This window comes from Flavobacterium degerlachei, assembly GCF_900106645.1.
Lineage (GTDB): Bacteria > Bacteroidota > Bacteroidia > Flavobacteriales > Flavobacteriaceae > Flavobacterium > Flavobacterium degerlachei.
In genome coordinates this window covers 1-81,717 of record NZ_FNMV01000017.1, presented here as the reverse complement: position 1 = coordinate 81,717, position 81,717 = coordinate 1, and the positions used below count along the sequence as shown (strand labels likewise).

General features: G+C 33.2%; 75 protein-coding genes, 1 other RNA gene and 1 pseudogene. 38 read left to right on the top strand and 39 right to left on the bottom strand.

Going from position 1 to position 81,717, the window contains the following annotated elements; translation table 11 throughout:
• Positions 1-45 precede the first annotated feature (45 nt).
• From BLV91_RS15330 to tsaD, 7 genes are all read right to left on the bottom strand, one after another.
• Positions 46-303, bottom strand: a complete 258-nt coding sequence (locus BLV91_RS15330; RefSeq protein ID WP_175514022.1) for a hypothetical protein — start codon at positions 301-303, stop codon at positions 46-48.
• Between the two features lie 2 nt (positions 304-305).
• On the bottom strand, positions 306-1,487 hold the full coding sequence (locus BLV91_RS15325; protein ID WP_091434851.1) for a THUMP-like domain-containing protein: 1,182 nt from the start codon (positions 1,485-1,487) through the stop codon (positions 306-308).
• 2 nt (positions 1,488-1,489) lie between these two features.
• On the bottom strand, positions 1,490-2,581 hold the full coding sequence (locus BLV91_RS15320; protein ID WP_091434849.1) for an AI-2E family transporter: 1,092 nt from the start codon (positions 2,579-2,581) through the stop codon (positions 1,490-1,492).
• Between the two features lie 325 nt (positions 2,582-2,906).
• Positions 2,907-3,857, bottom strand: coding sequence for a zinc metalloprotease (locus BLV91_RS15315; protein WP_091434847.1), 951 nt, complete (start codon positions 3,855-3,857; stop codon positions 2,907-2,909).
• Positions 3,858-4,408: 551 nt separating this feature from the next.
• Positions 4,409-5,047, bottom strand: coding sequence for a DUF4159 domain-containing protein (locus BLV91_RS15310; protein WP_091434845.1), 639 nt, complete (start codon positions 5,045-5,047; stop codon positions 4,409-4,411).
• Between the two features lie 18 nt (positions 5,048-5,065).
• Positions 5,066-5,773 (bottom strand): 16S rRNA (uracil(1498)-N(3))-methyltransferase, encoded by a 708-nt coding sequence (locus BLV91_RS15305; RefSeq protein ID WP_091434843.1) that lies wholly within the window; start codon positions 5,771-5,773, stop codon positions 5,066-5,068.
• Between the two features lie 3 nt (positions 5,774-5,776).
• A complete protein-coding gene (tsaD, locus tag BLV91_RS15300; RefSeq protein WP_091434841.1) occupies positions 5,777-6,799 on the bottom strand; it encodes a tRNA (adenosine(37)-N6)-threonylcarbamoyltransferase complex transferase subunit TsaD in 1,023 nt (340 codons plus the stop codon).
• Between the two features lie 197 nt (positions 6,800-6,996).
• Between tsaD and BLV91_RS15295 the strand changes: the two genes are divergently transcribed.
• The 5 genes from BLV91_RS15295 to BLV91_RS15275 all read left to right on the top strand — a co-directional run bounded on the left by BLV91_RS15295 (position 6,997) and on the right by BLV91_RS15275 (position 15,323).
• The gene (locus BLV91_RS15295; RefSeq protein ID WP_091434839.1) at positions 6,997-11,436 is read left to right on the top strand and encodes a translocation/assembly module TamB domain-containing protein; all 4,440 of its coding nucleotides are present in this window, start codon (positions 6,997-6,999) and stop codon (positions 11,434-11,436) included.
• A 457-nt stretch (positions 11,437-11,893) separates the two neighbouring features.
• A complete protein-coding gene (gene pfkA / locus BLV91_RS15290; RefSeq protein ID WP_091434836.1) occupies positions 11,894-12,880 on the top strand; it encodes a 6-phosphofructokinase in 987 nt (328 codons plus the stop codon).
• Between the two features lie 67 nt (positions 12,881-12,947).
• Complete coding sequence (gene gap, locus BLV91_RS15285; protein WP_091434834.1) at positions 12,948-13,952, top strand: type I glyceraldehyde-3-phosphate dehydrogenase; 1,005 nt, start codon at positions 12,948-12,950, stop codon at positions 13,950-13,952.
• Positions 13,953-14,083: 131 nt separating this feature from the next.
• The gene (locus tag BLV91_RS15280; protein ID WP_091434832.1) at positions 14,084-14,935 is read left to right on the top strand and encodes an N-acetylglucosamine kinase; all 852 of its coding nucleotides are present in this window, start codon (positions 14,084-14,086) and stop codon (positions 14,933-14,935) included.
• A 13-nt stretch (positions 14,936-14,948) separates the two neighbouring features.
• Positions 14,949-15,323 carry a methylglyoxal synthase gene (locus BLV91_RS15275; protein WP_091434830.1) on the top strand — a complete coding sequence of 125 codons (375 nt, stop codon included), beginning with the start codon at positions 14,949-14,951 and terminating at the stop codon, positions 15,321-15,323.
• A gap of 135 nt (positions 15,324-15,458) precedes the next feature.
• Here the strand turns inward: BLV91_RS15275 and BLV91_RS15270 are convergent, their stop codons facing one another.
• A complete protein-coding gene (locus BLV91_RS15270) occupies positions 15,459-15,839 on the bottom strand; it encodes a RidA family protein (protein ID WP_091434828.1) in 381 nt (126 codons plus the stop codon).
• Between the two features lie 53 nt (positions 15,840-15,892).
• Positions 15,893-18,646 (bottom strand): putative LPS assembly protein LptD, encoded by a 2,754-nt coding sequence (locus BLV91_RS15265; RefSeq protein ID WP_091434827.1) that lies wholly within the window; start codon positions 18,644-18,646, stop codon positions 15,893-15,895.
• Between the two features lie 113 nt (positions 18,647-18,759).
• Between BLV91_RS15265 and BLV91_RS15260 the strand changes: the two genes are divergently transcribed.
• From BLV91_RS15260 to BLV91_RS15220, 9 genes are all read left to right on the top strand, one after another.
• On the top strand, positions 18,760-19,536 hold the full coding sequence (locus tag BLV91_RS15260; RefSeq protein ID WP_245709721.1) for an N-acetylmuramoyl-L-alanine amidase family protein: 777 nt from the start codon (positions 18,760-18,762) through the stop codon (positions 19,534-19,536).
• Positions 19,537-19,898: 362 nt separating this feature from the next.
• Complete coding sequence (locus BLV91_RS15255) at positions 19,899-21,035, top strand: N-acetylmuramoyl-L-alanine amidase family protein (protein WP_394331840.1); 1,137 nt, start codon at positions 19,899-19,901, stop codon at positions 21,033-21,035.
• A gap of 45 nt (positions 21,036-21,080) precedes the next feature.
• On the top strand, positions 21,081-22,046 hold the full coding sequence (locus BLV91_RS15250; protein WP_091434825.1) for an MlaD family protein: 966 nt from the start codon (positions 21,081-21,083) through the stop codon (positions 22,044-22,046).
• A gap of 5 nt (positions 22,047-22,051) precedes the next feature.
• A complete protein-coding gene (locus tag BLV91_RS15245) occupies positions 22,052-23,389 on the top strand; it encodes a 4Fe-4S dicluster domain-containing protein (RefSeq protein ID WP_091434823.1) in 1,338 nt (445 codons plus the stop codon).
• A gap of 124 nt (positions 23,390-23,513) precedes the next feature.
• On the top strand, positions 23,514-24,305 hold the full coding sequence (locus BLV91_RS15240) for a (Fe-S)-binding protein (protein WP_091434861.1): 792 nt from the start codon (positions 23,514-23,516) through the stop codon (positions 24,303-24,305).
• A gap of 186 nt (positions 24,306-24,491) precedes the next feature.
• On the top strand, positions 24,492-24,974 hold the full coding sequence (locus tag BLV91_RS15235) for an ABC transporter ATPase (protein WP_091434821.1): 483 nt from the start codon (positions 24,492-24,494) through the stop codon (positions 24,972-24,974).
• Between the two features lie 15 nt (positions 24,975-24,989).
• Complete coding sequence (locus tag BLV91_RS15230; protein WP_091434819.1) at positions 24,990-27,983, top strand: serine hydrolase domain-containing protein; 2,994 nt, start codon at positions 24,990-24,992, stop codon at positions 27,981-27,983.
• Positions 27,984-28,099: 116 nt separating this feature from the next.
• Entirely contained in the window at positions 28,100-29,263 is a 1,164-nt protein-coding gene (gene bshA, locus BLV91_RS15225) for an N-acetyl-alpha-D-glucosaminyl L-malate synthase BshA (RefSeq protein WP_091434817.1), read from the top strand.
• Between the two features lie 31 nt (positions 29,264-29,294).
• Positions 29,295-29,723 (top strand): protease complex subunit PrcB family protein, encoded by a 429-nt coding sequence (locus BLV91_RS15220; RefSeq protein ID WP_091434815.1) that lies wholly within the window; start codon positions 29,295-29,297, stop codon positions 29,721-29,723.
• Positions 29,724-29,772: 49 nt separating this feature from the next.
• Here the strand turns inward: BLV91_RS15220 and BLV91_RS15215 are convergent, their stop codons facing one another.
• On the bottom strand, positions 29,773-30,276 hold the full coding sequence (locus tag BLV91_RS15215) for a hypothetical protein (RefSeq protein ID WP_091434813.1): 504 nt from the start codon (positions 30,274-30,276) through the stop codon (positions 29,773-29,775).
• 187 nt (positions 30,277-30,463) lie between these two features.
• Positions 30,464-31,297, bottom strand: a complete 834-nt coding sequence (locus tag BLV91_RS15210; RefSeq protein ID WP_091434859.1) for a UDP-2,3-diacylglucosamine diphosphatase — start codon at positions 31,295-31,297, stop codon at positions 30,464-30,466.
• A gap of 188 nt (positions 31,298-31,485) precedes the next feature.
• Here BLV91_RS15210 and aroC point away from each other — a divergent pair, with 188 nt between their 5' ends.
• The 4 genes from aroC (at position 31,486) to BLV91_RS15190 (ending at position 37,679) form a co-directional block, all read left to right on the top strand.
• Positions 31,486-32,550 (top strand): chorismate synthase, encoded by a 1,065-nt coding sequence (gene aroC, locus BLV91_RS15205; RefSeq protein ID WP_091434811.1) that lies wholly within the window; start codon positions 31,486-31,488, stop codon positions 32,548-32,550.
• A gap of 27 nt (positions 32,551-32,577) precedes the next feature.
• Positions 32,578-33,861, top strand: coding sequence for a dicarboxylate/amino acid:cation symporter (locus BLV91_RS15200; protein WP_091434809.1), 1,284 nt, complete (start codon positions 32,578-32,580; stop codon positions 33,859-33,861).
• 81 nt (positions 33,862-33,942) lie between these two features.
• Entirely contained in the window at positions 33,943-35,223 is a 1,281-nt protein-coding gene (locus tag BLV91_RS15195) for a dicarboxylate/amino acid:cation symporter (protein ID WP_091434807.1), read from the top strand.
• A gap of 287 nt (positions 35,224-35,510) precedes the next feature.
• The gene (locus tag BLV91_RS15190; RefSeq protein ID WP_091434857.1) at positions 35,511-37,679 is read left to right on the top strand and encodes an ATP-binding response regulator; all 2,169 of its coding nucleotides are present in this window, start codon (positions 35,511-35,513) and stop codon (positions 37,677-37,679) included.
• Between the two features lie 93 nt (positions 37,680-37,772).
• On the opposite strand, the gene BLV91_RS15185 is transcribed toward BLV91_RS15190, so the two are convergent.
• The 3 genes from BLV91_RS15185 to BLV91_RS15175 form a co-directional block, all read right to left on the bottom strand.
• Positions 37,773-38,249 carry an Hsp20/alpha crystallin family protein gene (locus BLV91_RS15185; RefSeq protein ID WP_091434805.1) on the bottom strand — a complete coding sequence of 159 codons (477 nt, stop codon included), beginning with the start codon at positions 38,247-38,249 and terminating at the stop codon, positions 37,773-37,775.
• Between the two features lie 180 nt (positions 38,250-38,429).
• Positions 38,430-39,689 (bottom strand): DEAD/DEAH box helicase, encoded by a 1,260-nt coding sequence (locus tag BLV91_RS15180; protein WP_091434803.1) that lies wholly within the window; start codon positions 39,687-39,689, stop codon positions 38,430-38,432.
• Positions 39,690-39,827: 138 nt separating this feature from the next.
• Positions 39,828-40,865, bottom strand: coding sequence for a formimidoylglutamase (locus BLV91_RS15175; protein ID WP_091434801.1), 1,038 nt, complete (start codon positions 40,863-40,865; stop codon positions 39,828-39,830).
• 95 nt (positions 40,866-40,960) lie between these two features.
• On the opposite strand from BLV91_RS15175, the gene BLV91_RS15170 reads away from it, so the two are divergent.
• On the top strand, positions 40,961-41,845 hold the full coding sequence (locus BLV91_RS15170) for a hypothetical protein (protein WP_091434799.1): 885 nt from the start codon (positions 40,961-40,963) through the stop codon (positions 41,843-41,845).
• A 51-nt stretch (positions 41,846-41,896) separates the two neighbouring features.
• On the opposite strand, the gene hutI is transcribed toward BLV91_RS15170, so the two are convergent.
• Both hutI and BLV91_RS15160 read right to left on the bottom strand, forming a co-directional pair.
• Complete coding sequence (gene hutI, locus BLV91_RS15165; RefSeq protein ID WP_091434855.1) at positions 41,897-43,135, bottom strand: imidazolonepropionase; 1,239 nt, start codon at positions 43,133-43,135, stop codon at positions 41,897-41,899.
• 13 nt (positions 43,136-43,148) lie between these two features.
• The gene (locus BLV91_RS15160; RefSeq protein WP_091434797.1) at positions 43,149-44,198 is read right to left on the bottom strand and encodes a glutaminyl-peptide cyclotransferase; all 1,050 of its coding nucleotides are present in this window, start codon (positions 44,196-44,198) and stop codon (positions 43,149-43,151) included.
• A gap of 87 nt (positions 44,199-44,285) precedes the next feature.
• On the opposite strand from BLV91_RS15160, the gene ffs reads away from it, so the two are divergent.
• The 3 genes from ffs to fsa all read left to right on the top strand — a co-directional run bounded on the left by ffs (position 44,286) and on the right by fsa (position 46,374).
• An RNA gene (ffs, locus tag BLV91_RS15155) (signal recognition particle sRNA small type) lies at positions 44,286-44,383 on the top strand.
• 144 nt (positions 44,384-44,527) lie between these two features.
• Positions 44,528-45,331 carry an SDR family oxidoreductase gene (locus tag BLV91_RS15150; RefSeq protein WP_091434795.1) on the top strand — a complete coding sequence of 268 codons (804 nt, stop codon included), beginning with the start codon at positions 44,528-44,530 and terminating at the stop codon, positions 45,329-45,331.
• 386 nt (positions 45,332-45,717) lie between these two features.
• Entirely contained in the window at positions 45,718-46,374 is a 657-nt protein-coding gene (gene fsa, locus BLV91_RS15140; protein ID WP_007139044.1) for a fructose-6-phosphate aldolase, read from the top strand.
• A 104-nt stretch (positions 46,375-46,478) separates the two neighbouring features.
• Here fsa and fahA read toward each other — a convergent pair whose 3' ends face one another.
• A complete protein-coding gene (gene fahA / locus BLV91_RS15135) occupies positions 46,479-47,762 on the bottom strand; it encodes a fumarylacetoacetase (RefSeq protein WP_091434790.1) in 1,284 nt (427 codons plus the stop codon).
• Between the two features lie 107 nt (positions 47,763-47,869).
• Here fahA and glyA point away from each other — a divergent pair, with 107 nt between their 5' ends.
• From glyA to BLV91_RS15090, 9 genes are all read left to right on the top strand, one after another.
• Complete coding sequence (gene glyA, locus BLV91_RS15130; protein WP_091434788.1) at positions 47,870-49,144, top strand: serine hydroxymethyltransferase; 1,275 nt, start codon at positions 47,870-47,872, stop codon at positions 49,142-49,144.
• 133 nt (positions 49,145-49,277) lie between these two features.
• Positions 49,278-49,871 carry a MiaE family protein gene (gene miaE / locus BLV91_RS15125; RefSeq protein ID WP_091434786.1) on the top strand — a complete coding sequence of 198 codons (594 nt, stop codon included), beginning with the start codon at positions 49,278-49,280 and terminating at the stop codon, positions 49,869-49,871.
• A 179-nt stretch (positions 49,872-50,050) separates the two neighbouring features.
• Positions 50,051-50,614 carry a helix-turn-helix domain-containing protein gene (locus BLV91_RS15120; protein WP_091434785.1) on the top strand — a complete coding sequence of 188 codons (564 nt, stop codon included), beginning with the start codon at positions 50,051-50,053 and terminating at the stop codon, positions 50,612-50,614.
• Positions 50,615-50,632: 18 nt separating this feature from the next.
• Complete coding sequence (locus tag BLV91_RS15115) at positions 50,633-51,085, top strand: response regulator (RefSeq protein ID WP_245709720.1); 453 nt, start codon at positions 50,633-50,635, stop codon at positions 51,083-51,085.
• A gap of 13 nt (positions 51,086-51,098) precedes the next feature.
• Entirely contained in the window at positions 51,099-52,889 is a 1,791-nt protein-coding gene (locus BLV91_RS15110; protein ID WP_091434783.1) for an ATP-binding protein, read from the top strand.
• 112 nt (positions 52,890-53,001) lie between these two features.
• Positions 53,002-53,499, top strand: coding sequence for a GNAT family N-acetyltransferase (locus BLV91_RS15105; RefSeq protein ID WP_091434781.1), 498 nt, complete (start codon positions 53,002-53,004; stop codon positions 53,497-53,499).
• 186 nt (positions 53,500-53,685) lie between these two features.
• A complete protein-coding gene (locus BLV91_RS15100) occupies positions 53,686-54,774 on the top strand; it encodes an efflux RND transporter periplasmic adaptor subunit (protein ID WP_091434779.1) in 1,089 nt (362 codons plus the stop codon).
• Positions 54,774-56,030, top strand: coding sequence for an ABC transporter permease (locus BLV91_RS15095; protein ID WP_091434777.1), 1,257 nt, complete (start codon positions 54,774-54,776; stop codon positions 56,028-56,030). The genes BLV91_RS15100 and BLV91_RS15095 overlap by 1 nt, the downstream gene beginning before the upstream one ends.
• Positions 56,031-56,032: 2 nt before the next feature.
• Positions 56,033-56,713: an ABC transporter ATP-binding protein gene (locus BLV91_RS15090; RefSeq protein WP_091434774.1), complete on the top strand. Its 681-nt coding sequence runs from the start codon at positions 56,033-56,035 to the stop codon at positions 56,711-56,713.
• Positions 56,714-56,715: 2 nt separating this feature from the next.
• Here the strand turns inward: BLV91_RS15090 and BLV91_RS15085 are convergent, their stop codons facing one another.
• The 8 genes and pseudogenes from BLV91_RS15085 to BLV91_RS15055 all read right to left on the bottom strand — a co-directional run bounded on the left by BLV91_RS15085 (position 56,716) and on the right by BLV91_RS15055 (position 63,112).
• Entirely contained in the window at positions 56,716-57,288 is a 573-nt protein-coding gene (locus tag BLV91_RS15085) for a pentapeptide repeat-containing protein (protein WP_091434772.1), read from the bottom strand.
• Positions 57,289-57,403: 115 nt separating this feature from the next.
• On the bottom strand, positions 57,404-57,655 hold the full coding sequence (locus BLV91_RS15080; protein ID WP_091434770.1) for a hypothetical protein: 252 nt from the start codon (positions 57,653-57,655) through the stop codon (positions 57,404-57,406).
• Between the two features lie 237 nt (positions 57,656-57,892).
• Positions 57,893-58,480 (bottom strand): DUF6642 family protein, encoded by a 588-nt coding sequence (locus BLV91_RS15075; RefSeq protein WP_091434768.1) that lies wholly within the window; start codon positions 58,478-58,480, stop codon positions 57,893-57,895.
• Between the two features lie 43 nt (positions 58,481-58,523).
• A complete protein-coding gene (locus BLV91_RS15070; RefSeq protein WP_091434767.1) occupies positions 58,524-60,032 on the bottom strand; it encodes a Fic family protein in 1,509 nt (502 codons plus the stop codon).
• Positions 60,033-60,120: 88 nt separating this feature from the next.
• Positions 60,121-60,369, bottom strand: coding sequence for a pentapeptide repeat-containing protein (locus BLV91_RS17350; RefSeq protein ID WP_245709719.1), 249 nt, complete (start codon positions 60,367-60,369; stop codon positions 60,121-60,123).
• Between the two features lie 66 nt (positions 60,370-60,435).
• Positions 60,436-60,555 (bottom strand): annotated as a pseudogene (locus tag BLV91_RS17345) (pentapeptide repeat-containing protein); the annotation flags it as partial.
• Between the two features lie 419 nt (positions 60,556-60,974).
• Positions 60,975-62,378 (bottom strand): MBL fold metallo-hydrolase, encoded by a 1,404-nt coding sequence (locus BLV91_RS15060; protein WP_091434763.1) that lies wholly within the window; start codon positions 62,376-62,378, stop codon positions 60,975-60,977.
• 89 nt (positions 62,379-62,467) lie between these two features.
• On the bottom strand, positions 62,468-63,112 hold the full coding sequence (locus tag BLV91_RS15055) for a peroxiredoxin (protein WP_091434761.1): 645 nt from the start codon (positions 63,110-63,112) through the stop codon (positions 62,468-62,470).
• A 231-nt stretch (positions 63,113-63,343) separates the two neighbouring features.
• Between BLV91_RS15055 and BLV91_RS15050 the strand changes: the two genes are divergently transcribed.
• The 5 genes from BLV91_RS15050 to BLV91_RS15030 are packed head-to-tail and all read left to right on the top strand — an operon-like array spanning position 63,344 to position 65,970.
• Positions 63,344-64,324, top strand: coding sequence for a Tll0287-like domain-containing protein (locus tag BLV91_RS15050; RefSeq protein ID WP_091434758.1), 981 nt, complete (start codon positions 63,344-63,346; stop codon positions 64,322-64,324).
• A 3-nt stretch (positions 64,325-64,327) separates the two neighbouring features.
• Positions 64,328-64,705, top strand: coding sequence for a rhodanese-like domain-containing protein (locus tag BLV91_RS15045; protein ID WP_091434757.1), 378 nt, complete (start codon positions 64,328-64,330; stop codon positions 64,703-64,705).
• A 1-nt stretch (position 64,706) separates the two neighbouring features.
• Positions 64,707-64,913 (top strand): DUF6132 family protein, encoded by a 207-nt coding sequence (locus BLV91_RS15040; protein ID WP_091434755.1) that lies wholly within the window; start codon positions 64,707-64,709, stop codon positions 64,911-64,913.
• The gene (locus BLV91_RS15035) at positions 64,910-65,509 is read left to right on the top strand and encodes a class I SAM-dependent methyltransferase (RefSeq protein ID WP_091434753.1); all 600 of its coding nucleotides are present in this window, start codon (positions 64,910-64,912) and stop codon (positions 65,507-65,509) included. The genes BLV91_RS15040 and BLV91_RS15035 overlap by 4 nt, the downstream gene beginning before the upstream one ends.
• Entirely contained in the window at positions 65,506-65,970 is a 465-nt protein-coding gene (locus BLV91_RS15030; protein ID WP_091434751.1) for a methyltransferase family protein, read from the top strand. The genes BLV91_RS15035 and BLV91_RS15030 overlap by 4 nt, the downstream gene beginning before the upstream one ends.
• 19 nt (positions 65,971-65,989) lie before the next feature.
• Here BLV91_RS15030 and BLV91_RS15025 read toward each other — a convergent pair whose 3' ends face one another.
• The 10 genes from BLV91_RS15025 to BLV91_RS14980 all read right to left on the bottom strand — a co-directional run bounded on the left by BLV91_RS15025 (position 65,990) and on the right by BLV91_RS14980 (position 75,793).
• A complete protein-coding gene (locus BLV91_RS15025; protein WP_091434748.1) occupies positions 65,990-68,086 on the bottom strand; it encodes a TonB-dependent receptor domain-containing protein in 2,097 nt (698 codons plus the stop codon).
• A 46-nt stretch (positions 68,087-68,132) separates the two neighbouring features.
• Entirely contained in the window at positions 68,133-68,513 is a 381-nt protein-coding gene (locus BLV91_RS15020; RefSeq protein WP_091434746.1) for a hypothetical protein, read from the bottom strand.
• A gap of 227 nt (positions 68,514-68,740) precedes the next feature.
• Positions 68,741-69,607 (bottom strand): helix-turn-helix domain-containing protein, encoded by an 867-nt coding sequence (locus BLV91_RS15015; RefSeq protein WP_091434744.1) that lies wholly within the window; start codon positions 69,605-69,607, stop codon positions 68,741-68,743.
• Positions 69,608-69,614: 7 nt separating this feature from the next.
• Positions 69,615-70,013, bottom strand: a complete 399-nt coding sequence (locus BLV91_RS15010; protein ID WP_091434741.1) for a cytochrome C — start codon at positions 70,011-70,013, stop codon at positions 69,615-69,617.
• A 1-nt stretch (position 70,014) separates the two neighbouring features.
• The gene (locus BLV91_RS15005; RefSeq protein WP_091434739.1) at positions 70,015-70,275 is read right to left on the bottom strand and encodes a hypothetical protein; all 261 of its coding nucleotides are present in this window, start codon (positions 70,273-70,275) and stop codon (positions 70,015-70,017) included.
• A gap of 11 nt (positions 70,276-70,286) precedes the next feature.
• Positions 70,287-71,300, bottom strand: coding sequence for a cytochrome c (locus BLV91_RS15000; protein WP_091434737.1), 1,014 nt, complete (start codon positions 71,298-71,300; stop codon positions 70,287-70,289).
• 5 nt (positions 71,301-71,305) lie between these two features.
• Entirely contained in the window at positions 71,306-73,468 is a 2,163-nt protein-coding gene (locus BLV91_RS14995; protein WP_091434735.1) for a cbb3-type cytochrome c oxidase subunit I, read from the bottom strand.
• 271 nt (positions 73,469-73,739) lie between these two features.
• Positions 73,740-73,946 carry a hypothetical protein gene (locus BLV91_RS14990; protein ID WP_091434733.1) on the bottom strand — a complete coding sequence of 69 codons (207 nt, stop codon included), beginning with the start codon at positions 73,944-73,946 and terminating at the stop codon, positions 73,740-73,742.
• Between the two features lie 104 nt (positions 73,947-74,050).
• Positions 74,051-74,554: a YqiA/YcfP family alpha/beta fold hydrolase gene (locus BLV91_RS14985; protein ID WP_091434731.1), complete on the bottom strand. Its 504-nt coding sequence runs from the start codon at positions 74,552-74,554 to the stop codon at positions 74,051-74,053.
• Positions 74,555-74,878: 324 nt separating this feature from the next.
• A complete protein-coding gene (locus BLV91_RS14980; protein ID WP_091434729.1) occupies positions 74,879-75,793 on the bottom strand; it encodes a hypothetical protein in 915 nt (304 codons plus the stop codon).
• Between the two features lie 318 nt (positions 75,794-76,111).
• Between BLV91_RS14980 and BLV91_RS14975 the strand changes: the two genes are divergently transcribed.
• Positions 76,112-76,345, top strand: a complete 234-nt coding sequence (locus BLV91_RS14975) for a hypothetical protein (RefSeq protein ID WP_091434728.1) — start codon at positions 76,112-76,114, stop codon at positions 76,343-76,345.
• A gap of 56 nt (positions 76,346-76,401) precedes the next feature.
• On the top strand, positions 76,402-78,360 hold the full coding sequence (locus BLV91_RS14970) for a tetratricopeptide repeat-containing sensor histidine kinase (RefSeq protein ID WP_091434726.1): 1,959 nt from the start codon (positions 76,402-76,404) through the stop codon (positions 78,358-78,360).
• A 76-nt stretch (positions 78,361-78,436) separates the two neighbouring features.
• Here the strand turns inward: BLV91_RS14970 and BLV91_RS14965 are convergent, their stop codons facing one another.
• The 4 genes from BLV91_RS14965 to BLV91_RS14950 form a co-directional block, all read right to left on the bottom strand.
• On the bottom strand, positions 78,437-78,868 hold the full coding sequence (locus tag BLV91_RS14965) for a DUF1810 domain-containing protein (RefSeq protein ID WP_091434724.1): 432 nt from the start codon (positions 78,866-78,868) through the stop codon (positions 78,437-78,439).
• Positions 78,869-78,906: 38 nt separating this feature from the next.
• Positions 78,907-79,239: a 7(1) septoil knot domain-containing protein gene (locus BLV91_RS14960; RefSeq protein WP_091434722.1), complete on the bottom strand. Its 333-nt coding sequence runs from the start codon at positions 79,237-79,239 to the stop codon at positions 78,907-78,909.
• A 166-nt stretch (positions 79,240-79,405) separates the two neighbouring features.
• Entirely contained in the window at positions 79,406-80,014 is a 609-nt protein-coding gene (locus BLV91_RS14955; protein ID WP_091434720.1) for a murein L,D-transpeptidase catalytic domain-containing protein, read from the bottom strand.
• A 570-nt stretch (positions 80,015-80,584) separates the two neighbouring features.
• The gene (locus BLV91_RS14950) at positions 80,585-81,580 is read right to left on the bottom strand and encodes a metal-dependent hydrolase (RefSeq protein WP_091434718.1); all 996 of its coding nucleotides are present in this window, start codon (positions 81,578-81,580) and stop codon (positions 80,585-80,587) included.
• Between the last annotated feature and the right edge of the window lie 137 nt (positions 81,581-81,717).

Sequence of the window (81,717 nt, the reverse complement as noted above, 5' to 3'; positions counted from 1 at the left end):
AGTTTAGAGGCGTTAGAAATGTGGAATTCTTTCTTTTTAGACTAACTAATATTTATGCGTGATTTTTATCGCTCCACAGGTTTTGGACATGATCCCATTTAGGGTTGGCAGAGCGTCGGTTACAGCTAATGAGAAAAAGATATAGTTGGTGTTACCAGCAAAATTTTTCTCGTAAATCATATATGTCTTTGTTGATTTATAGTCTCCTATAGAATCAGAAATATTTTCGCTATATTCACATGGTTTTTGTGCAAATGCATTAAAGCTTAAGAAGATTAAAGTGATGGTAATTAGGTGTTTCATTTTTATTTTATTTTGGTGCAAATTAATACTATTTTATTATTATTTGTATCAGTTGTAAAGAAACAATACGTATCTCCTCCTTCTTTAATTTTCCATTTTTTGCGGATATTTTCAACCGTATCTTGGAAATTACGGGTTGTGATGTTCGCCTTTTTATTTTGTAAGTAAGTTTTCATTTCAGTTTTGTTGTAGGGAATACAATTTTCAACTTCAAACACTCTTCCTGGGAATGGAACTAGGCTTGCTGATGTGTAAATGTGCGAATGTTTGTGTAGCTTGTCTAAGTTGTAAAACAAACCCACTTGATCAAAACCTCCTGACTTCATTATGGCACTATTGGGTTCATACACATATTTTTGTGGCAGACCATAAGTTGGTGGTTTAGTTTCTTCATTTAATATAAAATCAAAAGACTCTGTTTTTTCTTTAAGGATATTTACAGTTTTAATCTGGACTTTTCCAGTATAGTTGGAATGCAATTCCCATAAAAGCTCTTTCACTTCATTTTCCAAAGCTATAATATGAATTTTTTTCACATGCTTGAGCTCTGATAATCCAGCAGAAATATCGAGAAGAGGCGCTGTTTTTATTAGTATGGCATTTGTATTCTCAAAATAGTAGTCGAGATTTTCGGGAACATTAGGTAAACAGTCCTTAAGTAGGAATACTTTTCCTTTAGCATCATTCCTTCTGGAAGGGTCAATATAGATCCAATCCCATTTTTGATTTAATGTTTCTAAAGTTGATGTGCTATCTCCGGGGTAGCATGTGATGTTCTTAGCCTCTAATTGTTCAAAATTATGTTTGACTATATTTGAAAGCTCTAAATTGATTTCACAATGGGCGACAGTTTTTACTTTTTTCGAAAAATAATAATCATCTACACCAAAACCACCCGTTAAATCGATTAGCGACTCTCCTGCGATGATAGAAGCTTTATGCAAAGCGGTTTTTTCCGAGGAGGTTTGCTCTATCGAAATTTTACTGGGATAAATGATGTTTTTAGTGTCGAACCAAATGGGTAACTTATCCTTAGCTTTTGCTTTAGCTTCAATTTGGTTCAAAATCGAAATCCATTCCACATCTGGAAAAGGGTTTTTTTGAAGCGCTAAAGTTGAAATTCGTTTATCGATATTTGCTTTAATAAACGATTGAATTTCGGGATTTAGAATCGTTAAATCCAAGATTATAAATTTTTTGTTAATAGTCGGATTACGGTATTCTCGGGAAAGAATTCTTTACCTATTACTTTTATAATTGTATAAAAAGGAACGGCAATGATCATTCCTAAAATGCCAAAAAGATAACCTGCGATCAAAATAACGAGGAATATTTCTAAAGGATGTGAGCTAACACTTTTGGAAAAAATTATCGGTTGTGACAAGTTGTTGTCGATTACTTGAACAAGCCAGAATCCTATTAAAACATAGATGGTAGTTGGTAAAATTTCTGATTGAAAGTCACTACCTAAATTACTCATCATTGTTAAAATGGCGGCTAACACGGATGCAATTAACGGACCAATGTATGGAATTATGTTTAGTACCGCACATAAAAAGGCAATGATTAAGAAATTAGGAACACCAAAAATTAATAAAACAATTAGATATAAAATAAATACAATAAACAATTGCAGTAGTAATCCGATGAAATAACGCGATAGTAAGTTGTTAATTTTGTCTAGAGAATTCAAAATTTTATCCTCATGCGTGTCTGGGATTAACTTTCTAGCCCCTTTCATAAATACTACACGGTCTTTTAAAAAGAAAAAAGTTATAAATAGTACAGCACCTAAACCTATTCCAAAACTACTGATTGTCGCTACGATTGCGTTTAGAAAATTGGGAACTACATTAAAATTTATTTTTGAAGTTATATTAGCTTCTTTCAACATTTCGGAGGAGTCAATATGATAGCTCTCCAGAAATAATGCAAACTGATTCATTAACTGCACTATACTTTTTTCAATTTCAGCGGTATTGAGAAGTGATAAATTTTGACCTTGTGATAAAATCAAAGGGATAAACATCATGATAAAGCCTAGGATAATCAATAGGAATAATATCACCGTTGCAATAGTTGCAAAAAGATGATTGAACTTGAAGCGCTTTTTAAAAAAGTGTAAAACAGGAAGTCCAATCAAGGTTAGAATCAGGGAAACAGCCAAATAAATCAGTACAGACTGAATCTGATAGAAAAAGTATAAAATTAAACTACAAAGTACGACTGTTAGTAAGGCGCGAAGAATCCCATTGGAAATGGTTTTTGATGTAATCATGGTGTAATTTATATTTGCGCATAAAGATAAAAAAACTAGCTAATATGCAATGAATTTTCTTTTCTATTGTTCAAGGTTTTTATCCGCTACAACTATCTCCATCTGCCATAGACAAATAGTATAGTCACGTTTGATGTTCAACCTTTGTGAACATTTGCAAGGCGCTGCTGTCAGGATCTTTTAAATATTTTAATGACAAAAGATTATGACTATTACATTAGTCTTTTCGTGAATTTGTGAGACTCAGTTAAAAGTCATTTATAATAAATATTAAAAAAAAACTCGCTACTAAGTAGCGAGTTTGTAATATCAATAGTATTGAAATTTAAATTCCAAAACCTGATCTAGCTCCACCAGAAACAAATAAAGCTGACATTCTTGATTTTTGACCGTTTGTAAACATATACATACCTCTGTCGTCTGTATAATCCATATAGTTCATTGTCATTTCATTATGAGCAGGAAGACAAGTACTTACGTAAGGATAAGTTGGAACTCCAAAGTTTGATGTTTTGTGAACTGGAGTATCAGATACTAAATCATTTCCACAAGAGGCATCACCCCAAATGTGTCTTAGGTTCATCCAGTGACCTACTTCATGACTTCCTGTTCTTCCTAAGTTGTAAGGGTAGCTTGCTGCGCCAGATACTCCAAAATAATTTGAATCAATTACAACTCCATCAGTTGAACTAGAGCCTCCAGGAAATTGGGCATAACCCAAGATTCCACCACCAATTGTACAAGCCCACATGTTAAGTGTTGTTTCAGGTGATGTAGGATCAATTCCACCTCTTTTTGAATTTTTCATTACGTCTCTAGTTCCCCAAGAGGTTTTGTTAGTAGATTTTCTAATAACTTGTACCAATTCAAAAGTGATTCCTACATTAGCCGCTACTCCAGCAAACTCAGAAGGAACGCTGTTAAAGTCAGGGTTTGTAGCATTATAATCTTGATTTAAAACATCTATTTGAGATTGAATTTGGGCATCTGAGATATTCTCTGCGGCAGTTCTATACAATACATTAACTACTACTGGAATGACTATTTTGCCATTCACTAAACGATTGGTTAACATCGATTTTTGAGTAAAGGCTTCGATTTGGTTCATTTTCAAAGCTAAAGTCGGGTCGGCTTTTAATTGTGCATCTAACACATCTTGAGAAGCACAACCACGTTTTGTAACTGCCGAAGCTGATAAATCTGTAGAGTCCGTCTGGTCATTTTGGCAAGAAAACAACATCATTAATGCCATTGCGGATAATAGTAATTTTTTCATAATAGGTTTTGGTATTTGTTAATAAAATTTTGTTTTGGTTAATAATGACGCAATTTTATAACAAAAATGATTAATAAAAAAAATATTTATTAGTAATATTTTAACAAGAAAATAGAAAGTCTTATTTGACGGGCTGTTACAGTGGTAGCGGAAAAATAATATTTATATATTTATAAGAAATAACTTATATATAAAAATAATTATACAAATAAAATGCAGTTTAACGATTAAATAACACACTTTAACCGATAAATTTATTTTTAAAAAATAGTGATTTATTTTTTTTAGAGAATTTCAGCTAGTAAAATGATCTATATATATCAGATTGTCAATTTCATTTAGGGAGGAAACTCTCCTTCGGGAGTTCATCATTTGCTTTTTAATTAAAGCAGATAAAATTTAGCGAAAGATGTATAATGAAATTGTATTTCATTTTAATAAATACAGTAAGGATTATTGCATTATATAACATAGTGTAAGACTATCTTGTAAAAATAAAATTTATGGTAAAAGGAGTTGTGTCACTGCTTGAAAATGGAAAGCAATGTTATTTAATTATTAAAAATATAATTGATGATGTTAGCTCCCATTTTTAGTGCTTTTTGATGCACAGTAGTTGGGTCATTATGTACTTCTTGATCTTCCCATCCATCGCCTAAATCGCTTTGGAATGTATAAAGTAATACCAGTCTATTGTCTGAAAAAATCCCAAATGCTTGTGGGCGTTTTCCATCATGTTCATGGATTTTGGGCAATCCGTTAGCGAAAAGAAATGGTTTTTGAAAGATGGGGTGATTTGCAGGTATTTCTACCAATGCGTTATTGGGGAATATTTTCTTTATTTCCTTTCTAATATATTGGTCCATTCCGTAATTGTCATCAATGTGGAGGAAACCGCCTGAAAGTAAGTATTTGTTAAGGTTAGTTACCTCTGAATCGCTGAAAACGACATTTCCATGGCCGGTCATATGAAGGAAAGGATAGGAAAATAGATTTGGACTTCCTGGTTCAACGGTAGCGGGTTTGCTGTTTATTCGAGTATTTATGTTGGCATTGCAATATTTGACCAAATTGGGAAGCGATGTAGGGTTGGCATACCAATCCCCACCGCCACCATATTTTACCAATGCGATTTCTTGAGAAAATGAAGCAATAGAAATTAACAGTAAAACTGAATATATTCTTTTCATAATTCCTTTTAAATAAGGTTACTCTTCATTAAAGAAAACAACGCTGTGACAGGCTACAATTGCTGCCGTTTCTGTTCTCAGTCTGGTATTTCCTAGTGATACCGGAACGTATTTTTTTTCTAATGCCAATGCGATTTCTTTCTCTGAAAAATCACCTTCTGGACCTATAAGTAGGGTAACACTTTCATTAGGTTTTAAAACTGATTTCAGTGTTTTCTTATCTGTTTCTTCGCAATGTGCAATCAATTGTAAGCCTTCATTTTTATGTTTCAAAAACTCTTTAAATGTAATGGCTTCGTTCAATTTTGGAAGATATAATTCATTAGCCTGCTTCATGGCAGTCAAAATTATTTTATCAAAGCGGTCATTCTTGATTACTTTTCGTTCAGAGCGGTCACAAATAATAGGGGTAATTTCACTAATACCAATCTCGGTTGCTTTTTCCAGAAACCATTCGTAACGGTCATTCATTTTTGTTGGGGCAACTGCAAGATGTAAATGAAATTTCGGGGCTGGTTTTTTTTCGAAAGAAAGTACCTTAACTGTGCATTTACTATCAGAAGCCAAAGTGATTTCAGTTTCAAATAAATAACCTGATCCATTGGTTACAAATAAAATATCACTGTCTTTTTTGCGTAATACTTTTATTATATGTTTGCTTTCCTCTTTATCAAAAGAAAAGTTTTCAGTAGTTTCATCAATATTAGGATTGTAAAATAATTGCATAGTTTAGAATTGAATTCGTGCTTTTGAAACGACTGCTGAAGTTTCGAATTTTTGTGATAAAAACTTTTGATAACCTACAATTCCAATCATTGCAGCATTATCGGTTGTGTATTCGAATTTTGGAATAAAAGTCTTCCAACCGTATTTTTGTTCGGCTTCTTTAATGGTTTTCCTAATGCCAGAATTAGCAGAAACACCTCCGCCAATAGCAATTTGCTTTATACCTGTTTCTTTTACGGCTAATTTTAATTTGTCCATCAATATTTCAACTATTGTATATTGTATAGAAGCGCAAATATCATTTAGATTTTCCTCAATAAAATTGGGGTTCTCCAGTTTTTTCTTCTGAACAAAATACAAGATTGCCGTTTTAAGTCCTGAAAAACTGAAATTCAATCCAGGTACTTTCGGTTTTGTAAAGGCAAAGGCTTTTGGGTTTCCCAATTGTGCGTACTTGTCAACTAGAGGACCACCAGGATAGGGTAGTCCAAGGATTTTTGCGCTTTTATCAAAAGCTTCACCTACCGCATCATCCGTTGTTTCTCCAATAATGGTCAAATCAAAAAAGTCGTCCACTTTTACAATCTGCGTATGTCCTCCACTTATAGTCAAGGCCAAAAAGGGGAAACTCGGTTTTTCATATCCTTCTTCACCAATAAAATGGGCTAATATATGGGCATGCATATGATTGACAGCAATAAGTGGAATATCTAAGGCTGAAGCCATTGATTTTGCAAAAGAACTCCCTACAAGGAGTGATCCCATCAAACCGGGACCCTGAGTAAATGCTATTGCGGACAACTGTTCTTTTTTAATATTGGCATTGCGAAGTGCAGCGTCAATTACCGGAACAATATTTTGTTGGTGTGCACGAGAAGCTAATTCAGGTACAACGCCTCCATATTGGGTGTGAATTAATTGATTTGCAACAACATTCGACAGTACTTTATCGTTATGTAAAACGGCTGCTGCCGTGTCATCACAGGAACTTTCGATTGCTAAAATAAAAACCTCGGAATTTTGCATAAAAGGGCACAAATTTTGAATTATATTTGACACGCCGTTATTATTTTTTTAATTTTACGGCGCAGCCAAAATTAAAGAATTTTTATTAAAGGTGCCGCTCTTTCCTTGGGCAAAATGAATAATTAAAAAATTATAACAACATACTAGGTATCAAAAAATTCATTAAAATACTTTTTCGCTTTATTCTCGGCCTTATCGTGCTATTATTGGCAGTTGGTATTGCTCTTTCGTTGCCCTTTGTTCAGACTAAAATAGCCATATATTTTACTAACAGCATAAATAAAGACTATGGTACCCATATAGGTATTGAAGGAGTTAGAGTTTCGGTTTTTGGGGGAGTAAAATTTAAGAATGTCTTGATTTTAGATCATCATAATGATACCTTAATTTATTCTAAAATTATTAATACCAATATATTAGAAGGGAAAAAAATATTGGATGGTGATTTAATATTTGGAAACATTCGTTTAGACGGCTTGCTGTTTAATTTGAAAACGTATAAAAACGAAAAGGAAACTAATATTGATAAATTTATAAATGCTTTCAATACCGGGAAACCATCGGGTAAGCATTTTTTACTAAAGGCAAATAGAGCCTATATTTCAGATGGGCACTTTATCCTAACTGATGAGAACAAAGCAAATCCCAAAGATGTTGATTTTACCAGACTTAATGCCAGTATTAGTGATTTTCTATTGTATGGCCCTGCTGTAAAAACTACAATTAATAGAATGTCTTTTCAGGACCACCATGGTTTGTATGTTGTTAATTTGAGTTCTAAGTTTAGTTATACTAAAAAAAGTATAAAGCTTGAAGCACTTGACTTATCGACCAAAGAGTCAAAATTGAAAGGGGATATCTTTTTGAATTACAAGATCGAGGATTTTTCAAACTTTACTGATAAGGTCAAGTTTGATGTGAATATTAACTCTTCGAAATTGGCTACCAATGACATTAGACATTTTTATAATGAATTGGGGAAAAATCAATACTTTACAATTAATGCTAGTATTAAAGGGACCTTAAATAATTTAAATGTTACAAAATTAAAGCTTGTTGATTCCAATAAATCTCAAATAGTAGGAAATGTAAATTTCAAAAATCTCTTTGGAAATAAAGAGCAAAGGTTTTTTATGGATGGGAATTTTGATAAAATTTCAAGCAGTTATGAAAAATTGGTACGTTTACTTCCAAATGTTTTGGGCAAAAAATTGCCTAAAGAGGTGAAAAAAATAGGGAATTTCACTTTGATTGGTAATTCTCAGTTAAGTGCCACTAGCCTTGATGCTGATTTTTCAATGCTTACCGATCTAGGAAAAGTGCAGTCTCAATTAGAGATGAATCGTATTGACTTTATTGATAAAGCATCTTATGTAGGTAAGATTGTGTTGGATGATTTTGATATAGGAACATTATTGGAACGAAAAGACCTTGGGAAAATAACAATGAACATTGATGTTGATGGAGTAGGGTTTACTGAAAAATATCTGAATACCGCAATAAAAGGGGATGTTAGCAAAATAGATTTCAAAGATTATACCTATAATAATATAGTTTTAAACGGAAACTTTAAAGCTCCAAATTATAAGGGGCAAATTTCTGTAAATGACCCAAATCTTACGATGAATTTTGACGGTTTATTGGACTTAAGTAATAAGGACAATAAATATGATTTTCATATTAATGTTGAAAATGCTGATTTGCATAGGTTAAAATTAGTAAAAGATTCTGTTTCCGTTTTTAAAGGTGATGTTGTTGTTCAAGTAAGCGGTAATACAATTGAAAATTTGGAAGGAAATATTTATATAAAAGAAACGTCGTATCAGAATGAAAAGGATACTTATAGTTTTGATGATTTTAATATAAATTCCAGTTTTGATCAAGATCGAGTGCGTACGATTACAGTGAATTCTCCTGATATTGTTCAAGGTGAAATTGTGGGTAAGTTTCAATTCGACCAATTAGGTAATTTAGTCAAGAATTCGTTGGGAAGCTTGTATACAAATTTCAAACCTGACAAGGTGAATAAGGGACAGTTTTTGAAGTTTAACTTCACTATTTATAATAAAATCATTGAAATATTCTATCCTGAAATTTCCATTGGTTCAAATACCGTTGTTAAAGGGAATATAAAGTCAGATATTCAGGAGTTTAAGCTCAACTTTAATTCTCCTCAAATTGTAGCTTCAAAAAATATTTTTGACAATATCAGAGTGGCAATAGATAATAAAAACCCTCTTTATAATGCTTACATTGAACTAGATAGTATTAAAACGAAATACTATAAAGTTCGTGACTTTAGTTTGATTAACGTAACAATGAAAGACACCCTGTTCTTTAGATCAGAATTTAAAGGAGGATCGCAAGGAGAGGATTATTTTAACTTGAATCTTTATCATACAATAAATAAGAATAATGAAAATGTGGTAGGGATAAATAAATCTGAGATGAAATTTAAAGATTATCTCTGGTTTTTGAATGAAGATGAAACTCCAAACAATCAGATTGTTTTTGATAAGGCTTTTAAAAATTTCAATATTGACGACATTATACTTTCTCATGAAGATCAGGCTATATCGCTCAAGGGTACTATAAAAGATAACATAAATAAAGATTTGAAATTAAGCTTTAAGGATGTTGATTTGTTTAAAATTACTCCAGCAAGCAGCAAGTTCGTTTTTAATGGGAATATAAATGGAGCTGTAAATTTCAAACAAAATGATGAGATTTATAAACCTACCGCATCATTAGTTATAGATCATTTAAATATTAATGAAACTGATCTGGGTATTCTTAAATTTGATATCGAAGGAGATCAGAATTTGGAGAAATTTACCATAAATTCTTTCTTGGAAAATGAAAATTTAGAATCTTTTAATGCCTATGGAAATTTCAAAATTGTAAATAAGGAAACGGTTCTTGATATGAATTTAAAACTGGCTAAATTTAATTTGGGAGTATTAGGTTCATTAGGAGGAGATGTAATATCCAAAATTAGGGGATTGGTTACAGGGAATGCTACTATCAGGGGTAATGTTGATAAACCAGATATTAATGGCCGACTTTTTCTAGATGATGCTGGTTTGACCATTCCTTATCTCAATGTCGATTATGAATTAAACGAAAGATCAGTAATTGATCTTGCTGAACAACGGTTTTTGTTTAGAAACAATACTCTGACCGATTCAAAATTTGGTACAAAGGGTGTGCTGAATGGAGTTGTTGAACATAATAATTTTGGGGATTGGAAATTAGATTTATCTATTGATTCCAGAAGGTTGTTGGTACTTGACACAAAAGATAGTGAAGATGCCGCATATTATGGAACTGCGTTTATTGACGGAAGTGCAACTATTAAAGGGCCAACGAATGGCTTGTTTATTAAGGTTGAGGCAAAATCTGAAAAAGGTACTGAAGTCAAAATTCCGATTAACTCCGCCGAAAGTGTCAGCGAAAATGCCTTCGTTCATTTTTTGACCGAAAAAGAAAAGTATAATATAAAAATGGGAATTGTTGAGGATAGTCGACGATATAAAGGGCTTGGACTAGAGTTTGATCTTGATATAACTCCAGATGCAGAGATTGAAGTAATTTTAGACAGAAATTCAGGACATGGAATGAAAGGGAAGGGTTTCGGTTCGTTACTTTTCAAGATCAATACATTGGGTAAATTTAATATGTGGGGTGATTTCCAGGCATATGAAGGAAGTTATAACTTCAAGTACGGAGGACTTATAGACAAGAAGTTTGATGTTAAAAAAGGAGGTTCTATTATTTGGGAAGGAAATCCTATGAAAGCCCAATTGAATTTAGAAGCGGTATATAAAACGATTGCAAACCCAGCTGTTTTATTAGAAAATTCATCGTTTAATAGGAAAGTGCCAGTGGAAGTAATTATTGGTATACGTGGTGATTTAGCTAGTCCGGAGCCTGATTTTAATATCGAATTCCCTACGGTTAGTAATGTTCTAAAATCAGAGATTCAGTATAAACTTAATGATAAGGATGTACGACAAACACAAGCGTTATATTTATTATCCTCAGGTGGTTTTTTAAGTTCTGAAGGAGTCAATCAGTCTGACTTTTCAGGAAGTTTGTTTGAAACAGCATCCAGTTTATTGGGAGGAATTATTCAATCAGATAATGAAAAATTTAAAGTAGGACTTAATTATATTTCTGCAGATAGAAGAATCGGCCAGGAAACGGACGGTCGTGTTGTAGCTACCATCTCGTCAAAAATCAATGAAAGAATAACAATAAATGGAAAAGTTGGGGTTCCATTTGGAGGTATAAATGAATCTGCAATTGTAGGGGATTTAGAAATTCAATATAGGGTAAATGAGGATGGAACGTTAAACTTACGCCTGTTTAATAGAGAAAATGATATAAATTATATTGGGCAAGGTATTGGGTATACACAGGGAATTGGTGTTTCATATGAGGTCGATTTTGATACTTTCAAGGAATTGGTCAATAAAATATTCAAAAATCACACATTAGGTAGTGAAAAAGCAGCTGTTGATCAATTTCAGGATTCAAATTTAGCGCCAGAATATATAAATTTTTCTAAGCCTAAGGCACCGCAATCTGAAAAACCCAAGAAAAATCAGGAAGCAATAATTCCGAATGAAGATTGAATCTTCTTAATGGTTTTAGTACAAAAGGTCTTACTCTACATTTTCTTCGATTCCTAATAATCTACAAAAAAAAAACTTAGAATAAATAAATAGTCCAGTTGGTAATAGTCTTAAATGACTTGAAATAGTTTTTACTTGCTATTTGTTTTTTCAAAAAAATACTTAGAGGATAAATAGTTGTTTCCTTTTTTTAAGCTCGTTAAAAAGAGGAGCGTGAATCGCAAGTTTCTAGTCTTGAATATTAGTAGTCAAAACAGAGGTGTTTTTGTCTATTATTAGTTAATTATCAATTAAAAATTGAAAAAATTAACTTTTGTGAATAAAAACTGTGTTTTTTTTGATTTTAATAAAACTTATTAACGAAAACGTTTGAATTTAATTCACTTAACTAATTTAGTAAAAAGATAACGCTAAAAGTGTAATATGTTTGTTAATTTTACACTTTAATACTTAAATAATGCCAAAAACAATAAAAAAAGTAGGGGTTCTTACTTCAGGGGGAGATTCTCCTGGAATGAATGCCGCCATAAGATCAGTTGTTAGAACTTGTGCGTACCATAACATTGAATGTATAGGAATTTATAGAGGATATCAAGGAATGATTGAAGGTGACTTCAAAGAAATGGGACCTCGAAGTGTAAATAATATTGTCAATAAAGGGGGGACAGTTTTAAAATCAGCTCGTTCTATTGAGTTTAGAACTCCAGAAGGAAGAAAAAAAGCCCATGCACATCTTGTGAAAGCAGGGATTGATGCCTTAGTGGTAATTGGAGGAGACGGAACATTTACCGGAGGTTTGATATTTAATACTGAATTTGATTTTCCAGTAATGGGAATTCCAGGAACAATTGATAATGATATATTCGGGACTAGTCACACACTAGGATATGACACAGCCTTAAACACCGTAGTGGATGTAATTGATAAAATTAGAGATACTGCTAGTTCGCATAACCGATTGTTCTTTGTAGAGGTTATGGGTAGAGATGCCGGTCATATTGCTTTAAATGCTGGTATTGGTGCTGGTGCCGAAGAGATACTTATTCCAGAAGAAGACTTAGGATTAGAAAGATTGTTAGATTCTTTGCAAAAGAGTAAAGCGTCTGGTAAATCATCAAGTATTGTGGTAATCGCAGAAGGTGATAAAATAGGTAAAAATGTATTTGAACTGAAAGATTACGTAGAAGCAAATTTACCTGAATATGATGTTAGAGTTTCTGTTTTAGGCCATATGCAACGTGGTGGATCACCTTCTTGTTTTGATAGAGTTCTAGCTAGTAGATTAGGTGTGAAAGCAGTAGAATCTTTGTTAGAAGGAAAGTCAAGTTATATGGTAGGTTTGCAGAATGACAAAGTAAATCTAACTCCTTTGGAGCAAGCCATAAAAGGAAAATCAGAGATTGATAGAGAATTGTTAAGAGTTTCTGACATCATGTCAACATAAAAATAGAGTAAAGTTTATAGTGAGGAAATTAGACTTTTTAATACGTTAATCACAAAAAAATAAAAAAATGTCAAAAGTAAAATTAGGAATAAACGGATTTGGTAGAATAGGAAGAATTGTTTTTAGAGAGTCTTTTAATAGAGACAATGTAGAGGTAGTAGCAATCAATGATTTATTAGACGTTGATCATTTAGCTTACTTATTGAAATACGATTCAGTTCACGGACGTTTTAATGGTACTGTTGAAGTAAAAGATGGACAACTTTTCGTAAACGGAAAAAATATTCGTATCACTGCTGAAAGAAATCCAGCTGACTTGAAATGGAATGAAGTTGATGTTGATGTAGTTGCTGAATGTACTGGTTTCTTTACTACAGTTGAAACTGCGAATGAGCATATCAAAGGTGGTGCTAAGAAAGTAATTATTTCTGCTCCTTCTGCTGATGCTCCGATGTTTGTAATGGGAGTAAATCACGATAAAGCTTTAGCTAGTGACCTTATTGTTTCAAATGCATCTTGTACAACTAACTGTTTAGCTCCATTAGCTAAAGTTATAAATGATAATTTTGGAATTGTTGAAGCGTTAATGACTACTGTTCATGCTACAACTTCAACTCAAATGACAACTGACGGTCCTTCTAGAAAAGACTGGAGAGGTGGACGTGCTGCTTCATGTAACATCATCCCTTCATCTACAGGTGCTGCAAAAGCAGTAGGAAAAGTAATTCCAGAATTGAATGGAAAATTAACAGGAATGGCTTTCCGTGTTCCTACAACAGATGTATCTGCAGTAGATTTAACTGTAAAAGTTGCGAAAGAAACTTCTTATGAAGAAATCATGGCTACTTTAAAATTAGCTTCTGAAACTACAATGAAAGGTGTATTAGGATTTACTGAAGATTTAGTTGTTTCTCAAGATTTTGTTGGTGACTCTAGAACTTCTATCATTGATGCTAACGGTGGAATTGGATTAAATTCAACTTTCTTTAAAATCATCTCTTGGTATGATAATGAATATGGTTATTCAAGTAAATTGATTGACTTAGCAGTACACATTTCTGCATTAAAATAATATTATTTAGTTATTTAGTCCCGTCAAAATATTTTTTGACGGGATTTTATTTTTTTATTTTTATATTGTATCGGATTTAACCATATCGATCTTAGATTGAGAATAGAAATCCAAAACCAAAAACCAAAAAGATGAGATTAATAGTTGATAGTGGTTCTACGAAAGCCGATTGGATAGCGATAGATGATAATGGTAAAGTGTTGTTTACAACACAAACTTTGGGATTAAACCCTGAGGTACTAGAGGCAGATGAAATTATTGAACGTCTAAATGATCGTTTTGATATCTTGCAAAACAAAAAAAATGCAACACATTTGTTTTTTTATGGAGCAGGTTGTGGGACTGATAGAATGAAGCTTAGCTTATCGCAAGTTTTTAAAAGTTATTTTCCAAACGCCATAATTTCAGTTGAAGAGGATACTTATGCTGCAGTTTATGCTACTACTCCTAAGGGACAAAAAGCGATTGTTAGTATTTTGGGAACTGGATCAAACTGTAGTTATTTTGACGGTAAAGAATTACATCAAAAAGTGCAATCATTGGGTTATATTGTAATGGATGACTGTAGTGGAAATGTTTTTGGAAAAGAATTGATCAGAAAATACTATTTCAATAAAATGCCAAAAGAATTGGCAGTAGAATTTGAAAAAGAATATGATTTAGACCCAGATGCTGTTAAAAGTAAATTATATAAGGAACCTAATCCGAATGCGTATTTGGCAACTTTTGCCAAGTTTTTAATTCAACATAAAGACACAGAGTTTTGCAAAAAAATCATTTTCAAGGGAATGAAATCGTTTGTAAAAAACTATATAAGGCAATACGATAACTGTAAGGAAGTTCCTGTGCATTTTGTAGGTTCTATCGCTTTCTATTTGAAAGACGAGTTGCAACAGACTTTTGATAAATATGATTTAAAATTAGGGAACGTTCTTAGAAGACCTATTGACGGACTAATAGCTTATCATATAGCAAATAAATAATAGAACATTAGCTATGGAAATTGCAATTATTGCACATGACGGTAAAAAAGCAGATATGGTTCAGTTTTTGAATAAAAACACTGCTATTTTACAAAATGAAAAAATAAAACTCGTAGCAACTGGAACAACTGGAAGTAAGGCCGAAAAGGCTGGATTTAAGGTTAAAAAAATGCTTTCGGGACCTTTGGGAGGTGACGCTCAAATTGCTTCAAGAGTAGCAGAGGGTAAAACTAAAATGGTTTTGTTCTTTAAAGATCCGCTAGCGAGCCACGCTCATGAAGTAGATATCAATATGTTGCTTCGTGTTTGTGATGTTCATAATGTGCCAATTGCAACAAATGAAGCTACTGCTCAGTTGCTTTTAAATGCAATTACAATGAAATTATAGAATTTTATATTCTGAATATATATATACTTAAACCGTTTCATATACTGAAACGGTTTTTTTATTAGAATAGTATCAAAAAAAAATGTCCCGCTTTTATATAAGTCGGGACATTTTTTTGAGATCTATTTTGTTAAACTATAGAATAGCAATCATAGAAATTTCGACATTTACATTTTTTGGTAAGCATGCCACTTGAACCGTTTCACGTGCTGGAGCAGTTTTCTCGTTAAAATAAGAAGCGTAAATGGTATTTATACGGGCAAAATCATTCATGTCCATGATGAATATGGTCGTTTTTACCACATTTTCAAAGGTCATTCCTGCAGCTTCAAGTACCGCTTCCATGTTCTTCATTACTTGTTGTGTTTCAGCTTCGATGCTATCCATAACTAAATTCCCTGTGTCAGGGTCTAGGGCAATTTGTCCTGAAGTATAAAGAGTATTTCCTTTAAGTACGGCCTGATTGTAAGGACCAATAGGAGCAGGTGCTTTTTCTGTAAAAATTATCTTTTTCATACTATTAAGTGTAAATTTATGTTTAAAGTGGAAACGGTTTAAAAAACCGAAAATTAACGTGTTGTATTTGTACTTCGTTTATCCCATTTAATGTCGCTTAAGACACCTGATTTTATTCCAATAAAGAAGCCCCAGTTTGCGTTTGTTCCAAAAGGAGTCCAGTTAAAATCCATTCTCCAACTCAGTAAATCACGCTCGAAACGCAGTTGAGTGTAGGTAACTCCATTTTGTACAAAATCATAACCAGTTGATATTCCGGCTTTCCATTTTGGTGTCAAATCGGCATTAGCAGAAATCATTATCGAGTTTCCAATAATTTCTTTCTCCCTATTGGTATTTCCATATGTTAATGAATAGGCAAATGTCATATCCCAAGGCAACTTAGAACTAAAAAACTCTGATATCTTGTCGTCACCAGTTTCTTCACTGCCGTCAAATTGGCTTTTAGTATTGTCATTGAGAACGGTATTTTTACCAAAAAGGTCATCCTCACGACCTCCATTTCGTTGACTTTGATTATTTTTATCTTTCTTAGTACCGTCTTTTTCCTTGCTGGAAATAGAGTAATTTAAGGTCATGTTAGCACTAGTCATTCTAAATAGGCTACCTCCATTGTCAATATTGAAAAGATTCATTCTGTTTCCAGAATTATCTATCGCGTAAGGATCTAGTGTTGCTCCAAAATTGACATTCATTTTATTTTTAAATAGTTGTGTTCCACCACTAACTCTCACTGGAGACCAAGCAAGTTCATTTACACCATCAGCATCTAGATTATAGCTGGTTGATAAATTTAAATTGTTGAGCAGCATGATTTTTTTAGGCTCCACTTTAGTGCTGTCACTGTCTTTTACTTTAGCCTCAAAGGTGTTGCTTAAGTCAAAGCCTAATGTATTAGAATTGGTTAGTCCTGGAGCTCCAAAAATCCCTGATTCAAATCGGGAATACTGTTTTGTAGTAGTTCCGGTAGCATCTATAGCATAAGTATCGTAATATTTTTCAAAACTTGGAGTATAACCATAGGAAACCGATGGTCGCATGACATGTCTAATAGACTGTATTTTTTTATCCTTTCCAAGATTGAATGTTCCGTAAATTGTAGTTCCTAAACTGGATGAAAAAGAGTAAGTTCTAAATGCATCAAAACCACTTACTGTTTTGTCTACTACTGCGCTTTGTTCTGTATCGTAAGATCTCTCAATTGTTTTGGCATACCAAACTTCCTCATAATTTCCAGAGGTTGATGCACTAAAATATTTAAACAATTTAAAATTGGTGCTTAAAGGGATACTATGTTGCATACCTAGTTGTGCATCTCTAAACATCTCTGGTTTGAAGAATAAGGAATCTGTAGTTGTGATTGTATTTCTTCCGCTTAAATTGTATTGCAAATTTATATTCTTAATGAATCCTTTTTTAACGCCGTCTTTTCCTGCAAACGGATAAATTCTGTCTACACTTAATTGAAGTGTAGGTAACGTCATGTTTATTACTTCCGTTTGTGTGTTTTGCGAATGTGTTGCTGACAATGACATTCTAACTTGCGGTATGGAATTAAAGGTTTTTGAATAAGAAATGGAAGAGTTTAGGGAATTATTAAGGTTCGACCCTACATTAGCGAGGTTGATAGACTGTTGAAAGTATTTACTACTTCCAAGATTGACAGAAGCCGAAAAGCTGGAGTTTGGATTTGCTTTTGAATCTCTGGCATGAGACCATTGTAAGTTGTAGATTTTTTGTTTTGCATAATCTGGATAACCTCTTTCGCTGGTAATTAAGTTTTCATATCTGAAATTTATGTTACCTCGATAGTTATAACGCTTTGCATAAGAGGATTCAAATCGCAAACCATAACTACCATTAGTATAATAATCTCCTAATACCGTTAAATCGTAATTGTCGCTTAATGCAAAGTAATACCCTCCGTTTTGCAAGGAGAAACCTCTAGTGTTAGAGTCGTTATAGCTGGGTAATATTATTCCAGATACAGCTGTTTCTTTACTTAAGGGGAAATAGGCAAATGGCAGTGCAATAGGAGTCGGCACGTCTGCGATAACCATATTGGTTAGTCCGGTCACTACTTTTTTACCAGGGATAAACTTAACTTTATTGGTTTGAAAATAATATTCAGGTTTTTCAATATTTGAAGAAGTTGTGAATCGAGCACCTTTTAAAAAGTAGACAGAGTCATTCTCTTTTTTAGTAATTTCAGCCTTAATTTTAAATTCGCCTTGATCTGACCTGGAATTCCATATTAAAGCTTTTTTTGTCTTAAAGTTAAATCGAATAGAATCCGGTTCTACTTCATTTTCTCCTTGTTTAAAATGGGGTAATTGTGTGTATTTACCTGTAGAATCTTTAATTCTTCCCGCATACACTTCATTTTTTTCGTAATCCATTACGATTATTCCTGCCTTTAATTCAATATCTTGATAATATAGTTCGGCTTTATCGTAAATGGTAATGAGTTTTTTCTTCTGATCAATTCGGGCATATTGATCAGCCTTGTATTTTACTTTGCCATCAAGAAATGCTTTCGTTGGCTTTATACTATCCTTTTTTATTATGGTATCCGTTTCTTTTTTTATAGCAACAGTCTCCTTTTTCACATTGTTAGTGTTTGAATTAGAGAGAGTAATTTGTTTTTTGTTCGGAATGGCGGTCGTTTTTTTTGATATATCTTGGGAATATAAATTTCCATGTCCTATTGTTAGGAAAAATGATAATAAAACGATATTAAATAAGTTTGTCTGCAAAGGTTTAAATACTATTTTTGTAAAATTATGGCCTGTTTTTTGAAGTGTCAAACTTACAGATTATTTTTTGTCAAAAATAATCAAATAAAATTTTTATAACCTCAGTGTTTTAATTAAATTAACTTTAGAATTATGCATGTATTTATTAAAATTAAATTTTACATATGAAATTCAATTATTATAGTTTTTTTTTGATACCAATTTTTATATTATTTAATAGTACAAGTGCGTTTTCTCAAAACGATCAAACGCTTACTGTAGTGTTAGATGCAGGTCATGGCGGTAAAGACCCCGGAAATTCTTATCATGGCTTTACTGAAAAAGTAATTGCGCTTAAAACTGCGCTAAAGGTGGGGAGTATTTTAGAAAAAACAGATGGTTTTAAAATTATTTATACTCGAACTTCTGATGTTTTTATTGAATTAGCAAATAGACCAAAGATTGCGAACAAAGCGAATGCTAATTTGTTTGTTTCTATTCACTGCAATTCTGTGAAAAATTTTCAGCCTTATGGGACTGAAACTTTTGTAATGGGTTTGTCTCGAAGTGATCTTAATTTAGAGGTTGCGAAAAGGGAAAATTCAGTAATTTTATTAGAAGATAATTTTAAAGATACGTACCAAGGATTTGACCCTAGTAAACCAGAATCCTTGATTGGATTGACTATTTTGCAAGAAGAGAACTTGAATAATAGTATTATATTAGCTACTGAAATTCAGGATAATTTCACAAATAAATTAAATAGAAATTCCAGAGGTATAAAGCAACAGCCACTGTGGGTTTTAGACGCAGTTTATATGCCTAGTGTTTTAATTGAGCTAGGGTTTCTATCAAATAAAGAAGAGGGGGAATTTTTGAACTCAGAGGAAGGACAAGATCAAATGGCATTGCAAATAGCAAATGCGATAGTTCAGTATAAAAAGAAATATTTTGGAGCTTGATGAATTGTTGATAAAGCAATTGAAGATAGTAATACTAGTTTAGTAGAAAATGTATCTTCAATTAATAATCAAATTTTATATAAAGTACAGCTTTTAGCAAGCGCTAAAAAGATACCGTTAATATCCAGTAATTTAAAAGGATTAAGCAATATATCAAGTACATTTGACAATGAATTATTTAGGTATATGTAGGGAGAAGGATCTAATCTGGAAAAAACAACAAAAATGTAATTAGAAGCGCAAAGGATTGGATATCCGGATGCAATATTAGTAGAAATTAAATAAGTAAAAGTCTTGTCATAACACTTTAGAGGTTAGATAAGAAGAATAATTAAATTGTAAAAAAAAAATAGATTTTGAAATTGATAATTAGTAAAAAGAACACTCTTAAATTAGTATTATTTCTAACTTTTTTAGTTAGTAGTCTTTCTTTTGGGCAAAATAAAAACTTTAAAGTAACCTTAGATGCAGGACATGGTGCACATGATTTTGGTGCGGTATATAATGGTCATGTTGAGAAAAACATTGCATTAGCTGTCGTGCTTAAAGTGGGGAAATTATTAGAAGCTAATTCTAAAGTTGATGTTACTTATACAAGGAAAACAGATGTCTTTATTGACTTAGTTGAAAGAGCGAATATAGCAAATAGGGCTGATGCCAATGTTTTTGTTTCTATTCATTGTAATGCAAATAGAAATACGGCTGCATTCGGTACAGAGACTTATGTGATGGGTATGAATAAGGTTGCTTCGAATTTAGAGGCTGCAAAAAAGGAAAACTCGGTTATTACATTGGAGAAAGATTACAAACGTAAATATGAAGGTTTTGATCCTAACTCTCCGGAAACAATGATTGGATTGACCTTGATGCAGGAAGAATATCTTGAAAATAGTATTTCACTAGCAAGTAAAATAGAAAATTCATTTGATGGGCTAGGAAAAAAACTAAGAGGAGGTGGTGTTAAGCAAGCTCCCTTTATGGTACTACACAAAGCGTATATGCCAAGAGTTTTAGTGGAAATGGGTTTTATATCGAACTATACCGAAGGTAATTTGTTAGACTCAGAAGATGGGCAGAATGAAATTGCCAGAGCAATTGCTAATGCAATTATCAGTTACAAAAATGAGTATTATGGGAATGGTGGTGCCGAAACAGCAGAAACAATACCTTCTCAAAGAAGCGTGGAGAACAACAGTTCTGCTCCAGCTGAAATTAAAAAACCAGTAGTTAAGCAAGATAGCTCGAATGTTATTTTTAAGGTGCAAATTGCTGCAAGTGGAAGAAAAATGGACCTGAACCCTAGAAATTTTAAAGGTTTAAGGAACATCTCAATGGATTATGATGATAATTTGTACAAATACATGTATGGTGAAACTTCTGATTATGGCGAATCTATGCGTTTAGTAGATGAAGCAAAGGCTAAAGGATATGATTCTGCTTTTTTGATTGCATTTAAAAACGGAAAAAAGATTAGCGTTCAAGAAGCAATTAAATTATAACAAGTTCATTATTTTATATTAAATTTGTCAAAAAACACTTAGATTTTGAAATTAACAAGAGAAATAAAAACGGCAATTTTGGTAATTGCGTCTATATTATTATTTATTTGGGGTTATAGCTTTTTAAAAGGTAGAGACCTTTTTAATAGTTACAAAACTTTTTATGTGGAATATGAATCTGTTGAAGGTTTAGCTCCATCTTCTCCGGTCACTTTAAACGGATTAATTATTGGAAAAGTGAACAACATCTCAATAGAGGAAAGTACAGGAAAGTTATTAGTAGAGTTACAAATTAAAACTGACTTTCCAATTTCTAAATCCAGTATCGCTACTATTTATGAGCCAGGATTTATTGGAGGGAAACAAATTGCAATTGAGCCAAATTTTAAAGATCCTTCAATTTCCTTAGATGGTCAAAGACTAAAGGGAGAAATAAGGATGGGACTTACGGCAAGTGTAGGTGACAAATTAGGACCTATTCAGGAAAAATTAGAGAAAATAATGGCTAATGCAGATGTTCTAATTACTGGAGTTAATAATGTCTTAGATAAGAAAGCGCAAGAGGATTTAAGAAAAAGCCTAGCTGAATTGAGTGCGACTATGGAGCAATTCCACAAAGCTTCCTTGAGTATGAATACTATTTTAGACGAGAATAAAACTCAAATAAAAGGTGTTGTAACTAACTTTAATAAGATTTCTTCTGATTTTTCTAAAATTTCCGATTCATTAAATAAAGCCGACTTAGGTAAATCAGTGAAAAACCTAAATGCTACATTAGCTAAAGTTGATGGTATTATGAATGGTTTGAAATCTGGAAATGGAACAATGGGTAAATTGTTGAATGACGATGCCTTATATAACAATTTAGATAAAACTTCAAAAGAGTTGGAGCTTTTACTTCAGGATGTGAGACTTCATCCTACGAGATATGTGAATATTTCAGTTTTTGGAAAAAAGGACAAACCTTATAAAGCGCCAGTAAAAGATACAATTTCATCAACCCAAAACTAAATTTAATGAGCTACTTAGACAATATATTATTTGCCGTATTATTGGTTATCGGATTTGGTTATTTCTTTCGAAACATAAATAAAATCAAACGAAACATAAATCTAGGTATAGATATAGACCGTAAAGACAATCCATCTGCTCGTTGGAAAAACATGGCGATGATTGCCATGGGACAATCTAAAATGGTTAAAAGACCTATAGCTGGTGCACTGCATATTGTTGTTTACTTAGGGTTCATTATCATTAACATTGAATTGTTAGAAATCATCATTGATGGTTTGTTTGGTACGCATAGATTTTTTGCTTTCATGGGTTCGTTTTATGACGTACTGATCGGGTCTTTCGAGATATTGGCAATATTAGTTATTGTTGCAGTAGTTGTTTTTTGGATACGTAGAAATGTAATAAAATTGAAACGTTTCGTTATGGGAGATTTAAAAGGATTTCCTAAAAATGACGCTAACTACATACTTTATTTTGAAGTTGTTTTAATGACTTTATTTTTACTAATGGATGCTTCTGATCTGCATTTACAGAACGTATCAGGAGGCTTTTCTCATTTTATAAAAGCAGGTTCTTTTCCAATAAGTCAATTTATTGAGCCTTTATTTAATGGAATGGCAAATGAAACAGTAATGCTTCTTTTTGAAGTTTTCTGGTGGATTCATATTGCTGGTATTTTAGTTTTTATGAACTATTTGTATTTCTCGAAACACTTGCATATCCTATTAGCATTTCCAAATACCTATTTTGCCGACTTGAATCCTTTGGGACAATTTGATAATTTAGAAGCGGTAACTAAAGAAGTTAAAATGATGATGGATCCAAACGCTGATCCATTTGCAGCAGCGCCAGCACCAGCAGAAGGTGAAGTTCCTGCTAAATTTGGAGCTAGTGATATTCAGGATTTGAACTGGGTACAACTGTTAAATGCCTATACATGTACTGAATGTGGAAGATGTACATCAGCTTGTCCAGCAAATATAACTGGTAAAAAACTGTCTCCTCGAAAGATTATGATGGATACCAGAGATAGAATGGAAGAGGTAGGTAAAAATATTGATGCCAATAAAGGTGTTTTTATTCCAGACAATAAAACCTTGTTAAATGATTATATTACAGCTGAGGAACTTTGGGCTTGTACATCATGTAATGCATGTGTTGAGGAATGTCCAGTAAACATAAGTCCTCTCTCTATTATTATGGATATGCGACGTTATTTAGTTATGGAACAAAGTGCTGCTCCAATGCCATTAAACGCAATGATGACTAACATTGAGAATAACGGAGCGCCATGGCAATACAACCAACAAGACAGGTTGAATTGGAAAAATGAAAATTAAGAGGAATTGAAAATGATCCTTTAAGTAAGCTTAGGAGTTTTTTATCACAGTCAACACCAATAAATATTAGATTTCAAATTTTCAAAACATGAAAATTTGTTTTTTAAACTTTAAAAAAAAATATATGTCAGAGAATTTAATAGTGCCAACTATGGCAGAAATGCTAGCTCAAGGAAAGCAACCAGAGGTTTTGTTTTGGGTAGGTTGTGCAGGAAGTTTTGATGATAGGGCAAAAAAGATTACAAAAGCTTTTGTTCGAATTTTAAACCGTACAAATGTTTCTTTTGCTGTTCTTGGTACGGAAGAAAGCTGTACTGGAGATCCTGCAAAAAGAGCTGGGAATGAGTTTTTGTTTCAAATGCAAGCAATGATGAACATTGAAGTTCTCAATGCTTATGAAGCCAAAAAAATTGTTACTGCTTGTCCGCATTGTTTTAATACAATAAAAAATGAATACCCTGAGTTAGGTGGAAAGTATGAAGTAGTACATCATACTGAGTTTTTGAAATCCCTGTTAGACGATGGAAGATTAACTATCGAAGGAGGACAATTTAAAGGAAAAAAAATCACATTCCATGACCCCTGTTATTTGGGAAGAGCTAATAAGGTTTATGAAGCTCCAAGAGATTTGATTCGCAAACTCGATGTTGAATTAGTTGAAATGAAACGTTCTAAAGCTAATGGTTTATGTTGTGGTGCTGGTGGAGCGCAAATGTTTAAAGATGCTGAGCCTGGAAACAAGGAAATAAATGTTGAAAGAACCGAAGAAGCATTAGAAACTAAGCCAGATATTATTGCTGCAGGTTGTCCGTTTTGTAACACGATGATGACTGATGGTGTGAAAAACAAAGAAAAAGAAGGAGATGTGAAAGTTATGGATATTGCAGAGTTAATCGCTAATGCGGAAGATTTGTAAGGAAGTAACTTATAGAATATTTAAAAGGTTAAAGCGGTATTCGTTTTAGCCTTTTTTTGTTTTTGATAGTTGGCTGTTGTTGATTTATGTTTTTTCAAAAGCATTTCATAATAGAATTGTATTTTTATAGTGATAGTTCAAATTATATAAATCGAAAGCCTTATTTTTGTAGAATAAATAATCATTATGCTAGTAGATTTTAATACACTTCCTGAAGAATCCAGAATATGGATCTATCAATGCAATCGTAAATTTTCGGACGCTGAATTTGCAGAGATTGAAATTGCCTTGAAATCCTTTCTTGAAAATTGGGCTGCACATGGCACTGGGCTTGCTTCCTCATATCAACTTAAATACAATCGCTTTATAATAATTGCTGTTGATCAAGAAGTACAGGCGGCGACTGGATGCTCAATAGATTCTTCTGTAGAGTTTATTCAAAGTTTGGAAAAGAAATACAATGTTGATTTATTGGACAAGATGAATGTTACTTTTAAATTAGGAGAGCATATTGCCCATAAACCATTAATTGATTTCAAAAAAATGGTAAAGGATAAGGCGGTTACTGAAAACACTGTAGTTTTTAATAACTTAATTAATAATATACAGGAGTACAATGAATCATGGGAAGTTCCAGCAATTGATAGTTGGCATAGCCGATTTTTCTAAAATAAATACACTACAATGAAAAATACAGACATCAGAATTTATTTTCTTTATGTCTTATTTTTTTTTATAGCCAGTTGTAGCAGCGTAAAAAAAGATAAGCCTAAAGTAGTGTTCTCTCATATTCCTACCGAAGTAGTTGATTTGGAAATTGACAAACCACAAAAGAAAGCTACATTATTTGATGTATCGGATGAAGGGAAAAAATGGGTAGATAGTATCTATGATGCAATGCCCTTAGATGAGAAAATAGGGCAATTGTTTATGGTTGCTGCTTATTCGAATAAAGACAATGCGCATACTAACGCCATTGAAAAACTCATCACGGAAAATAAAATCGGAGGTTTGATTTTCTTCCAGGGTGGACCCTTAGCTCAGGCCAAATTAACTAATCGTTTCCAAGCCAAATCGAAAGTGCCTTTGTTTATTGGGAATGATGCCGAATGGGGATTAGCAATGAGACTTGATTCAACCTATAGTTATCCGTACAACATGACACTTGGGGCAGTTCAGGACATGAAACTCATTGAAAAAATGGGAGTTCAAATAGGACAGCAAAGCAAAAGATTAGGGCTGCAGTTTAATTTTGCGCCAGTACTTGATATAAATACCAACCCTAAAAATCCAATTATTGGTTTTCGTTCTTTTGGCGAAGACAAATATAAAGTGACTGAAAGAGCTGTCGCTTTAATGAAAGGGTATCAGAGTGAGGGCGTTTTTGCGACTGGAAAACATTTTCCGGGCCATGGTGATACTGAAACTGATTCGCATAAAGCCTTGCCTACAGTTAACTTTTCGAAAGAAAGATTGGAAATGATGGAGTTTTATCCCTACAAGCAAATGTTTGCAGAAGGACTTTCCTCTGTTATGGTAGCCCATTTGAACGTCCCGAGTTTGGAGTCAAGAAAGAATTATCCGTCTTCAATTTCATATAACGTAGTTACTGATGTTCTTCAAAAAGAACTGGGTTTCGACGGTCTTATTTTTACCGATGCGCTTAACATGAAGGCTGTAAGCAATGTTCATAAAGCGGGATATGTAGATTTAAAAGCTTTTTTAGCAGGTAATGATATTTTATTATTTCCCGAAGATGTTCCGTTGGCAATTGAAATTTTTAAAGATGCGTATCGAGACTCTTTGTTAACTGAAAAAAGAATAGCTTTTTCTGTAAAGAAGATACTTAAATTTAAATATTTGGCAGGTTTGAATTCTTACAAGCCTATAGAAATAAAGAACTTGTATGAGGATCTTAATCCTTCGAAAAATAATGCGTTGGAATACGAATTGTATGAAAATGCTATTACTGTTTTAAAAAATACAAATTCTATTTTACCAATCAAGGAATTGGAAAATCAAAAAATAGCCTATGTAAAAATGGGTGACGCAACAAATAGCAGCTTTGTTTCAACACTTAAAAAATATGCTGAAATAACGGAAGTAGCTGATACTAATTTAGATAGTTTGCAATTAAAATTAAAGCCTTTCACAACCGTAATTATTGGGTATCATAAATCGAATGCAGCATTTAAAAATCACGATTTTACATCTAATGAATTAGCAAAGTTGGCTTTTTTGACAAAAAACAACAATGTTATTCTGGATGTTTTTGCCTCGCCATATTCATTGCTTCCCATCACAAATTTTGATGATTTGGGCGGATTAGTTATTTCCTATCAAAATAGCGCGATTGCACAGGAAGTGTCGGCTGAATTAATTTTTGGGGCAATTAGTTCAAAAGGAAAGTTACCAGTTACGATTTCTTCAGATTTTGTTGCTAAATCAGGGTTTTCCACTGAAAAGTTAAATATATTGGGTTTTACAGCTCCAGAGAATGTAGGAATGAACCCTGTTGTTTTATCTAAGATTGATGCTATTGCTCAAAAGGCAATCAATGGAAGAATGGCTCCTGGTATGCAAATACTTGTAGCAAGAAAAGGAAAAGTGGTGTTTCAGAAATCGTATGGTTCTCTTACCTATGAATCTAAATCGAAGGTGTTAAATACTGACTTGTATGATGTTGCTTCTTTGACAAAAATATTATCCACCTTGCCTAATGCTATGCTGCAATATGATGCCAATAAAATAAATATGGAAACAAGGTTAGACTCCATGTTACCTATTTTTAAGAATTCAAATAAAAAGGACATCCGCTTTAAAGAATTTTTATCCCATTATGCCCGTTTGCTTCCTTGGATTCCTTTTTATAAAGCAACCATAGATCGTAACGGTAATCCTTTAGAGGCGTATTATAGAAAAGTTAAAGAAGCTCCGTTTTCAACAAAAGTAGCAGACAGCTTATATTTAAGGGATGATTATCACGATACCATTATGAAGATAATTGCAGATAGTAAATTATTACCACAAAAAGGATATCGATACAGCGACTTTACTTTTATTATCCTGAAAGAATATTTGGAAAAATTAACCGGGAAAAAATTGGACGAGTTAAGTTATGAAAACTTCTATAAACCTCTTGGGGCGAATAACACCATGTATAATCCCTTAGAAAAAATCAATAAAAACAGAATTGCACCTACAGAAATCGACACTTATTTCAGGCACCAAACGATACAGGGCTATGTTCATGATATGGGAGCCGCTATGGAGGGAGGAATTGGAGGTCACGCAGGAATTTTTTCGAATAGCATGGATGTTGCTAAAATAATGCAGCTCTATTTGCAGAAAGGGAATTACGGTAACCGTCAGTATTTTTCGCAAAAGACATTTGATGATTTTAATACCTGTTATTTTTGTGCTGAAGGAAATCGGAGAGGAGTAGGTTTTGATAAACCACAATTGGGCAAAAGTGGTCCCACTTGCGGTTGCGCTTCAATGACTAGTTTTGGCCATACCGGATTTACCGGAACGATGGCATGGGCAGATCCTGAAACCGAAATTGTCTATATCTTTTTATCCAATCGAACTTATCCAAATGATGCTGTAAATAAATTATCAAAAGGGAATATAAGAGAAGATATCCAAGAAATTATTTATGATTCGATTGAGTTTTAGGACTACACTTGAATACACATTAAGAATTATAGTTGGAATTTAAGGGATGTAATTTTTCTGTTTTTACAGAAATGGCATTCCTATTTTTCATAAATTCGTTACTTTAAAATATATACATGAGAATTGCAATAGTTTGTTATCCCACTTTTGGTGGAAGTGGCGTTGTCGCTACAGAGTTAGGTCTTGAATTAGCTCGTCATGGTCATGAGGTTCACTTTATTACATATAGCCAGCCAGTACGATTGGCGTTGTTAAATCCAAATGTGCATTACCATGAGGTAAATGTTCCTGAATATCCGTTGTTTCACTATCAACCTTATGAATTGGCTTTATCTAGCAAATTAGTGGATATGGTAAAACTTTACAAAATTGAGGTATTGCATGTTCATTATGCCATTCCGCACGCTTATGCAGGATATATGGCTAAGCAAATGCTAAAAGATGAAGGTATTGAAATTCCTATGGTGACTACGCTGCACGGTACGGATATTACTTTGGTTGGGAATCATCCTTTCTATAAGCCAGCAGTAAGTTTTAGTATTAATAAATCAGATGTGGTGACTTCAGTTTCCCAAAGTTTAAAAGACGACACTTATAAATTATTCAACATAAAAAAAGATATCCATGTGATTCCTAATTTTATTGAATTGGATAAAAATAATACGGATCCTAGTATTGCTTGTCACCGTTCCGTTATGGCAAAACCAAGTGAGCGTATTATTACACACATAAGTAATTTTAGGAAAGTAAAAAGGATTCCTGATGTTATAAAAATATTTTATAAAATTCAAAAGGAAATTCCTGCTAAGTTAATGATGGTTGGTGACGGACCTGAAAAGGAAAAAGCGGAGTATTTATGTCAAGAATTAGGAATTTTAGATAAAGTAATCTTTTTTGGGAACAGTAATGAGATTGATAAGATCTTGAGTTATACGGATCTGTTTTTATTACCGTCAGAAACAGAAAGTTTTGGTCTAGCTGCATTAGAGGCAATGGCTTGGAGCGTTCCTGTCATTTCAAGTAATTCAGGAGGATTATCTGAAGTGAATTTTGAAGGGGTTTCAGGTTATTTGAGTAATGTTGGCGATACTGATGAGATGGCAGAAAACGCTTTGAAAATATTAAAAGAGGATGCTACACTTTTAAAGTTCAAGGAAAATGCCTTAGAAGTGGCAAAAAAGTTTGATATTAAAAATATCTTACCATTATATGTAGATCTATATCAAAAAGCAATAAAGAAATATTCGAAAAAGAATAAGTTGTTGAACGATGCAAAATAGGTATTAATGCTGTGGCTATCTCTATAAAAAAATGAAGAAAATAAGTATATCATTACTCACATTACTGTTAGTGTCTTGTGGGGCAAGTACTCCAATAAATACCGAACGAAAGGTTTTGTATGAAGTTTTGACGCAACAAGGTGACGGTGGGGGAAACATTCATTTCTTTGAAATTCTTACAGAACCAAATGAGATAAGAATGTTGCAGAATGACAAGAAGTTAAGAAACAAAATTAGTCCAATAGATGTTCAAAAATCTAATTTTGTTATTTTGAATATGGGAGAGAAAAATACAGGGGGTTATTCTATTTCAATTGAAAGCGTCGTCGAAACAGATAAAAATATAATTATCAGCGTAAAAGAAAGCAGCCCTGTTCTAGGTTCGATGGTTTCGCAAGGATTTAGTTATCCGTTTTGTGTAGTCAAAATAAATTCGAAGAAAGAAATTATCATTAAATAAAAAAACGCCACTATTTCTAGTGGCGTTTTTTTGTAATGTGTGCTTTTTATTAGAATTGGTATCTAAGAGCTAATGCTACATCAGAACCATAATTGTTTTTGTAGTATCCGTTTCCACCAATTTCTGGTCTAAAATCTAATGAAATCAACAATGGGATATCAAAGTTATATTCAATACCGATATCTCCTGCTGCGAATACAAATGTATCATTGTAAGAATTGCCGTTGTTGTCGTAATTGTAGCTACCTACACCACCACCTACACCAGCGTACCAGTTGAAACCACCGTCAATGTTCCAAACCCATTGGTATAATGCTGCTAATTTAATAGCGTTGTCATCATAACCATTATTGTTGAAGTTACTTCTGTTTCTCCAACCTAAGTCTAATTCTAAACGATTATTTTCAGATAAAGCTCTTTGGTAAGAAAGTTCTCCTCCAAATCCACCATTGTCTCCAAAACGAAGTCCTAATGCATTTTTTGATATGTCTTGTGCCTGTGCGCTAAATGCTAATCCAATTAGCATAACAGCAGATAAAATAATTTTTTTCATAAGTAAGTATTTGTTACCGCAAATTTACAACGACAGTAGACGTACGGAATTATAAAATAAATGTTAATTGTTTCAAAATTCACATGTTTGTATTTTTCAAAAACATAGTAAGCTTACTGTTTATAGGGTATTGGTGGCTTTTGTAGTGTAATAATTAAAAGTTAATTTTTAACGAAAAAAGATAGAATTACATTGATTTTTTTGAAAATAGCAGTGATTTTATCATTTGGTTGCTCACTATGTCCTCCATTTCAAATAGGTTTTCCTCTGCAGTATAGTGCGATTCATTATAATAGTGTAGTTTCCATCGTTTTTTATTATATTCTAGTGAAGTTAGGTTTTCTACCCAATCTCCAGAATTTAAATATAAGGTAGAACCGTTTTTAGTTTCTTTTTTTATGATTTTAGGTTCGTGAATGTGGCCACAGATTACATAATCATAATTTTTTTCGATGGCAATATCAGTCGCTGTTTGTTCAAAGTCTGAAATGTGTTTTACTGCTTTCTTTACACTTGCCTTTATTTTTTTCGAAAAAGAATAAGGCTCTTTCCCCATTTTTTTTAAACACCAATTTACAAAGCGATTTGTTAAGATTAAATAATCGTATCCCAAGCCACCCAATTTAGCAATCCATTTAGCATGATGTACTGATGCGTCAAAGACATCACCATGAAAAATCCAAGCCTTTTTGTCATCTAATTCCAATACTAATTTATCAACAAGAGTAAAATTGCCCATGTGCATATCACTAAATTTACGTAGCATCTCATCATGATTACCTGTAATGTAATAGACTTTAGTCCCTTTGGTTGCTAGGCTTATTATTTTTTGAATAACTTTTAGATGTGTTTTTGGGAAATAAGATTTTCTAAATTGCCAAATATCTATAATATCTCCATTCAAAACTAAAATCTTCGGTTTGATAGAGCAGAGGTATTTATTGAGTTCTATTGCATGACTTCCAAATGTTCCAAGATGTGCATCAGAAATTACTACTAAATCAAGTTTTCTTTTTTTCAATTTATTCAAATTTGAAGTTTCACAAATTTAAGGATAGCTTGATGGGATTTGTTTTAATAGAGTGTTATCAATTCTTGGTTAACATTAATAAAATGTAACGTTACTACGTTAGCTAATTGTTAAATAATCCTATTTTTAAATTTTTTACTTTAGGTCATAAAACATATATTTGTTCAAAATTAATTATAATGGCAGGAAATAGCTACGGATCACTATTTAGAGTAACAACTTTTGGAGAATCACATGGGGAAGCCTTAGGTGGAATTATAGACGGTTGTCCATCTGGAATACAATTAGATTTAGAGGCAATTCAACTTGAAATGTCCAGAAGAAAACCGGGTCAATCGGCCATAGTTACACAACGAAAAGAACCAGATGACGTTCAGTTTTTATCTGGAATTTTTGAAGGTAAAACGACAGGAACTCCAATAGGTTTTATCATTCCAAATACAAACCAAAAATCAGATGATTATTCTCACATAAAGGACAATTATAGACCTAGCCATGCTGATTATGTTTATGATAAAAAGTACGGTGTACGTGATTATAGAGGTGGTGGAAGAAGTTCTGCTCGTGAAACAGCAAGTAGAGTAGTTGCTGGTGCAATTGCAAAACAGATGTTACCTGAGATTAAAATTAATGCCTATGTATCTTCTGTAGGGCCTATTTTTTTAGAAAAACCGTATCAAGATTTAGATTTTTCTGAAACAGAAAACAATCCTGTACGATGTCCAGATGAAGAGATGGCGATGGTAATGGAAGATTACATCCGTGAAATTCGAAAAGAGGGTAATACTGTAGGAGGAACCGTAACCTGTGTTATTCAAAATGTTCCTGTAGGATTAGGCGAGCCTGTTTTTGATAAGCTTCATGCTGAACTAGGTAAAGCAATGCTATCCATAAATGCTGTAAAAGGATTTGAATATGGTAGCGGATTTTGCGGTGCCAAAATGAAAGGTAGTGAGCATAATGATTTATACAACCCTGACGGAACTACTAAAACCAACCTATCTGGAGGAATTCAAGGTGGTATCAGTAATGGTATGGATATTTATTTCCGAGTGGCGTTTAAACCAGTCGCAACCATTATGCAAAAACAAGAATCTCTTGACAATAAAGGAAATATAACTGAAATGACTGGAAAAGGACGTCACGATCCTTGTGTGGTACCAAGAGCAGTTCCTATTGTAGAAGCCATGGCAGCGATAGTTCTTGCTGATTTTTATTTAATAAACAAAACCTATAGTAAATAAACAAAACCAAAAACAATAACCAATTAAATGACCACAACCCAAGAAACGCAGAAGAAATCTATTTTCGCTAACCTAACTACCCAGATATTAATAGCAATGTTATTAGGGGGGATTTTAGGTATTATTATTCATAATACAATCTCAGCTGAAGCTGCTTTGGGATTTAGTAATAAAATAAAAATACTTGCCACCGTTTTTATTCGGTTGGTTCAAATGATTATTTCTCCATTGGTATTCACCACACTAGTTGTAGGGATAGCAAAACTTGGAAATGTAAGTGCTGTGGGTAGAATTGGAGGAAAAGCACTAGGGTGGTTTTTTACAGCTTCTTTTATTTCACTATTATTGGGTATGTTTTTTGTGAACATACTAGAACCTGGGGTTGGACTTAATTTATCGAATGTTGATTTGACATCAGCATCCGAAGTTGCAGCTAAAACTCAAAGTATTTCCTTCGAAAATTTCATCGAACATATTGTGCCAAAAAGTATTTTTGAAGCAATGGCAACGAATGAAATTCTTCAAATTGTAGTATTTTCCATTTTTTTCGGTTTAGCAGCGGCTTCTATAGGAGATTATGTAAAACCTGTTGTAAATGGTTTAGACAAAATGTCTCATATCATTTTGAAAATGGTGAACTACGTAATGAACTTTGCACCAATTGGTGTATTTGGTGCCATAGCAGGAGTTTTTGCAGTTAGGGATTTTCAAGAATTGGCTATAACCTATTTCAAATTTTTCGGTTCCTTTTTAATTGGAATTTCTTCACTTTGGATTTTATTAATCCTTGTTGGTTATATTTTCCTTAAAAGCAGAATGACTGTATTGTTGAAGCGAATTGTAAGTCCTTTAATTATTGCATTTGGGACAACGAGTAGCGAAGCTGTTTTTCCAAAGTTAACGGAAGAATTAGAACGTTTCGGAGTGAAAGATAAAATCGTTTCATTTATGTTGCCATTAGGTTATTCTTTTAACCTTGACGGTAGTATGATGTACATGACTTTTGCCAGTATTTTCATTGCGCAAGCTTACGGTGTACACTTGGACTTGGGGACGCAAATGACCATGCTTTTAGTATTGATGCTTACCAGTAAAGGAATTGCAGGAGTACCAAGAGCCAGTTTAGTGGTTGTTGCAGCAACTTGTGGAATGTTTGATATTCCTATTGAAGGGATAGCGCTAATATTACCAATTGATCATTTTTGTGATATGTTCCGAAGCGCAACTAATGTTTTAGGGAATGCTTTAGCCACATCGGTGGTAGGACAATGGGAAGAAAATAATGAAATAGATATAATTCCATCAGAGTAAATTTAATAGAAACTCCTCAATTTTGAGGAGTTTTTTTATTTTTACACATTCAGTTTATATAATAAAGTAAAAAAATAAGATATGAAAAATCTCGCAATGCATTGGAAAATTCTGATAGGAATGATCTTAGGGCTACTGTTCGGATTATTAATGAAAAATTTAGAACAAAATGGATTGGTAGTCGATTGGATTAAACCTTTTGGTACTGTTTTTATCAATCTGCTTAAAATGATAGCTGTTCCATTAATAGTAGTTTCTTTGATAGTAGGATTAGCTGATTTGAAAGATATTTCTAAACTTTCTAAACTAGGTAGTAGAACGGTATTATTTTATTTATGCTCAACAGTAGTAGCAGTTACTATTGGTTTAGTATTGGCTAATTTAATTAAACCAGGTAGATATATCAATGACGTATCGAGAGAAACTTTGATTGAAAATTTTTCTGGAGATGCTTCGCAAAAAATTGAATTGGCGGTTAAAGCCAAGAACAGTGGGCCGCTTCAGCCTTTAATAGATATTGTTCCAGAAAATTTCTTTAGTGCATTGAGCGATAACGGTAGTATGTTAAAAGTGATATTTTTTGTAATTCTTATTGGAATTGGTCTGATTTTAATTGAAGAGAAAAAAGCTAAGCCGGTTGTAGATTTCTTTAAAGGAATGAATGAGGTAATCATGAAGATAATTGATATCATAATGTTATTTTCTCCTTATGGTGTTTTCGCTCTGATGGCTGCTTTGATGGTCGAAATCCCTGATTTTTCGACTTTAGGTGCCCTTGGAATTTATGGTTTGACCGTGTTATTAGGCTTGTTTATAATGGCATTTGTATTCTATCCTACTTTATTGATGATTTTCGCTAAAGTAAATCCTATTAAATTTTTTAAAGCAATCGCCCCAGCCCAACTTCTTGCTTTTTCTACAAGCTCTAGTGCAGCTACACTTCCTGTTACGATGGAATGTGTGACGGAGAATCTTGGTGTTGACGAAGAAGTATCTAGTTTTGTATTACCACTGGGAGCAACGGTAAATATGGACGGGACAAGCTTGTATCAGGCAGTAGCAGCAATTTTTATAGCACAGGCTATGCTTCCTGAAGCATTAGACCTGCAGACCCAGTTGATGATTGTTGTTACCGCAACTTTGGCATCTATAGGCTCTGCTGCAGTTCCTAGTGCTGGTATGGTGATGCTAGTAATTGTTCTTGGCCAAGCTGGGATTCCAGAAGCTGGATTAGCACTTATTTTTGCAATAGATAGACCATTAGACATGTGTAGAACAGTTGTCAATGTCACCAGTGATTCTACAATAGCAACGATTGTCGCAAAATCAGTTGGGAAATTAAAGACTCCCAAGGGATTTTAATTTCGTGAGATTTTAAATAAGATATATTTGATAATTAAGTGTTTTAAGGATGGAGTTTAGGACTTGAGTTTACTTTTGATATCAAAGATTTTATTTTGGGAGAATTTTTAGTTAATAGTTTGGTTCGTCTATTTATTTAGTTCAAAGAAATTGAAATAATTTATTAATTTGTTAATACTTAATTCATTAAAATTGTTAAACATCAATTATATAAATGTATGTTTGTAATCCAATAGCTACTTATGTTTTACGTACGGATTCTTTTATTTATTTTAATTTCTTCGAATATGTTCGGTAATAAAACCATTACCGGATCGAATTTACCTACAAGAAAGAAAATAACAGTATTAGCAAAAGAGGCCGAATGTTACTTAAGTGAGGCCAATTATGAAAAATCTTTTATAACCTCAAGACTTGCCTTACAGCAAGCTTTGACGATAAATGATGATTACCTTATCGCGAGGTCCTATAAAAATATAGCCTCTACTTATGAGGATTTGTTTGAATATGAAAAAGCAGTTTTTTATTATAAGAAAGGTTTGGTATATGCTGATAAAACAAGGAATGATACCATTAAGCATGCATTTAATAATAATCTAGGTAACATCTATTGTTTTGAAAAAAAACAATTTGATAAAGGACTAAATTATTATAAGAAGTCACTAGAATATGGTTATAAAATAGCTGATACTAGTCAGGTCTTTATTACAGAATTAAATTTAGCTTGGGCTTATTTTTATACTAAAAATTTCGAAAAAGGGAAGTCTTATCTTGATTTCATCAATACCTACAAAAGCAAGTACGGAGATAAAACAACAATGGTTGCTTTAAATATGCTTAATGGAATGTATTATGGGGAAAAAGCGGAATATAAAAAAGCAAAATCATTCTTTTTAGAAGCTATTAAGTTAGGTAATGAAGGTGATCAGAAATGGGATTTGTCCTATTCGCACGAGGAGTATGCGATGTTATTGATGAAAATGGGTAATTATAAGGAAGCTTATGAAAACTTAGTTTTATTCAACAAAATTAAAGCGGATCTCGATAATTCAGATAGGCAAAAGAAAGCTAATGCAGCAGGTGTTAATCTTGAATTAGATGAATACAAAAGAAAAGTAGATGTTATTGAGCATGAAAATGAATTGCAATACAAGAGCCTACAGCAATCCAGAATTATTGTGATTCTATTTTTGATTATTTCAGGAGTATTTTTACTTTTAATTTACTCTCTGTATAAAAATTATAACTTTAAGAAAAAGAAGAACTCCGAGCTTATCGTTGCCAATGAGCAATTGAGTACCGCTAAGGAAAAGGCTGAAGTAGCATCACAACTTAAATCACAGTTTGTTTCGACAATTACTCATGAGCTAAGAACTCCTTTATATGGAGTTTTAGGGATAACTAATATGTTGCTAGATGAACATAAGGAATTAGCCAATAGTCCACATTTAAGTTCTCTTAAATTTTCAGCTAGGTATTTATTGTCGTTAGTTAATGATGTTCTTCAGATCAATAAAATAGAAGAAAACAGGATCGTTCTTGAAAACCTGACCTTTAATATTGCGGATGAAATTAATATGATTAAAAATTCTTTGTCATTTATTGCTAAGAATCATTCTAATTCTATAAATGTTAATATTGATCCTAAAATCCCAGAATATTTAATTGGCGACAAACTGAGATTCTCACAAATTCTAATAAACTTAGTTAGTAATGCATTAAAGTTCACAAAGAATGGGGATATAAATATTAATGCACATTTGATAAAAATAGAAAATAGATTGCATTATATTGAATTTAAGATTCAAGATAATGGAGTAGGAATTGCCGAAGAAGATCAGGAAAAAATATTTGAAAAATTTGTTCAAATAGGAAGGAAAGAAATAGACTATCAAGGAACTGGGTTAGGACTATCAATTGTGAAACGTTTGCTAGAGCTATTTAATAGCACCATTTCTCTTGAAAGTAAAATAGGTGAGGGAACAACATTTACCTTTACTATTGCCTTTGATTACGATACTATAAAAACTACTAGCTTAATAAATAACATCCAAGTTGATTTGACGACTGGGCAAATGTTTAAAGTTTTGGTAGTAGATGATAATGCTATAAATCAGTTAGTGACTAAAAAGATTATCGAAAAGCACAACTATAAATGTACAGTTGTAGATTCCGGATTGTCAGCGCTAGAAATTCTTGAAACAGCACAGTTTGATGTTATTCTAATGGACATAAACATGCCATTAATGAACGGCTTTGAGACCACTAGGAGAATTCGTAAAAAAGGTATTGATACTCCTGTTATCGCTTTAACGGCTTATGATAAAGAAGAGATTTCAGAAGAAGCTATTTCTGCTGGAATTAACGATATTCTTATTAAGCCATTTGCAGTTTCGCTGTTAGTTAAAACGATAAATCAACTGATATATAAAGTTAAAGAAGGTACGCTGGTGTGATAATTCTTGTTGTAAAAAAAATCGCAAAATCATTTTAAATGATTTTACGATTAATTTTAGCAAGACTTTTTTTGATTGTGAAGCTTGATGTTTTTATTTAATAGCAATTGTCTTAGCTATATTTTGTTTTGCTCCTTCTTTTTTATCAATCTCTACATGAAGGATACCGTCTTTGTAATTGGCAGTTATTTTATTTTCATCCGCATAGTCAGGAAGACTGAATGATCTGCGGAATGACTGGTAATTGAATTCTTTTCTATAATAATTGTCTTTCTTTCTGGTTTCCTCTTTTTCTTCTTCTTTTTCGGAAGATATAGAAAGCATATTATTATCAACTTCCACTTTAAAGTCTTGCTTTTTTAAGCCGGGAGCTGCCAATTCAATTTCGATTTTTTTATCCGTTTCTTTTAAGTTTACTGACGGCAAATTGCTACCTATTGAAGCGAGATTTCGATCGCTCCAATCCATTAGGTCTAATGGTGCGAAATCATCAAAAAACGCATCTACTGATGGTAAAAACGGACTTGTAACTACAGGCGAGAAGCCATTTCTTTTTACTAAAGTTTTCATAATTTAATTATTTAAAGGTTTGTTAATCATTTAATTAAATTTACAAAAGTAAAATGCCTATTTCAAAAAAAATAACACTTAATTAACTCTGTATTAAGGTTTTACCTAATAAAAAAATACCTTTTACCATAATGGTAAAAGGTATTTCTTACACTTTAATAATTCGATAAATAATTTAAATTAGTACCAGCGTTTCTTATTTTGTTTCGAAGCATCCGATTTTCGAGATTTATGGGCTCCACCACTTCTATTTGAATTTTTTGGCTTAGTAGATCCTCCTGGAGCAGTCTCAGGATTACCTGAATGCCATGGATAAGGATGGTCGCTAACTGTTTTTACGTCAACTTTAATTAATTTTTGAATGTCTTTCCAATAGCCATGTTCGTCTTTACTACAAAAAGAAATGGCAACTCCACCGTTTCCGGCACGTCCAGTTCTTCCAATACGATGTACATAGGTTTCAGGGATATTGGGTAAGTCAAAGTTAATAACATATGGCAATTGGTCAATATCGATTCCACGAGCAGCAATATCTGTTGCTACAAGAACTCCAACCTCTTTGTTTTTGAATGCTTCTAAAACGCGTTGTCTCGCATTTTGTGATTTGTCGCCATGAATAGCTTCGGCAGCAATGTTATTTTTGCGTAAAGCCTTTACGACATTGTCTGCACCATGTTTTGTTCTTGAAAAAACCAATACATCTGTCAAGTTTTCATTCTTGATTAAGTTATAAAGTAAGTTGCGCTTTTCTGTTTTTTCAACAAAATAGACACGTTGCTCTACGTTTTCAGCGGTAGACGAAACGGGTGAAACCGTTACCGTTTCTGGATTTGTCAAAAACATTTCAGCTAGTTCACGTATTGCCATTGGCATCGTTGCAGAGAAAAATAAGGTCTGTCTGTTTTTAGGAGTAAGCTTGACGATTTTTTTTACATCGTTTACAAAACCCATATCAAGCATTTGATCCGCTTCATCCAGAACTAAACAATGCAAGTGGTCAAGATCAATAAAACCTTGCTTATGCAAGTCCAATAACCTTCCTGGGGTTGCAATTAAAATGTCAACACCATTTTTTAGCGCATCTACTTGTGGGTTTTGAGAGACTCCTCCAAAAATGGTAAGTTGCGTTAAATTAGTATATTTTCCGTAAGTGTCAAAACTTTGACCAATTTGAACTGCTAATTCTCGAGTAGGAGTTACTACCAGAGCACGAATTTGTTTGGCTTTTTTTGACGATCCTACAATACGGTGTAGTTGATGTATAATGGGTATGGCAAATGCTGCCGTTTTTCCTGTTCCTGTTTGTGCGCATCCTATTAAATCTTTTCCTGCTAAAACTAGAGGAATTGATTGTTCTTGGATGGGAGTGGGGTTAGTATAGCCTTGTTCATATACGGCTCTTTGGATACTTTTTGAAAGTGATAATTCTTCGAATAACATATTTTTACAATTAAATATCTTGTATTAAGTACATAGATAGTTTTGCAAAGATAGTATTATTATTTTTGATGGGTATTTCTGCTAAATATTCGAATTAAGTTATACCTGTTATATGGTATATAAAATTACGGCTTTTGATTAACCAATGGTATTGTTTGATTTTATAAAGTCAGTGACTAGATAACCAATCAATTTTCCTATAAGGTGATTATTTTTATCTTCTCCTAAGCTTGGAGCACCTTCACATATATGCAGGTAAGTAGCATTTTTGTTTTTGGCAAAAAAGGAAATAAACTGCCTCAATTCTTCTACAGAAAAACCACTCAAAGTCATTGCGCTGCTAGCTATATTTGGTATTGCATCCAAATCAATTTCGATTCCGAAACAATCAGTTTCGACAAATGCTAGTGCAGTGTTCATCTCTAAACTGAAATCTTTTTCTTTTCTAATCTTTATACCGTCATAAGTATTATACCGCACTCGATCTTCGGTTTTTTTTATAATGTCAAGTACACTTTTAGAGGTGTAATTTTCATGTAAACCAAAGACAAAATATTTTTTCAAAAAACCTTCTTCGAAAGCATATGAAAAACCATTTCCGCTATGGCGTCCTTCTAAGATTCTGAAATCAGAATGTGCATCAAAATTTATAGCATTAATTGATTTGCCCTTCGCAAGTGCTGCACCTTTTATGTTTCCGTAAGAGTTATTATGTCCACCTCCAATAATTATTGGGGTTTTTCCGGCTTTGATAATGTTAAATATAATATGAGAAACATCTTTATCTATTCTTTCAACTAATTGACTTAATTTAGAACGATCGTCAATATCATTAAAGTCTAAATGCTCAACTTCTTTCATTTCTTCACAAACATTAACCTGTCCTAAAACAATGATTTGGCTTCCTTTGCAAAAGCGATTGTGTTGAATATTTGCTATGTTTTTGATGGCGCTATCCCAAGCAGATGCGGCTCCAGGTCTTCCAAAATTGGCTCTAACTCCAATGTCCTCAGGAATTCCAAGTAAGACATATTTTGCTTCGCAGGTTTTTAAAAATGAAATTGTATCAGTCCCTTTAGGCACTGTAATCATTTTTTCACCAAATTTAATTTCTCCGCTTCGGTGGTTGGTAATTTTGGCGAGATCATTCATTGTAAAAGGCAGAAGCTTTTCCATATAAAAAAAATATTTTTTTCAAAAATACTATAATTGTGTTAACTTTCGTTTAACTTTAATATATATTGTTAAATTTGAAAAAAAAATTAATTAAAATGGAAAATCAAAAAAGTAGTTCAAGTCTAAAAGCAATAATTGCAGTGTTAGCAGTTTTACTAGTGGGGAGTTTAATCTATATTTTTAAAGTTACATCTGATGTGACTACTGTACAGACTGAATTGAAATCTACAATGACTGATAAAGAAACAGTTATGAAGGATTTAGAAAATTTAAAAGCAACATATGATGCTGCAATCGCTGAAAATACTTCTATGTCTGATGAATTGATTCAAGAAAGAGATAAAGTTGTGAATTTAATTTCTGACTTAAAAAAATCTAAAGGAGATGTTGCTTCGCTAGCAAAATACAAAACTCAATTTATTGCTTTACAAAGTAATATGAAAACTTTAATGGCAGAAAATGAAGGTTTAAAAAAGCAAAATACCACCTTAACTACGCAACGTGACAGTACTGTTGTTGTATTGACTGAAACTAAGAAAAATGTTGAAGCATTAGCTGGGCAAAACGAAGAATTGGCAAAAGCGGTTGAAAAAGGTTCGAAATTAACAGTTTTAAATACAACTGGATCTGCTTTTAAATTAAGAAGTTCTGGTAAACAAATAGAAACTGACAAAGCGAGCAGAGCTGACGTTCTTAGAGTAAGCTTCACAATTGCTGAAAATCAAATTGCTCAATCAGGTGATAAAACGTACCAAGTACAGGTTATTGATAGTAAAAACAATGTTTTAGGTGATAAGAAAACTGAAACTTTTGGAGATAATACTTTAACGTATAGTTTTGCGACTAATGTTGCTTATGAAAACAAAACAGTTAAAGTTACACAAGATTTAAAAGGAAAAGACTTTGCTAAAGGAACTTACTATATCAATATCTTTAATAAAGGGGAACTAGTTTCTAAGACAAGTTTTGTTTTAAAATAAGAGTATATTATCAAGTAAAAAAAAAAAGAGGAGCTAATTGCTCCTCTTTTTTTATGTAATATTTTTTCCTTCCAGTATTACTGTTTCAATTAAGTTACTGCCAAAGGCATAGGGCAATTGATAGTAGGAGGGAATTGGCTTTGTAATAATAAGATTCGCTTTTTTTCCTATGGTGATGCTTCCATGAGTATCTGAAAGTCCCATGGCGTAGGCACCATTTATTGTTGCTGCATTTATGGCTTCTTCAGGAGTCATTTTCATTTTTATGCAAGCAGTAGCTACGACAAAATTCATGTTTCCAGATGGGGTTGAGCCAGGGTTGTAATCAGTTGCAAGTGCAATAGGAAGACCGGCTGCGATCATTTCGCGTGCTGGTGTATAAGGAATACTCAAGAAATAGGAGCAAGATGGCAAAGCAACTGGCATGGTCTCTGTATTTTTTAAGGCAATAATATCTTCTGTTTTCATGACTTCAAGATGGTCCACTGAAAGCGCACTGTACATTATGGCTGCTTGTACTCCTCCAATTGAATTGAATTGATTCACGTGAATTTTTGGCTTTAAGCCAAAGCGAATTCCTGCTTCCATAATTTGTTCCGTCTCCGCAACCGTAAAATAGCCTGTTTCGCAAAAAACATCGATATACTCAGCGAGTTGGTTCTTTGCAATTTCAGGAAGCATTTCGTCAATTATCAAATCAATATAGCCTTTTCTGTTTTCTTTGTATTCTAATGGAATAGCATGTGCTCCAAGAAAAGTAGCTTTTATGGTTATAGGATACTGCTTAGATAATTGTTTGATAACGCGAAGTATTTTTAGCTCCCCGTCTAATGAGAGTCCATATCCAGATTTAATTTCTACAGCTCCAGTTCCCAAACGTATTACATCTTCTAAGCGCTCTTTTGATTGTTGGTAGATTTCTTCTTCTGATGATTCATTCAGCTTTTTAGCCGAATTTAAAATACCTCCGCCGCGGTTGGCAATTTCTTCATAGGTTAGACCATTGATTCTATCTACAAATTCCTGTTCGCGATTCCCGGCGTACACAATATGCGTATGGCTGTCGCACCAAGTAGGTAAAACAATTTTTCCAGTTGCATCAATAACGGTGTCTGCCGTTTTTGTAGGAAGGTTTTCCATAGCGCCAAAATCAGCAATCAAATTGTCTTTAATTAATAGGTACGCATTTTTGATTGTTGGAAGAATAGCCATTTCATCACCAGAAACTTTCGAAACTGAAGTTTCTCGAACTTGAAGCAATTCCTTGATATTGGTGATTAATGTTGTCATTTTGTTTTTTTTGTTATTCTGAAACTGTAATTTCAAAAAGTTTATCCCAGTTTTTTCCGGTTACAAAAATGGTTTTAGTTTTTGGGTTGTAAGCGATACCATTTAAATAATCATCAGGAGTTCCATTAATTAGTTTTCTTAATCCTGACATGTCTAGAACGCCCTCTACAGCTCCATTTATAGGGTTTACTACTGCAATAGCATCTTTCTGCCAAACATTGGTGTAGATTTTTCCGTCAATCCATTCTAGTTCGTTGATTGCTTTTATTTTTGAGCTACCAGAATATACATTAATATAATCAATCATCTTTTGAGTGTCTGGATCCATTTTCCAAATTTTCTCGGTTTTATCTGTTTGATAGATGTATTTTCCGTCATTAGTCATTCCCCAACCTTCGATGTCTTTATCGTATGAAAAAGTTTTTTCTAGTTTTAATGTTTTAGCATTGTAGATAAAACCAGTTTTTTCCTGCCAAGTCAATTGGTATAATTTGTCATTAACGAATGTAATTCCTTCGCCAAAGTATTTTGCATCAAGATCTACTTGTTTGTATACTTTTCCAGTTTTATAATCGTATTTTCTGAAATAGGATTTACCATTAAGTCCTGTACTTTCATATAATGTGTCTTTGTAAAACTCTAAACCTTCCGTAAACGAAGTAATGTCGTGAGGGTAGGTGTTTACAATTTTATACTTTAATAGTTTTGGTTGTACATTCGATACTAATTCTACTCTTGCGGTTGCTTCTGAGTTTTCACCTTCATAGTATACCAACGCTTTTAGATTTTGGTAGCCTAATTTTTGGTCTTTCAATTCAAAGGTTAGTTTATCTGCATCTTTTCTTGAAGCTATCTTTTTATCATTGACATAGTATATAATGCTATCGACTTTTTTCGATTCTGGATTCAAAATAGTCAAGTCAAGTACCTCTTGAGGCTGATATTTAGCAGCAAATTTCGAAGTATCGAAATTAAATATGGTATTTTCTCCCTTTTTTTTATCACCACAGTTAGAAATTGTGATTCCTAATAAAATGATAGATAGTAAGTTATATTTTTTCATCGTTTAAATTTTGTATAGACCAATATACAATGTTATTTTTAGAGGACAAAGCGCTTGCAAAAATATAAAAAGATTGTATATTTGCACCGGCAAGTCCTACACGACCAGCTCCTGCAGACTCCCCCAGGATGGGAACATAGCAAGGGTACGTGGTTGAGCGGTGCGATGTAGGTCGCTTGCCATTTTTTTATAATCTGTTCGTTAAGGCGAGACAGATTTTTTTTATGCCAATTTTGAAATGTTTTCAAAATAAAAATAATTACAGTCTTCCGTATGGAGGATTTTTTTATTTTTGGTCTATACTAAAATACAGTTAAACAACAAGCAATATGAGTAAAGTGGTTTTAATTACTGGAGGTTCCTCCGGAATAGGGAAGTCTATTGGGGAATTTTTACATAACAAAGGTTTTATTGTTTATGGAACTAGTAGAAACCCGGAACGGATTCTTAACTCTGTTTTTCCATTAGTGGCCTTAGACGTTAGGGACACTGTTTCAATTCAGGCGGCAATTGCTAAAATCATTGCTATATCAGGAAGATTAGATGTTGTAATTAACAATGCAGGAGTAGGGATAACTGGACCTTTAGAAGAGATTCCAACTGAGGAAATCAAGAATAATTTTGAGATTAATTTATTTGGTCCTATTGAAGTGATGAAAGCGGCTTTGCCACAAATGCGTTCACAAAAATCGGGATTGATTATCAATATTACTTCTATTGCGGGTTATATGGGATTGCCTTACCGTGGCGTTTATTCTGCTTCGAAAGGTGCTCTAGAGTTGATCACGGAAGCAATGCGCATGGAAGTGAAATCATTTGGAGTTCACATTACTAATGTAGCACCTGGTGATTTTGCAACGAATATTGCCGCGGGTCGCTATCATGCTCCGGTAATTGAAGGTTCGGCATATGAAGTTCCTTACGGGAATACCCTAAAAACAATGGATGAACATGTGGATAGCGGAAGCAATCCCAATGAAATGGCCGAAGCAGTTTACGCGATTATTCAAACAAAAGAGCCTAAAATTCATTACAAAGTGGGTGCTTTTATGCAGAAATTTTCGATAGTACTTAAGCGAATTTTACCTGATAAAGTATATGAAAAAATGCTAATGAACCATTATAAATTATAATTATGGAAAAAATATCAGAATCACTACCTTTAATTTTGATGGGTTTATGCGTTATTGTTTTTTGGTTTATTATTCGTAGGATATTGAAGTCAGTTAGTGATAAAATAAATAATAACGATCTCTATAAGGAGGATATACTTAATGTTCTAGAGGAAATTAGAGACGAATTGAAAGAATTGAATAAAAACAATTTAGTTAAGTAAATTTAAGTTGTAATTTTGCAGCAGATTTGCGTGAGGGATAGTAGTGAAAAGCCCACAGCAGCGTGTAGCGATAGCGAAACGATGCGAGGACTTGTAGCGAATAGCCCGACCCGATCCCGATAGCTATCGGGATTAAAGAGGGTCACGCCCAAAAAAAGAACACACAATTTAATTATAAATATTATGAAATTTTTTATTGACACGGCTAATTTAGCTCAAATTAAGGAAGCGCAAGCATTAGGAGTTTTGGACGGAGTTACGACTAACCCATCATTGATGGCGAAAGAAGGAATTACTGGAAAAAACAACATTATGAAGCATTATGTTGACATTTGTAATCTTGTTGACGGTGATGTAAGTGCTGAAGTGAATGCGCTTGATTATGATGGTATGGTTAAAGAAGGTGAAGAATTAGCTGATTTACATGAGCAAATCGTTGTTAAATTGCCAATGACCAAAGAAGGTGTTATGGCTGCTAAATACTTTTCTGATAAAGGAATTAAAACGAATGTAACATTAGTATTCTCTGCAGGTCAAGCTTTATTAGCTGCTAAAGCGGGTGCTACTTATGTTTCTCCATTTATTGGTCGTTTAGACGATATTTCTACAGATGGATTAGCATTAATCGAGGAAATCAGATTGATTTATGACAACTACGGTTATGAAACTCAAATTCTTGCTGCTTCTGTACGTCACACAATGCATATTGTAAACTGTGCTAAAATTGGTGCTGATGTTATGACTGGACCACTTTCTGCAATTTACGGATTGTTGAAACACCCATTAACTGATAGCGGATTAGCTCAGTTTGTTGCTGATTTCGAAAAAGGAAATAAATAAGAAGTTATATTAAGTGATCCGATTTTTAGTGACCACTTATTGAAATAGAAAAAGTCCCATTTTGCATATACAAATGGGACTTTTTTATGATTATTATTAGAAAATTATTTTCGTACAAACGGTGGTAATAATTTTGAAGAGACTTCTCCAAAGCCGATTCTTACCTGTCCATTTTTGCAAAAACCTTTGATAATCACAGTGTCATTGTCATTGATAAATTTACGTTCCGTTCCGTCGTTCAGTTTTATTGGGTTTTTTCCTCCCCATGTCAATTCTAACATCGAACCGTAACTATCAGGAGTTGGACCTGAAATTGTTCCAGACCCCATCATGTCACCTGAATTTACACGACAACCGTTTGAAGTATGATGTGTTAATTGTTGGCTCATAGTCCAATACATGTACTTGAAGTTGGTTTTACTTATTACCGTAGGTTCTGCGTGCTCTGGTTGTATTGCAACTTCTAAATTGATGTCAAAAGAATGTTTTCCTTTTTGCTGTAAATAAGGCAATGGACTTGGATTTTGTTTAGGGCTTAGAACTCTAAATGGCTCTAGAGCATCCATGGTTACAATCCAAGGAGATATAGACGACGCAAAGTTTTTTGCCAAGAACGGTCCTAGAGGCACATATTCCCATTTTTGAATATCGCGTGCGCTCCAGTCATTTAATAAAACCATTCCAAATATGTACTCTTCTACTTCATTAATTGGGATCATTTCACCCATTACATTAGCATCAGTAGTGATGAAAGCGGTTTCTAGTTCGAAATCAATTAAACGTGACGGGCCAAAAACAGGTGTAGTTTCACCGGCTGGTAATGTTTGACCTATAGGTCTGTGAATAGGAATTCCTGAAGGAACAATAGTAGAACTTCTACCATGATATCCTACGGGTATGTGAAGCCAGTTTGGTAATAATGCATTATCTGGGTCTCTGAACATTTTTCCTACATTTGTAGCATGTTCTTTGCTTGAATAAAAGTCAGTGTAGTCACCTATTAATACAGGCAACTGCATTTCGACATCGTCTATCTCGAAAATAACAATATCACGATGCTTTGCATTATCTCTTAATTTTGAATTGGTCTCGTCAAAAATTTCCGCAATTCGATTTCTAACTAATCTCCATGTTTTTTGTCCATCGGAAATAAAGTCATTAAGAGTGTCTTGCATGAACATATCATCAGTTAATTCAATACCTGCAAAGTAATTCATTTGCTGCAAAGCCCCTAAATCGATAGCAGAATTACCAATTCGAGTTCCTACGGTTACTATATTTTCTTTAGTTAAGAAAACGCCAAAAGGAATGTTTTGAATAGGGAAATCACTATTTTCTGGTACTTCTAACCATGATTTTCTGTTTGTATCGTTTGCTAATATTGGCATAATATGTTAATTGTTTTGTTGAAAATTATACTTCAAATATATTATAATCTAACAGTTTCACAAACGTTTTTTCGTATTTTTGCTTCAAATTAACTAAAATCAAAGAAATGCAACGCGACAAACAAATTTTTGACCTTATTCTAGAAGAACAAGAAAGACAAATACACGGATTAGAACTTATTGCCTCAGAGAACTTTGTCAGTGAAGAAGTGATGGAAGCAGCGGGGTCTGTCCTAACGAATAAATATGCAGAGGGATACCCTGGAAAAAGATATTATGGTGGTTGCGAAGTAGTAGATGTTGTAGAACAAATTGCTATTGATAGAGCTAAGGAATTGTTTGGTGCGGTTTATGCAAATGTGCAGCCACATTCAGGTTCACAAGCTAATACAGCAGTATATCACGCTTGTTTGAAACCGGGAGACAAAATTTTAGGTTTCGATTTGTCTCATGGAGGACATTTAACTCATGGTTCGCCAGTAAATTTCTCTGGTCGTTTATACAATCCAGTATTTTACGGTGTTGATAAAGAAACGGGACGTTTAGATTATGATAAAATTCAAGAAATTGCTACAAAAGAGCAACCAAAATTAATTATCGCAGGAGCTTCGGCATATTCTCGTGATATGGATTTTGAACGTTTTAGAGTAATTGCTGATAGTGTAGGAGCAATTTTGTTTGCTGATATTTCTCATCCTGCAGGTTTAATTGCTAAAGGATTATTGAATGACCCAATTCCTCATTGTCATATTGTATCAACTACAACACACAAAACATTGCGTGGACCAAGAGGTGGTTTGATCATGATGGGGAAAGATTTCGAAAACCCAATGGGATTAACTACTCCAAAAGGAGACATAAGAATGATGTCATCTTTACTTGATTTAGCTGTTTTTCCTGGAAACCAAGGAGGACCTTTAATGCATATTATTGCTGCAAAAGCGGTTGCTTTTGGTGAAGCTTTGAAAGATGAATTCTTTACTTATGCTTTGCAATTGCAAAAAAATGCTAATGCTATGGCAGAAGCTTTTGTAAAAAGAGACTATCATATCATCTCTGGAGGAACTGATAATCACATGATGTTGATTGATTTAAGAAATAAAGGGATATCTGGTAAAGAGGCTGAAAACGCATTAGTTAAAGCTGAAATCACCGTTAATAAAAATATGGTTCCATTTGATGACAAATCACCATTTGTAACTTCTGGAATTCGTGTTGGAACTCCTGCTATCACCACTCGTGGATTAGTAGAAGAAGATATGGAAACTATCGTAGCTTTGATTGACAAGGTTATCATGAACCATACAAACGAAGATATTATCGAGGAAGTAGCTAATGAAGTGAATGAAATGATGAGCGAAAGAGCGATCTTCGTTTTCTAAAAACTTTTGTTTAAAGTTTCAGGTTTAAAGTTTAAAGGTTTGTGTATACGGAACGGTATCACATGTTTTAAACTTTAAACTTTTTTTTTGAATTCAAACTTTAAACTTTTATAAACTTTAAACAAAAAAAAAAATGGGTGTATTACGATTAGAATTGCCTACGGATCCAAGATGGGTCAATATAGTAGAGAAAAACATTGAGGAAATCTTGACGGATCATGCCTGGTGTGAGCAAAAAGCGGCAACAAATGCAATTACAATAATTACCAATAATTCAGAACATCAGGATTTGGTTCAGGATTTGTTGGCTTTAGCCAAAGAGGAAATCGATCATTTTGAGCAGGTACATAATATCATCATCAAAAGAGGATTGAAATTAGGGCGTGAGCGCAAAGACGATTATGTAAATGAACTGTATTTGTATATGAAGAAAAACGGGAATGGGAGTAGGGTTTCCAGTTTAGTGGAAAGACTACTTTTCTCAGCAATGATTGAAGCCAGAAGCTGTGAGCGTTTTAAAGTTCTTTCGGAAAACATTAAAGATGAAGAGCTGTCTGTATTCTATAGAGATTTGATGGAAAGTGAAGCTGGACATTACACTACTTTTATAACCTATGCCAGAAAATACGGGACAGGAATAGATGTAGAGAAGCGCTGGCGAGAATGGATTGAATTTGAAGCTTCAGTTATTGCAAATTATGGCAAGAATGAGACGATTCATGGTTAGATTTGTGTTTTAGTAATTTTTTTATTTAATGCAGAATAGATTTAAAATCAATTATTTGTATTTGTAAAATTATGTATGGAGATTTATTTTATGCTTAAAAAGTACTTTTTTTTCTGCATTTATTATTTTTAATATATATTTATCTCGTGAATATTCAGCAAATAAAAAATATTATATAAATGAAACTCTATATAAAATATGATGGAATCGTTGCTTGTAGGGTAATTTTACAAGAACAGTTAGAACGATTAGAGATAAAACACAAGCTTCTTGATTTAGGAGAAATTGAAATTAGTGATTCTGTTTCTGACGAATGCTTTGCTGAACTTCAGGCTGCGTTAAATAGATATTCTATTTTCATTGTCAATAATGAAAAAAGTCAGCTAATTCAAAAAATAAAGGATACTATTGTTGAAATGATTTATCAAAATGATAAATTGCCAGCAATTACTATTTCTCAATATCTATCAGAAAAGTTGAATTTTAGCTATGGATATTTGACCAATATTTTTTCTGAAAACACCTATTCTTCAATAGAAAATTTCATTATTATTCAAAAAATTGAAAGAGCAAAAAAATTAATTATTGAAGATCAATTGACTTTAACAGAGGTTTCGTATAAATTAAACTACAGTAGTGTAGCTTATTTGTCAAGTCAGTTTAAAAAAGTTACAGGATTGACACCCTCTGCTTTCAAAAGAATAGTAGATAAAAGAAGAAGTTTATCAAATAATAATTTATAAATTAAATCCAACAATAGTATGATTTCACATAAAGATTCAATGCGTATTTTGATTGCTGATGACGACGAGGATGATCGCGCATTTTTTAGTGATGCAATGATGGAGCTTAAAATGAATAATGAGTTAACGTTATTTAATGATGGTAAAGAACTGATGGATTATTTAGCAAATCCAGATATTATATTACCACACTTACTTTTTTTGGATTTAAATATGCCTCGTAAATCGGGCTTTGAATGTCTAAAAGAAATCAGGTCTGATTTAAGATTTAAAGAAGTTTCAATTGCTATTTACTCTACATCTTCATCTGAAAAAGATATTGAAGAAACTTTTGTAGAAGGAGCAAATATTTATATAAACAAACCAAATGACTTCAGTAAACTTAAAAAAGTAGTCAAAGAAGTGTTAAACATCAATTGGCAATTTCACTCCTCTGGTTTAAATAGAGAAACGTTTTTCTTTAGTATTTAAAAAAGCATCGAGTATGAAGTTAGCAAAATTGTATAAAAACTCCCAGGTCTTTAAAATAGCTTTAGGTATTGCTATAGCAGTAGTAGGTTATATAGCCTGCGTTTTTTACACACAAATGCGAAGCTTGGACTCCTCAGTTGATATAATTACGAATGCTACTGAGACACAATTGGAATTAGAAAGAGTATTGTCGATTATCAGTATATATGAGACAAACCTCAGGAGCTATATTATCACAAAAGATGAATCCTATTTAGAAAAGAGATTTTTGAGAAGGGGAGAAATAGAAACTAATCTTAAGCGAATTAATGTATTAGTAGCTAATAACCCTGCTCGGGTTAAGGATGTAAAACGCCTTAATAAACTCATTGATTATCGATTTAAACTATTTAGGGAAACACTGCTTCTCGCAAAAAGTAAAATGCCCAACAGCGAAGTATTAAACGCAAAACTTCAAGAGAGTAATGACTTTACGGAGTTGATGAAAAACTATGTTTATAAAACTATTAACGCTGAGGGTGATAAGGTTAAAATTCACAATAACAACCATCAATTTGAGTTGCAAGACTCCATCATAAGTGCTTTTTTATTGGTGATTCTGTCATTATTAATTTTACTGCTTTCTTTTAATAAAATGAATGTTGACATTTATGAACTTAAGAGAGCTAATGATGAATTAAAATTCCTAAACCACTCTTTCAATAATGCAGAAAAAATCGCTGGATTTGGTCATTGGAAGATTAATTTAGAAACAAATACATACTCTTTTTCGGATAATTTCTTCCGACTTTTAGGATTGGAGCCGCAATCATTCGTGCCTAGTTTAGAAAATATTTCTAAATACGTGCACCCCGATGATATTGAATATGTAACGCAAATGCATTTGGATTCTCTTGTTTCTTATAACCCCACCTCTTTAATGTATCGTTTTGTATTACCTAATGGGGACTTAAAATACGTTATGTCTGTAGGTAGTTTTACCAGGAACGGTAAAGGACAAATGGTTAAGACAGGTGTGAATTATGATATGACGGAACAATATAAGCGAACTATTGAATTAGAAGAAAACAATAAAGAATTAATAAGCATTAACGAAGAACTAGAATCTTTTAATAATATTGTAAGCCATGACTTACAAGAGCCGCTTCGTAAAATTCAAATGTTTATTTCAAGAATTGAATCAACTGAAGTGGATTCTATTTCCGAGAAAGGGAAAGGATATTTTTATAAAATACGCACATCAGCTAATAAAATGCAAACCTTGCTTATTGATTTGGTCAATTACTCCAGAACTATAAAAGGAGATAAAGTTTTTGAGAATACTGATTTAAAGGAATTAGTTTATCATGTAATTGACGATTTATCATCTGATATTGAAGAAAAAAAGGCTAAGATAGATTTAGGGGATTTACCTACTGTAAAAGTTATTTCTTTTCAAATGGAACAACTTTTTATTAATTTGATTTCTAATTCATTAAAGTATAGTCAAGAAGATGTGGCACCTGAAATTTCAATTTTTTCTGAAAAAATTGATAAAAACGAGGTGTTTGACAATGAAATAATTACTGATCAAGATTATTATAAGATTGTGGTAAAGGATAATGGAATAGGATTTAAACAAGAATACGCCGAAAAGGTATTTATATTATTTCAGCGTTTAGAAACAGGTTCTAAATATTCTGGAACTGGTCTTGGTTTAGCCATTTGCAAACGAATTGTAGACAATCACAATGGGTTTATAAAAGTGATTTCAGAACCTAATGTAGGTTCTACGTTTTCTATTTTTTTACCAAAAAAAGCTTAGTTTTTCCATAATACCAGATTACGATAATCGTATTAAACTATGTTTAGTATAAGAATGAACAAGAAAGCAAAGTTCATTCAAATTAATAATTCATTTCTTTTAAATATATAATATGATAACTGTTGCCATAGCCAGCCCTAACGATTACAAAACAATTCAAGAAATTGCGTATCAAACTTGGCCGGAGACCTATGGTGCAATCTTGTCAAAAGAGCAATTGGAGTTTATGTTAGATGCTTTTTATTCAATAGCTGCTTTAAATGATAATGTAGTCTCTAAAGGACATCATTTTTTGTTAGCCAAGGAAGACGATGTTGTTTTGGGTTTTGCTTCTTATGAGCATAATTACCAGGAAAATAATAGAACTCGAATCCACAAAATATATGTTTTGCCTAAAACGCAAGGCAAAGGAATTGGGAATAAACTTATAAGTCATATCGAAAATTTGGCTAGAGAAAATCAATCAACAGCACTTTCACTAAATGTAAACAGGTTTAATAATGCCTACGCTTTTTACCAAAAAAAAGGTTTTGTAGTCATTGAAGAAGTGGATATTGAAATTGGTCACGGTTATCTGATGGAGGATTACGTGATGGAAAAGGCGTTGTAGTTTTACGATTCCCAATTCCCAATCAGCTGTAGTAGAACTTTTAATTTAAAAAGTCATCTTCTTTACTAAAAATACTACATTCCTATTTTTATTTTATTAAAAGTTATTTTGAGAATTCTCTGTTTTAAAGAAAAAAGCGGTAAATTTAAGTGTTTGTTTATCAGCTGTTTTCTTAAAACCACCACGATGAGATTTGTAAAACTTTTAATATTTTCTATTTTATTTTTGACGCTATCTTGTTCTAAAAATGCTGAAGGAATTCAACCTAAGCGCAGCAATGTTACAGAAAGTGTGTACGCTTCAGGAGTCATAAAAGCAGACGATCAGTACACCGTTTTTTCTACAGTAAATGGTATTTTACAAAAGAGCAGGGTTATAGCGGGACAATCTATTAGTCAAGGGCAACTATTATTTGATCTTGAAAGCGAAAAAGCTGCATTAAATACTGAAAACGCAAGGTTAGCTTATCAATTGAGTCAAGAAAGCAGTCGTTATGTCAAAGATAAAATTGCTGAAATGGAATTAAAAGTCCAGTCGGCGAAGGACAGGATGACTCTGGATGAATCCAGATATAACAGAAATAAAAAAATAAGAGCTCTAGAGGGGATTTCTGAAATTGATTTTGAAGGAATTGAATTAGCCTATAAAAGCTCCAAACTTAGTTATGAAAGCTCTAAAAAGCAATTAGCGCAGCTACGATCCCAATTAAATAATGAGCAAAGCCGTAGTAGTGTGAACCTTAAATTAAATCAAAAATCCCAAAGTGATTACAGCGTAAAAAGTGCATTCGCGGGGCAGCTATTTGATGTTTTGGTAAAAGAAGGGACCTTGGTAACCACACAGACTCCACTTGCGATTATAGGGAAATCAAATGCATTTGTATTAGAACTGGAAGTAGATGAAAATGATATGGTGCGGGTGGCTCTAGGCCAAAAGGTACTCGTAACTATGGATAGCTATAAAGGCGAAGTGTTTGATGCGATTGTGGATAAGATTTACCCTATAATGGACGAGCGCTCACGTACGTTTAAGATTGAGGCTCATTTTGTAAAACCACCTAAAAAACTGTATCCTAATCTCACAGCAGAAGCCAATATCGTTATTCGAACTAAAGAAAATGCGATTACAATTCCTAAAACTTATTTGATAGATAACGAATATGTTTTGGTCGATAAAAAGGAGCGCATAAAGGTGAAGATTGGCTTGGCTGATTATCAAAAAGTGGAAATTTTAGAAGGCTTGAAAGAAGGAGAAACCATTTACGAACCTCAATAATGAACTTTAAACTTATTTTAAACATTGCATTCCATTTGCTAATAGCGCGGCTAAAACAGACCGTAGTTGCTGCAGTGGGGGTAACCTTTGGTATTGCTATGTTTATAGCTTTGGTGAGTTTTATGAACGGATTAAATGAGTTGTTAGACGGACTAATGCTCAATAGGACGCCGCATGTTCGTTTGTATAATGAGGTAAAACCTTCTGAAAATCAGCCTCTGGATTTGTCTTATAAGTATAAAAAAAATGTAAACTTTATTAATTCCATCAAACCAAAAGACAGAGGAAAATCGATTTATAATGCCAATACAATAATTAAAGTGCTGAAGGAGGACAAACGGATTATAGATGTAGCACCAAAAGTGACTTCCTCCGTTTTATTTAATTCTGGGACGATTGAAATTGCAGGTTTTGTAAATGGAATCGATATGGTAGCAGAGGATAAACTTTTTAAGATAAGCGATTATATAAAAGAAGGCAAAGTCACTGATTTGTCTCAGAATAACAGCATTATTATTGGAAAAGGACTAGCAGATAAGATGATGCTGACCATAGGCGACATTATAAAAATATCAACTTCCAATGGTAATTTAGCTTCTTTAAAAATTGTAGGGTTTTCTGAATTAGGAATTGCTGAAATCGACAATGTGATGAGCTATACTTCATTGGCAACAGCTCAAAAAATATTGGGACAACCTAAAAATTATATTACAGACATTCAGCTGAATTTATACGACAAGGAAACTGCGGCAGCCGTTGCAAAAGAGTTTCATAAAGCATTCAATTTAGATGCCATGGATTTTCAAACGGCAAATGCGCAATTTGAAACAGGAAGTACAGTTAGGAGTATCATATCTTATTCAGTAGGGATTGTGTTACTGATTGTTGCTGGTTTTGGAATTTATAATATCTTGAACATGATGATTTATGAAAAAATGGATAGTATAGCCATTCTTAAAGCAACCGGTTTTTCAGGGGATGACGTAAAATGGATCTTTATCTCACTTTCACTAATTATTGGACTTACCGGTGGGGTTTTTGGACTGGTGTTTGGGTATATATTTTCAGTTATTATTGATAATGTTCCTTTTGAAACTACTTCTTTACCCACCGTAAAAACATATCCTATTGATTACAATGCAGTTTATTATGTCATTGGGATAAGTTTTGCCCTTTGTACAACTGTTATTTCGGGACTTTTTCCTGCTTTGAAAGCGAGTAAAGTAGATCCTGTAGAAATTATTAGAGGAAAGTAGCTATGGATAATAATAAAGTGATAGAAACTATTGGGTTAACGAAATATTTTTATGACCCTGTGAAATTTCAGGTGATTAAAGAAGTCGACTTAAGTATTAATCATGGTGAATTCGTTTCGATTGTAGGCAGGTCTGGTTCTGGGAAATCAACTTTACTGTATTTGTTGTCTACTATGGATACGGATTATGAAGGAGAATTGTATATTCATAACGAACTTGTAACGGGGCAGTTGGACGCCCAATTAGCGAAGATACGAAGCGAGAAAATTGGTTTTGTATTCCAGTTTCATTATTTATTAACGGAATATAACGTGCTTAAAAACGTGATGCTTCCAGGTCTAAAGTTAGGGAAATATTCCAATGAGGAATTAGAACATCGAGCCATCGGACATTTGAAAACTCTGGGAATGGAAAAGCACGCGCTTAAAATGACAAATCAGTTGAGTGGCGGGGAGAAGCAGCGCGTGGCCATAGCGCGGGCACTAATCAATGATCCTCTAGTAATCATGGGAGACGAACCGACGGGAAATTTGGATCGAAAAAACGGTGATCTGGTGTTTGATATTTTCAAGAAACTAACCGAAGATTTTAAGCAAACTATATTAATTGTCACTCATGATACTGATTTTGCCGATAAAACGGATAGGATAATTACAATGGAAGATGGTAGAATTCTATTGTAATACTAGTTACTTACAATAATATCATGTTTTGCCAATAAACCTTTTAAACCAGCCATAGAAAATTGTGCCTTTTTGAGTTTTGTTTTCGTTGGGTCAATTGTATAATTATAACTGCTTCTAAAATCAGCTTTGTTGGCAATTGCTTTTTCAAATTCAGCGCGATACAAATCACAATTATCAAAAATGGCTTCGGTTAAGTCAGTACTCATAAAATCAACAGCTACAAGACTGCTATCCATAAATGTGGTCCCTTTTAGCTTTAAGGTATAAAATTTGGAGAAATCCAAGTTACATTCTTTAAAATGGATTTCAAAAATAAGTTTGTCGCACATGGAAAAATTGATTTCCATCATTTTGCAGTTATTAAAAAGAACAGTTCTTAAAGCAACATGATTTATTTTTGAGGCATTGAAATTACAATCATTAAAAGTACAATCGATGAAGGTTACCGCAATAAAATTGCATTGGGAGAAATCACAACTGTTAAAAATGCAGGATTCAAATTCCTTGAAATTGACTTCCTCTACACCATAAGTGATGTCATTGTATTGTATGTCAAGGAAATATTCAGGCATTGTATATGTTGGGATTGCTTGTGTATAAATAGATTTCTACGACGGCTAAATTATTATTTAATTGTGTAAAGCGCACTATCTATTAGCTGCTGTTTTTAGATTTATTTACAATTACTTAAATATTCGGATTTGTTTTTAAATGAATTCGGTCCAAATATTTGTCTAATAACTCACCTTGTTTGAAAGTTTTTTTATATAGTCGTTCCGTAGTGTAGCGTTCATAATAAATTTCGACATAAAAATTATTTATGGTATATAGCTCTATTGCAATATTATCCTTTAAATAAAGGTCTACATAGGCACCTTTTTTCCAAGTTGCAGTATATTGCTCTTCCTCCGTAAGTTTTAAAAATTCAAAAAGTTTCATTTGCTCTAATTTTTAAAGTTTTAGTCCAATTTATACTCTTCAATTCAAATGAGGGTAATGCTAAAGTATGGATGCTGGTTAATATCCCACAAATAGCACAATTGAATAGTTTTCTAATTTGTCTTATCTCAAATATAGTAAAAGGATAAGTTGTTTTATGGAATAAGTACGGAAACTTTGGCTAGATAATGATAACTTTCAACGAATTAAGCTGGAGCGGTGCCTATAAATCTAGTTCTAATAATACAATCTAAAATCGAGCAGTTTACAAAGCGCATACTGTTTTTGATGCAACTCTTCAACAATTTCAATGACGTTATCTTCATCTTGGAATATACTAAAGAAAGTTTTGTCAAGATTGATGCTAGTTAGTCTGTTATAGGCCGTTCCGTAGCCCGAAACAGCTTTTGCGCCGGTAACATCTATAAAATATTGTGCTTCTTCCTCACTTAAGTCTAGTATTTTTGTATTGGCAAAATGCAAAATTTTACCAGTTAATTTTCCTTCAAAAAGTTCGGCAAGTTCATCTATGCTATAGTAGTAGTCATTTAGACAGATGTTATTTCCTTCGCCTTCCATTACTAGATAGATTATTTCATAATCCTTAAAGTTATGGTCGTCGTACCGCAATGCGTTTAAACTTTCTTCTAATCCTTCAATCGTATCACAGGTTTTGTAAATGCTGGTAATACCATATTCAACTGCTAATTGTTCTAAATTATTGACCACTTCAGTAGTGGTGGCAATTTCTATATCAGGAACAGCTTCGAGGCAGAAAATAAATTTATCATTATCTAAGTAATTGGGTTTGTCTAGATGGGTCATTAGCAACGAATGTTTTTGTTTACTGCTATTTTACTTAGCAGCATTAGATATAGTTGTTTTTTGCTTTCAATTCTGTTTTCTTCTTCAGTCCATTTCTGGTAAGGCGGTATGTTTGTTTTGAACTCGTGGGTTTGTCTGGGATGGTCATTTCAACCCAACCTTCTTCAATGGCTGGATTAAGATAGTTTGCACGAAAATTATCACGATGTTTTAGTTCTAATGCTTCTTGGATTTCATCACGTTTCATTTCAGCTTCCAATACCCAAATAACCCTCTCTATTGGTGTTAAATTAGTAAAGACTTGCCCAGTGACTTGCCCAGTGACTTGCCCAGTGACTTGCCCGGTAGTTGGACGGTATATTGTAATTGAAAAACCTTCTTCTAAATTAAATGTGGGCTCGCGTAATCCTGCTTCGGCACACAAACGAAAGATCTCTCCAGTTCCGGTTCCAAAACGCTCAATATAACCTGCCTGGTATAAGGTTTCGGCCAGATGCGGATTTTTAGGATAGGAAGCATGATCGTGTTTCAGCTTTTCTAAAGTTAGTTCCATCGGTAAACCACCAGGATTGCTAATAGTAACTCGATCAGAAAACAGCATTACTTGTACACTTCCAGTACTTTGATAATCTCGATGCGCCACTGCATTGACAATCGCTTCGGCAATCACAGGTCTTGGTATTTCATATTTCAAAGGAGCTTGATTAGACTCCAATCGCATTCCCACAGTAACGGCAATTTTGGCTAATATAAAATCAACTGCTTCGTCTACCTGCATAAAAACATCTCCTTTGATTACGCGATGGTCTGGGATGGGTTTAGCAATAAAATCACCATGAAAATGAGCACATTTAACTACTGCAGCAGGAAAAAATTGTTGTGGATTTTTTCCGAAAGCGAGTAAAGCGCTGTTGGTTACACCATCAGCTAAATACAAGTCCAAATGCGATAAGACTTTAGAAGCTGCGCTACCTTCTCTAAAAGGGAAACCTCGTTTGTGACGAGCAATATTTATGAAATGATTCAGTTTTTCTTCATCGATGTCTAAAAGCGAGGCTTTTTTAGCAATGGAACTGTCAAAACCTTCTATTTGAATCAATCCTTTTTGTTGAAGCAGATTGACTAAGGCTTTGGTTACTTCTCGAATTAATTCTTCGGTAGTTGAAAAGCGTTTGTAGGATAAATTGTTTTGAATTTTTCTTAATAAAGCGGTTTCTTTTGGGTGTCGCTCTGCATCGGTATCATTTTTTATAAAAGCTAATGAAAAAACGGCCTCTTTCTGTGCTAGATCGTACTCAAGTTCAGTAGGTGAAATCCCTGTAGCTGTTTCATAACCGTATGATTCTCCTATTAAAATAAGGAACACTTCAGCATGAGTAACTTCTTTCAGATATACATTTTGTGGCTGCTCACCGAGAGCAGGTAATTTCTCAAATAAAATAGGCTCAAAAAACAATTGCAACACTGGATCCGACAATAAATGACGGTGCAATGCCTCTCGCTCTTTGGCAAATTCTTTTTGAACGCTAGAAAGAAAAACTTTTTGTTTCATGGGATAGTAAAACTAATAAAAATAAACAAAATGAATTGTTTTTTCCAGTGAAAGTCTCATGTCGAGCTACGAACTAATCGCATGTACTTCATTGCTTGGTGTTAAGATCAGCTTTGTCGGCAATTGCTTTTTCAAATTCAGAACGGTATAAATCACAGTTGCTAAATAGGACTTCGGTTAAGTTAGTACTCATAAAATCAACTGCAACAAGGCTGGTATTAGTGAATGTAGTCCCTTTCATTTTTAAGGCGTAGAATTTGGAGAAGTCCAAAATACAATCCTTAAAATGAACTTCAAAAATGAGTTTGTCGCACATCGCAAAGTTTACATCGGTCATTTTACATGTATTAAAAAAGACCGTTCTAAAGGCAACATGATTTATCTTTGAACTATTAAAATTGCAAGAATTAAAGTGACAGTCGATAAAAGTGACAGCAATAAAATTACATTGGGAAAAATCACAATTGGTAAACGTGCAAGATTCAAGTTCCTTGAAATTGACTTGTTCTTCACCATAAGTGATGTCTTTATATTGTAAGTCAAGGCTGTATTCAGACCTTTTTTAAGGTATAAAGGAAATAAAATGAAAATAAAATTATCTTTTTGTGGATAAACTACATTTTTAATCTAATGATGGCAAACTTACTATATCCATTGCTAATTCTCTAATTTAGTTTGGAAGGATTGGAGTTGCTTTGCGTAAGGGGGGATGATACTGATAAAATCACTATTGAATTATAAAAAAATACTCTCACGAATTATGTAAATGATTAGTTAACCAAATGTAAATATTTTTTAAGAGCTATAGTGGAAAAGGAATAATTTAGATGAATAAAAAACCGCCTCAAAAAATGGTATGGAGACGGTTTCTTGGAATTATTTAGAGAAGTTTAATTAGAATTAAAAGTAAGTCACAGCTCAAATTTCATCTAATTAGTTTAGCTATTTTTCGTGTGATATTGTAGGGTTTTCTTTTACCCATTCGTTCATTCCAGCAGCGTAGTTTGCTATTTTTGTATATCCTTCTTTTGCTAAAATTGAATATGCAATTGCAGATCGGTCTCCACCTTGACAATGAATGACTACTTGTTTATCTTTAGGAATTAAATTTAGATGGTCATAAATAGTTCCTACAAATACATTTTGCGCTTCTTTTATGTGAGCAGTATTAAATTCTGAAGCACCTCTCACATCAATTATAACGCTATCGTCCATCACTTTTTTAAATTTGTCAAGGTCAATATTTTTTGCTTTTTCTAATTTCCCACCATTATCAGTCCACGATTTTGCGCCTACGACATACCCCATAACATTGTCTAAACCAATTCTCATTAGTTTACGAGTAAGGTCATCTACTTGGCTTTCGTTTTCAACTACTAAAATAAATTTTTCATTATAATCTACGAACCAACCTGCCCAGGTTGCAAATGAGTTACTTCCTTGAATATTTAGAGTTTGTGGAATAAATCCTGCTGCAAAGTCAACTTTATTTCTAGCGTCAATTACTTTTACTCCTTTTTGGATCGCTGTTTTTAATTCTGATGCAGCTAGTAATTTTTGTGTTGGAACTTCAGTTAATAGCGGTCTGTCAACTTTGTTCAACTTTTTCATCATGGCAAAATACTTAGGAGGCTCTGGTTGGTCTTCTAATAAATATTTTACAAACCCATCTCTATCATTAGCATATTGTAGCGCCCAGTTTCTTATCTTTTCATAACCCACAGTAGTACTTGGCACAGAACCTAATGCTTTTCCACAAGCGGAACCAGCGCCGTGGCCTGGCCAAACTTGGATATAATCCGCTAGTTCTGAAAATAACTGAATAGATTTATACATTTGTAAAGCACCAGCATTAGCAGTACCCACTACATTAGCGGCTTTTTCTAATAGATCTGGACGACCAACATCACCAACAAAGACAAAGTCACCTGTAAACAACATGACAGGTTTTGTGGTTGCAGGAATATCTGTAAGTAGGAAACTGATACTTTCAGGAGTGTGTCCTGGAGTATGTAAAACTTCTAATGTTAAGTTACCTAATTTTATTATATCGCCATTTTTTAGACCATTATGGGGAAACTCATATTGCCAGTCTTTACCTCCTTCTGCAGAAAGAAATAGTTCAGCGCCTGTTACTTTTGCTAACTCTCTGGAACCTGCTAGAAAATCAGCGTGTATGTGAGTTTCCAGTACATGCGTTATTTGCATGTTATTTTCTTTTGCTATTTCTATATAAGTATCTACATCTCTTTTTGCATCAATAACTGCTGCTACGCCTGATTTTTGACATCCAATGAAGTAACTTCCTTGAGCTAAACTCTTGTCGTATATGTGTTGAAAATACATTGTTTTATTTTTAAGTGATTAATTGAGTCTAATTTACAAAAAAACCATCCTGTAAAAGAATGGTTTTTAAGTTTTTTAAAATGGTAGATTTAAATAGATTTTTTAGCTAAGTACCAATCCACCATTTCTAAATTACTCTTTTTTCTTTCAGCTAATTCTTCTACTGTTTTTGGAGCAGAAACAATCACTTTGTCACCAGGTTGCCAGTCAAGAGGCATAGCTACACTGTACTCGTCTGATGTTTGTAGAGCGAGTAGAGAACGTTTAATCTCTGCCATATTTCTACCCACATTTAAAGGGTAATACATGATTAAACGTACTTTTCCTTTAGGATCCATTATGAAAACGGCTCTTACTGCAGCTGTTTCACTTTCTCCTGGTTGAAGCATTCCGTATTTTTTTGAAACTTCCATACTAATATCTGCAACTATTGGAAATTCAAATAAAACACCTGTTTTTTCATTTACGGCATTTACCCATGCAATGTGAGAGTGAATGCTGTCAATACTTAGACCCATTAATTTTGTATTGTGGTTTGCAAAGAAATCTTTTTCTAAAGCAAACCCACTCATTTCTGTAGTACAAACTGGAGTAAAATCAGCTGGATGTGAAAAAAACACAACCCAACTTCCTTTATTATATTCTGAAAATTTTATTTTTCCTGTAGTGGTTACCGCTTCAAAATCTGGAGCCATATCACCAATTCTCGGCATTGAAATTATTTGTTCTTCCATTGTTCTATATATTTAGATGATTATTTTATACTACGAAGTTAGTATAGATTCAATTAATTTTATGTGACAAGAGTTACATTGTATTAATTAACTTTATCGTATTTTTATAATTAATAGTTTTTGGTTATAGATATATTAATTTAAGTTATTAATATTAAAAGCCTCTTGTGATAAATGTTACACTTCTTTTGGCTATTAATAAATAGTTTTACAAAAACTTAAAAACGCATCATGAAAAAAATCTTTATACTTTTTTCGGTAGTTCTGCTTTTTTCTTGTAATAAGAAGAAGCATTCGTATCAAGATATTGATAAGACACCAAGTTTTGCTTACCAACCGCAGGAAGCCAAAGACTTAATGGAAAAACATTGTTATACCTGCCATAGTCCCACTGCAGATGAGGTAGAAGGTAGAATCGCGCCGCCATTTGTTGCTATTAAAGCACGATATATTGATAAGGAAGGATACAACAAAGCCGAATTTATAAAAGCAGTTTCTGATTTTGTAGCAAATCCTACAGATGATAATGCGTTACTATATGGAGCGGTCAGAAAATTTGGCGTAATGCCAAAACAAGCTTTCCCTGATAGCGCTACCGTAAAAATTGCCGCATTTATTTATGATTATAAAGTGGAAGCGCCAGTATGGTTCAAGGAGCATTGGCAAGGTCACGGAAATAACGATTGGGAACAATCAGGTAAAGAGTTTGTTGCTGTTGCAAAAGAAAAAACTTATGCAGATAAAGGTTTAGAATACGCATTGGGAACCCAAAAGGTTTTAGGTAAAAATCTAATGGGAACCATCCAAAAGAAAGGAACGATAGAAGCAATGGCTTTTTGTAATATTCAGGCCATTCCATTAACAGACAGTATGTCCGTTAAATACAATGCAACAATCAAACGTGTATCTGATAAAAATAGAAATCCAAATAATAAAGCAAATGCCGAAGAATTGATTTATATCGCGCAATTCAAGAAAGATTTAGCGGCTAATAAAGAGCCTAAACCAGTTATAGTAGAGAAAGGCGATAAAGTACATTTTTACTACCCAATACCAACTAATGCCATGTGTTTGCAATGTCATGGTACGTCTGATAATATTAAACCAGAGGTACAAATTAAAATAAAAGGATTGTATCCAAATGATTTGGCAACGGGTTATAGTGAGAATGAAGTAAGAGGAATGTGGAGTATTGTATTCGATAAAAAATAAGTTATGGAAGAGTTAAGAATAAAAGAGGTTTGCCCAACAAGCACATTAGAATTAATAAAACGCAATTATCTATTGCTCGATGTTCGTGAAGAAAAGGAGTTTAATCAGTTCTCATTTGATGTTCCACGCGTATTGCACATACCAATGAGTGAATTGGCTTTAAGAATAAACGAAATCCCAAAATCCGAGAAAGTAATTGTGGCGTCTTTAAATGGAGAGCGAAGTTTACAGGTGGTACATTTGTTGCGTGATTATGGTTTTGACAATTTGTTGAACATGAAAAAAGGACTTTCAAAATGGATTCAGAAAGGATATCCAATTAGAGGTGAAACCACAATTGAAGAAAAATCATGTTGTAGAGGTGAATCAAAATGCAAATAAAATGACGAAAAAACAATATATTTTTACGGGAGTTGGAGTAGTAGTGGGCTTAATTGCTGGTTACGCCTATTATCATTTTGTAGGTTGTGCATCAGGTACCTGTGCCATTACCTCAAAGCCGATAAATAGTACTTTATATGGTGGTTTAATGGGTGGTTTGTTATTTAATATGTTTGTAACTTCACCAAAAAAGAAAGATACATTATGAGTAATTTTTGGAATGAACGATATGCTGAAAACGAGTATGCTTACGGAATTCAGCCCAATCAATTTTTTTCAGAATCGATTTCTAAATTGCCTGAAAACGGAAAAATATTATTTCCTGCCGAAGGAGAAGGTCGAAATGCCGTTTTTGCAGCAAAAAACGGATTTGAAGTTTTTGCTTTTGATACAAGTATGGAAGGTAAAAAGAAGGCGGATAAGTTAGCTAATGATAACGGTGTAAAAATTGATTATCGCGTTGGAATACTAGAAGAATTAGATTTTGAACCAGCTTCTTTTGATGGAGTTGTCTTTATTTATTCTCATTTTCCAAAGGCCATTAGAGCAACAATTCATCAACAAATTGAACGATTACTAAAATCGAATGGGGTTGTAATTTTTGAGGCATTTAGTAAGGAACAATTACAATATCCTTCTGGTGGACCAAAGGATATTGAAATGTTGTTTTCGGAAGAGGAGGTAAAAGAGGAATTTAAAAACATAGCATTTGATTTCTTAAAAACAGAAATTATCGAATTAAGTGAAGGCCCTTTTCACCAAGGGAAGGGATCCGTTATTCGATTTATAGGTAAGAAAAAATGATAAAATCGTGGAAAGATTATTTATTTGTAAGCATACAATTCCTATTATTTGGATTGTATGCTTTTGATTTTTTACCACAATTTGAACTTCCCCAACCAGTAAAATATATTGGATTAGTGGTGGCCATCATAGGTTTTCTTATTTCAGCACTTTCGGTTTTGCAACTCAACAAAAATCTAACTGTTTTTCCAACACCCAAAACAGATTCTGAGTTAATCACTTTTGGAATGTACAAACTCAGTCGACATCCTATTTATACAGGACTTATCTTATTTACGTTTGGATATGCCTTTTATAAAGTTTCATTTTTAAAATTAGTTATTGCTCTAATTTTATTGCTTTTATTTTATTTCAAAACAAATTATGAAGAACAACAATTACTTCAAAAATTTTATGATTACAAGGAGTATAAGAAAAAAGTAAACCGATTTTTCCCTAAAATTAGAAAGCCTCAAGAATAACTTGAGGCTTTTTTGAGTTTTAAAATTTATAGTTTACAAATAGCGTAAAGTTTCGACCAGGTTCCGTTATAGGAACTCTTCCAAAACTGGCTACATTGTTGAAAGCAAAGGTTAAATGGTTGTTGTAATATTGATCAAACACATTTAAAAGCCCCATTCCAATGGATACTGATTTTATAGGTTTGTAGCCAATGTTTAAATCCATCACTTCATATCCTGCGGTAGCAATTTCATCATAGCTGGTTGAAATTTTGTTTTGTTTTGCTGTCAAAGTATACAATGCTTTGGCCCAGAACTTTTTGTATTCATAACTCAATTTTAATCGCGTTACTAATGGCGGAGTTAGAGGTAAACTTTCATTAAAATCTTTGTTTTCTGTATAGGTGTACGAAACTTCTGTTCCAAAATTAAAATTCTCATGGAATGTAATGTTTCCGTAAGCTTCAAAACCAGTTTTTAATGCTTTGTCAATATTTCTAAAAACTTTTGGGTGAATTGGTGGTGAAGTCGAGTTGTATTTTCGAGTTAAAGAGGCATCTACAACGCCTAGAATATAGTTTTCATAAATAGAATAAAATACTGAAGTTCCATATTGAACTGAATTAAAGAAGCCTTTTAAGTTTGTTTTTCCATCAAAACTTAATTCAAATTGATTGTTTACTTCCGGTTTTAAATTTGGATTTCCGACATATTCATAAGCATCTCTTCCAATGTTAAAGAAGGCAATAAATCGTTCTTCAATATTAGCTGCTCTAATTCCTCGACCAAAAGAAGCTTCTATTTTATAATTGGGATTAAAAAGGTATTGATACGAAACCGTACCACTATACAATGTTTCATTTCTCTTTTCTAAATTAGGATACAAAGCAGCATAAGTGGGATCTAAATCATTCGCATCAGAAGTAATAAAGTCCAAACGGGAACCAATAGTCAACCATGATTTCTCTGAAGCTTTAATTTTAGTTTCCGCAAAATAGCCAAAATCATTGGAGTAACTGTCTTGCCAAACTTTATCATAGTAAGCTAAAGGTGTTGCAAGATTATTTCCCATCATATTAACTTTGACTAAACGATCTCTGCCACCTTCTCTGGATAAATTGACCATATCTATTCCAGTAAACAAATTGACTTTGGAGCCTAAACTCCATTCTGTTTCAATTTTCCCGCCATAAGTTAAAGCATTTACTTTTGACACGGCTTCTGAATTTGCAAAAGAAGCTCTTCGTGAATTGGTCATAATATGATCTACATACGAGTAGTAAACCTTAGAAGTTAATCCTTTAAAATAGGTGTTATTTGTCTCTAATTTGTAATCTAAATTAGCCATGGTACTATTATCTTCATCTGTATCCATAGGCAAACCTGCGTGAAGCACATCACGACCAAAATTTTGACGTAAAGTTGCTTGCAAACGTTGGTTATCTGAAATTTGATAACCCGTTTTTAATCCATAACTAATACTTCTAAACGAAGACGGAATTTCGTTTTGATTTCCGTCTTCATAGTTTCCATAATCGCGATAACTGAAGTTTCCAGAAAAGTCAAACTTTTTAATTTTACTGTCTAAAGTAAACATGTTCACCATAGAATTTCCATTGCTTTCATAACCAGAAGAAAGACTTCCGCTAAGGAGCTTAGTGTTGTTAGCCGGAGATTTTGAAACTAAATTGATAAGTCCTGCAAAAGTGTTTCCATAACGAACCGAAAATGGGCCTTTTATGATTTCGATTTTAGTAATTTCTTCTGGATTAACCAATGTAGTTACAGGATCCATGCGGTTAGGACAGGCATGAAACGCTTTAGTTCCACCATCTATTTGAACATTTAACTGTTCGTATTGAGAAGCTCTAAAATCGGGGTCAACAGCATAATTTCCTCTTTTGATGAGATGAAAACCATTGATATCTTCAAATAATTCACCAGAATTTTTAGGCTGCACTACTTTTTCAGAGAAATCCTGTTTAACAATAACCTGGGCAGGGTTTTTTATGGACGAACCCGTAACAAGTACTTCATTTAAAAGGGTCACTTTGGTCGTGTCTATTATTTTTGTTGCTTCTTGAGCATAACCGTTTAGCGTGCCTAGTATAGTTAAGGCACAAATAATTTTTTTCATTTTGATAAATTTGATTAAACATTCTAGCTATTAAGCTGTTGCGATGTTAAATCAAATTTTGAGGTGGATGTTCTGAAGGATAATTTATTTTAACCTGAAAGAAGTCTTTTTTAGAATAGATCTTTTTCTTTTGTGAAGGAATTAGATAAGAAATAGGGTGTTGAACGAAGTCATTAAAAAATAAAACGTCACGATCTGCCAATGATTTTTTTGAAGAATCCTGATTGTCCTGTTCTTTATTTATCTTTTTCAAATGACATTTACCGTTGCATTTCAATTCCGGTTTTGCTTTGTTTTGGCAAAACTGCTCCGTAAAACTTTCATTAAAAAAAGAATATTCAAATTGTAAAATAGTCGTTTTCAAATTAAAACATACAATGCTAATTATGATTAAAAAGATAAAACTATTTTGAATTGATTTATTCATTCCTGTTGAACGTTATGCGATTTTCAAGTTTGTTTTGCTCACTATAAGAGCAGTATGAAAAGAGTAGTTATTTTTAAAATTGGATCTTTTTTTATTGAAACAATACGCTGTTTTGCTAACAAAACCCAATATTTAATATATTACAAAGGTATTTATTAAGGAGCAGTTGCACTGTGACATATGTTACAGTGTAGTTCTATAATTTCGTTTTTTCGACGAATTGGAGACTAATTTTTTAGATATTTTTTCTTAAAACCGTCTGGTGTATAATTTTCATATTTTTTAAAAAAGCGTCCAAAATAAGAGTTGTCTACAAAACCTAATTCGTACGCTATTTCAGAGGCTGTCTTTTTTTCGTAAAGCAGCAATCGTTTGGCTTCAATAAGAATACGATTTCGAATTAAATCACCGGCAGAACTGTTAGTTACCTCATTACAAATCGCATTGAGATAATTAGGTCTTACATGCATAATTGAAGCGTAGTCTTTTACAAAATGCTTCTCTTTGTAGTATTTGTCAATTAACTCTTCGAAGTGGTGGATAAGTTGCAGTGATTGACTAAACTCTGCATTTTTGTTTGCAGGTTCAAATAACCGATTGAGTTCTATCAACATAATATTGAGTAGAGAACGTAAACATTTTTCAAAATTGACTTCATTACCATTGAACTCCCTTAACATCCAAACGGCAATGGATTCAATATGATTAAATTTTTCTTCAGAGATGTTTATGTACGGCTGTTCATGACGATAACTTAAAAATGAAAATTCACTGAGTTGATAATTCTGGTACCTCAAGGCAAAAAAATCACTTTCGAACACTAAAACATAGCCTTCAATACTATCATAATTAAGCCATTGATGTACCTGTCCTAAGTGCATACAAGTTATAGAAAACGGCTCAATAGGACATTCTACGAAATCGATTAATTGTGCACCGTGATTTTTATTATTGAGCAAAATCATATAATAATTATGTCTGTGCGGTGTATTTAATTGTTCCATGAATTTTAAAAAATCTGCCGTTGTATAAATAGCAAATTTTAAGTCATTTTGAGCAACTTCATTACAACTGATGTTTTTTATTTCGCACATATTATTTTTACCCTAAAGAAGTTATTGTAAAATAGATTGCCCAAGCTACAAAAGCAATGATACCAGAGATTAACCAGGAAGGAACACTTTTAGGCGTTTCACTACCATCAATTAAAAATTGTTTTTGATTTCCTTTTCCATACGCATTAATCATTAATGGTAAAACGCCATCAACCTCGTCATTGTCTTTTAATCCTTCGACAGCAATAGCAGGACCATTCCTAACTTTAAAGGGAATAACTCGTACGCCTTCTTTCCCTGCGGGGTCTTTACTAACTATTTTTAATTGGTGAAATCCATCTTTCAATTTACGAGTATCCAATTCAAAATTCACAGGTGCATCAAATTCTCCTATTGGTTGAAGATCATCATCAACAAATATAATCACTTTACTTTTATGGTCCATATTATTCAAAGTTTATAATGGTTCTTTTTATATGATCATCATTGTTTTCTTTTGGTTTTATTAGGTATTTCAACGCATAAAACAATGTTATTAAAACAAATGCAACCATGCCCCAAACAATTACATAATCTAAATTACTTTCAGGACCAGCTCCATGTGCAATTCCCCTCAAAATTTTAGGCTGTTGTTTCTCGCACATGGGACAGGCATTTGTTGCCACCGAAAATGCGGCAAGTAGTACTGTGTATATTGACTTTTTCATCTTCTTTTTATTTATTGTTGTGGTGCACTTAACTTAGCGAGATCCATTAATTTCTTAACTTGTTCTGGTGTTACTTTTTTGGCAGTATTTCCCCAACTGGTTTTTTCATGGTTCATGATTGCGGCAATTTCTTCGGCAGATAGGTTCGCGTTAGTTCCTACGGCAGGCATTTCACCAAATTGTTCTTGTGCGTTGTAGCCATTCATAATAATTCCAACCATAATTTCGGGGTTGTCATCCAAAACAATTTTACTGCCTTTCAAAGGAGGAAATGCACCAGGAAGTCCTTCACCATTTTGTTGATGGCAAGCCATACAATTTGCACCATATAAATCGGTTCCGTTTAATTCTGCTGGGGCACCACCGGCTGCAGCATTTGCTTCTGCTTTTTCTATTTTGTATAAAAAGGCAGGGTCTGGAGTTCCGTCAGGTAATTTAACTTGTCTTAAACTTTTTAAATAAGCTACTAGATTTAAAGCGTCTTGTGTAGCGACGACAACTCCTTTTTGACCGTGAAGGAACTCTTGAGGAACATTGACTTTTATGTCACCTTTTTCTACTTTATCTTTAATTTCAAATAACCACGGATAAGGTGCCATTATTGATTGAGGCATTACCGTTCTGGGATTGTATAAATGGACTAGATGCCAATCTTGGCTGGGTTGTCTGTCTCCAATATTTGTTAAATCAGGTCCCGTTCTTTCAGTTCCCATTAAAGTACCTGAATTTTGCCAAATGCTTTTTCTGGTACTATACGCATAATCTGAGGCGATTCCTGGGCGACTTCCCCAAGTTTTATCCATATCTACATTACGTACTTGCTGCGTGTGACAACCTACACAGCCGTTACTTATATAAATCTGTCTTCCCGCTTCTTCCTGCTCCGTAAGTGGTACACTACCATATAGAGGAGCGCTATTTTCTTCATTATACAATGATGGAAATACGGCTACAAAAAGAGTTAATGTGCCAAATAGGGCAGTAGCTAACGTAAAAAGTTTTTTATGATCGTGAAATATACTCATCGTATTTATATTTTAGGTTCAACTGAATTAGCTTCCAAATTTTGATTGATTATTTCGAATGCTCTTTCTTTAACATCTACATCAGTAGAAGGGCGCATCATTTTATACATATTGTAAGCTAAAACGATATGAGACAACCACATTAAAGTTCCTCCAATTGCTCTCCATAACCAATACGGTCCCATTAATACCACGCTATCAATAAACGGTTTTCCTTCGGCCCACATAATTCCTTTTAAAGTACCACCAATCATTAACGGAATAGTATAAAATTGTAATCCTATTAATGCCAACCAAAAATGAGCACCAACTCCCAATTGTGGTGGTTCTTTTCCTGTAAGGCGAGGTACAATGGCATAAATACTACCAAAAAGTAAAAAAGTAATAATTCCGTACATCGTAATATGCGAGTGTGCAATAGTAAAATCAGTAAAGTGCCAGATTAAATTAGTAGAACGAAAAGCTTCGGCAGTTCCTTGAAAAGAGCCAGTGAAATAGTAAATGATTCCAACAAAGAAGAAAGGCAATGAATAACTATTACTAATCTTACTCCATGAACCTCTCATAGTCATCAAATAATTAATTGTTCCAGAAGTAACCGGAATTAACATCCCTACACTTCCTACAATGGCAACTGTTTGCAACCACCATGGCAAGGCACTAAAAACAAAGTGATGAGTCCCAATAACGGTGTAAAATAAAATTTGTGACCAAAACGCTAATACTCCTAAACTATAGGAATAAATAGGTTTGTTCAATTGTTGCGGCAATAAATAGTAAAGTACTCCTAACATGGAGAACATAAACCACATTCCCACCGCTTGGTGCATATAATATCCTTGCACGATTGTTTCACCAATTCCGTCTTGTCCCATTGGGATATAAGCAATTGTTGCAACGATCAAAATGAAAATATAAGACGCTACGATAAACCAGTTAGAAATGTATATTTCGAGTGTGGTACGCTTTGCAATTGTTTTAATGAAGTTGATTACGGTAAGTAATAATCCGTAGGCCCAAACAGCCATGATCGGCCAAATTATTTCACGGTATTCACCACCACCATTATTGATTCCGGCCATAATCGAAATAGCTCCTATAAGCATGGCTGCATTTACAGCAATAAGTGCTTTCCATCCATTTTTGATACTATTTAATGGCGCATTACTAACCATAGGAACGATATAATAACCCAATCCCATAATTCCGATTGTGGACCATGCCCAAAAAACTAGATTTGTATGCACGGCACGAAGTCTACCAATACTCAACCAACTGTAATTATCAGCGTCTGGAACGATAAATTTTATACCTACGTACTCTCCAACACTACTACCAACGAAGAGCCAAAAAACCGCAGTTCCTAGAAACCATAAAATTAACCGGGTCAATTCGGGGTCAATTTTAGGGCGTTTTACGGGTGGTCTTTTAGAAGCAAAAAAGCGATAGTTCGTTTCAGAACTAATATTTTTTAATAAGCCTTTTGAATCATTTGGAGTCTCGATACCAGAAAGTTCATTTGGCGTAATATTGTATTCTAATTTATGTTTGATTTCATCCAAAATCGCATCGCTTGGAATATTTTCTGTTTCAGAAATATAGGATGCAAACTCTTCAGCTTCATTAATTTTTTGATTGTTGACGTAATTTTTGAAACCGGTGCTTACTTTTGCAGCCAAATAGACCAAAGCCAAAAACAACGGAATAAAAATCAAGACTAAAGTAATGATTACTCCTGGTTGAGAAAAAAGATCTTCTCTATTTGCAGGAGCAGTTTGAGCAGACATTATTTGTGGTACTAAAGATAAAAAACCCAAAACTAAGATTGAAATGCGGTTGTTGTTCTGACTTCTTTTTTTCTTTAAAATTTCAATTTCTGACGAATTCAAATTATTCATATATTTTTTGAATTTATCTTTTTGAACCTCATTTTTATCTTCCAAGAATTGGTTTGTATTTCCCGCCAGTTTTAATATTAAAAAAAATACTAATGCAACAGCAACAATTACTAAACCTACTAATAAGCCAATAAAACCTATAGATTTATTAGGAAAAAAACTAACACCCTCGTCTGTTTGTGCAAAGGTTAATAATGGCTGAAAAAAAAGTAGTATGGTGATAGTAACTAACTTTACTTTGGAATAAAGCTTTTTAGTTTGGAATTTCATAATGATCCTTATTTAAAATGATTATGCAAATTTGTAACTAAAAGGTAATGTAGTAATGGTAATAAAAGAAGTAATGATGGTACTTTTTACTTAATGTAAAAAAACATGAGAAATATCATTTTTCAAAAAAAAAATATATGTAATATTTTTAGTTTTATGGACTGTGATGTAAAAGACTTTAATAATAATAATAGGAAGCTTTTTGCTTTAGTATTTTGGGTTTAACACTAATTTATTCTTCGTGTGGATACCGAATCATAAGCTGCGTTTATCATTTTATTTCCCAATTGACATCACCCAAATCTAGGTCGCTGTTCATGTCAACCGTTAACCAGGACATACCCGGAAAGGCTTCTTTTAAGGTTATCGAAAAACCAGAAAGGGTGGAATGTTCCACATTTTTTTGTCCCTCGTTACTTAGTTTATTCATCAATTTTTCATGCTGATCATCAGTCAACATAATTCGTAGTTCTTTCATAATCTGTCTTTAATTTGTTGGTTATTTATTTAGCCTCATTTTTTTTTCGCTGCAAAGCAAGATATTGATAATAGCAAGTAATGCAGCCGTAAAAAAAAACAGTTTTATTTCAAAAATTCTAATTGACGGAAGAATTCAGTTACTTCTATTTCTAAAATACGCACTGGAATTGGATGTCCCATTTGGTTGTGGATTGAAATTTTTATATCTGTATTAGAGAGTCTGTTTTCAGCAAGCCATTTTAGATTATCGTTGGCTTTGATGACGTCATCTTGTCCTCCTAATGCAAAATGCAAAAGTGATGAGGTATTTACAGGATCTATTGCCGGAATATTTTGGGGAACGGGTCTATGTGGTAAAGCCGGATTAAAAAGTAGGGCAGGACAGTTAATTGTATTAGCAAAATAGTAGCCCATAAAACCGCCCATACTGCTACCAAGAACCACATCAAAGGTATGTGTTTCACTCATTTTTAAAAGTAGATCAAAAACATTTGGGTTGTTATGGTAATCAAGATCAGGTGCAATGACGGTTCCGAAACGTTCTAAAATGGATCGTTTTGCTGGACTAAGTTTGCTTTCGAGTCCATGTAAATATAAAATAGTCATAGTTTATGTGAATTAGAATTATTGAATGTGTTGATTTTGAAATTATGTTTAATTTATTCAAAAGGGGCAACGTATTATTTGTTATGTAAAAATAAGCGGATACAACGACAAATTACGACGTTATGGTTTTAACTGTTGAAAGTACTGACGAAGTTAGGAATCGGAGTCTAGAAATATATTATTAATCTAAATACGAGGGGTTAAAAAAGGGCATATTGTTTCTGATGCAACTCTTCAACAATTTCAATTACGTTTTATTCATCTTATAGTAGAATAAAGAAAGTTTTATCTAGACGAGATATTAGCAACTAATGTTTTAGTCAACTACTCTTTAATATACTTAGTAATAATGTACTGCGAAATGGGTTTTAATGGCTTACCATTTTCAGGATGATAGCCCGCCTCATTGAAATACTCAATTTTGTTATCTTTTTTACAATACCAGACTGCTGCTTTGTTTTTTTGAAAGAAAGGAGTTTGAAGACTTACCTCAATTTTTTTTAATTTCAATTCTTCTTCTATGATTGGCTTTATTTCATTAATTGCTCCAATTCCTTGAGTTGTACTGCTACAATCAACGATTTCATAATGGTCATTTTGCCATTGCATACATTGTTTTTCAGGAACTATAAGTTCTTTCATTCCATAAGCTGAAACTAAAATGATTACGAATAGGATAAGTATTTTAAACATTTGCTTAACAGAAATAGTTTTGTGTTGTATCTGTGCTAAGGTACTTTGCAGTGCAACCGTTCTTTTGCTTGGATGGTCATGACTTATTATTGGTTCTTTCTTTTTTTCTTCAGTTGTAAAATCAGTGCTTTTATCCACAATAGTATAGCTTGTGTTTTCTTCTATGCTAGCTTCTGTTTTGATCCCATTTACTTTAATAAAGCGGTTCAATGGTCTTGGGTTATAGTTTACCAATACCGCAGCTAAATCAACTGCACTTATATCAGTTAAATCTGTTTCCCCTTTAAAAAATGTTTCTAGAGGTCTAAACTTATCTGTTTGTTTCTTTAATTCCTTGCTATTATCTTCTTCAAATTCAAAACCAAAAAAGTTACGAAAGATTGCAAAATCTACAGGGTTTCCATTTTCTTTATAATGGATAGTACATAAGTCTCTCAGTTTTGCACGTGAAGGATTAATTAAAAAACTACTATAATCTCCTGACTTATCTTCTTCATATTTTGCTTGTATAGCCTGTTTATAATCGTCTAAAGTATTTTTTTTCATACGCCTTAATTGGAATTAAACGGAATCTTGTGGAATTATCGGAATCTTAGGAATTCCGTATAAACACTCACTTAAAATCCACATTTCTTTGTCTCAGAATTAGTTACTGTCTTGACATGCATCAGAGACAAATGTACAAACTAGTTCTTATATAGTGATGCGGTAACAGCAAGGAATAATTTGTTGGGAAGTCAATTCTTTCTTTACTGTTACTGAGCACTAAACTTCCCGAACCAAAATACAACGCTATGGCCTTAATGGTATTCGAATTTCTAATTCGGACGGCCTAACTCATGTCTAATTTTTAATTATAACAAAATGAAAAAAAATGTTTTTATCGCTGTATTTACAGTATGCGGTTTAGTTATGGTATCATGTTCAGCAGATACCGAAGAGCTAGAAAATTCAAGTCAAAATTTAAAAATAAAGGTAACTTCACAACAAGATAGTGGTTTGCTTTTACAAGAAGGAGATAGTACTATCATGACAACTACATCAGAACCAAGTGATGAAGGAGTTGATGATGGAGTAATACCTCCTAGAAAACCGTAATAAAAATTAAGAAGTGGTTTTTTAGTAAGTTACTATTATTTTGCTACATTCGGGGAATGAAATTTAACAGTTTTTATTCCCCTTTTTATATCCTTGTTTTTTGTGTATTTATGCTATCGTGCACTAAAAACAAAAGTGTACCATCACAGCAAGACGAAGCGACTATAGATACTATAAACAGCTTTTTAGAACTGAGTAAATCGGACACTATTCCTGCAGAAAAAAAACTGGCTTACATAGATAAGTCTTATCAGCTGGCTAAAAAGGTAAATATAGATTCTGTTATCTTTCAGACTATGAATAGAAAAGGGGAGCTGCTGAACCATTACAACCCAGACATTGCTCTTCCTTTTTTAAAAGAATTTGAGCAAGTAGCGACGCAAAAAAAAGACACCTTTTATATGGGGCATTCTTTTCTTAATCTTGCGGATTACTATTCCGCGAAGCAACAAGATAGCATCGCTTTTAGTTATTTCAATAAGTCCAAAATACAATTCGAATATAAAAAAGACAGCAGTCTCGTTGTTTATTCCTTGTTGATGATGTCTAGTATTTTAAAAAATAAAGACGATTATTACGATATGGAAGCTGTGAATACAGAAGTATTAAATTTTATTAACCAAACGAACAGAAATTACAATTTTAGCTGTGCATACAATAATCTGGGGATTTCCTTAAAAGAAACCTATGATTATAAAAAATCTTTAGGTTATTATAAAAAAGCAAGACAATATGCTGAGGATGAATCTACCAGAATAATTATTGATAATAATATCGCATCTGTGTTTATTTTAGATAAAGAATATCAAAAAGCGATTATATTATTATCAAAATTGGAACTGGCAAAAAGCGAAGTAGTTAGTGAAAAAATCAAATCTAAAATATTAAATAATTTAGGTTTGGCTTACTTTAAAGTCAATGATTCCAGAGCAGTTGGTTATTTTCTTAAAGCGTTAGCAATTAGAGAAGATCAAAATGATGAATACGGTTTAATTGGAAGTTATATTCAGTTAGCAAACTATTACAAATCAAAAGAGAACAATTTACTAGCTAAACAATACGCGTTAAAAGCGTATAAAAATGCATCCAAAATGAAGAGTATCGATGAACGACTGGATGCACTTCAAATATTAGTTAATAGCAGTTCTGAAAATGAATCGAGAGCTTTTTCAACAGTTCATTTTAGATTAAATGACAGCATTTCTGAAGTGCGACAAAGAAACAAAAATCAGTTTGCCAATATCAGATACGATTTTAGCAACCAAAAAGAGCAAAACCAAAAACTATCCACTCAAAAGGCAGAAACTACGCTGTTATTGGAAAAAGAGAAAAACAGTACACTTTTAATGTATTTTGTAATATTGTTTTTACTAGGGATTACTGCTTTAATCATTAATTTTTTAAATAATAAAAGCAAAAAAGAAAAAGTCAGAGTGTCTTATGATACCGAGACACGAATTTCCAAAAAACTTCACGATGAATTGGCTAATGACGTCTATCATGCGATGACTTTTGCAGAAACGCAGGATTTATCGACAAAATACAACAAAGAGACGCTACTTAGAGATTTGGATAATATCTATTCTAGAACGAGAAATATTTCTAAGGAAAATAGTTTTATTGATACGGGAGCTGATTTTGTACCAAGTTTGAGGGATATGATGGCGAATTACGGTAATGATGAGGTGAATATTATAGTCAACGGTCTTGATGTATTGCAGAATACAATTTTAGAAACCAACAAGAAGATTACGGTTTACCGAATCCTGCAGGAATTGCTGGTTAACATGAAGAAGCACAGCCAATGTAGTTTAGTAGTGGTTACTTTTAAAAAGATGGAGAAGAATATCATGATAGAATACGCTGATAACGGTATTGGAGCACAAACAGAGCAAATAAACATAAAGAGTGGACTACTGAACGTAGAAAACCGAATAAATGCCATAGGGGGAACGCTTACTTTTGATAATGTGATTCAAAAAGGATTTAAAGTTAGAATTGAGTTTGCTGTTTAGAAGGTTATGTGTTGATGATTTTGGGGATTGGTTCCGGTGGTACCGATTATGGAGCTTTCTTTTCGGGGCTAAAAAGCTACTGCAGTTTGTGAAGCAATTTAATTGTTTTTGCGTCTTGTACACCATCAAAATATTTAACCAGAACCTGATGAAATACTGGATTCGTTTCATCCAATAGACTGAATAATGTCATACAGGACTTCAGTTTTAGGTCATCTGGTTTTCCAAAGATTTCTTCTGCCGTTTTATCGTTAATTTTCAATATTTCCATAGAAATTTCTATCAGTCTCTTTCCAAGGATGGGGTGTTGTAGATAAAGTGCTGCTTCTTCGGTATTTTGGATACCGTAATGCACACTGTAATGACTGAATCCCAACCCGGCTATTTGCGGAAAAATAAACCACATCCAATGGCTTTGCTTTTTACCATTTTTGATTTCGGATAGAGCCTCATTGAAGTTGTTTTCCTGAGCGTCTAAAAAGCGATTTAAGTCATTTGCTGGTTCCATAATTTTTTTTTGATAACTATTGTGAGTTGGGTAGGAGATTAATACATTAAGTGTTTTTTTGCTACATCATTCCATCCCGCCTGATTTTGATAGTTGACGAAATATATTTTCAAATCTGCCTGGTTTGCATATTCAACAAAGAATATTTTTTTATCGGCCTGATTGGCATATTTGGTAAAAAACCATAAGCCGTTATTGTTTTTCGCCTGATTGTAATAGGTGACTTTGTACACTTTTAAATCCGCCTGATTGGGATAATTGACGACAAAAACCTTTATATCTGCCTGATTTTCATATTTAACTGAATATACTTTTTGGGCCTGGATAGATAAGCTTACTAAAAATAGAATAATTGGAAAATAGATTTTCATAAATTATATTTTTTGAATAGGTAGACTTTTAAAAATCATAGATGTAAATATTTATCTTCTTCCTGGATCAATTCTCGTTTGAGGTTGAACATAAGTTCTTTCTTTTGGATAGCTACTGATAAAAACCTTTTTCTTTTAGTCAGCTTAGTTTTTTCATTACTGTTCCCTATTTATAAATCCACATAAGAACTGGTTTAGAACTTGACTTTAGTAGTGGGTCAATTATCTTGAAGCTATTATTAGAAATTGTCGGACACCCCCAACCTTCAGCTGTTCCATTTGGATAAACTTCTTCATCAGAAACAGCATTCCATGAGTGAAACACTATAAAGCGTTTAAAAGCATTGCTGTTTGTTGGTTCTAATCCATGCAAAACATATTTTATATTCACACCCCAACTACTGTACCCTCTCTCTCCAATTTTATATTTTCCAAGAGAAGTGCAATGACTACCATTAGTGTTACTAAATTTTGGTTTATCTTTTGAAGCGTCATTACCCCAAGAATTATCGCAACATCCATGACTGACTAAAAAACTATTTTTGATTTTTTTGTTTTTAAAATCCCAAACGAAAAACCTTTTAATACCAGAGTGTAAGCTCATGTCAATTAATATACAGAAATCGGTATTGAAGTTTTGAGTATTACAAAAGGCGAGAGCCTGTTCAGCTTTGGTTCTTGCTAATTCAATATCTATTTGAGGCTTTTCAGGGCCGCTTGTATATCCAAATAAGAATGTAGAAAATAGAAATATGATAGTCTGTAGATGTATCATTTTAAAATGGTTATATGAATTAATTACTACTATTATTCTTTTAATTTGACTGAATTGTCATCCTTATTTTTGTCTTTACGCTGCAATCACTCTGAAAATACAAATACTGCTTCCTCGCCACTCTCCAATAATCTGTAAAATGACCACACGCAATCTTTGGTCAAATCATAATGGGCGATGTGGTCATTATCGATTTCTCGTGGAGAGAGCATGTAAGTTAGTAAATCTCCGGCATAAAGTATTCAAACCTCAATTTGTTTATATGAACGATGTTTTTAATGAGATTTCACGAGACCCATTTTTAGTGATATTGTAATAAAGAAAATTGCCTATTGGAAGTATATGCCATTTTTTATTTTTTTGCATATCGGGTTCTAACTGCCTTATAAAAACAGGAGTTCCCTGAATAAAATTCATAAAAGCACACCAACATCTGCGAGGCTTTTGCTATTCTAATTGGAAAGCAAAGAGTACTAGAATAATAATCACAGCTCGGCTCAAGGTGATTTGTATTAATTGAAGAGTTTAAACTAGAGTACTGTGGGTATTATAAATGTAGATTTAAAACTTCTAGTTCCCTTTTATTCGGTTTGCTATTTTTAGAAGTAATCGCTTTCCATCCCTTTTGCTTTTTGGAACTTCAACTGCTTTTAATTGAGAGTCTGTCGCAATAAATTTATAGCTAAATGCAAATTGAGGATTTATTGGGTTGTCATTTAATAGGCCAAAGCGTAAATCATTGAAGTATAAAGATTTATTTTTTTGAGAGATAATATACCATCCTTCACTAGCTTTTTTTAGTTTTTCAAAATCTGAATTCCCATTTAACTTCGATTCTAAAGGTTTGTTCTTGTTGTAAGCAGTAAAAGTAATCGGTTGGCTATCTAATAGGGAATAGTCGGCCAATAAATAACTATCTGGTTTCGCTACGTTAGCATTCCATAAAATGGTATTGAAAGCGGTGGGTTTAACAATAATCTCAGAATAAGTGATTCCTTGTCTTTTTAATGCTTTTTCAAATTGGCTTAAAGCATACAGTTTTATAAAACAAGATAAAAGCAGATAGAAACTACTAATCAACAGGCCTTTGATTATGTGTTTTTTTCGAAGTACAGCATCTTTTGTTTTCCATACAATAATCAATGCAATGACAAGCGGAATAGTGTAGAGTGGATCTACTACAAAGATAGTTTTTAGTGCAAAACGATAGTCTAAAGGCCATATAATTTGTGTTCCCCAAGAAGTAAACATGTCCAATAATACATGGGTAAACAAACACCAAAAAACCATATTAGAGGCGTGAAGGAAGTTAATCTTGTTTTTTTCTGTTTTTGAAATAAGCCAACCTAAAAGAGGAGAGAGAAATAGAAACAGAAAAAGGGAGTGACTGATGCCTCGGTGAATTAGGACTGCATCTATAGGATCTAAAAATAGACCAACTACAACATCTAAGTCGGGGATTGTACCTAAAACAGAACCGTATAAAAATGTTTTGTTTTTAAGTTTTTTGCCAGCACATATTTCAGCGACGGCAATTCCTAAAGCTATTTGAGTAAAAGAGTCCATGAGGCAAAAGTAAATCAAATAGTATCTATATGATGTGATTATGGATCAGGAACAAAACCTGGGGAGGATTTAATAAAAATATAGATATTTGCAGAGCAAAACAATAATAAATGGATTCATTCGAGCTTTTAAAATTT

Excerpts from the sequence above, each read along its gene's own strand:
- BLV91_RS17350 (WP_245709719.1), bottom strand. The coding sequence starts at position 60,369 with ATGACCGATGTAAACTTTGCGATGTGCGACAAACTCATTTTTGAAGTT.
- BLV91_RS15095 (WP_091434777.1), top strand. The coding sequence starts at position 54,774 with ATGAACTTTAAACTTATTTTAAACATTGCATTCCATTTGCTAATAGCG.
- BLV91_RS15070 (WP_091434767.1), bottom strand. The coding sequence starts at position 60,032 with ATGAAACAAAAAGTTTTTCTTTCTAGCGTTCAAAAAGAATTTGCCAAA.
- BLV91_RS15040 (WP_091434755.1), top strand. The coding sequence starts at position 64,707 with ATGACGAAAAAACAATATATTTTTACGGGAGTTGGAGTAGTAGTGGGC.
- pfkA (WP_091434836.1), top strand. The coding sequence starts at position 11,894 with ATGCCAAAAACAATAAAAAAAGTAGGGGTTCTTACTTCAGGGGGAGAT.
- BLV91_RS15120 (WP_091434785.1), top strand. The coding sequence starts at position 50,051 with ATGAAACTCTATATAAAATATGATGGAATCGTTGCTTGTAGGGTAATT.
- hutI (WP_091434855.1), bottom strand. The coding sequence starts at position 43,135 with ATGACAACATTAATCACCAATATCAAGGAATTGCTTCAAGTTCGAGAA.
- BLV91_RS15320 (WP_091434849.1), bottom strand. The coding sequence starts at position 2,581 with ATGATTACATCAAAAACCATTTCCAATGGGATTCTTCGCGCCTTACTA.
- BLV91_RS15015 (WP_091434744.1), bottom strand. The coding sequence starts at position 69,607 with ATGTGCGAAATAAAAAACATCAGTTGTAATGAAGTTGCTCAAAATGAC.
- BLV91_RS15185 (WP_091434805.1), bottom strand. The coding sequence starts at position 38,249 with ATGAAAACTTTAGTAAAAAGAAATGGCTTCTCGCCTGTAGTTACAAGT.
- aroC (WP_091434811.1), top strand. The coding sequence starts at position 31,486 with ATGGCAGGAAATAGCTACGGATCACTATTTAGAGTAACAACTTTTGGA.
- BLV91_RS14970 (WP_091434726.1), top strand. The coding sequence starts at position 76,402 with ATGAAATTTAACAGTTTTTATTCCCCTTTTTATATCCTTGTTTTTTGT.
- BLV91_RS15000 (WP_091434737.1), bottom strand. The coding sequence starts at position 71,300 with ATGAGTATATTTCACGATCATAAAAAACTTTTTACGTTAGCTACTGCC.
- BLV91_RS15310 (WP_091434845.1), bottom strand. The coding sequence starts at position 5,047 with ATGAAAAGAATATATTCAGTTTTACTGTTAATTTCTATTGCTTCATTT.
- BLV91_RS15245 (WP_091434823.1), top strand. The coding sequence starts at position 22,052 with ATGAGCTACTTAGACAATATATTATTTGCCGTATTATTGGTTATCGGA.
- BLV91_RS15200 (WP_091434809.1), top strand. The coding sequence starts at position 32,578 with ATGACCACAACCCAAGAAACGCAGAAGAAATCTATTTTCGCTAACCTA.
- BLV91_RS15020 (WP_091434746.1), bottom strand. The coding sequence starts at position 68,513 with ATGAATAAATCAATTCAAAATAGTTTTATCTTTTTAATCATAATTAGC.
- BLV91_RS15175 (WP_091434801.1), bottom strand. The coding sequence starts at position 40,865 with ATGGAAAAGCTTCTGCCTTTTACAATGAATGATCTCGCCAAAATTACC.
- BLV91_RS15275 (WP_091434830.1), top strand. The coding sequence starts at position 14,949 with ATGGAAATTGCAATTATTGCACATGACGGTAAAAAAGCAGATATGGTT.
- glyA (WP_091434788.1), top strand. The coding sequence starts at position 47,870 with ATGCAACGCGACAAACAAATTTTTGACCTTATTCTAGAAGAACAAGAA.
- BLV91_RS15160 (WP_091434797.1), bottom strand. The coding sequence starts at position 44,198 with ATGAAAAAATATAACTTACTATCTATCATTTTATTAGGAATCACAATT.
- BLV91_RS15305 (WP_091434843.1), bottom strand. The coding sequence starts at position 5,773 with ATGCAATTATTTTACAATCCTAATATTGATGAAACTACTGAAAACTTT.
- BLV91_RS15110 (WP_091434783.1), top strand. The coding sequence starts at position 51,099 with ATGAAGTTAGCAAAATTGTATAAAAACTCCCAGGTCTTTAAAATAGCT.
- BLV91_RS14975 (WP_091434728.1), top strand. The coding sequence starts at position 76,112 with ATGAAAAAAAATGTTTTTATCGCTGTATTTACAGTATGCGGTTTAGTT.
- BLV91_RS15005 (WP_091434739.1), bottom strand. The coding sequence starts at position 70,275 with ATGAAAAAGTCAATATACACAGTACTACTTGCCGCATTTTCGGTGGCA.
- gap (WP_091434834.1), top strand. The coding sequence starts at position 12,948 with ATGTCAAAAGTAAAATTAGGAATAAACGGATTTGGTAGAATAGGAAGA.
- fahA (WP_091434790.1), bottom strand. The coding sequence starts at position 47,762 with ATGCCAATATTAGCAAACGATACAAACAGAAAATCATGGTTAGAAGTA.
- BLV91_RS15085 (WP_091434772.1), bottom strand. The coding sequence starts at position 57,288 with ATGCCTGAATATTTCCTTGACATACAATACAATGACATCACTTATGGT.
- BLV91_RS15115 (WP_245709720.1), top strand. The coding sequence starts at position 50,633 with ATGATTTCACATAAAGATTCAATGCGTATTTTGATTGCTGATGACGAC.
- BLV91_RS14995 (WP_091434735.1), bottom strand. The coding sequence starts at position 73,468 with ATGAAATTCCAAACTAAAAAGCTTTATTCCAAAGTAAAGTTAGTTACT.
- BLV91_RS15080 (WP_091434770.1), bottom strand. The coding sequence starts at position 57,655 with ATGAAACTTTTTGAATTTTTAAAACTTACGGAGGAAGAGCAATATACT.
- BLV91_RS15220 (WP_091434815.1), top strand. The coding sequence starts at position 29,295 with ATGAAGAAAATAAGTATATCATTACTCACATTACTGTTAGTGTCTTGT.
- miaE (WP_091434786.1), top strand. The coding sequence starts at position 49,278 with ATGGGTGTATTACGATTAGAATTGCCTACGGATCCAAGATGGGTCAAT.
- BLV91_RS15260 (WP_245709721.1), top strand. The coding sequence starts at position 18,760 with ATGAAATTCAATTATTATAGTTTTTTTTTGATACCAATTTTTATATTA.
- BLV91_RS15105 (WP_091434781.1), top strand. The coding sequence starts at position 53,002 with ATGATAACTGTTGCCATAGCCAGCCCTAACGATTACAAAACAATTCAA.
- BLV91_RS15315 (WP_091434847.1), bottom strand. The coding sequence starts at position 3,857 with ATGAAAAAATTACTATTATCCGCAATGGCATTAATGATGTTGTTTTCT.
- tsaD (WP_091434841.1), bottom strand. The coding sequence starts at position 6,799 with ATGCAAAATTCCGAGGTTTTTATTTTAGCAATCGAAAGTTCCTGTGAT.
- BLV91_RS15280 (WP_091434832.1), top strand. The coding sequence starts at position 14,084 with ATGAGATTAATAGTTGATAGTGGTTCTACGAAAGCCGATTGGATAGCG.
- BLV91_RS15180 (WP_091434803.1), bottom strand. The coding sequence starts at position 39,689 with ATGTTATTCGAAGAATTATCACTTTCAAAAAGTATCCAAAGAGCCGTA.
- BLV91_RS15060 (WP_091434763.1), bottom strand. The coding sequence starts at position 62,378 with ATGTATTTTCAACACATATACGACAAGAGTTTAGCTCAAGGAAGTTAC.
- BLV91_RS15035 (WP_091434753.1), top strand. The coding sequence starts at position 64,910 with ATGAGTAATTTTTGGAATGAACGATATGCTGAAAACGAGTATGCTTAC.
- BLV91_RS15010 (WP_091434741.1), bottom strand. The coding sequence starts at position 70,013 with ATGGACCATAAAAGTAAAGTGATTATATTTGTTGATGATGATCTTCAA.
- BLV91_RS15045 (WP_091434757.1), top strand. The coding sequence starts at position 64,328 with ATGGAAGAGTTAAGAATAAAAGAGGTTTGCCCAACAAGCACATTAGAA.
- BLV91_RS14990 (WP_091434733.1), bottom strand. The coding sequence starts at position 73,946 with ATGAAAGAACTACGAATTATGTTGACTGATGATCAGCATGAAAAATTG.
- BLV91_RS15090 (WP_091434774.1), top strand. The coding sequence starts at position 56,033 with ATGGATAATAATAAAGTGATAGAAACTATTGGGTTAACGAAATATTTT.
- BLV91_RS14980 (WP_091434729.1), bottom strand. The coding sequence starts at position 75,793 with ATGAAAAAAAATACTTTAGACGATTATAAACAGGCTATACAAGCAAAA.
- BLV91_RS15055 (WP_091434761.1), bottom strand. The coding sequence starts at position 63,112 with ATGGAAGAACAAATAATTTCAATGCCGAGAATTGGTGATATGGCTCCA.
- BLV91_RS15190 (WP_091434857.1), top strand. The coding sequence starts at position 35,511 with ATGTTCGGTAATAAAACCATTACCGGATCGAATTTACCTACAAGAAAG.
- BLV91_RS14955 (WP_091434720.1), bottom strand. The coding sequence starts at position 80,014 with ATGATACATCTACAGACTATCATATTTCTATTTTCTACATTCTTATTT.
- BLV91_RS15215 (WP_091434813.1), bottom strand. The coding sequence starts at position 30,276 with ATGAAAAAAATTATTTTATCTGCTGTTATGCTAATTGGATTAGCATTT.
- BLV91_RS15100 (WP_091434779.1), top strand. The coding sequence starts at position 53,686 with ATGAGATTTGTAAAACTTTTAATATTTTCTATTTTATTTTTGACGCTA.
- BLV91_RS14965 (WP_091434724.1), bottom strand. The coding sequence starts at position 78,868 with ATGGAACCAGCAAATGACTTAAATCGCTTTTTAGACGCTCAGGAAAAC.
- BLV91_RS15150 (WP_091434795.1), top strand. The coding sequence starts at position 44,528 with ATGAGTAAAGTGGTTTTAATTACTGGAGGTTCCTCCGGAATAGGGAAG.
- BLV91_RS15235 (WP_091434821.1), top strand. The coding sequence starts at position 24,492 with ATGCTAGTAGATTTTAATACACTTCCTGAAGAATCCAGAATATGGATC.
- fsa (WP_007139044.1), top strand. The coding sequence starts at position 45,718 with ATGAAATTTTTTATTGACACGGCTAATTTAGCTCAAATTAAGGAAGCG.
- BLV91_RS15330 (WP_175514022.1), bottom strand. The coding sequence starts at position 303 with ATGAAACACCTAATTACCATCACTTTAATCTTCTTAAGCTTTAATGCA.
- BLV91_RS15230 (WP_091434819.1), top strand. The coding sequence starts at position 24,990 with ATGAAAAATACAGACATCAGAATTTATTTTCTTTATGTCTTATTTTTT.
- BLV91_RS15240 (WP_091434861.1), top strand. The coding sequence starts at position 23,514 with ATGTCAGAGAATTTAATAGTGCCAACTATGGCAGAAATGCTAGCTCAA.
- BLV91_RS15170 (WP_091434799.1), top strand. The coding sequence starts at position 40,961 with ATGGAAAATCAAAAAAGTAGTTCAAGTCTAAAAGCAATAATTGCAGTG.
- BLV91_RS15030 (WP_091434751.1), top strand. The coding sequence starts at position 65,506 with ATGATAAAATCGTGGAAAGATTATTTATTTGTAAGCATACAATTCCTA.
- BLV91_RS14950 (WP_091434718.1), bottom strand. The coding sequence starts at position 81,580 with ATGGACTCTTTTACTCAAATAGCTTTAGGAATTGCCGTCGCTGAAATA.
- BLV91_RS15270 (WP_091434828.1), bottom strand. The coding sequence starts at position 15,839 with ATGAAAAAGATAATTTTTACAGAAAAAGCACCTGCTCCTATTGGTCCT.
- BLV91_RS14960 (WP_091434722.1), bottom strand. The coding sequence starts at position 79,239 with ATGAAAATCTATTTTCCAATTATTCTATTTTTAGTAAGCTTATCTATC.
- BLV91_RS15050 (WP_091434758.1), top strand. The coding sequence starts at position 63,344 with ATGAAAAAAATCTTTATACTTTTTTCGGTAGTTCTGCTTTTTTCTTGT.
- BLV91_RS15075 (WP_091434768.1), bottom strand. The coding sequence starts at position 58,480 with ATGACCCATCTAGACAAACCCAATTACTTAGATAATGATAAATTTATT.
- BLV91_RS15195 (WP_091434807.1), top strand. The coding sequence starts at position 33,943 with ATGAAAAATCTCGCAATGCATTGGAAAATTCTGATAGGAATGATCTTA.
- BLV91_RS14985 (WP_091434731.1), bottom strand. The coding sequence starts at position 74,554 with ATGACTATTTTATATTTACATGGACTCGAAAGCAAACTTAGTCCAGCA.
- bshA (WP_091434817.1), top strand. The coding sequence starts at position 28,100 with ATGAGAATTGCAATAGTTTGTTATCCCACTTTTGGTGGAAGTGGCGTT.
- BLV91_RS15025 (WP_091434748.1), bottom strand. The coding sequence starts at position 68,086 with ATGAAAAAAATTATTTGTGCCTTAACTATACTAGGCACGCTAAACGGT.